The organism is Thermostichus sp. OS-CIW-32 (assembly GCF_054060415.1).
The window spans coordinates 54,670-168,335 of the sequence record NZ_JBSSDD010000001.1; the positions used below are offsets into that span (position 1 = coordinate 54,670).

The window sequence follows — 113,666 nt, forward strand, 5'->3', positions numbered from 1 at the left end:
CTGGGGGTGCGACCCAAACCCGATGCCCTGGGGCGGGTGAACAAGGTGGAGTTAATCCCCTTGGAGGAACTGGGCCGGCCCCGCATTGATGTGGTGGTGAACTGCTCGGGGGTGTTCCGGGATCTGTTTGTTAACCAGATGGACCTGATCGACCGGGCGGTGAAGCTGGCGGCCGCAGCGGTGGAGCCACCGGAGCTGAACTTTGTGCGCAAGCACGCCTTGCAGCAGGCAGAAGAACTGGGGCTGACGTTGGAGCAGGCGGCAACGCGGGTCTTTTCCAACGCTTCCGGATCCTACTCCGCCAACATCAACCTGGCGGTGGAAAACAGCTCCTGGGAGGACGAGAGGGAGCTGCGGGAGATGTACCTATCCCGCAAGTCCTTTGCCTTTGGCTCGAATCTGCCCAACCAGCAGATGCGGCAGCTTTTTGAAGCCAGCTTGAAGACGGTGGATGTGACCTTCCAGAACCTGGACTCCTCGGAGATCAGCCTGACCGATGTCAGCCACTACTTCGACGCGGATCCCACCAAGCTGGTGCAGAGCCTGCGCCCCGACGGCAAGGCCCCCTCTGCCTACATGGCGGATACCACCACGCCCAACGCCCAGATCCGCACCCTGAGCGAAACCATCCGTCTGGACGCCCGCACCAAGCTCCTCAACCCCAAGTGGTATGAGGGGATGCTCAAGCACGGCTACGAAGGGGTAAGGGAGATCGCCAAGCGGCTGGTCAACACCTCCGGCTGGTCAGCTACGGCAGGCGCGGTGGACAACTGGATCTACGAGGAAACCAACGAGACTTTCATCAAGGACGAGGCGATGCGGCAGCGCTTGATGAACCTCAACCCCCACTCCTTCCGGCGCATTGTCGGATCCCTGCTGGAGGTGCATGGGCGTGGCTATTGGCAGACTTCCCAGGCCAATATCGAGCGTCTGCAGGAGCTGTACCAGGAAGTGGAAGACCGAATCGAGGGGGTGGAGTAATTAATATTAATATGGTTGTTTCAGGTTAGCGTGAGACGTCTGGGCTACTGTTCGCGCCAGCGGGACGGAGTCCTTAGACCTTACGTGAAGTCGGCAAAAGCTGCAACCATGGCCGGATCCTTGCCCAGGGCTTCTGAAGCAGCAGTGGATCCTGCCAAGTTCGTTGATTACTCTATGAATCCAGCTAATCCTGGAAATCAAGGCAAGTGGATTGCCTTTGCAGAGCTTGGCTATGATGTCAGTACACCAGAGGGAAGAAGGGTGGGATTTGCTCACATTCTGCAACAGGTTACTGCTGCTCTGCCTTGCGCCTTAGCCGGGGATCCGTTTCCAACACCCTATGGAAGCCGCTATCGAGTCAAGATTGAAATTTTGGGCCTCAATCAGAAAAAAGGCACTTTAGTGACCGTGTGGCAGGTTGATAAGGAAAGTTTAATCCCTCGTTTGGTCACCAATTGGCTAGAGGTACACAATGATGAGTAAAACCACTTCTAGAATCAAGCCATACAGTAGAGTCAAAACTGTGGCAGATGTCAAGGAGTATTTCAGCGAGACCACTATTCCTGCTGGAACTCAGGGATCCATTGTGGAATGTTACTCAGATCCCACTGAAGGCTATGCGGTTGATTTAGCGGTTCCGGATTTGAGCTTGGTAGGAGGTTTTCGATATTTTAATCTCATTCTTTTTCCCGATCAGTTTGAAGTCATAGATCCCGAAACATGAAGTATCCAATGTTGAATGGACGTTCCCTCTACCCCACCAATCCGGCCCAGCGTAGGTAGCCCTCCACCAGTTGGGATCCGGCTAGAGCGGCTACCCCTCCGCCCATAGCCAAGTAGGGGCCGAAGGGGATGGGCTTTCCCAGGCGGGCCCGCCCCTTGGTCATGGCCAGCAAGCTAGCCAGCAGGCCAAACCCGGAACCCAAAAGAAGGGCCACCACCACCCCCTGCCACCCCAACCACATGCCGATCAGGGCCAACAGCTTGCCATCTCCCCCGCCCATAGCCTCCCGCCCCAAGACCCAACGGGCCAAGAGGCCAATGCCCTCCAGCAGCCAGAGGCCCAGCACAGCTCCTGCAATCCCTTCCACCAGTGACAGGCCTGTAGCGGCCAGGGATCCGGATCCCTGGAGCCACGGCAGAGCCAGGCGGGCCAAAAGCCCCACCACCAGGCCTGAACGGGTCAGCTCCTCCGGCAGCAAAAAGGTATCCAGATCGATGAGCGCCAGGGCCAACAGCCAGCTCAACAAGATGCAGGTGAGGATCCCTTGGGCAGAAAACCCCAAAGCGCCGATGCTGAGGGCAAACAGGCCCATTGTCAACGCCTCAACGGCAGGGTAGCGCCAGCTAATCTGCGCTCCACAATGGCGGCAGCGACCGCGCAGCAACAACCAGCCTAGGATGGGAATGTTCTCCGTGGGGCCCAGCGGCGTCTTGCAGCTTGGACAATGGGATCCGGGATGGAGCAGAGAAAGACCCTGCGGCAGGCGATAGACCACCACGTTCAAGAAGCTGCCCACACAGGCCCCCAACACCAGCACCAGCACCCAGCCCAGTAGGCGCAGCTCCCAGGTGCCGTTCGCATCAGCGTTGCTCAGCCACATCATGCGAGCGTTGCGCAGTAGGGGAGAACCTCGAGCATGGCAGCGATTCCCATCGCGTCGGCGGGACGGAGTTCCTAAAGGCAGAAAAAGGAAGGATCTGCTCTGTCAGCGCCAACCTCGTGCCTCACCGCAGCGGCTCCAACTGCTGCAGCGGAATAAAAGTTTCCTGGGGCAGCAGGATGGGGAACTCGGAAAAGATCAGATCCCCTCGCAGGGTACGGCGGTGAATAACTACCCCCCGCGGAGGTTGCTCCAGCACTTCCGGTCGATACTGCAGATGAAATTGATAAATCTGGCGAGCCGCTTGAAGCAGAGCGCTGTCCATGAGCTGTTTTCCTTGCCAAATTCACAACTACCCTAACGACATTCTCATTGTGTCAGCGAGACGGAGTCCTTGCTCGTTAGCGGGATAGGGTCCTCAAGCCCTTTTGGATCCCTGACGTCCTCAGGCTTTTTTTGGAGATGCTTAGGGCCCCTTGAAAGCCGGGGATCCCTCAAGCCGAACACCTGCTGCTTCCCAAAAGACAAGTCACCCGCCCCCGCCAGCCTAAACTTAGGATATCGCTGCCGAGAACTCATGGGTCACCTCCGCCCACTCAATTCTCGATGTCTGTCCAGGAATGGAGGCCATAGAGCACTCTGGAGTTGTCGACAGCCGTCCTAAGATGGCTTGCCGTCGGGGCTGGGGGAGATCAAATCTGGGCCAATGCTGTAGGAAGAGCCGCGGTAACTGGGTTTGGGGTTGAGCTTGTCTTGAAAGCGGGTGATGATCTGGATGGTGCGCTGCACATCTGCCGGAAAGATCACCACCAGGTCTCCAGGTTCGGCCTTTTCCAAAGCGGTTTCGATGGCAGTAGCCTCATCCAAGATCTCCTGCAGGCGATCCCCTGCCTTTTCCTGTTCCCAACCCTGCCGGATCAGGGCGGCCACCTCGCCTGGCTCCCGTCCTCGCCGGTCATCATCTTCTTTGACGATGGCCCGGTCGAACATGCGCGCTGCCAGGACTCCCAACTCTCGTAGGTCGCTGTTGCGCCGATCCCCAGGCCCGCCGATGACCCCAATTTTTCGTTGGCAATCCCAGCGCTCCAGGGTACTTTGAATGGCCTCGTAACCTGCCGGGTTGTGGGCATAGTCCACCAGCACTTGGTAGCCCCCCACATCGAACAAGTTGAGGCGACCGGGGGTCTGGGCTACAGAACTGGTGAAGGTGCCCAGCGCCATGCGGATGTCGTCGATGGAAACCCCGTGCAGGAAGGCTGCCAAAGTAGCGGCCAGCACATTTTGGATCATGAAGCTGGCCTTGCCAGAGAGGGTGAGGGGAATTTTGGTTACATCTTCTATGCGCAGTTTCCAGCCCCGTTTCAAAATTGAGATGTGGCCCTCTTCATAGACAGCTGCTATGCCCCCGGAAGCAATGTGCTTTTGAATGAGGGGATTTTCCGGGTTCATGCTGAAATAGGCCACTGTCGCCTTGACATTGGCGGCCATGGCGGCCACCAGACCATCATCGGCATTCAAGACAGCGTAGCCCCGCTCGTGTACCGCTTCCACCAAGACGGATTTGACGCGGGCCATGTCTTCTAGGGTTTCGATATCCCCCAACCCCAGGTGATCTGAGGTTACGTTGAGCACCACGCCAATATCGCATTCCGGAAACCCCAGCCCCTCTCGCAAAATGCCGCCTCGCGCCGTTTCCAGCACCGCCACTTCTACGGTGGGATCCCTGAGCACCAGGCGGGCGCTGTGGGGGCCGGTCATGTCTCCCTTGGCAATTTGATGGTTTTGGATGTAAACGCCGTCGGTGGTGGTGAAGCCGACCCGCTTGCCGATGCCTTTGAGGATGTGGGCGATCAGGCGGGTGGTGGTGGTTTTGCCGTTGGTGCCGGTGACGGCCAGGATGGGGATGCGGGTGTGGCTGCCGGGGGGAAAGAGCATGTCGATGATGGGCTCAGCCACATTGCGCGGGATCCCTTCGCTGGGGGCCAGGTGCATGCGCAGGCCGGGAGAAGCGTTCACCTCGACAATGCCGCCACCGGTTTCGTTGACGGGCTGGGCAATGTCCGGGCAGATGAGGTCGATGCCCGCCACATCCAGGCCGATGATCTGAGCTGCCCGTTCGGCAATGAAGGCGTTGTAGGGATGGATGATATCGGTGCAATCGACGGCGATGCCTCCGGTGCTCAGGTTGGCGGTGGATTTGAGGGTGCAATGTTCTCCTTTGGGCAGCACCGTATCCAGGGTGTAGCCTTTGCTTTCGAGGATACGCAGGGTCATGTCATCAACGCTAATTTGGGTCAGCACGTTTTCGTGGCCAAACCCCCGCCGCGGATCCCTGTTGACTTCGTCGATCAGCTCTTGAATGGTGGAGCGGCCATCTCCCACCACATAGGCTGGGATCCGCTTGGCCACAGCCACCAGCTTGTTGTTGATCACCAGCAGTCGGTAGTCATCCCCCACCAGGTGCTTTTCCACCAACACCACATCGGAGTATTGGCTGGCGGCATCGTAGGCGATCTCGGCGGCTTCCAGGCTGGTGATGTTGACGGTGATGCCCTTGCCGTGGTTGGCGTTAAGGGGCTTGATCACCACCGGAAAGCCCCCGACATCCTCGATGGTGGCTGCCAACTCGCTGCGGCGACGCACCGTATAGCCCTTGGGCACCGGGATCCCCATGTCCTGCAGCAGTTCTTTGGTGGCCCGCTTGTCGGCGGCCAGGTCGGTAGCAATGATGCTGGTTTTTTCAGTGGTGGTGGCTTCGATGCGCTTTTGGTAGACGCCGTACCCCAGTTGCACCAGGGATCCCTTGTTGAGGCGCAGATAGGGGATCCCGCGCAGGGCGGCCTCGTCCAGCAAAGCTTGGGTGCTGGGGCCGAAGCGGACGTTCTCTCGGATCTCTCGCAACTCTTGAATGTCCAGTTCTAGGTCGCGGCGGTAGTCTTCTCCATCCACCAAAGCCTGACAGAGGTAGACTGCAGCTTTGGCCGCAAAGCGCCCGGCCTCTGCCTCTTGATACTCGAACACGACGTTGTAGGTGCCGGGGGTGGAGGTTTCGCGGGTGCGGCCAAAATCCACTTTCATGCCGGCCAGAGTCTGCAGTTCCAAGGCCACATGCTCCACCACATGGCCCATGAGGGTGCCCTCTTCCACCCGTTGCAAGAATCCCCCATAGCAGCCGCGGGAGCACTGGTGTTCCCACAGTCCCGGCAACAGGGCCTCCAACCTTTCTTTGAAACCCGGGATGGTGTTGGTGGGTCGCTCCTGCAAGTCTTCCAGATCAAGCCGCATTTGAATCAGCTTATGACGACGGATGCTCCAGTAGTTGGGGCCACTGAGAACGCGGATGGATCGGATGCGCATAGGGTCTAGGGGAAACAGCGGGGAAGGGGACAGATAACTTAGGGTCGTTTTAGGGTCGTTTTCAGGATGCCGGCGCAGGAAACTGCCAAGGACTACATCCCGCTGGCGCGACCAGCCCTAATCTACACTCCCTTTGCCAAGGTCGAGAAAGAGTATCCTTTAATACGATTTTTCGGCAGGTGAGCAAGGTTAAGACAACGCAATGGATCCCGCTTGACCACATCGGTACAGTGGGGGGCAGACGGGTCTGCGGCACATGGAAAGAACCTATCTGCTGGGGTTGGGCTGGATCTTGGGCCTGCTGGTGCGGGCTTGGCCTCAGGCTGCCGGATGGGGATGGGGGATCCCTCTGGGGTTGGGGCTGGCGGGATCCCTGCTGTGCCGGCGGCAACCGCGTCTGGCCCGCACTTGGCTGGCGATGGGTCTGGTGGGGTGTCTGGCTTGGAATTACCTGGGTTGGCGGCAGCCTTTTCCCGGGCCGACGGATATCAGCCTGTTGGCCCCCCAGCAGCAGATGAACTTGGTGGGCACCGTCCTCTCGGAACCTCGTCCCACCCGCAGCGAACGGCGGCAATTTTGGCTGAGAGCAGAGCAGGTGCTCAACGCCGACTCCACGGCCCGCCAGGTCAGCGGCAAGCTCTACGTCACCACCGGCCCTGAGGCCCTCCAGGACAAGGATCTCCACCCCAACCAACGGGTGCGCCTGACGGGATCCCTGTACCTTCCCAGTCCGGCCTTGAACCCGGGCAGCTTCGATTTTCAAGCCTACCTGCAGCGCCAGGGGGCTTTTGCCGGCTTCAGCGCCCGTGAGGTGATCCTGCAGCCGGGGGGAAGAGGTTGGGGGGGCTGGGTGTTGCGGCGGCGGGTGCGAGAGGCGTTCGTTGCTGGATTGGGGGAGCGGCAGGGGAATCTGTTGGCTTCCTTGGTGCTGGGATCCCGGGCCGCCCAATTGGATTTCGACTTGCAGGATGCCTTCCAGGAAATCGGCATGGCCCATGCGCTGGCCGCCTCTGGGTTCCATGTGTCGCTGTTGGTGGGGGTGGTGTTTGTCCTAACACGGCGGTTGGCGGTGCGCCTGCAGCAGGGGAGCATCCTGGCGGTGCTGGGGCTTTATACCGCCCTCACGGGGTTCAGCCCTTCGGTGTTGCGAGCGGCACTGATGGGGGCGGCGGCCATGCTGGTGCTGACGGAGCCGCGCCTGGAAGGAAAGGTGAAGCTCAATCCCCTGGGGACGCTACTGGTGGCGGCAGTTTTGCTCTTAATCTACGAGCCGCTGTGGATTACAGACCTGGGGTTTCAGCTCAGCTTTGCCGCCACCCTGGGCCTGCTGGTCGGAACAGCCCCAATTGTTTCCCGGCTGGACTTTTTGCCTCCGGCTGTGGCCACCGCCTTGGCCGTTCCGCTGGCAGCCCAGATCTGGACCTTGCCGCTGCAAGTGGCCATCTTTGGCCGCATCCCCACCTACTCGCTGCTGGCCAACCCGCTGCTGCTGATTCTGCTAGTGCCGCTGCTGGTGGCGGGGTTCGGGGTGGCGTTTGGGGCTTTGCTCTGGCCGGGGCTGGGATCCCTGCTGGCCCGGCCCTTGACGTTTTTGATCACGCCTTTAATCAACTGGGTGAACTGGATGGCCAGCTGGCCTCTGAGTTCCTACTACACCGGCCGGGTCTCCCTGCTCCAGTGCCTGCTCCTCTACGGGGCGCTGGTGGCCCTAACCTTTTGGCCGCGGTGGCGACAGGCCTTCCGCTGGCAGGGCACAGCCCTGATCATGGCCGCCATCCTCCTGGGTCCAAGGATGTGGCCGGGGCCGCCGGTCCAAATTACCGCCTTGGCCAGTGGACGAATTCCCATCCTGGCCATTCAAGCGGAAGGGCGCCACCTCTTGCTCAACAGCGGGGATCCCCGTTTGGCAGAACGCACGGTGTTGCCCTTTTTGCGGCAGCAGGGCTTGCACCGTCTGGACGGGGCGGTGGCCATGACCTCCGCCGGCTCTGCCAATGGCGGCTGGGAGATCCTGCTGTCGGCTTTCTCCAAAGGAGTACGTCCCGCCAACGCGATTGGGCAATTCTGGGATGGGGGAGGGGCTAATGTGGCTTCCGAAAGTTACCTGCGCTCCCTCAGTGCTGTGCAAGCTGCCGGGATCCCCTATCGAGTGTTGCAGCCTGCCGACCGGATCCCGGTGTCGCAGCGGTTGAGCCTACAGGCCATCCACACCAACCCCCTGGTGTTGACTTTAGAAACAGAGGGATCCCATTGGCTGCTGCTGGGCTCTGCCGGCACCCATGTGCAAGCCGAGCTAACCGGATCCCCGCTGATGCCGGCCCAGATCGACTGGCTGTGGTGGGACGGGGGATCCCTGATTTTGGATCTCCTGGAGCGCTTTCAGGTGCAGGCGGGCATTAGCTCTGGCTCTGTCGGCGAGACGGTGGTCACCTGGTTCCGGCAGAAACAACGACCCCTCTACGTAGCCGATCGGTCTGGAGCGGTAAGCTGGTCGCGGCGGGGAGTGCAAACCTTGAGGTCACAATTGGATTGAGCAGCGCTGTAGTCTGGGGTACAAACTCGGTAGAATTCGAGCAAAAAAGCTTGCAGCTTCCCAAACAAAGTGGGAGAGAGGCTAGCAGGGCAAGGCGGCGGGGGATGTCTTAGACATGTTCAGAGTAGCTACAGAGGAATAGCTACAGAAGCCGATCCCGCATTCGTCCACAGAGGGTACCCCTACACCTGCAGGGGTTCCCTGGGACAAGCGGGCAGTTGCCAGCACATCTCCAGCCAGTTTTTTAGCTCTTCCGGTTGGCCCATGAGGCTCATTTCCACCAGCAGAATGGCGGCTCGGTCGGCGGCTCCTTTGGATCCCAGACGAATCAAGGCAGACAGGCTTTCTTCCCGCCAGCAGACGGATACCCCCTGCCGGATCAAGGCCCGGGCGGCAACGGGGATGCACGAGAGTGGCACTTGGATGTCCCGCCGCTCGTAATCGGGAATGGACAGCATGAACGGCAACCCAAATCTTTATTATGTCTTAATCTTCTTCCCTTTTCGCCTGTCCGTCACGGGTCTTTGCAAAGTATGAAGTGATCTTTTGTGAACTTTGTAGAGTTCTCGACATCGTTGCGAATAGTGGGAGAGAAAGACAGGGATCCCTGTAGAAGGCTTAAAAGATAGCGGAAATTTCTCGGCCTCATTTCCCCACAGCCGCGAGAATGGCTGCATGCGCAGGAGATGGGGAGATGCGAGCAGAAGGTTGGGAAAGGCGAGTTGGTCGCTGGTTGCCCAAGGCCACCCTTGCCGGAGCCGTGTTGATCCTGGTGGCAATGGGCAGGCCGCTGCGACTGGTGGGCAACGGAGAAAATATGGTGGTGTTCACCTGGGGAGGGGGGGTAAGGCCGGTGGCTTTGCAGCCAGGTCTGCATTGGGTGCCGCCTTTTGTCTCTCGCACGGTGATTTTTGATGTAAAAACCCAAGCTCTGACCTGGAAAGACAACGACCCGACTGCCTACGCGCCGCGGCTGGTGGCCCTTTCTCAGGATGGGCAGCAGATTGCGGCTGAGGCGACGCTGCAGTTTCGCATTGTGGACGCCCCCAAGGTCTATACGCAACTGGGGGAAAATTACCTGGATCGCATCGCCCCCATCGTCCGGTCGGTCCTTCTGAATGAGACCAGCGGCTTTTCCGCCCAGGCTCTGTATTCCACCGAGCGCCCGCTGCTCCAGGGCCAAATCCGCGAACGGGTGGCTCTTCTGCTGAAGGAATACGGCATCGAGGTTTTGGATTTTCTGCTGCGGGATGTGGATTTCGATCCTGATTTCGTAGCGGCCATTGAGGCAAAAACCATTGCCGAAAATCAACTGGCGCAAAAGCAGTTCGAGATCGAGCAGGCCCGCCAAGATGCCCGCGCCATCATTTCTCAAGCTGAGGCGGAAGCCGGTCAATTGCGAGCCAAAGCACAGGCCCTCACCCAGAATCCAAAGTACCTAGAGGTGGTGAAAGCCACAGTACTGGGATCCCGCCTGGAAACTCTGGTTACCAAATAGCAACCAGCACTTTTTCATCCTCTTTCCACGAGGAGCCGCCATGTATCCAACAGGAGAAGCACCCCAAAGTAGAGCCGGTTGGCTGACCGCGGGAGGGATCGCCGTCTTGGCGGCCCTGGGAGTGCTCCGCGCTTGCCTGTACGTCACTTTGCCCGGACATGCCACTGTAGTTTTCAATACCTTTTCCGGGTTGCAGAAGGGGCGGGTGGAACTGCCAGGGGCCATCTTCCGGATCCCGGGGATCGAAACGCCGATCACCTACACCGTGCTCACCCGCGTTTGGGAGTTTACCAACAACCCCGCCTCGGCCAATGCCATCAGCAACGCCATCACCGTGAACACCGCCGATGGGCAAGCCTTTGCCATCGATGTAGCCATTGCCCTCAAGCCCAACCTCGCCACTTTGGACGAGCTGCACGCCAACATCGGCGAGAACTATCTTTCCACGGTGGTGGTGCCGGTGGTGCGCTCCAAAATTCGGGATATCTCCGCCTCTTTCGATTCGGAAGACTTCTACCGGAAAAGCCAGCGGGCCGCCATTGAACAACGGGCTCTGGACTTGATCCGCCAAGAGATGCCCACCGTCAACCGCGACGGCCAAACCTTGCCTTTGGTGCAGGTGGAGGGCCTGTTTCTGGGCAACCCTGACTTTCCACAAGCCTTAAGAGACTCGATTGAACGCAAACAGGTGGCCTCGATTACAGCACAAACGGCGGCAGTGCGGGCGCAGATCCAGGAAAAAGAGACCGAGCGGCTGCTGATCTTGGCGGCGGCCAACCAGCGGGCCATTGAGCTGAAAGGACAAGCGGCAGCGCAGAACGCGCAACTGGCGGATCTGCTGTTCTACGAGAAGCTGCAAGAGCGCATCCAAAACCCGACGGGCTCGTTGCCCCCTTTGCGCATCATCCGCGTCGAGGGAGATGCCACCGTGTTTCTCAATGTGGATCCCCATCAGGCAGCCTTACAAAGAGCGCAGTAGGTTCAGCAAAGTTGCGGAGTACAGACTTAAAAGTCTGAGTGTAAAGTGTGTCCAGATGTGAAGGCGAAGGGATGTCATTCGAGTTCGTTGACATCCTACCGCCAGGGGTCTGGGCTGGGATCCCTCGTAGAGTTGCGCCGAATCCGGCTGAGGGGGAAAGCTCGTACTCGATGCAAGGCTAGGTTTTACCACCATGAACTCCCACCTGATCCACACCCCCTTTCCCCGCCTAAACCCGAAGCTGGCAGAGGCGGATCATGTTTTGGTGGTGGACGATCAGGCCAGCAGCCGCCTCTACATCGGTGAGCTGTTGCGGTCAGCCCACTTCCGCGTGAGCGAGGCCACCAACGGCGAAGAGGCTTTGGAGGCTGTGGAGCGGCTTCGGCCAGACTTGGTGCTGTTGGATGTGCTGATGCCGAACATGAGCGGGTTCGATGTCTGCCGGCAACTGAAGGCCAATGAGCTGACCCGCCTGATCCCCGTTGTGCTGATCACTGCCCTGACCGACCGCTCCAATCGCCTGATGGGGATGCAGGTGGGGGCCGACGACATTTTGACCAAGCCCTTCGATCACGTGGAGCTGCTGGCGCGGGTACGCTCATCCATCCACCAAAAGCGCTTGAACGAAGACCTGGATCACGCCGCCAGGGTGTTGTTTGCCATTGCCCGCGCTGTGGAGAGCCGGGATCCCACCACGGGTGACCATTGCGAACGCTTGGTGGCCATGGGGGAACAGTTTGGCCGTTACTTGGGGCTGTCTCGTCAACAGATCAAGGCCCTGCGCTGGGGCGGCTACCTGCACGACATCGGCAAAGTCGGGATCCCGGATGCGATTTTGTGCAAGCAGGGCAAGCATACCCCGGAAGAATGGGAGATCATGAAATCCCATGTGTTGATCGGCGAAGACATTTGTCGGGGCTTGCGCACCATGCAGGATGTGCTGCCGATCATCCGCCACCACCACGAGCGTTGGGATGGCAGCGGCTACCCGGATGGGCTGGCAGGCGAAGAGATTCCCCTGTTGGCCCGCGTCTTTCAGGTGAAAGACATCTTCGACGCTCTGATCTCCCCTCGCCCCTACAAACCGGCCCTGACCGCCGAACAGGCCCTGGAAGTGCTGCGGGAGGAAACCCGCAAGGGCTGGCGGGATCCGAACTTGGTGCGCGAGTTTTGTGACTTTATGTTTGTTACGGCCTTTAATTTGCTGGAGGCGGGATAGGGGCTAGGGTTCCGGGCCAGTCTGGAGAGGCGGCTTTTGGGGTTTGGGCGACGACAATTACTCCGGCCACCGGGATCCCGGCAGCGGCCAATACCTGCTGGGCGGCTTGCACAGTAGAGCCGGTGGTGTAGATGTCATCCACCAGCAACACCGGTGTGGCCGGAACTTGTTTCAGGGCAAAGGCCCCGGCCAAGTTGTGCTGTCGTTGCAGCGGGTTGAGCTCATGTTGAGCCGCTGTGGCCCGCACCCGCACCAGAGCATCGGGCAGGTGGCGAAGACCGGTGCGCTCGCAAAAAGCCTGGCTGATCAAGGCTGCCTGATTATAGCCCCGCTGCCGCAGCCGCTCTGCATGCAGAGGGATGGGCACCACCGTGTAGGCCCCAGGGGAGCCTAAAGAGGTGGACTGGCTTTCGACCCAACGGGATCCCAGCCATTCTCCCAAAACCGAGCCAATGCGCCGTTGTCCTTCGTACTTCAGGCAGTAGATGGCCCTGCGCAGCGCCCCCCGGTGGATCCCCCAGGCGTAAAGTGGCCAAGGCGAGGTGGTGACTGGCCAAGTGGCAAGGCGCTCCGCCTGCAACCGCCTTTGACAGTCTTGACAGAACACGGCCTTGGCAGGGCGCCGGCAAAGCGGACATGGAGGCACAATCCACCAATCTAACCAGCCCATCGTCTGCTAGGGATCCTTTCTGGTGTGCAGAGTCTCCTAAAAAGCTGAGGCAAGGGGGGAACGAGGCCGAAATTCAGACTCGGCCAGGCTAACAGCCCAGCAGTCCATCCCCAAGTTGACGCTGGGATCCCGCCTTGCTAGGATTCAATATCGCCGGATAATTCAACCGGATAATTTAAAATTTAAGCCGTGACCTTCTCTGCCAGCCCATGCCCACCATTCAGCAACTGATCCGTGAGGAGCGCAGCGTTGCCGCTCGCAAAACCAAGTCCCCTGCCCTGAAGGCTTGTCCACAGCGGCGGGGGGTTTGCACCCGAGTGTACACGACAACGCCCAAAAAGCCCAACTCGGCCCTGAGAAAAGTGGCTCGCGTTCGCCTCACTTCCGGCTTTGAGGTCACTGCCTACATTCCTGGCATCGGCCACAACCTGCAGGAGCACTCTGTGGTCATGATTCGCGGTGGGCGGGTTAAGGATCTGCCCGGCGTGCGTTACCACATTATCCGGGGCACCCTCGACGCTGCAGGGGTCAAAGACCGCAAACAAGGCCGCTCCAAATACGGGGCGAAACGGCCCAAGCCGGGCCAAGCTCCAGCCGCCGCTGGCAAGAAAAAATAGCTTTGCCCTCACCCTCAACCCTCCATATCCCACTCGTCATCTTTCTTTCTGCCATCCCCATCTGAACAAGCAACCCAGCTCCTATGTCTCGCCGCAACCGTGCCCCTCGTCGTGATGTGCCCCCGGATCCCAAGTATGGGAGCCGTCTGGTTACCATGCTGATCCGCAAGTTGATGATGAGGGGTAAGGCATCCCTGGCTGCCAGGATCCTCTATGAAGCTCTGGACATTGTGCGGGAGCGCACTGGCCAAGACCCACTGCCCTTGCTGGAAAATGCTGTTCGCAACGCCACCCCACTGGTGGAGGTGAAAGCCCGCCGGGTGGGCGGAGCCACTTATCAGGTGCCTGTGGAGGTGAGAGGAGAACGGGGCACTTCCCTAGCGCTGCGCTGGTTGGTGACCTTTTCGCGCACTCGTCCAGGTCGCACCATGGCCGCCAAGTTGGCCAATGAGCTGATCGATGCAGCCAACGAAACCGGCAGCGCCATTCGACGGCGGGAAGAGGTGCATCGCATGGCCGAGGCCAACAAGGCCTTTGCCCACTACCGCTACTGAACTAGCCTGGCGGAGCAGTGGAGACTTTTGGGATCCCTGTTCTGCCCAGCCCGAGTTCCAGCGAGGTGGAGAAAAATCGGCAAAAAAGATTAGAATTGTAAAGGATTTTTTAGTTTGCCCAAGTCGCAGGGCGACGAGGATTGGGAGGTTGACGTGGCACGCACAGTTCCCCTAGAACGAGTCCGAAACATCGGCATCGCGGCTCACATCGATGCTGGCAAGACCACGACCACAGAGCGGATTCTCTTCTACTCCGGTCTGGTGCACAAAATTGGCGAAGTTCACGACGGAACTGCGGTCACCGATTGGATGGCCCAGGAGCGGGAGCGGGGCATCACCATCACCGCTGCGGCCATCACCACCCGTTGGACTAAGCGGGATCCCGCAAATCCTTCCCAGCCCCTCTCCGGCGCACCGGAGTACACCATCAACATCATCGATACTCCTGGGCACGTCGATTTCACCATTGAAGTTGAGCGCTCCATGCGGGTGCTGGATGGGGTGATCGCCGTCTTTGACTCGGTGGGCGGCGTGCAGCCTCAGTCTGAGACCGTCTGGCGGCAAGCCAATCGTTACAATGTGCCCCGCATTGCCTTCGTCAACAAAATGGATCGCATGGGGGCCAATTTCCTCAAGGTTTACAACCAGATCCGGGAGCGCCTCAAGGCCAATGCTGTGCCCATCCAACTGCCCATCGGTGCCGAAGACGGGTTTTGCGGCATTGTTGACTTGGTGCGGATGCAAGCCCGCATTTATATGGATGAGATCGGCAAAGATATTCGTCCGGCCCCCATCCCTGAGGAGATGAAAGATCTCGTGGCAGAGTATCGGGCCAAGCTGGTGGAAGCAGTGGCCGAGACGGACGAAGCTCTGATGGAAAAGTACTTCGCCGAAGAAGATCTGAGCGAAGCCGACTTGATGGCGGGTCTGCGCAAAGGCACGATCAGCGGCCAAATTGTGCCCATGCTGTGTGGCTCTGCCTTCAAGAACAAGGGAGTCCAGATGCTGCTGGATGCGGTGGTGGATTACCTGCCCTCGCCTGTGGATATTCCGGCCATCAAGGGGGTGCTGCCAGATGGCTCAGAAGTGTCCCGCCGTGCCAGCGACGATGAGCCCTTCTCCGCCCTGGCCTTCAAGTTGATGAGTGATAAGTACGGGGATCTCACCTTTATTCGCGTCTACTCGGGGGTGTTGACCAAAGGTACTTATGTGCTCAACTCCACCAAGAACAAGAAGGAGCGAATTTCGCGGTTGGTGGTGCTGAAGGCCGATGAACGCTTGGACGTGGATGAGCTGCGGGCAGGAGATCTGGGAGCTGTGGTGGGCCTCAAGGACACCACTACCGGGGACACCCTCTGCGACGAAAATGCGCCGGTGATCCTAGAGTCACTGTTCATCCCAGAGCCGGTGATCTCGGTGGCTGTAGAACCCAAAACCAAAGCCGATATCGATAAGCTCTCCAAGGCCCTACAGGCCCTGGCCAAGGAGGATCCCACCTTCCGCGTGTCTGTGGATCCCGAGACCAATCAAACCATTATCTCTGGGATGGGCGAGCTGCACCTGGAGATCTTGGTGGATCGGATGCTGCGGGAGTTCAACGTAGAAGCCAATGTTGGCAACCCACAGGTGGCCTACCGCGAAACCATTCGCAAGCCGGTCAGCCGCGTGGAAGGCAAGTTTGTTCGCCAGAGCGGTGGCCGTGGCCAGTACGGCCATGTGGTGATCGACCTAGAGCCGGCGGAGCCGGGTACAGGGTTTGAGTTCGTTTCCAAAATTGTGGGTGGCGTTGTGCCCAAGGAATACATTGGGCCAGCCGAGCAAGGGATCCGGGAAGCCTGCGAATCCGGTGTGCTGGCGGGCTATCCCTTGATCGACATCCGCGCCACTCTGGTGGATGGCTCCTACCACGAGGTGGACTCCAGCGAAATGGCCTTCAAGATCGCCGGTTCGATGGCTCTGAAGGAGGCCGCTCGCAGGGCAAGCCCTACCCTGCTGGAGCCGATGATGAAGGTCGAGGTGGAAGTCCCTGAAGCCTTTGTGGGGGATGTCATCGGGGACATCAACGCCCGCCGCGGCCAGATGGAGGGGATGAATACAGAAGGCGGCATTACCAAAGTCAATGCCAAGGTTCCGTTGGCGGAGATGTTTGGCTATGCCACCGACATTCGCTCCAAAACCCAGGGTCGAGGCACCTTCACGATGGAGTTCAGCCACTACGAGGAAGTTCCTCGCAGTATCGCCGAAGCCATCATTGCCAAAAACAAAGGAAATGAGTAGCTGACTGAAACCAAAAAGGAAGTGACGATTCATGGCACGCGCTAAGTTTGAACGCACCAAACCCCATGTCAACGTTGGCACCATCGGCCATGTTGACCACGGCAAGACCACCCTGACGGCTGCCATCACCACCACCTTGGCTGCTTTGGGTCAGGCCACAGCCAAAAGGTACGATGAGATCGACGCAGCGCCAGAGGAAAAAGCTCGCGGCATTACCATCAACACCGCCCACGTCGAGTATCAGACTGCCAACCGTCACTACGCCCACGTGGATTGTCCCGGCCACGCCGACTACGTGAAGAACATGATCACAGGCGCGGCTCAGATGGATGGGGCCATCTTGGTGGTGTCTGCAGCTGATGGTCCCATGCCCCAAACACGGGAGCACATCCTGTTGGCCCGTCAGGTAGGGGTGCCCAGCTTGGTGGTCTTTCTGAACAAGGCAGACATGGTGGACGATCCAGAGCTGCTGGAGTTGGTGGAGCTGGAAGTGCGGGAGCTTCTCTCCAAATACGACTTCCCCGGCGACGACGTTCCCATCATCAGAGGATCGGCGCTGAAAGCCCTAGAAAGAATGACCGCCAACCCCAAAACCCAGCGGGGCGAAGATCCTTGGGTGGACAAAATTTATGAGCTGATGGATGCGGTGGACTCCTACATTCCCACGCCTGAGCGGGATGTGGATAAGCCCTTCCTGATGGCTGTGGAGGATGTCTTCTCGATTACCGGTCGGGGCACGGTGGCCACGGGCCGGATCGAGCGGGGCCGCATCAAAGTGGGCGAAACGGTGGAACTGGTGGGCCTGCGGGAAACTCGCTCTACCACCGTTACTGGCCTGGAAATGTTCCAAAAAACCCTCGATGAGGGGATCGCCGGCGACAACGTTGGTGTGCTGTTGCGGGGCATTCAGAAGAACGAAGTGGAGCGCGGCATGGTGCTGGCCAAGCCCAAGACCATTACTCCTCACACCAGCTTCGAGTCTGAGGTGTATGTCCTCAAGAAAGAGGAAGGAGGTCGCCACACGCCGTTCTTCGCCGGCTATCGTCCTCAGTTCTATGTGCGCACCACCGATGTAACCGGCACCATCTCTTCCTTCACGGCTGATGACGGATCCCAGCCAGAGATGGTGATGCCTGGTGACCGCGTCAGGATGACGGTGGAGCTGATCCAGCCCATCGCCATTGAGCAGGGGATGCGCTTTGCTATCCGCGAGGGTGGCCGTACCGTCGGAGCGGGTGTTGTCTCCAAGATCCTGAAGTAAGCTGCTTTTTCTCGGCAGGGATTGAGTGCTGGCGGCCCCAGACCAACTCGGTCGCAACAGTGGTGCGGAGCACTTTCCCTGCTGACCTTTTCGAGTCCACCGTTCTCTGGATTGCTCTCCGGCCATGCCTACCTTGACTCAACAGAAAATTCGTATCCGCCTGAAGGCTTACGATCATCGGCTGCTGGATACTTCCTGCGACAAAATCGTGGATACGGCTCGTCGTACCGACGCCGTGCCGGTTGGCCCGATTCCTTTGCCTACTCGGCGCCGCATCTACTGTGTGCTGCGCTCCCCCCACACCGACAAGGACTCGCGGGAACATTTTGAAACCCGCACCCACCGGCGCATTATCGACATCTATTCCCCCTCTTCCAAAACCATCGATGCTCTCATGAAGCTGGATCTGCCGGCAGGGGTAGATATCGAGGTGAAGCTGTGATGGATCTGCAGGGATCCCCCGCTTTCGCAGTCATTTCGTAGAGCTTGGATGAGGGCAGCAGCGGGTGACAACATCGGTTGATCCAGTTGACCACGATAGCGGTGGGGAGCACTTTCAGGAGTTGACAGCTCCAGAAGCGGCTACATCCCCCATTCCGGTTTTGGTGGTGGGGGCCTTGGGCAAAATGGGGCGGGAGGTGGTGCGAGCCGTTGCCCAGACGCCCGACATGAGGTTGGTGGGGGCGGTGGCCCGCTCTCAACTGGGCTCGGATATTGGCGAGGTGCTGGGCCTGGGATCCCTGGGGGTGGAGATTACCGATGACTTGTCGGGGCAGTTGCTGAGGTTGTCGCAGCGCAGCAACCGCAGCGTGATGGTGGATTTTACCCATCCTCGGTCGGCATTTGAACATGTTCGCTCGGCCATTGCCTTTGGCGTGCGTCCGGTGGTGGGGACGACGGGCCTGACGCCGGAGCAGGTGGAGCGGCTGCGGGATCTGGCGGACAAGTCGGGTGTGGGCTGTTTAATCGCGCCCAATTTTGCCATCGGCATGATTTTGCTGCAGCAGATGGCCCTGCAGGCGGCCCAGTATTTTGACCACGTTGAGATCATCGAGCTGCACCACAACCGCAAAGCGGATGCCCCCAGCGGCACGGCTCTACAGACGGCACAACGGCTGGGACAATTGGGCAAAACCTTTAACCCGCCCGTTCGCGACAGCGGGACGGAGTCCTCAGTGGAAGAAAAAGAGCTGATCCCCGGTGCGCGGGGAGGGCTCTCTGGCCCCAACATTCCCATTCACAGCGTTCGTCTGCCGGGGTTGATCGCCCATCAGGAGGTCATTTTTGGTGGGATGGGGCAAACCCTCACGTTGAGACACGACACCACCGATCGGATAGCTTTTATGCCGGGAGTGATCCTGGGGATCCGCAAGGTGCTGCAGCTCAAAGGTTTGGTCTACGGGCTGGAGCAAGTGTTGAGCTAGCCGGTCAGGGGAGGGATCCCGGCCTCATCCAGAATGCGGGGGATGAGGTGCTCGGCTTTGACGGCCATCAGATGCACCCCATGGCAGATCTGGCGGGCCTGACGCACCTGTTCGGCGGCAATGCGGATCCCTTCTTCGAGGGGGTGGGCGGCGTTGGCCAGCCGCTGGATAATCCCGTCTGGGATCTTCACTCCTGGCAGGTTGCGGTTGATAAACTCGGCATTTTTGGCCGACTTGAGCAAAAAGATGCCAGCCAGGATGGGCTTGCCGGCGGGACGGCCCAACTTATCCATGAAGCGCTCCAGTTGCTCAAAGTCGGTAACCATCTGGCTTTGGAAAAATTGGGCTCCGTTTTCCAGCTTGCGGTGGAAGCGCCGCTCCAGGCCGGAAAAGCTGCCCGATTGGGGTTCTACCGCTGCCCCTGCCAACAGATGCGTGCCCCCATCCGGGAGAGGTTTGCCGTTGCAATCGAGGCCATTGTTCAGCCGTTGGATAAGCTGCAGCAGGCGCACCGACTCCAGATCGAATACGGGGCGGGCATCGGGGCAATCGCCGATGTGGATGGGATCCCCGGTGAGGGCCAACACATTGCGCAGGCCGAGGGCTGAGGCCCCCAACAGATCCCCCTGGAGGGCCAGGCGGTTGCGATCCCGACAGGCCAACTGCAGGATCGGTTCAACACCCGCCTGATGCAACAGCACCGAGGCCGCCAACGGGCTCATGCGGGCCATGGCTCGGTTGGAGTCCGTGATGTTGATGGCATGCACCCGCCCCTTGAGCTGCTGGGCCAAAGACAGCAGGGTGCTGGTGTCGGATCCCTTGGGGGGGGTGATCTCGGCGGTGAGCAGAAATTCCCCCCGCTGGATGGCCTGGGCGAAGCGGGACAGGGGAGGTGATGAGGGGATCAGGGCCACAATTCCTGAAGGAAAGGTAAAACGGCTGGCTTATTATCGACTTTTCCGGGAGGTTTTTCCAGACAGGTCGTCCTTTCTCAAGGCTTGGGCGAGGGAAGGGGGCTGGGCGGGAGTTGCACCCGCATTTCCCCCAGCCATATCTTGGGATCCCCCTGTTGCAGATGCTGCCGCCAATCCTGTGCTGCTGCAGGAGGGATCCCGTCCCCGCTCAAGGCCCAGCTCCAGCCGATCACCTGAGGCCAGCGCTGCGCCTCCAGACCTTCCAGCAGAGGTTGAGAGGCTTCCGAGCCCAGGGCTGGCCCGCGGATCACCACAGGCACTTTCGGGTTGAGGGCCTCAAGGCGGCGGTACAGCGGTTCAAAAGCGGCGGGATCCCCCGTTACCTGTAGGCTCAGCCAGTCCATCTCAGGGAACCGAGCCCAGGTGGACACGGCCTTGGCATCTTCTCCGTCCAGCTCCACCACCCAGAGCAAATTGGCCGGGGACTCCGTCCCGCTAACGCGAACAGAGCGCAGGGTTTGCATCAGGTGTTGGTAAGCCCGTTGTTGCAGCGAGGACTCCGTCCCACCAAAGGGCTCCCCACCGCTACCGCGAGTGCGTTCGGGATCCCCGTCGCCAACAACGACGGCCAGGATGATGGGGGTGGCAAAGCGCTGGATCCCGCGGGCCCAAGAGCGCAAGGTCTCATCGTGATCCCCATTGGCCAAGGCAGAAAGTTGGGCCGGATCTAGCCGCAGGCGCAGGTAGGGGACTGAGCCGCTTTCCCGCAGGCGACTGGCCAACTGCTGCGGAAAGTCCTGGCGGGGATCCCAGAGGTGATCCACGGCTGCCCAGGCGGGGGGCTGACCAATGGCCTGGCGATAGGCGAGGAGTTGATCCCAAGTGGGAATGCCCGGCCAAGCGACCCCGTGATACAGCCGACCCGGAGGTGGCGGCAGCGGCCTACCCCGTAGAAAGGGGGCGGAATCGGGTGGGATCGGCGAGGTGAGAACAACCTCCAGCCGCAGCGGCGGCAAGACCTCACCGGCAGGGGGATGCGGCAGGGAGAAAGGGAGGATCCAACTGCGCTCCTGGAACTGGCCTCGGATGATCTGCTGAGGGTGAAAGTCCTGGGGAGGTGGCAGCGGTTCCAGCGGGTCTTCCCCCCAGAAAGCCCGTTGGATTACCAAGCGCACCCCTGCGCCGGGGTGGATCAGAGGCGTGGTGGTATCCAGGTGAAAGCTACCCCTGAGGCGGGTGGACGTCTCATTGGGCTCAACCCGGAAGGAGAAGGTGATCTGGTCAGATCGGTAGGTGCCTGGAGCGGGGGAAGCAGTGGGGGGCGGGGATCCCGGCAGGCTTTCGCAGTCGGTGCAGGGAAAAATGGCCTGCGGATGGAGAGAGACAGAAGCCTCGCGGGCGGATTGCAATTGCTGGGGGCTGATGACAAAGCTGGCCCAAAGATGCTTCAGACGGGGCTCCCGACCGGGCGAGATATCGGAGAAGGTTCGGCCCTCAGGAGTGGCCGTGCGGGTGCCGGCAGCCGTGCCGTCCAGAGGCACCGTGGAAACTGGGTCGCCAGCACAGCCCCCCAAAAAAACGACCGACAAGATCAGGGGCAGCGCCCAGCCGCAAGTGCTCCGCACCGCTACCGCGACCCAGGGGTCGAGTTTGCAGTTGGATGGCTGGATCATGATCTCACCTCAATACACCACTCCTGCCCGGCTACCGAAGGGAGTCGATGCCGCTCTCGTCTTGTGGACGGTGCGGTTCCCGACGGGGCACCAACGCAAACGGCCAGCAAGATCCCTTTCCCTCCGGTTGCTAGAGGGATCCTCGCCCAGAGGCACACCCTTTGAGATTGATCCCGATCACACCCGTTGCTGAACGGGAAAGGTCTCCGTCCTGCCCAGGCGAACTATCCCTGCGGCACGGTTGCGACTTCTGGGTAAATGGTCAGGATCCCTTCGTAGAGGATTTGGCCGGGCTGCACCTCCAGGCGGTCAATGCGCACGCCGGGATCCAACTGAATGGGGAAATCGGCCAGGCCGGGGATGGGGATCTCTTGGCCTTCGCTCACCCAGAGGGGATTGACCAGCCGCAACCGGTTGGGACCTTGGGCTTCTAGGCCGGTCAGCACCGTCACCGGCGCTTCCACCCCTTCGGGAGTGGTCAGGTTAGCCTGGATGCGCAGCCGACCCTGTTCCAGCGTGACCTGAGGCTGGCGGATAAGAAAAGGCACCACTTGGCCCCCAACAGGCAACTGCACCTGGGCCTGGGCCAGTTGGGCTTGGATGAGGGGAGCCTGAAGGGTGCGGTTCAGGTCTTCCTCGGTGAGGCGTAAACTCACCTGCACCGGCACAGGGGCCAATAGCCGCAGTGGGCTCCGTCCTTGGATGGCTTCGCCCACATTGAGGCGAATATCCTGGCCCTGCAGCCGCAGATGACTGACCTGAAAGCCTTGATAGCTGAGGTTGTCTCCCGACACCTGGGCTTGAGGGATCTGCCCGTTCAAAATCTGGGCGTCGGAGCCGACAATTTGCACTTGCAGGTTATCGACCCTCTGAACCTCCGAACGGATCCAAGCCGCCACCAAAGGGCTGAGAAGGGATCCGGCAATTTGGGCAAATCCGGGGGGCCAAGGCCAAAACATGGTGGGTAGGCTGAGCAGCAATGCAAACCCCAGCCGCTGCCCTGCTTGCGAAAGCCGTTGGCGGCGACAGGTTGCCGATTGGGTTTGGAGAGGAGACGGATCTGGACTGGGCCGATGGCAAGACGTGAGCAGCACTGGATACCTCAGGAGCAACAACAAGCGATGGTTTCCACCCGAACTACAACCAGACTAGGGCAGGACTTCTCTGCCGAACAGAGGGATCCCCCGCACACTTGGAGAGGCTATCCATCCGTCAACTGCCACCAAAGATACCCCAGCCGCAGGTAGTGAAGCCGTAACCAGGGCAAAGGGAAAGAGCGGGGCGGCTGGCGAAACAGAGCGCTCATCTGAGAAGGGATCCCGGCGATCTCCTGGGCCAGCATTTTGCCCGCCCACACTGCTGTGGCCACACCGCTGCCGTGATAGGCCAAGCCGTACCACAGGCTGGGATCCGCCGGCGAAGGGCCAATATGGGGGTGAAACTGCCGAGAAAGGCAGACCAGTCCATTCCAGGCGTACTCGATCTCCACCCCTTCCCAAGCAGGGAAAAGACGATAGAGCTGTCGGGTCATCCAAGTGCGCAACTGCTGTCGCTCCGTCGGGGTATCGCGGGTGCCACCCCGTCCCCCAAACAGCAGGCGCCCATCCGGCAGCAGACGGTAATAGAACAGCAGCCGCCGCATGTCGTAGAGCGGCGTCGGATCCCACCACCCTTGCGCTTTCTGCTCCTGAGGCGTCAGAGGTCGGGTGACCAGGATGTTGGACAGTGCCGGCAACAGGGATCCCGCCAGTTGGGGATACAGGGCCTCTGGGGTGTAGCCATTGGTGGCGATGACCAAGTGCCGAGCGCGCACCGTTCCTCCCGGCGTGTGGCAGCAGTGGTGGGATCCCACCTTTTCCCAGGCCGTGACCGGACTGCCGCTGTACAGTTTTGCCCCCCACCGGTGGGCTGCTTGGGCCAGCCCTTGGGTGAGCTTGAGGGGGTTGAGGCCAAACCCCACCCCGATGTGCAAAGCGCCGTGGTTCTCTTGGCTGTTGAAGCCGCGTTCCCGCAGCTCTTTGGGGTTGAGGAGCTGGGCCGGGTAGCCCGCCACCTGAGTACAGATCTGGTACTCGGCCTCTAACTCCGACCATGCCTGTGGACGATGGGCCACTGCGTAGCAGCCCTGTCCCTGGGCCTCTAGGGAGAAGCCCTCGCTGGCCGCCAGCTCCCGAACGGTTTCCACTGCCTGCCATTGATCCCGGTAGTAGCGCTCCGTCTCCGCCAGCCCCACCCGCCGCACCATCTGGGTGTGGGTAAGGTGGCTCGACCCCACCCCGCAAAAGCCACCGTTGCGTCCCGAGGCCCCCCAACCCAGGGATCCCGCCTCCAGCAGGCAGGCAGAAATGCCATGGTCGCGGGCCAGGTGCAAGGCCGTCGATAGCCCCGTCAATCCTCCCCCCACAATGACCACCTCAGCGCCCACCTGCGCTTGCAAAGGTGCCGGATGCCGCCAACCGGGATCTGCTATCGTGCTGTCCCAGTAGCTGCCGACCGGACAGGCAGGATCATAGGTGCTGGCAGGATAAAGGCCCTTTCTCATACGAGCAATGGGAAGAACATCTTGCTGGGCAACGCCGAAGTGCTCGGTACCACTGAGGCGACCGGTCGCAGGACAAGTGCTGAAGGGGATCCCCTCACTCCTGGGCAACGCTGTCGCAACCGGCAGCAGCGGCTTCCACATCGGCAGGGGTATTGCAGTCCAGGAAGATCTCAGGAGTGTAGAGCTCCACCTCCTGTACCCGCCTGCCCAGATCCTGCAACAACCGGCGCAGGCCCAGGGTTTCTTCTCGGAGATCCAACAGCTTTTCCCGCAAGCGCCTGTCGATCAGGGTAGGGTGCCCCCGTCGCCCTCGATGCACCGGCACAGTAACCCAAGCGCGATGGCGCAGATGGTACTCCAGCAAGCTGTGGTAGATCCACGCCGGGCGGGGCTGATCCACCGCCGAAATGGCCAGCACCTGAAAACCGGCAGGGATCCCTTCCACCCCTACCCGAATGGAGTGGGTCTTGCCCAGCTCAGGAGCCGGATTGACCAGCACCTCTGCCCCTGCCAAGTGGGGTTGGGCTGCCGCCAAATGCTGGGATCCCAGCACCACCCAGGGTTGAAACCCCGCCTGTCGCCACTGAAAAATCTGGTAAGAGAGCAGGGTTTGCCCGTCTTTCCAGGGCAGAAAGGCTTTCGGCTCTCCCATCCTTGTGGAAAACCCAGCCGCCAAGATCAGCGCATGCAGCTTCGGCTCATTTGCCAAGGAGCTTCACCAGCAGAATGCCAAACAAATATAGAAACGTCACAGCCCCGGCCAAAAGGCTCTGGGTGAGGGGATCCGTCGAAGGGGTGAGAATGGCCCCCGCCACCACCGCGCCCAGAACCACGTAGCGCCAGCCCTTGAACATCTGCTCGGCAGTCACCAGCCCCAGCGCCCCCAGCAGCGCCTGCAAAATCGGCACCTGAAAGGCCAGGCCGGTACTGAACAACAGCAGCAGCACAAACTCGAAGTAGCGGTCAATGGACCAAGCCTGATCCACCACCCCTTCGCCGTAGCGGATGAAAAAGTTAAGCGCCGCCGGAATGAGGAGATAGTAGGCGAAGACCAAGCCGGCCACAAAGAGAAGGCTGGATCCCAGCACCACCGGCCCCAGCAGCTTGCGCTCCTTCACGCTCAGCCCCGGCAAGACGAAGCGGGCAATTTGGTAGAGCAAAAAGGGCGTGGCCAGCAATAACCCCGAGTAGGCCGCCACCTTCACAGAAACGAAAAAATACTCCCCCGGCGCCAGTTGCAAAAAGGTAACCCCCTGCGCGGGCACCTCCAGCAGGGCGACAATGCGATTCACCACGGCAAAGCAGGCGATGATGCAGATCGCCACCGCGATCACGCTGGCCAACAGGCGGCTGCGCAGCTCTTCCAAGTGCTCCATCAAGGTCATCTCGACCTCGTAGGGAAACTCCGGATCCCGCACCCGACCAGACTCAGGGGCCGCCGCGGCTTGCTCCGGGGACTCGGTCTCAGAGGCAAGGGTCATGGGCCAAGGTGTAACGAAACGTTCCCCGCTATCTTAGCGCTGCCCCCTCTCCAGGGAAAAGCACTTGTCGAGCCGCTATAGGGGGATGTAGCCCTGGCCTGTTAAGGGGATCCCGGGGCCTGAGCAGATGAAACTGGGAAGGGGAGCGGTTGCAGTTTTTAGCGCTTGCCCAAGCCCAGCGCCTTTTCCACCTGCTGGGCGGCATAGGCCATGGCAAAACAGCAGATGAAGTAGATTAGGCCGATAAAAAACAGCACTTCCCGCTGGGTGCCTAGCCAGTTGGGGTTGGTGAACACCACGCGCCCCGCCTGCAGCAGGTCGATGAGGCCGACAATGAACACCAGCGACGTGTCTTTGAAGAGGGTGAGGAACTCGTTCACCAGCGCCGGAACGGCTGCCCGCAGTGCCTGGGGCAAAATCACCAGAGCGGTCACTTGAAAGGGGTTCAAGCCCAGCGCCCGTGCCGCCTCCAGCTGGCCCAGCGGGATCGACTGCAGGCCGCCCCGCACGTCCTCGGCCACGTACACGGCTGTAAACAAGATGAAGGCCACCTCCGCCCTGATGATCAGGTTGACGCTGATCCCCCCCAGAAAGAAGGGCACCAACAGCCAGGCGGCAAACAGAATGGTGGTCAGAGGCACCCCCCGCACCAGCTCGATCACCAGCGTGCAGAAGATCCGGATTACCGGCAACGCCCGATTGGCCCGGCCCAACGCCAGCAACACCCCAATGGGGAAGCCGATGATCATGGCGGCTGCCGCCAAGATCAAGGTCAGCAGCAGTCCAGACAGTTGCTCAGCCCGCACTGCCGGCCAAGGGGGGCCCAGGTCGCCCAGCAGCAGCTGCAGACAGAGGGGCAAGATCAAGGCCCAAACCCAGATGGAAGCCAGCCGCCAGGATTCCCGTCCGCGACTGAGGGCAATAGCGGCAAAAGTCGCTCCAGAGCAAACCGCCAGCCACCCCTGCGACTGGGTTCCCAAAGGCAGGAAAGCGGCCAAGCCCATAGCAGCTCCCAAGAGAATGAGGTAGTGCAGCAGCACACCGCCCCAAGCCCCCCCCGCTACCCCCAAGGTGGCCAGCACAATTCCCAACACCGCCCACACCCGCCACAGTTGGCTGCTGGGGTAGGTGCCGCTGGCAAAGATTTTCAGGTTGGCCGGGATCACCTCCCAGCGGGCTTGGGTGAACGCCCAGTTCCAGAACAGGGAAATTGCCCAGGCCAACACCAAGGCAGAGACCAAGGTGAGCAAGGTGCTCAGCCAGGAGTCGAACAGGTTGCGGCGCACCCAAGCCAGCGGACTTTGTTTCTCCGTGGGGGGGAGTACCTTTTCTTCTTCTATAAGCGGAGAGGAGAGACTGCTGGGCATGGGTTAGCGCTCCACCAATTTGACGCGGGCATTGAGCCAGTTCATGCCGTAGGAAACCACCAGGTTGAAGGTCAGATAGGTGGCCATGAGGATGGCGAACATCTCCACCGAACGTCCCGACTGGTTGATGATGGTGCTGCTGATGTTGAACAGATCGGAGAAGCCAACGGCAATGGCCAAGCTGGAGTTTTTAATCAAGGTGAGATACTGAGTGTTCAAGGAGGGGATCATGATCCGCAGGGCCTGGGGCACAATCACCAAGCGAAAGGTTTCCAGCTCCGACAGGCCGACGGCCCGGGCCGCCTCCCACTGCCCCCGCGGCACCGCCAAAAAGGATCCCCGCACCACTTCGGCGATATAGCAGCCGGTGTAGGTCACCAAGCCCAGCATCATGGCGGTAAACTCCGCCGAAAGTTGGATCCCGCCCCGGAAGTTAAAGCGCTCCAGTACCGGGACATCCAGCCGCACCGGCGGCTCTGGGAAGAGCACCCAGCAGGCCACCGCCAGCAGCGCCACCCCCGCAGCCACCCACAGGTTCCGCTGCCGGGATCCCAGCTCGGGTCGGCAGACTAGGAGCAGCTTGCGGATCCCCCACCCAGCCGCGATTACAATGGCCAGCGCGGGAACCAGCCAGCCGCTGGGATCCAACCCGGGCAGCTTCACTCCCCGCTGGTTGATAAAGACAAGCCCGCCGATGGAGAGACTGTTGCGCACCCCCGGCAGGGTGAGGATCACCCCCTGGTACCAGAAGATCACGATCAGCAGCACCGGGACATTGCGAAAGATCTCGGTAACAACGGTGGCCAGCTGGCGGGCCAGCCAGTTGCTGGAGAGGCGAGCCATCCCCAGGACAAAGCCCATCGCCGTCGCCAACACAATGCTGACTGCCGACAGCCAGAGGGTGTTCACCGCTCCCACCGCCAGAGCCTTCAGGTAGCTCTCGGAGGGGTCGTAGGGGATCAGCCCCTCGGTGATCCCAAAGTTGGCGGAGTTGTCCAGAAAGCGAAAGCCCAAACTGATGCCCAGGCGGCGCAGGCTGGCGAGGAGATTTTGGGCGAGGATCCCGAACACCAGCAGCACGGCCACGACAAAGGCCACCTGCAGCAGAACTTTTAGGATGCGCTCATTCCGCCACCAGGGGGGGCGAAGGTGGGACTGGTCGGACAGAGAAGTCATGCGGGGCAAGCAAAAATTCAGAGCACAGCAGAGAATAGGGGATCCCTGGCCGGTACTGACCAACCGGGATCCCTAGGCCCGGATTCCGAATCAGCCGATCAGCGGAAAGGCGGCGCGTACTGGATCCCACCTTTGGTGTAGGGCTGGTTCAAGCCCCGCGGCACGCCCAAGGGGGTCAGGTGGCGGTCGAAGATCTCGCCGTAGTTGCCCACCGCCTTGATGACATTGACCACCCAATCCGGCTTCAGGCCCAGCAGCTCTCCCAGGTTGCCCTCCTGGCCCAAGAAACGACGGATATCGGGATCCTCCGACTTGAGAAACTCCTCCACATTGGCGCTGGTGATCCCCTTTTCTTCTGCATAGAAGAGGGCGTAGACCGTCCAGTTCATAATGTCGGAGAAACTCTCATCTCCGTGGGGAACCAGCGGCCCCAAGGGCTCTTTGGAGATCACCTCCGGCAAGATCACGTGGTCGTCGGGAGAAGCCAAGCTGGCCCGGCGGGAGATGAGGGCGCTTTGGTCGCTGGTGATGGCATCGCAACGGCCCTCTTCGTAGGCGTTGAAAGAGGAATCATCGCCGTCGAAGGTTACTGGCGTAAAGGCAATGCCACGGGCGCGGAAGGTATCCGCCAAGTTCAGCTCGGTGGTGGTGCCGGCAATCACACAGATGGTGGCCCCGTTCAGGTCTTCCAGCTTTTCCACCCCCAGCGACTTCCGCACCATAAATCCTTGGCCGTCGTAGTAGGTGGTGGGGCCGAAGGTCACCGCCCACTCGCGATCCCGGGTGAGGGTCCAGGTGGTGTTGCGGCTAATCATATCGACCTCGCCCGACTGAATCGCAGACTGGCGATTGGCCGCCGTCAGGTAGACGTATCGAACCTTGTCCGGATCTCCAAAGAGAGCGGCAGCTACCGCCCGGCAGATGTCGATATCAAAACCCACATACTTGCCTTGGTCATCCAGGTTGCCGAATCCGGGCAGTTGGTTGTTTACCCCACAGATCAACTCGCCCCGAGCCTTGATGCGGTCGGTGAGCGGCCCCAGCTGCGCCCAAGCGGGAAGGGACTGCAGGCCCATAGACAACGCCAGTGCCCCGGCCAAGGGAGCCAATCCGTTCAAATGCTTTATCCAGTTCATAAAATTACCCCATGTCAATCCTCAAGATCTTCGTCGTCAACAGTCGTTCATACACGGCACTTCAACCGAGATACCGTGCCATTGGGTTACACTCCTGCCACACCCCACACCCCATAGAATGGTTTGCCATAGGCGCCTACGATTTTCTCAAAGCCTTACATGTCAGGGCGTATGGAAATGTTGCAGAGGCTACGGTTGTGGCTCGGCCAGTTCTGCCATGGTACCCATGCCTGCTTTGGTGAAACTTAGGGAGTCACCCACCCATGCAAGGATCCCCGCACATAAGGTCTTCACTCTCTCCGCAAAGTGCAGCCAGCGCTGACATTATCCAATGCGAAGATGTTCACAAATGGTACGGCGATTTCCACGTCCTCAAGGGCATTACCACCCGCATCCGCCGCGGAGAGGTGGTGGTGGTCTGTGGGCCTTCAGGTTCGGGCAAGTCAACGTTTATTCGCACGTTGAACCGCTTAGAAGAACACCAGAGAGGGCGCATTGTGGTAGATGGCATTGAGCTAACCAGCGACCTGCGCAACATCGATGCCATTCGCCGCGAGGTGGGCATGGTTTTTCAACAGTTCAACCTGTTTCCCCATCTCACGGTTTTGCAAAATGTAACCCTTGGCCCAATCCACGTGAAAAAGATGAAAAAAAGTGAGGCGATAGAGCGGGCTATGGAACTGCTAAGCCGCGTGGGGATCGCCGAGCAAGCAGAAAAATACCCGGGGCAACTTTCGGGGGGGCAGCAGCAGCGGGTGGCGATTGCCCGCGCCTTGGCCATGAATCCGGCGGTGATGCTCTTCGATGAGCCCACCTCGGCCTTGGATCCAGAGATGATCAAGGAGGTGCTGGACGTGATGCGGGAGTTGGCCCGCTCGGGGATGACCATGGTGTGTGTAACCCACGAGATGGGCTTTGCCCGCGAGGTGGCGGATCGGATTATCTTCTTCGACCGCGGCAAGATCGTGGAGGAAAACACCCCCCAAGAGTTTTTCAGCAATCCGAAAGAAGAGCGCTCCCGCCTGTTTTTATCCCAGATCCTTTCCCACTAGCGAGTCCTTCAGAAGGGGGTGAGGCGTGCCAGAAAAGCCCCCTCCGGCTCTTGATAGACAATCTGCCCCTGCCAGCCGTTGGCGTGGGCACACTGCAGCAGGGTTTCCGGATCTACAAATAGCCAGGGAAAGGGATCCCCCCGCTGGCCGTTGTACTCGGCTACAAAGTTCACTACCTTGGCTTTTGCCTCGCTCCCTTCCTGCCAATCTTCTGAGCCACCTGCTTCGAGGTGGGCAGGAGCGGCCAGCTTGCCAGAGGGATCTTCCAAGTTTTCTAAACGCCCTCCCTCTTCTGCCGGCAGATTCCGCAGATCTGCGAGGTCGCTGGCATCGCTCAAATCGGTGGAATCCAGGAGCAACTGGCCAGTGGGCTGAACCCAGTGGCGAGCCAGGCGCAAAAAACGCTCCAAGCCCGACAGGGATCCCGCCAAGCCGACGCCGTTCATCAGCAGGAGTAGGGTATCGAAGGGCTCTCCTGGCCCCGCCCAGTGGAAAAGATCGGCGGCAATGCGGCAGCGCACCCCCCGCTCTGCCATGATCTGCAACGCCACCGGGGAGCGATCCAAGGCAGCCACGGCCAATCCTTCCTCCTGCAGCAGCAGGCTGTGGCGGCCCGTGCCGGCGCCGATGTCCAGCACCCGACCGCGGCATAGATCCAAAGCCATGGCCTCCACCTCCGGCAGCTCCTGGGTGAAGAACACCTCTGGGGAGACCACCTGGGGCTCTTCCGCCAACGGGATCCCCTCCAGGCCGTAGGCATGCAAGAGCAGGGATCCCTTGGTCTCTCCTCGGTGCCAGTCCCATAGGGCTTGCTCTAAGGGATCCTGAAGTGGGTAATTCTCGACAGCCTTTATCATGGAAGGGGAAAGCTAAACCATTGACCCGATGGCCATCGTCGCCTTTCTTTACGGTGCCGCTATCGTCCTTTTGCTGATTGCAGCAGTGGTTTGGGCAACATCTCGGCAGTTCAATGTGGAGACCGAGACGCAGATCGGCACCTCGCCAGAAGAGCCCTCCGAGACCTCATCCGTTCCCATTTCCATTGGGGAGCAGCTAGAGCGCCAATACCGCAACAGCCCTTCCTACCGTCCCGGTCCGTGACATACTCCCGCACTCATGCTGATGCATAGTCGGAGATCCTTAGAGATCCTTGGAAAGATGACTTTTGAGGATTCCTGAGGATACAAGCAGTGTCTTTGCTGGCCAAAAGCTAGCGTTTTCTCTCTCTATAATAAATAATAATCTCTATAATAAATAATAATATGATATATGGTTGCCAAGTCTCCACCACCCATTGTCTACATTGCCTTGGGGCTATTGCTACTCTGGGGCGGTCATCGCGCTTGGCAGGCGGGCTATGTTCGCTGGCCGGAAAGCATTTCTCTACCGCCAGTATCGCTGCCAGGGTTGGGGGGTGGAGCACAAGATCTGCTCCTGACCAGCGGCGAGCGCACCTTGTTTGCCGATAGCAGTCCCGCTGCCGTTGCCGCTGCAGAGCTGTTGCGCCAAGGTAACCTCAGCGCAGCCATCCCGGTGTTGGAGATGGGGCTGCAAAGCAACCGCAACGACCCGGAAGCTCGCATTTTCTTGAACAATGCCCGTGCCCAGCAGCAGGGCAGTCCCTTGAGCCTGGCGGTGGTGGTGCCCATCTCCAGCAACCCCAACCGCGCCAAAGAGACCCTGCGCGGGGTGGCGCAAGCTCAGGAGGAGCTTTTCCAACAGGGGGGAATCGGAGGACGGCTGCTGCGGGTAGTGATTGCCGACGATGGCGATAACCCTGAGCGAGCAGCAGCGGTGGCCAAAGCCCTGGTGGCGCAGCCTGAGATCTTGGGGGTGATTGGCCATAACACCAGCGATGCCACCCTGGCTGCAGCCGAGGTTTATCAGCCTGCCGGCTTGGCGATGATCTCCTCCACCTCCACCAGCACTCGCATCAGCATGCTGGGGGATGCCATTTTTCGCACCGTGCCCTCGGATCAAGTGGCCGGCACACAACTGGCCCGTTATGCTCTCAGCACGTTGCGGCTGCAAAGGGTGGCCATCTTCTACAACCCCAACAGCGCTTACAGTACCAGCCTGCGGGACGCCTTTGCCTCCACCCTGACCAGCGAAGGGGGCATCGTGCTGGCGGAGTTCGACTTATCGGCGTCGGACTTCAACCCCCAGGCCAGCCTGCAAAGGGCCGTCGGCCAAGGAGCCCAGGTAGCTTTTTTAGCTCCCACGGCTTCCGTAGCCGAAAAAGCGCTGGCCGTAGCCCGCGAGAACGCTGTAGCTGGTAAGCCCCTTGCTCTTCTGGGCGGCGATGTGCTCTTCAGCCTCACCACATTGCAAGAAGGGGGAGCAGCGGTAGAGGGCTTGGTGGTGGCGGTACCCTGGCATCCCCAGGTGCCGCGCAACCGCGAGTTTGCCCAGAAGGCAGCCCAGCTCTGGGGAGGGCAGGTGAGCTGGCGCACCGCTCTGGCTTATGATGCCACCCGGGTTTTCTTGCAAGCTTTCAGCCAAGGAGCCACCAGCCGCAACGCTGTGCTGGCCCGTTTGCAGGATCCCAACTTCCTCCTCCAGGACGGGGCTTCGGGAGAAGTGCGCTTCTTGCCCTCCGGCGACCGCAATGCTCCCCATGTGCTGGTGCGGGTTGAGCCCGGCAACCGCTCCGGTACCGGCTACGATTTTGTGCCTCTCCCCTAGGGATCCCGGCAGACGCTACAGTGGGGGATGCTCTCAATCTCCTCAGAATCGAATGGATCCCATGCCCACTCGGATCACAGCCTGCTTTCAGGCGCTGCGCAGCCGTGGTGAAAAAGCCCTCATCCCCTACCTCACCGCTGGGGATCCCAACTTGGAAACCACCTTTGAGGCTTTGCAGGTTCTGGATCAGAGTGGCGCCGATCTCATCGAGTTGGGAGTACCTTACTCGGATCCCTTGGCGGATGGGCCGGTGATCCAAGCGGCAGCCACCCGCGCCCTCAGCCGGGGAGTCACTTTGGGCGCCATTCTACAAGGCTTGCGCTGTCTCTCGCTGCAGGCCCCCCTGATCCTGTTCACCTACTACAACCCCATCCACCAGCTCGGCATCCCCAACTTTCTGCATCAACTGCGGCAGGCCGGCTGTGCCGGTTTGGTCGTCCCCGATTTGCCTCTGGAAGAGGCGGGATCCCTGCGACAAGCAGCCCAGGCCGAAGGGATCGACCTCATCCTGCTGGTGGCACCTACCAGCCCCCCAGAGCGCATGCGCCGCATTGCCCAGCAGTCCAGTGGCTTTGTCTACTTGGTGAGCACTACCGGCGTTACCGGCGAACGGGCCACCCTGGAAAAGCGGATCCCGGCTTTGCTGCAGCAACTGCGCCAACAAACCCCTCTGCCGATTGGGGTGGGCTTCGGCATCTCCACTCCAGACCAGGCCCGCCAGATCGCCCTCTGGGGGGCAGATGCAGCGATTGTGGGCAGCGCATTTGTGCAACGGCTGGCGAAAGCCCCCACGCCTGAAGAGGGACTGCAGCAAATAGCCCACTTTTGTCGAGCCCTCAAAGCGGCTCTGCAAGAGGTGACCCCTCCAGAGCGCTGACCGAAGCGCGAGGAGCGTGGAGCGGCGGAAAAATCCCCCGGCTTTAGCCGTGGGGAGAACGTCAGTTCTGTTCAGGAGGGCGCCAACTCAGGTTGCTTCCATCTCAAAACAAATGTTTACATTTTGTGAGCCAGCCCGCAGACCCATTTCCCCCCTGCTGCGCTCCATAGTCCAGGGATCCCAGGCTAAGCAGACATTTTGGTATCGATGGGTTTGTAAATCTTCACAAAACACTCATCCCTCCCGCGATATAAAATTAGGCTGGATGCTCGGCTGTCTGAAAGTCGCAGAGGTTCTTGACCTATCTAAAAATTGGGGGGTTCGGTGGGGGTAGTTTTGAGCAGCCTGCTGCCACGGAATCCCCAGTTTTTGGAGGTCAAAGAGGATCCCGCAAAAAAGCTTGGGATTTGGCTTTTGGGAGGTTCAGCCAGTCGCTCATCGCTTTTTGGAAAGACCAGAAGGAGATCCATCATGCAAGACGCCTTTACCCGGGTGATCGCTCAGGCAGATGCACGCGGTGCCTTTTTAAGTGACCAAGACTTTGACCGTCTGGCGGCTTTGGTGGCAGAGGGCAACAAGCGCCTGGATGCCGTCAACCGCATGACCAGCAACGCCGCCCAAATCGTAACCAACGCAGCTCGGTCTTTGTTTGCTCAAGAGCCGGATCTGATCGCTCCCGGTGGCAATGCCTACACCAACCGTCGCATGGCCGCCTGCCTACGGGACATGGAGATCATCTTGCGCTACATCACCTATGCCACTTTGGCCGGGGATAGCTCTGTGCTGGAAGATCGCTGCCTAAACGGCCTGCGGGAAACCTACATTGCTCTGGGGGTGCCCACCACTTCTGTGGCCAACGGCATTGCTGCCATGAAGAAAGAAGCCCTGGCCAAGATCATGGATCCGAAAGGCATCACCCCTGGCGACTGCTCTGCGCTGCAAAGCGAAGTGGCCAGCTACTTCGATAAGGCTGCTGCCGCCATCGTTTGAGCTTTGGGTCGAAGCTGGCTTAGTCGTCCCTTTTTAGATCGGTTAGATCCCTTCATTTCTGATAGGCAGGTGGAGATCCAGTCCGCCTTTCCTACAGAATGTTCGTTAACAACACAATTGATGAATTTAGGAGTTGCAAGGTGAAAACCGTCATCACTGAAGCGATTGCTGCCGCTGACAATCAAGGGCGTTTTCTGAATGCCAGCGAGCTGCAGGCCGTGAATGGTCGTTACCAGCGTGCTGCTGCTTCTCTGGAAGCGGCCCGTGTCCTAACCAACAACCAGCAAACCCTGGTGCGGGAAGCGGTGCAGGAGGTGTTCAAGAGGTTCCCTTACTTGACCCAGCCGGGTGAAATGGGCCACGGCGATGTGTTTCAGGCCAAGTGTGCCCGCGACATCGGCTACTACCTCCGCTTCATCACCTATTCCCTGGTTGCGGGTGGCACCGGCCCCCTCGATGAATACTTGGTAGCCGGGCTGCGGGAAGTGAACCGCTCCTTTAACCTCTCTCCCAGCTGGTACATCGTGGCTCTGCAGTACATGAAGAGCCGCGCTCTGGGCATGCTGAGCGGCCAAGCGGCCAACGAAGCTGCCATCTACTTCGATTACGCCATCAACGCCCTCAGCTAAGGGATCCCAGGGCAAAGATCCCCGCTTGTTGGGAGGGGACGATCTCTTTCTTCGTCTTCCAAGTGTGTATCTCTCCAGAGCAGGCGGCGGCTCCAGAGAGGTCTATTCCACCTATTTCTAGGTTGGCTTAGCGCCTCGGCTCCCTTTGAGCCAGTTGGGTTAGTCGCCTGCTCTCTAGTCTGGGGGAGTTAACCTCTGGGTTCTAGACATTGCCTGGTGGCAACGCGGCTGGCCCGCGAAAGTAGCCGGTACAGCTTGTCCGGCGCTTGGTTGCCCCTGACAGTCCTCTAAACGAAATCTGATAATAATTGGGGAAAGCGATGTTCGGTCAAAGCACCACCAGCCCTGAAGCTCTGACAGAAGCCGGCAGCCGGGTTTACCGAGTTGAGTACACCGGCCTGCTCAACCCTCCCGATGCTCTGGCCACCTCTGCCAAAGTTCGCCGCAGCACCCTGAGCGCCACCGTTCCCTACAGTCGGTTGTCTGCCGAGATGCAGCGCATTCTGCGGATGGGTGGCAAAATCGTGCAGGTCACTGCCTTGTCGGGAGCCAATGCCTCTCCTGCTCAGGACAACGGTGCTGCTGAGTAAGGGATGCTCGACGGCTAACTGAAGTTACCGGCAAGGTTGCCCAGGTGTCATGAACAGCTCTGCAACGGTTCGTATGGCATCCAACACGGCGGTGCTGCCACAGCAGCTTAGCTGGGAGCAGGCGATAGCCCGGCTGCAAGGGGATGACTTGCAAGATCGCTACTATGCCGCCTGGTACTTGGGCACAGTTCGGGATCCACGTGGGGTAGAGCCACTGCTTTTGGCGTTGCAGGATGAACGGGATCGCACCGCCTTGGGGGGCTATCCTCTGCGCCGCAATGCCGCTAAGGCCCTGGGGCAAATCGGGGACGTGCGGGCCGTGCCCGGTTTGATCGAGGCGCTCACTTGTACCGACTTTCATGTGCGGGAAGAGGCTGCCTATGCCTTGGCTCAATTGGGGGACAAGCGAGCAGTGGATCCCTTGCTGGCACTGTTGCAGTCCCGCGAGCAGGAGCAGCCCTGGGAAGCCCTTATCGAGGCCTTGGGTCAGCTTCAGGCCACCGAGGCTGAGGCAGCGATCCGGCCCTTTTTGAACCATCCCTCTGAGCGGGTGCGTTCGGCAGCGGCTTGGGTGCTCTATCGCTTTACGCAAGCCGAGGAGCTGACCCAAATCCTGGTGGCGCTACTGGCCCACTCCAACTCCAGCCTACGACAGGCCGCTTTGTTCGACCTGGCCGAATCGGGATGGGTGGCGGGGGCGCCGCTGCTGGCCACAGCCGACGTGGCTCTCAACCTGCGCATCAATGCTCTGAAGCGGCTGTTCGATGTGGCGCTTCAGTTGGGGTGGGTGCCGCTGGCTCAGGTGACGGCGGTGATCCTGCCGCAACTGGAGAAGCTCTTCTAGGATCCTGGGGCGCTCAGTGCCTTTGATCAGCGGTTTCAAGTGTACCTTTGACTATTCGTTGCCTATGTCCTCCGCCTCGGCTGCTCAAGCGTTTCCCATTGCTGTGGCTCAACTGGCAGCAGAATTGGAGCAGGCCACGTCGCCTGAGGAATTGTTGCGGGTGGTGAGGGCGCTGGGCGCTTTGGGCCAAGTGGAAGGGATCCCCATCTTAATTCGCGCCTTTGGGTTCAATCGCCCTGCAGTGGGGGAAGCCGCCCTGGAGGAAGTGCTGCGCTTTGGGGAAGCCGCGGTGCAGCCCTTGCTGAGCCATATTGACGGTTTCGATTACGGGGCGCGGGCCTATTCGGTGCGGGCTCTGGCCCGTATTGGCCATGGGGATGCCTACCCCTTTTTGGCGGAAGCCATTGTAGCGGACTTTGCCCCCAGTGTGCGACGGGCGGCGACCCGTGGGCTAGGACGAGTGGCGGCCAAGCGGCCCTTGCTCGATCAAGAGCGAGCCTTGCAACTGTTGCGGCAATGTCTTGCCGATGCCGATTGGGGAGTCCGCTACGCCGCCGTTGGATCCCTGACGGACTTGGCTCGCCAGGGTGAACAATCTCTGCGCCCCTCAGTCGAGGCTGCGCTCCAGATGGCCCTGGAAGATGCCGATCCTCTGATCCCTCTCCGCGTCCAGATGAGCCGGCAGGAGTTGGCTGCCGAGCCTTAGCTTCTCTGCTCTAGTGTGTCTTTCTCGGTTTTTCTCGTTTTTTCAGGAGCACCACCTATGTCTCTTCCGTTGCTTGCCGATCGCCCCACCACCCAAAATGAGCGGGTGCCTCGCTACTTTGTGCCCAGCGACGAAACCCCGCCCGTCTACCGTCCTGACGACCCGACAGGTATCGACAACATCATTCGCGCTGCCTATCGCCAGATCTTCAGCGAGCATCTGATGCTGGAGAGTTATCGGCAAAAAGCTCTGGAGTCCCAATTGCGCAACGGGGCAATCTCGGTCAAAGAGTTTGTGCGCGGCCTGGGCAAGTCGGAGGTGTACCGGGATCTGGTCATGGTTCCCAACGACAACTACCGCTTCATCGAGGTCACCTTCCAGCGCTTTTTGGGTCGGCCCACCTACAGCCAACAGGAGCGCATCAAGTACTCCATCATCGTTGCCACCAAGGGGCTAGATGGCTTCATCGACGCTGTGGTGGATAGCGAAGAGTACAATGCCGCCTTTGGGGACGATGTGGTGCCTTACCAACGCCGTCGCCTGTCGGAAAAGCCCGCCAACCTGGTAACCCCCCGCTATGGAGCCCGTTGGCGCGATGTCTCCGGCGTGAAGCGCTCGACGCGGGAAGTGGTGCGCACCTATCGTCTCACCCGTCCTCCCAAACCCGGGGATCCAGAAAACTTCCTCAACATGGCCCGCATGCTCAATCCCAAGCCGGCTGCACGGCAAAACATCAGCGTCTTCGATCTGAAGATCCCTGACATGACCACCAACCGCCGCTAGGACTGGACGAACTCCCCAATCCGCCGGGCCGATCGATCCGCTGCTGTTCGGGTGGGTCGGCTCGCCGCTGTGTTTGAGCAGGATTCGTTATAATCTGGGTGATGCTTCTTAACACTTGGGTCGCATGAAGAATCCGGTTGTGCAGGCTTTTTTTGTCGGCAGGGCTGTGGCAGACGTTCTGCGCGAGCGTTTGGAAAGCGCCCTCACCGATATTGCCGGGGAAGTGGGCAAGGTGTGGGCTGAGCTGCAGGAGGGCTGGCAAACCTTTGCCCAGGATGTCATGACCCGGGCTGAGGCAGAAGCATCCATGGCTGCCCAGGAAAGGGTGCCGCTGCCTTTCCAGACAGAAGATTTGCAGGCAACTCTGGACGACTTGCGGGCGGAAGTGGCGCAGCTGCGCTCCGAGTTGCAGAAGTACCGGAGTCGAAACGCTTGAACGCGAGCCTTTTGGGATCCCGGACTTCTTTGGGATCACAACCCGTCAAGCCCTATACCGCCTACCGCTGGGCCCGGGAGAACTATACTCGCCAGGGCCGCATGCTGGACATTTGGCGATTTGTGCTCACCTGGCTGTTTTACCTTTGGCTGGATCAGCAGGCTTGGAGCTATGGGGGACAACCCACGCCCGAGCGAAAGGCCCAGCGCCGCCGGGCCAGAGCCATTTGGATCCGCGAAACGCTGCTTAACTTAGGCCCTACTTTTATTAAAGTGGGGCAGTTTTTCTCCACCCGCGCCGATCTCTTCCCCTCGGAATATGTCGAGGAGCTCTCCAAGCTGCAGGATCGGGTGCCTGCTTTCAGCTACGAACAGGTGGCGGCAATTGTGCAGCAGGAGCTGGGCAGGCCGATAACCCAAATCTACAGCTACTTTGATCCCACCCCTTTGGCCGCTGCCAGCTTGGGGCAGGTGCATCGCGCCAAGCTGAAAACCGGGGAAGAGGTGGTGGTGAAGGTGCAGCGTCCGGGGCTGACCCGGCTGTTCACCATCGATTTGGAGATCTGCCGTGGGATTGCCGAGTTCTTTCAGTATCGCACCTCTTGGGGCGGGCCGGGCCGCGACTGGATCGGCATCTACGAAGAGTGTCGGCGCACCCTCTGGGAAGAGGTGGATTACCTCAATGAGGGCCGCAATGCCGATACCTTCCGTCGCAACTTTCGGGATATGCCGCAAATTGCTGTTCCCAAAGTGTATTGGCGTTACACCTCTCCTCGCCTGTTGACATTGGAATACCTGCCGGGGATCAAAATCAGCGATTACGAAGCCTTGAGTGCGGCAGGGTTGGATCGCAAGGTTTTGGCTCGTCTGGGGGCAGAGGCTTATCTGCGGCAACTGCTCAAGGATGGTTTTTTTCACGCCGATCCCCACCCCGGCAACATTGCCGTGAAGCCCGATGGCACGCTGATCTTCTACGACTTCGGCATGATGGGCCGCCTGCCCTCCGATGTGAAAGAAAAGCTGATGGGCACGCTGGCAGGTGTGGTCTCCAAAAATGCCGATCAGGTGGTGGCCTCGCTGGTGGAACTGGGGGTGCTGGTGCCCACCGCCGATCTGGCTCCGGTGCGCCGCTCGGTGCAGTACATGCTGGATCACTTTATGGACAAACCCTTTTCCAGCAACTCGGGAGAAATCTCGGTGGCGGCCATTAGCGAAGACCTTTACGAGCTGGCCTACGATCAGCCGTTTCGTTTTCCGGCTACCTTTACTTTTGTGATGCGGGCCCTGACCACGTTGGAGGGGCTGGGGAAGGGGCTGGATCCGGAGTTCGACTTTATGGAAGTGGCCAAACCCTTTGCGGAGGAGCTGATGAGTTTAAACGGAAGCGAGACCGAGACCCTCTTGGCCCAGGTTGGCCGTCAAGCGGCTGAGTTCACCAGCAGCAGCCTCAGCTTGCCGCGCCGGATCGAGTCGACCTTGAGCAAGATAGAACAAGGGGAGCTACGCCTGCGGGTGCGATCCAGCGAGACGGAGCGCTTGCTGCGCAAGCTGAACAACACCGGGCTGGGAGTCATTTACGGGGTGTTGTTTGCGGCCTTTTTTTTGAGCGCAACTCAGCTCTTTTTGGCCGGACATGCTACCTTAACGGTTATCACTTTGGTTTTGGCTGCCCTCGCTGCTCTTGCTTTAATCAGAGTACTCTTAAGGTTGAATCGGTCAGAGCGATTGATGTGATGCGACGATATGCCTGCGCTACGGATCCCGGCAAGATCCGCAGCAGCAATCAGGATGCCTACTACTGCGATCCAGAGGGGCGCTATTTTATTGTTGCCGATGGTATGGGAGGACATGCTGCCGGGGCTACAGCCAGCCTGTTGGCTGTCGAGACCATCCGAGAATATCTGGATCGAGGCTGGAAAAACGTGCCGGCACCCCGGTTGCTCAGCGAAGCCGTAGAAGCAGCCAACAGTGCCATCCTCAAGGATCAGCGGGAAAATCCAGAGCGGGCAGACATGGGCACTACGGTGGTGGTGGCCATGGTGGATCCCAAGGGCAACTGCTGGAGTGCTCACATTGGCGATTCTCGCCTCTATCGCCTACGGGGATCCGAGATGCAGCAAATGACCGAGGATCACACCTTAGTGGCTCGCTCCATTCGACTGGGGGAGTTGACCTACGAGCAGGCCCGGATTCACCCCTGGCGACATATTCTCGAGCGCTGCCTGGGCCGGCCTGATGCGGGGCCGCCTTCTGTGCAGCCGATTACCGTGCGTCCGGGGGATCGCCTGCTGTTGTGTAGCGACGGCCTGACGGAGGAGTTAGACGACGAAGTGATCATCGAGTATTGCCTGCAGGTGGAAGATTTGGAGCAACTTCCCCTAAAGCTCATCGAGGCGGCCAAAGAGCGGGGCGGGCGAGACAACATCACAGTAGTGATTGCCGAATACGCCTAGTTTGCGCCCGGCTAAAGACGGTATTGGCGGTACACTTCGCTGGCAGCCCGGTGCAGCAGGGAGTGGCGATACACGAGGCGGTTGAGGTCTTTGCCGTAGCCGCCGCCGATGACGCAGGCGACAGGATAGCCCTGCTTTAGACAAGTGTTCAGCACTTGCATGTCCCGCCGAAACAGGCCCTGGTCGCTAAGGGCCAGCTTGCCCAGGAGATCTTCCTCGTGGGGATCCACACCGGCATCGTAGAGCACCAGGTCAGGGCGCACCTGAGCCAACAGATCGGGCAAGTGGTCGGCCAAAGTCTGGAGATAGGCTTCATCTTCCATGCCTACTGGCAGGGGCACGTCCAGGTCGCTCTGTTGTTTGGTGGCGGGGAAATTGGCCTCGCAGTGCATGGAAAAGGTGAACACCCGCGGCTCGGAGCGAAAGATCCAAGCAGTGCCATCTCCTTGATGGACATCCAGATCCACGATCAAGAGCCTTTGCACCAGCCCTTGCTGCAGCAGGACTTGGGCGGCAATGGCCAGGTCGTTGAAGATGCAAAAGCCGGAGCCGTAGGCGGGGAAGGCATGGTGGGTGCCGCCGGCGGTGTTGCAGGCCAGGCCGTGGCGCAGGGCCAATTGGGCGGTCAAGACGGTACCCCCCACCGCTCGACAGGTGCGCTGCACCAGCTCCGGGCTCCAGGGCAGGCCGATGCGCCGCTGCAGCTTGGCCTCCAGGGATCCCTCACAGTAGGCTCTGACGTACTCAGGGGTATGTACCGACTCAATCCAGGCGAGGGAGGGCAGCTCGGGGTGGTGCACTTGTTGGGGGCGGATCACCCCTTCCCGCAGCAGCAGCTCTTGCAAGAGGCGAAATTTCGGCATGGGAAAGCGGTGGTCCGGCGGCAGGGGGGCACTGTAGTCGGGGTGGTAAACAATTGGCAAAGACATCAAGGGCAATCGAATTGACGGCGGTGAGCATGGCCTATAACGGCTCCAGTGCTTATGGTAGAGGTAGCCCGCTCCTGCCGGATCCCTTCGAGACTCTTGCAAACCTGTTCTCCGTACCGCCGCGATTCCCTATGTTTACTGCGTCGGATCCCTTTTTGGGTCGCCTCTTGGCTCAGCGTTATCGACTTGTACATCTGCTGGGACAGGGGGGCATGGGGCGAGTCTATTTGGCTCAAGATTTGCTCTTTGGTGGGGTGGAAGTGGCCGTCAAGCTGCTCTCCCAGCCGGCAATGGATCAGCGCACCCGCCTGCGCTTTGAACGGGAAGCGAAAGCCTGCGCGGCTTTGGGCCAAAAAAGCCTGCACATTGTCAAAGTCAATGACTATGGCCTTACCCCCGATGAGGTGCCTTTCTATGTGATGGAATACCTGAACGGCCAAACTCTCAAGGATATTCTGGCCGCAGGGGCTTTGCCTTTGGAGCGCTTCTTCCGGCTGGCCCGTCAAATTGGCTTGGGGTTGAAAGCAGCCCACGAGGGGATCCTCATGGAAGGGCAACGGGTGCAGGTGATCCACCGCGATTTGAAGCCGGCCAACGTGATTGTAGTGCCTGATAGCAGTTTTGGGGAACTGGCGAAGCTGGTAGATTTCGGCATTGCCAAGCTGCTCAACAGCCATGAATCTTTGAGCTCTACCCATGCCTACCTGGGAACGCTGGCCTATTCTTCCCCAGAACAACTGGAGGGATCCCCTCTGGACGTCCGTTCCGACATCTACAGCTTCGGGATCATGCTGTACCAGATGGTGTCCGGGGAGATGCCCCTCAAGCCCACCACCGAATCTTTCCCGGGCTGGTACCAGGCCCACCACAAGCACCGGCCCATCCCTCTAGAAGACTGGGGACTGAAGTTTCCGCTGCCCGCCGGTTTGTCTGACTTGATCCTCGGTTGCCTGGCCAAAGATCCTGCCGCCCGCCCGCAGTCGGTGGCCAATGTGTTGGCGGAGCTGGAGCACATTCAAGCCAGAGCACAGGGATCTATTGCCCCTCAGGTCCCAGTCGCCTCGTCGGAAGAGGCTGCCTCTGGCCCACTTTCTGGAGGTCTCCCTGCCGCTGCGCCGTCCTTGGTTACAGCCGGTACTCTGCGGCTCAGGCCCTTGACGGCGGCCACGGAGGTCGAGAACGGGGGATCCCTGCTTTGGGTGCGCCTGATTCCCTTTCTGATGGGCGGGCTGCTGGGCTGGGTTTTGGTGAGTTGGCAATGGGGACAGTTGCTGCAGCGCCCCTCGGCCCCCCGTGTTTCCGGGCCAGGATCTCGTCCGGCAGTGGAAGATCCCATTGCCCCAGAGAATGTCCATCCTATGCCTGGGGAGCTTGTCCCTGAGCCCCTTGTTTTGGCTTCAGAGCGGAGCAAACGGCGGGATCCCGCGCCGGAGCTGGAACCCTACACCCGGAGCGGGCCAGTGTTTCGCGCCTTTCCCTTGGAGACTTCCCGCGAGACGGTACGGGCCAGCCTGGGATCCCCCAGCCAGCAGGGGCAGGGCGCTTGGCCCAATACCGTGTACGACCTGTACCGCTTTGGCGGGGTGGACTTGGGCCTCACCTACGACGAATCCAGCCTGGCCCTGCGGCAAACCGAAGCCACCGTCACCGCTGGCGTACCCACCCCGCAAGTGGAAGGCCTCTTGGAGGATATGCTGCAAGCCCCCTTGCCTGCTCAACTGCAGCGGGAACTGCGAGCCGTGCGCGAGGGGCGTTCCGAGCGGGTACAATTCCGCGTTGGCCCCTGGGCCGGCAGGATCGAGCGCAGCGCCCAAGGTCACCTTTACATGGCCCTCTGGGATCCCACGCTGCCCAGCGGTGCTCCACCCCCTTCTCCTGTCTCCTCTCCCACCCTACCCCCGGCTGCCCCCGTTGCCCGGCCTCCCAAGGCCCGTAACCTCAATTCAGCAGCAGGCGGCCCTCGTCCCGGCCAGACCATGCAGGAGCTGCTGCGCCGTGCGCGCGAATTGCGGGGGGACTGAGCCATGTCTGCTTCTGAAGACAAAAAGCCGCTGTTGAGCACCGTCGCTCGCCTCTTCAAAACTCTGGCGAGGCCTTTCCCTGTCGGGCCTACAGCTCTCCTCAAACCCCCCGAACCTCCTCCCCCCAAGCGCCCGGTGCGCCTGCGGATTACCTGCCCAGGAGAGCCCCCCCAGGTGGTTGCCCTGAAGGGATCCGACATTCTCGGTCGCAGCCAGACGGTGGCCACCATTCGCATCCCTGCCCCCGCGGTGAGCCATCTCCACGCCCACATCCGTCCCCGCCCGGATTGGCGCCTGCCCGGTCTGGGTTGGCGGATCCCGTTGCCCCCTATTCTCTACTGGCTGGGGTGGAATGCCGGTCGCTACCAGCTAGAAGATCAAGACTCGACCAACGGCGTTTTCCGCCTCAAACCCTTCGGTGGTGTCGAGCGGGTGCGCCGGGTGATCTTGCGGCATGGCCAGCAACTGAGCCTTGGCCCGCCTCGGGATCCGGAGAGCGTCTGGATTCAAGTGCTGGATCCACCCCCACCACAGGTGTATGGGGTGCGTGGCTGCCTCATCCTGATGGTAGTCTTGGGGCTGGGGGCGAGGATTTGGATCGGCCATGAGTGGAGCAAGTTCTCAGTGGAACCGCCCCTCTCCGCAGATCGCAACCCCCTGATCGTCCTGGCCGGGGATCAGCAGACGGAGCTGCGCCGCCATCAGGGGGACACCTACCGGGAGCTGCCCAACCTAGAAGCTTTTGGCCCAATTCTGCCCAAGGTGGTGGTCGCCGCTGAAGATCACCGCTTTTACTCCCACTTTGGGGTGGATCTGCTGGGCATTGCCCGCGCCTTTTGGGTGAACCTGCGCTCCGGGGAAGTGCAGCAGGGGGGCAGCTCCATCAGCCAACAACTGGCCCGCACCGTGCTGCGGGACTACACCGGCTCAGGCAATACCTTTGGGCGCAAGCTGCGGGAGGCCATCGCCGCCCTGAAGCTGGAACAGCGCTACAGCAAAGACGAAATCCTCGCTCTCTACCTCAACAATGTTTACCTGGGCAACGGCATCTACGGCTTTGAGACTGCTGCCCAGTTCTATTTCGGGATCCCAAGCCGCCAGCTCAGCCTTTCCGAAGCTGCGACCTTGGCGGCCATTTTGCCCGCGCCCAACGCCTTTAACCCTGTCGCCAACTATGATGCCGCCGTTCGAGGCTGGGATCGGGTGTTGGATCGCCTGAGCGAGCTGAAAGTCTTCCCCGAAGAGGAGATTCGGCGGGCCCGGCGCAGTCGCCTCACCCTCAATCCCCATTTGCGCTCCCAAACCATGACAGTTGCTCCCTACTTTTACAGTGCCGTCTTCCAGGAGCTGCGGCAGCTCTTGGGCCAAGACCTCTCGGCAGAGGGCAACTTCATCATCGAAACCACGGTGCATTTGCCCTACCAGCGTTTGGCAGAGCAAGTCCTGGCCCAAACGGTGCGCGAGTCCGGATCCCGCTTGGGCTTCAGCCAAGGCGCTTTGGTCAGTCTCGACAGCCGCAACGGCGAAGTGCTGGCTTTGGTGGGCGGGATCGACTACAACGCCAGCCCCTTCAACCGGGCTACCCAAGCTCAAAGGCAGCCGGGCTCCACCTTCAAAGTGTTCACCTATGCGGCTGCCCTCACCCAGGGGATCCCTCTCTCCCAAGTGTTGTCTTGCGAGCCCCTCACCTGGGGCAACCTCACCTTTCGGGGCTGTCGCTCGGGATCGGCCCCTATGGATTTGGCCCGCGGCCTGATCCTCTCCGAAAACGTGATTGCCCTGCGGTTGGCCCAACAAGTCGGTCTAGAGCAAGTGGTGGCGATGGCGCGGCAAATGGGCATCCAATCGCCGTTGCAACCCTATCCTTCTATGGTGATTGGCACCATGGAGGTGAACTTGCTGGAGTTGACAGCAGCCTTCACTCCTTTTGCCAATCGTGGCCTTTGGTCAAGGCCCCACACCATCCGCCGCATCTTGGATAGCAGCGATTGCGCCAACCCCAACGACTTTCGCACCTGCCGCGAGATTTACCCTGGTCGGGAGGATCCCCGTTCTCAGCGACTTGTCCTGCCAGAAACCGTCGCCCAACAGATGACAGCCGTACTGCAAGGGGTGATCAGCTCCGGCACCGGCACTGCTGCCCGGCTCGGCATTGGAGAAGCCGGTAAAACCGGCACCACCACCGCCAACAAGGATCTGCTCTTTATCGGCTACACGCCCAACCCTCCTCTGGTGACCGGCGTTTGGTTGGGCAATGATGACTCCAGCCCAACACGAGGAAGCAGCAGCATAGCTGCTCAAACTTGGGGAAATTACACGAGGCAAGTCATTACCAATAGTTTGACGATGGTTCAATAGAGCAACTCCGAGAGCAGCCTTGGCAATTGGCAACCCCAAATCCTGACAACCCGACAGAAAACTCTCCTGCATCCCAAGTGAGAAATGCCTAATAACCAGTTTGGCCGTACCCCTCAATAAACCCACAATCTAGGTTCACCCACTTTCTCAGCGCAGATCTCGGCCAAAGGGCAACAACGACAAAATAATTAACTTCATGTGTTGTTTGGCAAAGGGGATCCCAACAATGGTGATTGCCAGAATCACAGCCCAGAAGAGATGGTTAAGCACCAACGGCCAGCCAAACAGCAATAGCCAGATGACGTTAAAGATCAGCAGCAGCGGGCTGTTGGCATCGGGATACTCCACCACTTCCTTTCCGAAGGGGGCAAGCACTGCAAACCCCAGTTTGATGCTCTGCCAGCCAAAGGGAATGCCGATGATTGTCAGGCAAAGGCTCAGTCCTCCTAAGATGTAGCCCAAACCTGTCAGCAAACCCCCGAAGATTAGCCAGACGATGTTGCCAATCAAGCTCATGATTCAGATCCTCCACCGTTGAGACCAAATTGCAGGGTACAAGAGCAAAACTAGCCTTCCTGTTCGACATCCATACTCTAACCAGCTGTTGGCCAAGACTGGGATCCCAAAATCTGCTTCTTTCCTGGGCTCTAGCGTTCTGCGTCACCGAGGGGAGCGGGCTCCATCACCGGAGGCACTGCGGCCCTATTCACCTTGCAGGGCAGAATGCGGTTCAGAAAGCGGAGGATCCCCCAAACCCAACTGACGGTGATCACCCAAAAGATCCACAACCCGCTTGCCCACGGTTGCGGCAAGTCCAAGGCCATCCCCCCAATCATTGGGCCAAGAGCAAACCCCGCCGCCCAGCAGAGGGAGTTGACCGACAGATACACCCCCCGCAAGTGATCCGGCGCCAAATCCGCCACCAAAGCAGAGGCAGAGGGGTTGTAGCTCACCAACGCCAAAGAGAGCACCGCCAGCGCCAAGACTGCCACCGCCGGGGCCGGAGCCCCCAATTCCGCCGCCAGACCGCTAAGCCAAACCAAAAGAAATCCCACCCCCCACATCAGGGCGGATCCCTGCAACCCTTGGATGCGCGTCCGGCGATTCAACCAACGGGCCACCGGCATCTGCAGCAGAGCGATCAAGGCCCCATGCAAGGCAAACAAAATGCCGATTTGCACCTCTGGGATCCCTACCCCATTGCGGAAGTAAAGGGGCATGCTGCTGCTGAGCTGGGCCACATAGGTGGTGAACAGGATATTCGACAGGCCAAACACCAAAAGGGAGCGATCTCTAAGGGCGGTTTTCCAACCTGCCAACACAGGCTCTGCTGCCGGACAAGTCGCCCGAGTTTCCCGGATAAAAAACCAAAGTACTGCCAGAAAGATTAGAAAAGTGACACCGTCGATTACAAACAAGAGCCGATAGGCCCCCGTCAGAGCCACCAGCGTGCTGGCCATAGCCACCCCAAGGCTGAGGCCCAGGTTATCCCCCAGACGGTTGAGAGCGTAGGCTTCGTTGCGCTGCTCACGAGTGGTTAGATCTGCTACAATCGCTTCCGCAGGCGGCCAGTACAACCCCTGCCCCAAGCCTGCAGCCATATTGGCCAGGGCAAAACTCCAGAAGTCATAGGAGAGCGCAAACCCAAACGACCCCAAGGTGGAAATAGCCAGAGAGAGGATCAAAGTGGAACGGCGCCCCCAAGCTCCATCGGCCATCGAGCCGCCCAGGATGCGGCCAAACACCCCGGCAAAAGCCATAATGCCTAGCCCCAGGCCCACTTGGGTGGCGGTCAGCCCCACCTGATTCACAAAAAAGAGACTGGCATAAAACAAGGTAAAGCCGGTTCCAGTTTGGGAAAGCAGCCGACCGATAAAGATCAGCCAAACCTGAAAACTGAGCTTCGGCCACCAAGAAGGGATCCACATGTTGAGTGCAGCAGGATGTTGAGTGCAGCAGGGGAGGGCCTACCTAGCCTACGGGATCCCGATCCTTGAGGCCAGGGCAAGGAGCCTGCTCTGACAAGTAAACTGAAAATTTGTGCAGCCAGGCTTGATGTTCGTTGCCAGAAGGCTCTTCACCCAGCGAGCCAGCAGACAGGGCAACCCATTTCCCCAACTCCAAATATTCGCTCAACAGCCGCGCCAACTTATAAACTCGATAATCGAGCTGCACTAAGCTACTTTTCATCTGCCCCAAAACACCCAGTCCTCTTCTGAGCCAACTTACAACCTTCAACCTTTCCCAAAACCTGCTGAGCAGGAAGCCAACCCCCATCTTGCTTGCTGCAGCCGAGGTGCAAGTTCCCTTTGCCCACAACAGAGCACCTGTAGCTCAGTCGCAAACCTGGACAAAGCTAGAAGAAGCTGTGCCTTACAGTTCTAGTACCAACAATTTTAACTAACGGGGGTGCGGGGGCAATAGGTCCCATGCTCTAGCCGCAGGGTGAGCACTGGGATACATGGATCCCCGCCATACCCCTGAGCGAAATCTGTAGTAAAGCCTACTTATGCTGGCGGTAACCTACAAGTACTGGGCTTATCCAGATGCCTCCCAACAAACCAGCTCACGGGCGGACGACGGGGATTGACCTGGTTTTGGAGCAATTCCTGACGACTTCAGAGGGCGCTTTTGGGAACGGCCCAAGGGCTTCAAAGCCCTGCAAGGCCAGCTGAGAAGGCTGCAACCCAGGGGGGCGAGAAAACAGCAGGGGTCTTGCCACTGGAAGAGAGCACCACTGCAGGTTGCCAGGATGCAGCAGGGCATTGCCAATGGTTGCCAAGAGTTTCATTTCCAGAGGGCCCATTGGCGTTGAGACCGAGGGCAGACCCTCTCTATCTTTTCTTTGTGGAAGATCTTTGTGGAAGACCTCAAGGCCAAGGGCTGGGCAAGGGGGATGTTGCCCAAGGATTGCGTCGAGGCTGCCTGGGGATAGATTCTCTGCCTTCTGAAGTGGGTTTGCTGGAAGGGTGGGGTGGACTTTGCCAAGGTTGACCCCAAAGGAAGCGGCCAAATCGGTTGCAAGTGCTGGGGGATGGTTAGCAACAGCTGGGCCGTCGGGGGGCCTCAGTGCCCTGAATGCCGGTACCGGGTGCATCGGGACTCAGCCTCAGCCTTGGGAACTGTGCTGGGTGGATTAGAGGTTGTTTTGCGAGCTGGCAGTGCCTAGGGGGGAGGCTGGGGAAGGGGAACCGCCTGTCCAGTTGTTCTGTCGGGGGTTGTAGACCCAGACAAGTGGCGTGGGGCAGGAATGCCCGACCGCGAGGTAAGGACTCCGTCCTGCTGACGGGAAGGGTGGCCCGCGCTCTGTCCATAGGATGAGCGCCGGGAGGATGTCACTCTTGCCGACTTTGGTGTTCGCGCCAGAACTGCTCCGCAAAAGCCACCGTCGGGTGGAGAGGGGCACGGGGTTTGCTGCGCAGGGGCATGTTGGCTTCTTCAGGGGTGCGGTTGCCCTTGCGTTGATTGCAGCGTTCGCAAGCCGTCACCACATTGTCCCAACTGTGGGATCCCCCTTTGGAGAGGGGCACGACATGATCCAAGGTCAAATTGTGGGTGGTGCCACAATACTGGCAGGTGTGGTGATCCCGCCGCAAAACCTCCCGCCGATTCACAGGGGGCACGCGCCAAGCGCGCTCTTTGCCCTTGATGGTCAGGCGAATATGTTCGGGCACTTCAATGACCTGGTTGGGGGAGCGCACCTTCCACACCGGCACATTCATCATCGAGAGCGGTTCGGCTTTGCCTGTTAGCAGCAGCACGATTGCCCGCTTGATATTGACCCGGCTAATGGGCAAATAGTTTTGGGAAAAGACAACGATCGACTGTTCCAGAAGGTGGGTAGCGGCAGTCATGGCTCAGCTCTTCCATTTGCCGCCATTCTCCTGAGGAATCTGCCGAATGGCAAGCTTTTCCCCACCGCCATCGACACCGGCAGAGCTCAGACATTCAAGAGTTTCTTACGATCGCCAGCCAGACAGATGGGCTAGTATCCGGGTGATGGTTGGATCCCGTACCGCCCATGACCTACCCGCTGCACGTCGCCCTGGTTTGGCACCAACACCAACCCCTCTACAAAAGTCCGGTGGCGGGTAAATATCGCATGCCTTGGGTGCGCCTACACGGGATCAAAGATTACCTGGACTTGGTGTTGCTGTTGGAGCGCTATCCCCGCCTGCACCAAACGGTCAACTTGGTGCCCTCCCTGATTGTGCAAATCGAAGAGTACGTAGCCGGCTCGGCTTTTGATCCTTACCTGGAACTGACCCTATCCCCTGTCGAAAAGCTCGGCCCCGATCAACTGCGCTTTGTGGTCGAGCGCTTCTTCGACAGCCACTACCCCACCATGATCGAGCCCTACCCCCGCTATCGGCAGCTCTACAACCAACGGGAATCTCAGGGGGTGAACTGGTGTCTGCAGTACTGGACTCCGCAGGACTTCGGGGATTTGCTGGCCTGGCACAACCTGTCTTGGTTTGATCCTCTCTTTCAGGAGGATCCTGAGATTGAGGGCTGGATCAAAATGGGATCCGGTTTTACCCTGGCGGATCGGCAGCGGATCTACGCCAAGCAACAACAGATCCTCGGCGCCATCTTGCCCCAACACGCCAAACTGCAGAGCAACGGCCAACTGGAGCTGACCACCAGCCCCTATACCCACCCCATCTTGCCCCTGTTGGTGAGCGAGCGCTCGGCACGGGTGGCCCGCCCAGGGTTGCCCTTACCTCGCTACCCCTTTCACTGGGAGCAGGATGTCCACACCCAACTGGAGCGGGCTAAGCAGATCTATCGGGAGCGCTTTGGCCGCGAGCCGCGGGGCCTGTGGCCTTCCGAGCAATCCGTAAGCCCTGCCATTGTGCCGATTGTGCAAGAACAGGGCTTTGATTGGATCATCTCCGACGAAGGGGTTTTGGGGTGGAGCCTGGGCCAGCCTTTTCATCGCGATGGGCAGGGCCACATTCTGGAGCCGGAGAAGCTCTACCGCCCCTACCGCCTGGAAACCGAGCGGGGGGATTTGGCGATTGTCTTTCGGGATCACCGCCTTTCGGATTTGATCGGCTTCAGCTACAGCGCCATGCCCGCCGATGCTGCCGCCAAAGATCTCATTGGCCATCTGGAGAGCATCCGCAACCGCCTGCCCCAGGAGCAGCCCTGGCTGGTGACCATCGCTCTGGATGGGGAAAACTGCTGGGAGTACTACCCCCAAGATGGCCGGCCCTTCTTGGAAAACCTTTACACCCGCCTCAGCCAGCACCCGGCGCTGCGCTTGGTGACGGTCTCCGAGTTTCTGGATCAGTTTCCTCCCACTGAGTTTTTGCCGGCAGAGCAGCTGCACAGTGGCTCTTGGATCGAGGCGGACTTCACCACCTGGATTGGGGATCCCGTCAAAAACCGCGCTTGGGAGCTTCTGGCCCAAGCCCGTCAGGTGATTCAGGATCATCCCCGCGCCAATCCCCAAGCCTGGGAGGCCCTCTGGGCCGCCGAGGGATCCGATTGGTTCTGGTGGTTTGGGGCAGGCCACTCCTCCGCCCATGATGCCGTTTTCGACCAGTTGTTTCGGGAGCACCTGCAGGCGCTCTACACTGCTTTGGGAGAGGCGGTGCCGACCGTGCTGCAATTTCCCCTGGAGGATCATGACGGCCTAGGGGATCGCCTGCCGCAGGGGTTTATCCACCCGGCCATCAACGGTCGTCCGGCAGAACGGGAGTGGAGCCAAGCGGGGCGGGTGGAGATTGGAGCGGCCCGAGGCACCATGCACCGCAACAGCGCCGTTCGCCGCCTCTGGTACGGGTTCGATCACTTCAACCTCTATCTGCGGCTGGATTTTAACTCGGTGGTGCAGCGGCCCAGGCAATTGCTGGTGCTGTGGTTCTATCCCAACCGCGTCACCGTCAACAGCCCCATTCCCCTGCAGGGATTGCCGGCAGAAGCCCCTCTCAACTACCACTACCGCCACCTGTTGCGGTTGTCACTGCCGCCTCCCGGCACCGGCCAGCATCCGGCAGAGGTGCAAGCCCAGCTCTTGCAGGCAGGGGAGTACCACACCTGGCACGCCATCGGCCATCAAGTGAAGGCGGTGGTGGATGCCTGTTTGGAGGTGGCCATCCCCTGGAGCAATTTGGGCGCCCAGCCGGGTCAGGAGCTGCAATTTGTCATCCTGGCCGCGGATGGCGAGACCTTTCAGGAAGGGATCCCGCCCAAGGCCACCATTGCCCTGCGCAGACCCTGAGAGTGATGACCAGCAGAGCTTCGAGTTATGTCGCGCGATCTCTATCCCCCCATCGAGCCCTACGATCAAGGCTTTCTGGCGGTTTCCTCCCTCCACACCTTGTACTACGAGCAGTGCGGCAACCCGGCAGGCAAGCCGGTGGTGTTTTTGCACGGGGGGCCTGGAGGCGGGATCGATCCCATCTACCGGCAGTATTTCGATCCCAGCCGCTGGCGGGTGGTGCTGTTCGATCAGCGGGGCTGCGGGAAAAGTCGCCCCTATGCCGAGCTGCGGGAGAACACCACCTGGGATCTGGTGGCGGATATCGAGAAGTTGCGCCAGCATCTGGGCATTGATCGCTGGTTTGTGTTCGGGGGCAGCTGGGGCAGTGCCCTTGCCCTGGCCTATGGGCAAACCCACCCCCAATCCTGCCTAGGGTTTATCTTGCGGGGCATTTTTCTCTTGCGCCCTTTTGAGCTCCGCTGGTTTTACCAGTCGGGGGCCGGCTACTTTTTCCCCGACGCTTGGGAACATTACCTGGAGCCGATCCCTCCCGAAGAGCGGGATGACCTGCTGGCAGCCTACCACCGCCGCCTAAACGACCCAGATCCCCAGGTACGGCTGAGGGCAGCTCGCGCCTGGTCCGTCTGGGAGGCCAGCACCAGCAAGTTGATCCCCAGCCCAGAGCTCATCGAGCGCTTTGGTCGGGGAGAGTTTGCCGAGGCCTTTGCCCGCATTGAGTGCCATTACTTTGTCCACAGCGGTTTTTTGGATCCGGAGGATCAGCTCCTCAGGGGGGTGGGACGGCTGCGGCATCTGCCGGCGGTGATCGTCCAGGGGCGCTACGACGTGGTGTGCCCGCCCATCTCTGCTTGGGAGCTACATCAGGCTTGGCCAGAAGCAGAGTTTCGGATGATCCCCGATGCTGGCCATTCCATCACCGAGCCCGGAATCCGCACCGCCCTCCTGGAAGCCACCGATCGCTTTGCCGGTTTGTGAGCCCCGCCGAGCCAACCCAGTGCTGCCAGGGATCCCAAGACCTTGAAGAATTGCTACAGGAAGGCCGGCAAAACCTTGGGATCCAGCCCAGAAGCACGGCCAAGCCTATCGACAGTTGGCGATTTTGGGTTTATCACTGAGGGAGGGGCGGTGCAAGCTGCCCACACCTGGCTGGTGCATCCACCCAAGTGCTTCGCGGATTCAAGCTCATTTCTACTTCACCGTTTCCAGGGTCGAACCATGCAGAAACCAACCCATCTGTTCAAGCTTGCCCTAGCCCTGCCCATCTCCTTCTTGCTGGCAGATGCAGTTGTGGCCTACCCCTGCGACTCGGTTGGGGGTGAAGCTTACAACCACCACGGCTCCACGGTTCAGGTCAGCAGCGACGCCAACAGCTTCGGGGTTCAGTGGTCGCCTGCCTCCTATGCTGTCGGCAACGGCTTCATTGGAGTTGCCATTGAAACGGTGAACGGCGAGCAAGCCCAGAGCGCCATCAGCCGTCGTCTGTTCGGCCCCGCACCGCAAGTTCGAGGGGTGCAGGTGGTCGGCCTGCTCCAAGACGGCCCTGCTCAACGAGCCGGTCTGGCCCAGGGCGATATTTTGATTGGAGTGGATGGGCAGCGGGTCACCTCCGTGCAACATGTGCAGCAGATCATCCAAAATACCCCGGTAGGCCAATCGGTGCCGATTACCTTCCGCCGTGGTGAGCAGGTGCTGTCAACGGTGGTTGTGGTGGGGGATGGCCGGGTGTTGCGCCCCTTGATGCTGCAGCAGCAGTGAGCCTTGTCGGGATCCCTACCCGGAGCTCTCTGTGAATGCCAATTGGAGTTCGGGATGGGCTGTCTGGGCAGTTTGCGGCCTCAACGGCTTGCTGTTTTTGGCCCTGGTTGCTCTCATTCCTGTCATTTTGAAGCTGCGCTCGGCTCTTGGGGTCACAGAGCGGGCCATGGCCGATTGGCGAGAAGCAGCTCAACAGGCCTTGGCTCCCACCCCGGCTGAGTTGCTGCGTCTGCGGGATCGTCTGCGCGAGAATCGCCATACCCTTGCCCGCTGGCAACGTCGTTTGCAGTTCTGGCAAGGGATCCGCAGGGTGGCCGTTTGGCTGGGGCGTAGGCTTTGAGGGATATGGATAGCAACCGTCCTGTCTCCAACCCCATCCGGTTGCAGGTCATGGCCAACGCTCTGGCGGGGATTGCCGAAGAGATGGGAGCCCGCCTCATCCGCGGTTCTTATTCGGCCAACATCAAGGAGCGGCGGGATTGCTCCACAGCTCTGTTTGACGCGCAAGGGGCTTGCATTGCCCAGGCAGCTCACATCCCGGTGCATTTGGGCGCCCTTTCGCAGGCAGTGCGAGCGGTGGTGGCAGCCAACCCGCGACCCGGAGATGTGTTTCTCCTCAACGATCCCTACCAGGGAGGATCCCATCTGCCGGACGTTACGGTGGTCGCGGCCATTCCCGGCTGGAGGGATCCCGACCGGATTTGCGCCTATGCTGTGAACCGTGCTCATCACGCTGATATTGGAGGGATGCGCCCTGGCTCCATGCCCGCCGACTCCACAGAACTTTGGCAAGAGGGGCTGGTGATCCCGCCGGTACGGCTGGCTGGGCTCTCTCTAGAAGGAGAGTTGTCCTGGCAGGAGGATCTGCTGCGCCTAATCCTGGCCAATGTGCGCAATGCCGAGCAGCGGCGGGGGGATCTGCAGGCCCAGGTGGGGGCCAGCGCAGTGGGGATGAGCCGGTTTCGGGAGTTGCTGGCCCGCTTTGGAGAAGAGGAAGCTTGGCAGTTGATCGCAGGGGTCATCGAGTACAGCCGCCGGCGGATGCGGGCGCAAATTCAGGCTCTGCCCGATGGGATCTACACGGCTGAGGATTGGTTGGAGGGCTACGGGGATCCGCCCGCGCCCCTTGAGATTCGGGTGCAGGTGGAAGTAGAGGGCGAGAAGCTGCGGGTGGACTTCACCGGCACTGCTCCGGCCATGGCGGGAAACCTGAACGCGCCGCTGGCCGTCACCCGCTCGGCAGTGTTGTTTGCCCTGCGTTGTCTGTTGGATCCCACGGCCCCCAGCAATGTCGGCCTGGAGGATCCCATCGAGATCGTGGCGCCGCCTGGCTGCTTGGTGAATGCCCAGTTTCCGGCAGCAGTGGTGGCGGGCAATGTGGAAACCTCGCAGCGCATTGCCGATGTGGTGTTCAAAGCTCTGGCTCCCGTGGCCGGATTGCGGAGCATCGCCCAGGGACAGGGCACCATGAACAACTGTGTGCTGGGCAACCGCCGCTTCACCTACTACGAAACCCTGGGAGGTGGTCAGGGGGCCAGCCGGCAACGACCGGGTTTGGACGGAGTGCATGTGGGCATGAGCAATACCCTCAACACCCCCATCGAGGCTCTGGAGCTGGAGTATCCCCTGCGGGTACTGCGCTACGAGCTACGCCAGGATTCCGGCGGCCATGGCCAACAGCGGGGCGGCTGGGGGCTAATCCGCTCCATCCAGACTTTGCAGGATTGCACCCTCTCCCTGCTCACCGAGCGGCGCCACTATGCCCCCCAAGGAGAACAGGGAGGCGGGCCAGGCCAAGTGGGGATCAACCTCCTCAACGGGGATCCCCTACCCGGCAAAATCAGCCGCTCCCTAAAAGCCGGCGACGTGATCACCCTCTACACGCCGGGCGGCGGGGCTTGGGGCTCAAACGAGGATGAGCAGGCTCCCGAACCCAGGTAGCGCAGGTGGTCAAGAAACAACTGCTCGCAGCGGCGAAGCACCTCATCGCGGCTGGCGAAGTGCTCCAGCCTTTGCACTTCTTGACCTTTCTCAAACAAAATTAGGGTTGGCAAAGAGCGCACCCGATAGCGGCGCGGCAGCCAAAAATTGTCGTCTACATTCACCCGCAGTACTTTGACCGCCCCTCCCCACTCGGCTACGAGACGGTCGGTAATCGGCTGAATGAAGCGACACAGGCCACACCAAGGGGCGCCGAAATCCACCAAAACCAACCCATCACTTGTCAAAAGTTCTTGATTAAAAGCATCTAAAGCAACTTGCAAGGCCATCACTCCCAAACTAAAGAAGTTCTTTGGGATCATGCTACCAGGCAACTCGGCTGGCTGCAGAAACCATTTGTGGATGGAAGGCGTAAAGAATCACTACAAAGCTGAACACCCCCAAATAGGCCCAGCGCAGAAACTCTCGCGGGCGCAGTTGCTGTCGCTTCTGCAGAATGGCCAAGCCGGGGATCACGGAGGTGCGCGCCTTGAGATCGCGGAAGGCCTGCCCGTATTTCCGCTCCAGGCGGTGATCCCCGTGCCAAACCGCAAACAGGTGGTAGGCAATGAGCCCAAGCGAGGTCACCGCCATAAAGCTGGAGCCAATCCACAGGGAATGGGCCACACACCAGATCACCTGGCCCACCATTTGGGGATGACGGGTGATACGGATGATCCCGGTTTCAAACAGGTGGATCTCCGGCTTGCGAATGGCGGCGATCTCCAGCAAGTTGAAGGTGGCCGGATACAAAAAGAAAAAAGAGAGGGCAGACAAAAGAGCAACGGTGGTGCGAATGCCTGGGACGGCTTGGAGATCCCAGAGAATCACCCCGTCGTAGCGGTGGTTGAAAAAATAGATGAGCAACAGCGGTGCCAAACTGAGGCTCACCAGAGCAAAGAAGATGCGGTACAGACGGGATCCCAGCCAGCTTTCCCCCCAGGGTCGCAAGTAGGCTAATCCGCTGTGAGCACAGGCAAACCCCAAGATCAGGGCTAACATTGTCCAATGGGATCCGTACTGGCCCAGCTTCTGCAGAAAGTCGCTGAAGGGGGTGAACAGCATCTTTTGGGTGACTCCTCTGGTGTTGCTGTGGCTTATGCTTAAAAGTAAGTTACATTAGGTTCCCCATGCTCAAAACTTTTTTTCTGCGTCTTGTCAGCCTGCTCCTGTCTGTAGCCCTTTTGCTGGGCTCAGCGAGCTCAGTTGCTCAGGCTGCCCGTCTCACCGGCAAGTATTACGAAGACAGCATGACCTTGATCCAAACCCTGCGCACCGTCCTTTCCGAAGGGGATCCCCTGATGAACCCGGAAGAGGCGCGAGCGGAAGCCATGCAAGCCATCCAGGAGTTTTCTGGGCGCTACCACGGCCATCGCTACGATAAGCTGCAGTCTTTTACCACTTTGCGCACGGTGTTTAACACGCTGGCCTCCCAGTACCGCACTTCCAACCGGCCTCTCAACCCCGAAAAGGTGGAGCGGGTGCTGATGCAACTGGATCGGGCCGAATTGGCCCTGCGCCGAGAAGGTTGAGCTTTTTTTAGATTGGATCTCCCCGATCCAAATCACAGGCAAATCTCCTCGCTGTGGCCAAACTGTTCCCAGTCCCCGGAAGCCAGCATCTCCTCAGATGTCTTTTGTCAGATGTCTTTTGGAACCTGAAGGGGAAGAGTAAGGCTTTCTTGCTCATTTCGATTTTCGATTGAGGACTTGGGAGGTTGTGATGGTCAAAAATCGTTGGGCTTTGATCCCGCTGCTGCTGATGGTTGGGGCTGTTGCTTCTCACCCAGCTTGGCTCCTGTCTCTCCCAGCCCAAGGACAGGTCGTTGGGGCTGTCGAGGAGGGATCCCCGGGCCCCTTTTTTGCGACGGATGGCCTGGCCCTGCGGGGCTATGACCCGGTGGCTTATTTCATCGACGGCAAGCCCGTCAAGGGATCCCCAGAGTATGAATGGGAGTGGGGAGGGGTGACCTGGAGGTTTGCCAGCGCCGACAATCGAGAGCGGTTTCGCAACAACCCAGAGCGCTTTGCCCCCCAGTACGGCGGGTTTTGTGCCTGGGCCGTGGCCCACAACTACCTTTACCCGGTGGATCCCTTTGCCTGGAAAATCGTCGATGACAAGCTGTACCTGAACGCCAACCAGCGGGTACAGCGTAACTGGGAGCGCGACATCCCCGGCTTGATCAAGAGGGCAGATGCCAACTGGCCAGCTTTGAGAAGCCGATAGGCCCAAGTCCCTCTGGCCTGGGGTTCAATGGGCGAGGCGCAGGGTCACCTTGATGCCAACTCGGTAGGGGCCGCTTTCGCAGAGTTCCAGCTGGCCTCCCATTTCTCTCAGGAGCCGCTCGCTTACCCGCCAGACGGCACAGCCCTCTGTTTGAATGGGCACATGGCATCGCCCCTCAAGGTTCCACTCTAGGCACAAACGTCCCTCTCCTTCTGGGGTGGGATAGGGGTGCAAAGCCATCGAACCGTAGCGTAGGGTGCGGATGCCCCAGCGACACACTCCCAGCAGCGCCTGCACCAAGCCGTGGGGATCCGCCCAAACGGTGAGGCTGTCGGGGAGAAGGGGCACCTCAAAGGCCGAGGTGGGTTGTAGGGCCGGCCATTCGTAGCGAATGCCCTGATCCTGGGCCTGTAGGCGAGTTAGGCTGTACACATCCTGCAGGAGGGGGCGTAGTCGGGTCGGTTCCGGTCGCAGAGGTTGGATGGGCAGGTCATGGCGAGCCAGGCGGGTGTATTCCTCAAGCAGCTTGATCAGGCGCTCCACCGCTTCTTTGGCACTTTGAAGGTATTCCCGCTCCTCTTCGGGAGAGTCACATAGATCCGACAACACCAACTGCAGGGATCCCATCTGGCTGCTGAGGGGATTGCGCAGCTCATGGCCGATGCTGACGAGCAACTCTTGTTGAAAGGCTCGCATCACCTCAGAGCGTTCAAAAGCAAATTGCCAATCCACAGCCTCTTGCTTGTCGGCAGAGGCAGCCTGCTGGGGGAGTGGATCGGGTTTGGCTGTAGGCGAAGGCTCCCTCAAGAAGTGCTCCTGGCGAAGGACAGGGGATCCCATCCGTGCTCAGATCTCTGGGCTCGGAGCTTTAAGTTTTGGACAGTTCCGGCTCCGGCGATACCCCATCTTATGGGATCCTACCCTTTTCTATCCGACGAAGTGGGCGCTGACCACCCGTTCAATCCCGGCCAGATCTCGGTGAACTTGGATCTGCCGATAGCAGCCTCTAGCTTGCAACTGCTCCGCCACCCAAGGGGCTTGGCCTCGCATCACTTCCACCGCCCAAAAGGAGTTCGGGGCCAAGTAATCCGGTGCTGCTTGAATCAACAGTCGCAAGTGGGCTAGGCCATCTTCTCCGCCATCCAGAGCCTGTCGTGGCTCGTGCAGTCGCACCTCTGGCATGAGCGAGGCCAGCTCGGCAGAGGGAATGTAGGGAGGGTTGGAAACCAGGCCGCGCAGCCGTCCTCGCCAGGGATCCAAAGGTACAAACCAGGATCCCAGCAGCAAGTTCACCCGCTCCTGCAGATGGTGGGCTACCACATTGTCTGCCGCAACAGCCAATGCCTCTGGGCTGGAATCCACGGCCAGAAGCCGCAACTGGGGGTGCTGATGGGCCAACGCAATGGCAATCGCCCCGCTGCCTGTACCCAGGTCGGCAAAACAGGATCCCGGCGGCAGAGGATTGGCCTGTAGCCAAAGGGAAGCCTGCTCCACCAGCAGCTCGGTCTCCGGGCGTGGGATCAGCACCGCCGGCGTCACCCGCAAGCTCAAGCCCGCCCACTCAACTTTGCCCAACAGGTACTGTAGGGGGATGCGCTCTTCCACCCTTTGCCGCCAAAGGGCCTGCACCTCCTCCAGGGGATCCCCCTCCCCAGCCGGAGCGCGACCCATCAACCGCTCCAATGGCCCCCACCCCAGCCGTTCTTTGAGCAAAATCTCCACTTCCTCGGCAGGGATCCCAGCCGCTTTTGCCGCCCTCAGGGCTTGGGCACGCCACTCTGTTAACCGCTTCACCAGAGCAGACGGGGATCCCATCAGGGGCTTAGGTTAACGCTGAGGCTGGGGACTTGCAGAAGGATTGGCAGGCCGGGCCAGGGATTGGATATACTCCAGCGCCGAGCGAGAGGGGATAAAGGCAATTTTCTGCACATCGGCCTGCGCGTCGGGGGCCAGCATACGCTCTACCACAATGGCCAGCGAGGTCACTTCAATCTGGGTTTTCCCAACCACATCCGGGTTCTGCGCCGCCGCCCGATCCAAAGCCCTCCGCAAATCGTTGCGGTCGAAGAAGAAGGGCACCACCTCATGGCCATCCTGCTCGATGGTCAGCAGCCCCTCTCCGGAGCGGCCATAGAACAGAGGCACGCCGATTGCCTCCGGGGGCACATCTTGTCCGGTTTCCTTCAGCACCTGCTTGGCTGCTTCCACATCAGAAGCCCGAGGCACCACCTCAAAATACAGGTCACTATTCTTGGCGCGCTCCTCTTCCGATTTTTCGTAGGCATACCCCAGCGAGAGAGGCACCACCCGGGCTTGACTGGCTATCTCGGGGTTGCTGGCTTTCACCTGCTCCAACATTTGTTGGGCCTGGGCCTGATCCAGCCAGAAGGAAACCACTTGGATGGTGCGGCCATCTCGCTCCACATTGGCGACAACGGGGGTGCCGTTCTGAGACACAATGGCAAAAACAGGCACCAGATTTAGCCGCTCCGCCACCTCTTGCCGGCTCATGGGGCCTGCGGCTGCCTGAGCCAGTAGGGCATTCTCCTGAGCCCAAACAGGAGTCACAGCCAAACCCCCCCAAGCTGTTCCGATCAGGATCCCGGCTACGCCGCCCACCTGAGCTGCACAGCGGCAGAGGGAGCGCACAGGCGATACTACATTACAACGCGTCATTCTCATCTCAACTCCCGGCATCGCGCCTTGTTCTGGTTGCTATGGGGTCAGCTTCCTAAGTACTAACCAACAGCCTGGGGCAAATCAAAAGCTGCCTAGATTAAACCCGCTCAACAGGGCTTAGGCTAGCGATGCGGCACACTCTCAGCCTTAGGATCCCGGTTGGCCATCGCTGACAACACCCCGGCACACCTATCTTGAAGAGCGCTCTTGGGCCACCCTAGAAGCCAAGGTTAGAACATCTGCTCGACCTCTGTCGAGGGGCAAAGCCCCTGTTTTGGGTGGGGATCCCGCATCACCCAATACTATATACGGAGTCGCATACAACTGATCCACGCTAGATGCAGATCCCTCCGAGGGTTGTGTACCCAGCTCTCCCATAAAACGCTGCCTATTCCAGCCTTGTTCGGCGGTGTCCTGATGTAGCCGCGCAAACGTGGCAGCTGCTGTTAACTTTTGTTAAGGTAGGGGGCGAACCCACAGCTGTAGGGAGCATTGAGTCATGGCTAAGATCTTCACCGCTGAATTCAACCAATTTGAGACCATCAACGCTACTCAGGCCTGGTCTTTGTTTTTCACCATCAGCGCTTCCGATCGGCTGCTGGGTGACAACCCGGCTGTTGGCCGCTACCTAACGCTGGCTTTGTTCAGCGCCGTCCTCACCGGGATCCTGAATGTGCTGGTGGCTTCTTAGCTAGACCCTTTGCGGACGGAACGAGTTTTTTGTTAAGAGGCCGCCGGCAGAGGCAGCTTGACCTGAGACAAGGGGATCCTGCTCTCAGGTTTTTTGATTTTGAATGGGAAAGGATCCCTTGTTCTCTTTGTGGGGCTGTCTTCCGATGAAAGCTGCTGGGATAGATTTCGCGGAAACGGATCACTTTGAGGCGCCGCCTCTGACCACCAAGTTGCCCCTGCTGCTGGCCCCGGCGGGGGATTGGGAGTGTGCCAAGGCGGCAGTGGAAAACGGAGCCGATGCCATTTACTTTGGGCTGGAGCGCTTCAACGCCCGGATGCGCGCCCGCAACTTTACGGAAGCGGATTTGCCGGAACTGATGGCCTGGCTGCACCGGCGGGGGGTACGGGGCTATGTTACTTTGAATACTCTGGTTTTTCCAAGGGAGCTGACGGAAGCCGAGGGATACATCCGCTCGATGATCGCGGCGGGGGTGGATGCGGTGATTGTGCAGGATATCGGCATAGCCCGCCTGATCCGGCATCTTTCTCCCGACTTTCCCATCCACGCTTCTACGCAAATGACCATTACCAGCGGAGTGGGAGCGGAGTTTGCCGCCGAGCTGGGCTGTGAGGTGGTGGTGCTGGCGCGGGAATGTTCCCTCCAGGAAATCGCCCAGATCCAGGCCTATCTGCAAGAGAAGGGATCCTCCCTATCTCTGGAGGTCTTTGTGCATGGGGCGTTGTGTGTGGCCTACTCGGGGCAATGTCTGACCAGCGAGGCGCTGGGGGGGCGTTCGGCCAACCGAGGCGAATGTGCTCAAGCCTGCCGCATGCCCTATGAGCTGGTGGTAGATGGGATCCGCCGCGACTTAGGCGAAAAGCGGTATCTGCTCAGCCCTCAAGATTTGGCCGGGCTGGAGGTGCTGCCGGAGCTGGTGAAGCTGGGGATCCGCTGTCTGAAAATTGAGGGCCGGCTGAAATCCCCAGAATATGTAGCCAATGTAACGCGGGTGTATCGGCAGGCCTTGGATGCGCTGGGGGTGGGACAGCCGTGGCAGCCCTCGCAACAGGAACGCTACGAGCTGGAGATGAGCTTTTCTCGTGGGCTCTACACAGGCTGGCTGCGGGGCATCAACAACCAGGAGCTGGTGCACGCGCGGTTTGGCAAGAAACGGGGGGTTTACCTGGGGCAAGTGGTGGGGATCCAACAGGATCAGGTGGGGATCCGGCTGGAGGCACCCCTCAAAGCCGGGGACGGCGTGGTGTTTGATCAGGGGCAGCCGGAGTTACCGGAGCAGGGGGGACGGGTTTACCGGGTGCAAGAGAAGCAGGGGCTGGCCTGGATCAGCTTCGGAGAGGGGGTCATTGATCTCAAACGTCTGCGGGTGGGGGATCGCCTCTGGAAGACCAGCGACCCGGAACTGGAAAAGCGCCTGCGCCAAAGCTACGCCGGGGATCACCCCCGCTTTCAGCGGCCTGTCCACATGGAGGTTCACGGCCAAGTGGGATCCCCGCTGACGCTGATCCTGCGGGATGAGCAAGGCCATACGGTGCAGGTGGATTCGCCGCTGCCCCTGGAAGCTGCCCACCGCCAACCCCTCACCACCGAAAAACTGCGACAGCAACTGGGCCGTTTGGGCTCCACTCCCTTCAAGTTGGGATCCCTGCACAATGCCTTGCAGGGGGAGGTAATGCTGCCGGTGAGCCTGCTCAACCAGATGCGCCGACAAGCGGTGGAACGCCTACAAGCTCTGCGAGCTCAGCCCCCGCGCTGGCAACTCAACCCTGAAGCTCGCTGGCAAGATCTGGTGCCTTCTCAGGAGGAGCCCGCAAGGGGATCCCCGCAGTTGGTGGTGTTGGTGCGGGATCCGGCGCAACTGCCGGCGGCGATAGCCAGCGGTATTAGGCAGATCTATCTGGAGTTTGAGGATCCCCGCCGCTATCGGGAGGTGATCCGCACAACCAAAGCCGCCCATCCCGAGGTGGAACTGTGGGTCGCTCCGCCCCGCATCACCAAGCCAGGAGAAACCTGGATCCTAAAGCAAGTGTTGGTCGGCGGAGCCGATGGCTACTTGGTGAGAAATTACGATCATCTCCGTTTCTTTGCCGGGCAGCGCTGCATTGGGGATTTTTCGTTAAATGTGGCCAATCCCATCACAGCCTACTATCTCAAAACCCGCTACAACCTAGAGCGCTTGACGGCTTCCTATGACCTCAACCACGAGCAACTGGGATCCCTGCTGCAAGCCGGCCCCGCCGGTGGGTACGAGGTTACCCTTCATCAACATATGCCCCTGTTCCACATGGAGCACTGCGTCTTTTGCGCCTTTTTATCCAGCGGAACGGATTACACCAATTGTGGTCGCCCATGTGAAAAACACGAGGTGAAGCTGAGGGACAGGGCCAATGTCGAGCACATTTTGAAGGCCGATGCCGGCTGTCGGAATACCCTCTACAACGGCAAGGCCCAAACGGGGGCAGAATATGTGCCGAAATTATTGGCCTTGGGCCTGCGCTATCTGCGCATCGAATTTTTGCATGAATCCCCCGCCGAGATCCAACAAACCCTGCACCGCTATCAGCAACTCCTACAAGGTCAACTCAGCGGATCCCAACTGTGGCAGGAGCTAAAGCTATACAGCCAATTGGGGGTTACGCGCGGGTCTCTGGAGGGTTAGCGGCTGCGTTGCTTCTACCCCGGGGCTGTCGAGGCTGGATGCGCAGCCACGCCCTGAGCAGAGGATATGGAAAACATTCCCGCAAAATTGGCGTAAAATTTCCTTAGAGTATGGCTGTTCCAAGTCCATTCTGCCCACTTCCCCAACTGCTGCTCAGCTTTTTCTTTATCCTCTGGTTGCCGTGAAACACACCCTCAGCGCCCTCGTGCAGGATCAGCCTGGCGTTTTAACCCGCATTGCGGGGATGTTTGCCCGTCGCGGCTTTAACATCGACAGCCTCACCGTTGGCCCCACCGAACGACCGGGGATCTCTCGCATCACCATGGTGGTGCAGGGAGATGAACACGATGTGGAGCAGATGACGAAGCAGCTCTACAAGCTCATCGACGTGCTGAAAGTTACCGATATCACCCATGTTCCCTGCGTGGAACGGGAGCTGATGCTGGTCAAGGTCAATGCCAGCCCCGATACCCGCTCCGCCATTATGGATGTGGCCCAAATGTTTCGCGCCCGGATTGTGGATGTGGCGGAGGAGTCTTTGACTCTCGAGGTAACCGGGGATCCCGGCAAAATGGTGGCCATCATCAAGATGTTGACCAGCTTTGGCATCCGTGAGATCGCCCGTACCGGCCTGGTGGCTCTCACCCGCGAGTCCGGCGTGAATACGGAATACCTGAAGCAACACCCCACCCTAGTCACCATCTGATGGCCCCAGGAGAAGCGATGCCGAAGTCGGGGTGGAGGGGCCAGGGATCGGTTGTGCGCGGCGCACTCAGCCTTGTGGCTATTGTGCTGGTGGGGCTGCTGGCCGGCTGTGGCCCCAGGCCGCCAAAACCGATTGTGCAGCAGGCCCTTGCCTATCAGATCGCTCATGTGTCCGGGCCGGTGGGATCCTTGGTGGGCAGTGACCAGCTAGCAGCCCGCCTGCAATTGCAGGATGTGAAAATCCGCCAGGATCGCCGTGAACCCTTGCTGTTGGCCTCAGGAGAAACCCTGGAAGGCCATCACCTCAGCGGCACCTACACCCTGAGCGTGCAGCCGCCGGGATCCCGCCGCCCCTATCGCCGCAAAGGGGATCCCTTCCAGCTCACCCTGGCCCACCAAAAGGCACAAACTGTTGCTACACAACGCTCGCCCGACCGCGTCAAAACCGTGCCCGAACGGTGGCTGCTGGCCTACAGCTCACCGGATTCCAAGACTTGGGAGGTCATCGACTTTCTGCCTCAGCCCGCACCGGCACCGGAGTTGCCTCCTGCCGGGCCAGAACCTACACTGCCGGCAACTGCACCTGCTGCCGCCGACGTTGGCAGGACGGAGTCCGATGGAGCTCCCAGCCCTACCAATACTTCTACTCCCACCTGAAGCAGAGTTATGGGGATGTCCCAGCTCACCGCAGCAGAGCTGCCCCCCAGCCAAATAGCCCATCCACCAACAGGGTATTCAGCACTGCTCCCGCAAATGCCCAATGGTGCAGGCGGCGGGATCCCTGGACTCTCCACAATCCAACACCCAGCAACAGAAGGCCCAAGCCGATGCCCCAACCCAGGCCCCAGGGGGTAGCCATTTTGTCGAGGGCCGCCCTAAAAGGGACAACCGCCTGCTCCAACCGGTCAAACTGCATCGCCTGCCGCCACTCAGGCAGCAGCCCCACCGAGTGAATGTAGAGATCTGTAACCGCCGTACCCCACAGGGAGCCGAGATAAAACCAGGTACCGATGCGGGCAAATCGTCGCCGTGTCCCCCACCAGACAATCGGGATCCCCAAGGCTTCCATGGGCATGTGCCAAAGAGGCTCAAAGCGCAGCCATCCCCAATACAGGGATCCTGCCAGCCAAGTCAGGGTAAAGCCGTACAGCAAATCTCCCCACAGGCGGGTACGGGGCTGTGAGTAGAGATGCAAACTAAGGCCCAACCAGCCCAAAGACATCACCAAACTGACCCAAGGGGCATATCGCACCAGGGGCGCTTGCACAAAAACCGGCAGGCACACCAGCAGAGCTGCCACTCCCCCAATGGCATGGTGGGATCGAAAACGCCTTTGAGCCGAGAGAGGGCGGGGATCCAGCCCGGCCAAACGCTCAGAGGACAGCAGAGGCTCATCTTGGAGAGGGGGTAAAAAAGGTGTAGAAGACAAAATGCAATATTAAAAACCTTTACATCAGTTAACATAGCACCTTCTTTGCCCTTCCCTCTTCTCCCCAGCAGGAGCGGGGAAGCCTTGGGGGCCTGGCATTCTCTCTCCAGAGATGTCAGGGTGGGAAGGAGGTGCTGGCCGGAGGAAACCGTATGGACTTGCTTTTGGCAGGAGATATCGGGGGCACCAAAACCAGCCTCAGCCTTGTCAATGCCGAGGATCCCGAGCACAGCCTTTACCACTGCCGCTATGCCAGCCAAGATTACGCCAACCTCGCCCCAATGGTGGGAGAGTTTCTGGCCCAGGCTCGGCGGGAGCTGGGGCGAGATCCACAGCCTGCTGCCGCCTGTTTTGCAGTGGCCGGCCCCGTCATGGAAACAAGGGGCTCAGGGTCTGAGGGACAGACTGCCAAAGTGACCAACTTGCCCTGGGATCTGCAGTCGAGCCAATTGGCCGCAGAGCTGGGGATCCCGCGCGTAGCCTTGATCAACGACTTCAGCGCTGTGGGGTATGGCGTGCTTGCCCTCGGCGACCAGGATCTGGACACCTTGCAAGTGGGTGAGCGTCAACCGCGGGCTCCGATTGGCGTGATGGGAGCAGGCACGGGTTTGGGGCAGGCTTACCTTACCTGGGGAGAAGGGGGTTACCAAGTTCATGCCAGCGAGGGCGGTCACGTGGACTTTTCCCCGCGCACCCCTCTGGAGTGGGAGCTCTTGAGGTATTTGCAAAAACGGCACGGACGTGTCTCCACCGAGCGGGTGGTCTCGGGGCAGGGGATCGTTGCCATTTATCAATTTTTGCGGGATAGCCAGTGGGGCTCAGGAGAAGAACAGCTGCTGGCCCAAATTGAGGCTTGGGAAAAGGGAGCTAAGCATATTGACCCGGCAGCCCAAATTGCCAATGCTGCCATGGAAGCACGGGATCCTCTGGCGGTGGAGTGTCTGCGGCTTTTCATCAGCCTGTACGGGGCTGCAGTCGGGAACTTTGCCCTACACCTATTGCCGCGCGGGGGCCTGTTCATCGCTGGGGGGATCGCGCCCAAGCTCTTGCGCCTACTGCATCAAGGGGAGTTTTTGTCCTCGTTTTTGGATAAGGGGCGGATGCGTCCTCTTCTGGAGCAACTGTCGGTGCAGGTGGTGGTGAATGCGCAGGTGGGGCTGAGGGGAGCTGCTCGCTACGCCGCCAACCTTTGGTAGGGAGCAGCCGCTGCTACTGAGGTTGCCGCCCCGGCCCAGCAGGCGATCGCGGCAATCCCAATGGGTGCTGGAAAATCTCGCCCAGCTGCCCTTTGCCGGGATCCCAGACTCCATCTTGAGCCAGCAGATGGGGCAAGATGGGATTGCGCCTTTGCTGGGCTGGATTGGCAGACCCCACACCGGAAAGCACTCTGCCTGTGGCTCCGCCATCCAACTGACAATGATCGCCACCACGCAGAGGGACTTCATAGAAACTTCATGGTTGATCCGATGAATCCAATCTTTTGGGCTTTGGGCATAGCTGTGCTGCTGGCCGTGGGCTTGGCAGCCTATCTGTTGACTGCTCGCAAATACGAGTCTCCCGCCTCTGTGGCCAAGTCTTACGACGAGTGGACTCGGGATGGGATCCTAGAGTTTTACTGGGGCGAACACATTCACCTAGGCCACTACGGCTCTCCTCCCCAACGAAAAAATTTTCTGCAGGCCAAGCACGACTTTGTCCACGAGATGGTGCGCTGGGGGGGGTTGGATCGACTGCCTGCAGGGACAACCGTGTTGGATGTGGGCTGCGGCATTGGTGGGAGCTGCCGCATCTTGGCCCGCGACTACGGCTTTGTTGTAACCGGTATCACCATCAGTCCTCAGCAGGTGAAGCGGGCCCAGGAGCTCACCCCCCCTGATCTGCCTGTCCAGTTTCAGGTGGCAGATGCCCTCGACCTGCCCTTCCCCGATGCCAGCTTCGATGTGGTGTGGTCCATTGAGGCAGGGCCTCACATGCCGGACAAGGCCCGCTATGCCCAAGAGATGCTGCGGGTGTTGAAGCCAGGGGGGATCCTGGTGGTGGCCGACTGGAACCAGCGGGACGACCGGCAAAAGCCCCTCAACCTGTGGGAACGGCTGGTGATGCGGCAATTGTTGGATCAATGGTCGCACCCTTCCTTCTCCAGCATCGAAGGCTTTGCCGAGCAGTTGGAGGCTACTGGCCTGGTGGCGGGACGGGTAGAAACCGCCGACTGGACTCAGGAGACCCTTCCCTCTTGGCTGGATTCCATCTGGCAGGGCATTGTCCGTCCCGAAGGGTTGCTGAAGTTTGGCTTGGTGGGCCTGATTAAGTCGCTACGGGAGGTGCCCACTTTCTTGCTCATGCGCCTGGCCTTCGGCACCGGCCTCTGCCGCTTTGGCATGTTCCGAGCGGTGCGGGCAGCTTGTGCTCACAGCCCCAGCTCGGACTTAGCCTGTTGGGCGGCCAGGAGCACCTCCGCATCCTCAGCCTGAGACCAGTCAGGATCGGCAATTTCGGCGTAGAACCGCTGGTCGTAGGGGCGGGTTTGCACCACCACCGGCATGGGCACAGCGTGGCCGAGAAGGAGGGCCTGTTGCTTGGAATCCAACTTGGCCAGCACCGTTTTCAAGTTCTGGCTGCCCGCCACCCCTGTGAACACCGCCTCGATATCTTGGTCGTCGTTGAGGAGTGCCGTAATGCGAGTGCCCAACTGCGACATCACTTCGCTGTCGATGCGGGAAGGGCGCTGATCCACCACTAGCAGCGTGACAAAGTACTTGCGCATCTCGCGGGCAATGGTGCCGAAAATGGTCTGCTTGGCTGCCCGCGGATTCAAAAAGCGATGGGCCTCCTCAATGGTGATGCACAGTTGACGGGGCTTGTCGAGGGGATTTTTGGATTGCAAGTACCGCTCCGTCTGGTGCACGTAGGCCTGGTGAATGCGGCGGGTGATGACGTTGGCAGCCAACATGTAGGAAAGCAAGTTGGACTGGGATCCAAACTCGATAACCACGTGAATGCCGCGGCTGAGGGCATCCAAAATCTGGCCGATGTAGTTGTGGGGCAGGGTGCTGCGGATGTACTTGAGGTTGTCAAGGCGGGTGAGCTTGCGCTGCAGGGCCATCATCGAGGCTTTGTTGCCCATTTTCTGTTCGCAAAACTCTTGAATCTCGGCGTTGGAAAGGCTCAAGAGGCGGCTGATCCAGTCGCGGCCAAACTCGTTGCGCAGGATAATGGCGTTTTCCAGGCTGGCTTCCGATAGGTTCAGCTCCTCTGCCAACAGGGCCAGATCCTCCACCTCGATCTGGTTGTAGGCGATGAAGAGCTCCTGCGCATCCCGCACCCCTCGCCGCCGGGTGGAATCGGGATCCAGGGTATAGATCTGTACCTGACCGGGAAAGAGCTGCCGCAAGCCTTTCACAGTAGTGGCGTGCTTGTCTTCGCTGGCTGCCTCCCAGCCGTACTCGGAGTGCATGTCAAAGATCAGGTTCACCGCCGCCCGTTTGCGGATGATACCGGCCAGGATCAGGCGGGCTAGAAAGGACTTTCCGGTGCCCGATTTGCCGAAAATCCCGTTGCTGCGCTCCACCCAGCGATCCAAGTCCAAACAGATGGGCACAGCCATGTCGAGGGGCTGGCCGATAGCAAAGTTGCGCCGCTCCGGGTCGTCTTCCCAGCCGAAGACGGTGCGAAAGTCCAGTTCCCGTGCCTCATACACTTGCGAAAAATGGGCGGGCACTGTTTTCACGGGCAGCAGCTCCATGGCGCCAGCGGAAGGGGGTTCTTGGCCGAGGGGAGCTGCCAACGCTTCTGGCCGTTCGGGATTGACCAGGGGATACAGCCTTTCCCCTTCCGTTTGCCGCGGCACCAACATCAGCATCGGGGTGAGGGCAATAATGCCGTAGGTGCCGGTACCGGCCAGCACCTCCTGCAGCAAGGTCTCTTCCGGGCGGGGGGGATTGACCAGAATTTGGGGGTTGCTGGTTTCTAGGGTAACGTCAGTAAGCAGGCCAAAGAAGCGGTTGCGCTGCCCCTGGATCACCACGAATTTGCCCACCCGCAAGTCTTCTACCGAGACACCGGGATTGAGGCGAGCTTCCAGCCCTCGACTCAGGGATCCCTGAATCACGGTAGCCAAAGGTTGAGGAGGGGTCATGGCAGTGGGGGTTGGGTTCCAGATGCCTTATTCAGTTGCCCATCTGTAAGCGGGCGCTGGTGCGGGAGGCGCCATCCTGCACAATCCAGGTGCGGACGATCTCCACTTCCTCGGGTGTCCAAAAACCTAGACGGGACAAGGGCAGCCCGCGGGCTTGAATGTAGGCAATCTCAGGGGATCCGCCGCGAGCTTGGGGGCGATTGGGGTTAATGGCGTTGAGGATGTAGGCGTGGCGGCTCGTCCACCGGGGATTGATCAACTCGCTATTGGGATCCCCGGGCCTGACATAGGCCATCGTGGCCTCATAACTGTCCAGCAACTGGGTGCGCTGCCGTCCTGCCGGCTGATGGCAACCCACACAACTGGCTTCTAGCAGCGGTTTGACATCCCGTTCGTAGGTAAATTGCGGTTCGGTGCGAAAACTCAGCTGAATGGCCTGCTCGAGGGGCAGCCCCTCTTGGGGAGAAAGCGTGAGGGTGTAACGGGTGCTAAAGCGCAAGGGATCCCGAGGCTTAAGCAACAACTCGTCTCCCTGCACATCAAAAATAACCGCTGCCGGCGGATCCAACTGAACCGCCAGACGTTGTAGATTGGGATCCAGTGGCCGATTGAATTGCAGCCGAATGACTCCATCCACAAAAACATCCTGCTGTTCGGGGGTAGGCTGGGAAGACACCCACTCCAAAAATGCCTGACTTTGAGAAGCATTCGACTGAGGCCAAACTTGCCGATGAGACTCGATGACAAAGAACGCTGCTGCCAACAACAACAGCCCCGCCCAAGTTCGCCACCGCCGCCAATGGCGAAAGACATTTTGTACGGTCGGAGTGTTCATTGTTGCAGACTCAATTCAACTGTTGTCAGAATAGCGAACTTGCCCACACTTCAGTCATTGATGAGGTACAAACTGCCAGGGATCCCCAGCGGATCATGAGGATCCCTTGTTTGAAAAGTAGAAAGACAATGAGCACCGGAGCGAAGGGAAGAGGTCGCTGCTCCCAAGCCCCTAGAGGCCGAAAGGAATACCAAAGGCTTTACCCAAGCTGAGATGAACTCACCAGCAGGGAAAAGCATCCAGGGAGACAGCAAATCAGTTGACCCGCTCCAGCTTGATGTTATGGTGGCCCAGCTTGATCTCGAACTCATCTCCGGGCTTGAGGCCCATCTTCTTGGTGTAGGCAGCTCCAATCAGGAGGTTGCCATTCTTATGAACCGAAACCCGGAAGGTAGGAGCGCGGCCACGGGATCCATTTTCGTCACTAGCGCCGAGATCCACGCCAACGGCCTTCAACAGGGCGTTGTTAAACTGCATCAGATTCACTCGCTCCTGACCATTCTTGGTGTAGGTGACATAACCACAGGCGCGAGCTTTTTCCTTGCGATCCGCATTTCCCATTGAAGTTACCTTGTCGAGGAGCTCTTGGCCAGTGAGTGGTTTTGGTTTACTGGTTGTAGCCATATCGAGATGGTTTTAGGGACAACTGTTAGTGTAGCCAGAAACAAACAGGGATTGCAACAGAGTTTGATCCAATTCCTTCTTATTACAGGGAATAAGTCAGCGACCGCAATGGGATCTGAGGGGTGGTTGCGCAAAACAGCAGTGGGGAATTCCCTCTAAAGGCCAGAACCTGTGGGGGAGACTTTGGCTGAAATTGGGTAATGACAGATCCTCAGGCCCTATTCTCGACAGGGTCAAAAGTATCTTTGGGCGAGGGATCCCCGCTTTGCCGCCGGAATTGAGCAAAAGCAGGGAAACTGGAAACAAGGCTGTTTGCGTGTCACTCAATATGGATCCCTTTTGGTCGGGGCGGCGTCTCCTCATTGGGGTGAGCGGGGGGATTGCTGCTTACAAAACGGCAGCTTTGGTGTCTGCTCTGGTGCAGCAGGGAGCAGAGCTCAAGGTGGTTTTGACAAAAGCTGCGGAACATTTTATTTCTCCTTTGACTTTTGCCACCTTGTCCCGCCAGCCGGCTTTTACGGATGCCGCCTTTTGGCAAGCAACACGAGGACGACCGCTGCACATCGAGTTGGGGGAATGGGCGGAGGCTCTCCTCATTGCGCCCTTGTCGGCCAACACCTTGGGCAAGTTGGCTCATGGGCTGGCGGATAACTTGCTCACCAATGTGGTTTTGGCTTCCCGGTGTCCGGTGGCGGTGGCACCGGCTATGAATACGCAGATGTGGAAGGCGGAGAAGGTGGCCGAGAATTGGCAGCGGCTACACCAGGATCCCCGTTTTTGGGCCTTGCCGACGGCCAGTGGCCGCCTGGCCTGTGATGCGGTGGGGGAAGGGCGCATGTTGGAGCCGGAGGCGCTGCAGGAGTATGTGCGGGCTTTGCTCTGGACAGCGGGGAAAAAAGATTGGCAGGGCAAGCGGGTGTTGGTGACGGCGGGGGGTACACGGGAGCCCATCGACGCGGTGCGTTTTATCGGCAACCCGGCCAGTGGTCGGATGGGCGTGGCATTGGCGGTGGCGGCAGCCTGCCGGGGGGCGACAGTGACGCTGGTCCATGGGCCGTTGGGGATCCCCTTTGATCCAGCGCCCTTCGCCATTCGGGCCATTCCGGTGGAGACGGCAGCCCAACTGGAGGCGGCTTTGCAGGCGGAATTTCCCCAGGCGGATCTCTTGTGGATGGCTGCTGCTGTGGGGGATGTGCGCCCCTCTCAGGTTTACGCGGGGAAGCTGCCCAAAGCCGATCTACCCCAGATGTTGCCGTTGGAGCCGATCCCTGACCTGCTGGCAGCTCTGGCCCGCCACAAACGCCCTGGCCAACGCCTCATCGGCTTTGCCGCCCAAAGTGGGGATCCCTTGCCACCGGCCAGAGAGAAGCTCCGCCAGAAGGGCCTGGATGCTATTGTGGCCAACCCCATCGACCAACCGGATAGCGGCTTTGGCAGCAGCCACAACCAAGGCTATTGGATCCCCCAGCAGGGAAGTCCAGAGCGGATCCCATTGGCAACCAAGCCAACCCTGGCCCACCGGCTGCTGGATCTGGCCCGGCAATTGGAGTTGGGCTACTTTAGTTAAACTCCCTCTCCCTCTGGAAGAGGGGCCGGGGGTGGGGGCTGTGCGGTACAGAACGCTAAACTTCCCGGAATAGCTGTTCGCGAACTGCCTCAAGAACCTGTGTAAAGCCACAGGGGCAAGCCCGAGGTGCTCACTTCAAACTGCAGACGGGCCAAGGCTTCTGCTGCCGGCAGAAATCGAGACCAACCTCTGCGCCGGGGGAGCAGGTCGTAGAACTTCGCATCCGTCGGCAAACCGGCCAGCTCTGCCGCCCAAAGGCGGGCATCTTCCTCTGTGCCCAAGCGATCCACCACACCCAAGTGAAGGGCCTGCTCTCCGCTGAAAATGCGGCCATCGGCAAAAGTTTTGACCACATTCAAACTCAACTTGCGGGCAGCAGCAACCGTCTGCACAAACTGGCCGTAGGTAATGTCGATCAATTCTTGCAGGATGTTTCGCTCTTCTGGGGTCAGCTCGCGATCAAACGAGAGAATATCTTTGTAGGGGCCAGACTTAATCACCTTAAATGAAATCCCCACCTTATCCAGGAGGCGTTCGATATTATTGCCTCGAATGATCACGCCAATGCTACCGGTGATCGTTCCTGGGTTGGCGACAATTTTTTCGGCTCCCATGGCAATATAAACCCCCCCAGAGGCGGCAATGTTGCCAAAGCTGGCGACAATACGGGTGCCCTTTTTCTCTCGCAAACGCAAGAGGGCATTGTAGATTTCTTGGGAGTCGGCCACCGTCCCGCCTGGACTGTCGATGCGCAGCACCACAGCAGGGATCTGGTTTTCTTCCACTTCTTTCAGGGCCTTGAGAACCCGCTCGCGAGTTTTGCCATCAATGGCCCCTGCCACCTCAATGCGACCGATTTGCCGGCGCAAACCACCCAAGAATAATCGCTTCAGCATGGAAAAGAACTGGATAGGGATAAGTGCATATTCTGTATCATGAATGGCGGCTCATGGCTTGGTCAACCAGTTGCCTAGACGTTGCCATACACCGGGATCACCGCCCCTCGCAGATCCCGCGCTGCTTCTGAGACCAAAAAGGCAATCACCTGCCCGATGGACTCTGGCTTGACCCACAGCTTGGCTCGCTCGGATCCCATGGCAGCTCGGTTGGCCGGCGTGTCGATGATGCTGGGCAGGATGACGTTGGCCGTGATGTCGGTGCCTTGGGTTTCGGCGGCAATGGTGCGGGTCAGGGCCACCACCCCCGCTTTGGAAGCGCAGTAGGCGGCCAATTGCGGGCCCGGCTCCACCGCTCCTCGGGATCCCACCGTTACAATCCGCCCATAGCCCTGTTGCCACATTCTGCGCAGGCTGTGCTTGCAGGTCAGGAATGTGGTGGTGAGGTTGAGGTCGAAGTCGCGATACCAGTCCGCCAAGCTGTACTCGTGGGTGGGGCCCATGGCAAAGCCCCCCACCAGGTGGATCAGCCCATCTACGCGGGGTAGGTCGGCAATGACGCGGGCAACCGCCGCCTCATCTGTTAAATCCACTTGCACAAAGCGAACCCGATCCAGAGCATTGGCCGGCAGGCGCTCCCGCAAAATGGCAAGATCTTTCTCTTGGCGATAGGTCAAGGTCAGCTCTGCGCCGCTGGCCAGCACCACGGGAACCACCCCCAAACCCAGCCCGCCTGTGCCGCCGGTCAAGAGGATTTGCTTGCCTTGGTTGCCCTGCATGGATGCACCTGCATTGACGAAAGGGATCCAGAACAAGATCGGGAAGGGACTTCAAAAACCCCAGAGGATGTTTGGGTTCGTCCAACTGAGCTTCCCTCTCTCACCCTACCCCGGTTCCTGCCCCTCTTGAAGAACAACAGCCCTTTTGGGCGCTTTCTCCAGCAGCAGGTCGCTCAAGGCCAGCCAGTGGGGCAGATCCAGCTCTTCGGCGCGGGCATCGGGGTTGAGGCGGAGCTGAGCCAAAGCTGCTGCGACCACCTCTCGCTCCACCAAGCTTCCCAGGGCATTGACGAGCTTCTTGCGACGGGTGGAGAACCCCTGCCGGAGGAGTTGGTGAAACCAGCGGGGATCCCGGGCGGGGGTGGGGGCGGGGCGGGGGGTGAGGCGAATCACAGCAGATTCCACCTTGGGGGCGGGCTTGAAAGCGGTGGGGGGCACCCTGCAGATCAGCTCGCAATCGGCCAAATACTGCGTCCGCAGGCTCAGAGCACCATAGGCTTTGCTGCCGGGGCCGGCCTGCAAGCGCTCGGCCAGCTCTTTTTGCACCAGAAGGACAATGCGCTCGAACTGCCGAACCGGCTGGGCCGGGGATCCCAGTACCTTTTCCAGGATGGATCCGGTGAGGTTGTAGGGAATGTTGGCCACCAGCAGGCGGGGTTGAGGGGGCAACGGCAGGCGAAGAAAATCCCCTTCCACCAGGTGGAAGCGGGGCTGGTCGGCGAAGCGCTTTCGCAGCAGTCGGCACAGATCCCGGTCGATCTCCACCGCCACCACCTGGGCGCCCTGGGCCAGCAATCGCCGCGTCAGTTGGCCGGTGCCGGGGCCGATCTCCAGCACCCAAGTGGGATCCGCGTCTCCCTCTAGATCATTCAACTGGGCAGCCCGCACAATCGCCTCGTGAACAGCGGGATCCTTGAGCCAATGCTGACCAAACCGTTTACGAGGATAGGGCATGGGGGAATGTTCGCGCAGTGCTGCGCCGCAACCGAGAGGTACCCAGAGCGGTTGAAGGAGAAATGGCCGGGTGGGTCATCGCTTGGCTGAGTTGGGAACAGAAATCAAGGTGGGATCCGCATCCTCAGGTCTATCTCGGGCGGGTTGAGCAGGGAGCGCCTCTGGGTTCGGATCCCCGCTCAGGAGCGGCTTGCGGTAGAGGGGCACCGTAAAGGTGACGGTGGATCCCAGCCCTTCGCCCAGGCTGTAGAAATTGATTTCCCCTCCCATCGCCTCCACCAGGCGTTGGCTGATGGCCAGGCCCAAGCCCGTCCCCCCATATTGGCGGGTGGTGGAACCATCCACCTGTGTGAAGGCCTGAAACAGTTTTTGCTGCTTTTCCAGCGATACCCCGATCCCGGTGTCGATGACGCGGATGCGGGCCAACCCCGGATTGCCGGGCAGGATATCCGCCCGCACGGTTACTGAGCCTTTGGGGGTAAACTTGATGGCATTCCCCACCAAATTGAGCATCACCTGCAACAGGCGTTGGTAATCGCCCAAGAGCAAAATCTGATCCGAGGTGTTGGGCAGGTGGAAGCTCAGTTGTAGGCCCTTTTGGCTGGCCTGCAGGCTAGTCTTGGCCTCCACATCCTTAAACAAAGCTCGCAGGTCGCAGGGCTGGAACTCCAACTGCATTTTGCCCGCCTCGATCTTGGCGATATCCAGCACATCGTTGATTAGGGCCAGCAGGTGCAGGGCAGAGCGATAGGCCTCTTGCAAAAAGTCCAGCTCCTCTTCGCGGTTTTCGGCCATCCCGTCCAGCACCAGCTTGATAAAGCCGATGATCCCGTTGAGAGGGGTGCGCAGCTCGTGGGAGGTGTTGGCCAAGAATTGGCTTTTCAGTTGGTTGGCCGATTCCGCTTGGGCACGGGCCTGCTCCAGCTCCTTATTTTTCTGACGCAGAGTTTGGTTGGCTAACTGCAAGCGGGTTGCCAGTTGGCGACTTTGATCCAGCAAAATGGCGTGGGCAATGGCTGCGCCCAGGTAGGTGGCAATGCTCTGGAGTACCTGAATGTGGCTTGGCTGCCAAACAGGAACCCTGTTCGGATCCAGCATTTCCAGCCAGAGCAGGCTGTTGGCGTAGCCCTGGTAAGACATGGCAATGGCCAGATGTCGCCCCGCCTCCACCGGTTCTTCCTGTCTGAGGGCCTGCAACAAATGGGGGTAATCTGCCAGCTTCAGGGTCTGGTGGAGCAGGGAGGGATCCCCAGGATGGCGGCGGTACTCGGCATTGACCGTGAGGGAGTCTTGCCCCACCTCGTAGAGGGCCATCAGGCAGCGATCTACCTCAAACAGTTGCCCCAACTGCTCCACGGTCTGCTGGCACAGTTGCCGGATATCCAGGGAATGCCGGATGTTGCGCACCAACTGCGTCGTGATCCCCTGTACCGGATCGGCCGGGAGAGCATGGGGCTGGCTGTTGGGGCTGCTGGTTCCTCCGGCCAACGCAAAAGGCGTAGCCCCCAGCAACTTGCCCACTGCCGCAACCGCCACCACCTCCCCTTCCATGTCCCGTACAGGGTTGAGCGAAAGATGCAGATGCAACTTGTAGCGGGGCGAGAGCACCTGACATTCGTAGGAGAGGGGATCCCCGCTTGCAAAGACCTGGTTGAGCTTGGCTTCGTACTCTCCAGCGTTGGCCACCTCCCAGATTTGCTGTCCGCTCACGATGTGCTGAGGGTGGATGCCATATTTCTCGGCATCTTCCCAGTAAAAACTCCAGAAGCGCCTCTGGCGATCCTGCGTGTAGAACATCGGAGTGGGTCGGAGGGCGCCCATTTGGGATGAAGCCACCATTGCGCTAGGGGAACGTAGGCCAAAACTCAGGTTTTTCCAGAGGAAGCCGGGCTGGCCGGATCAGAGGCCGGGCGGGTTAGTGGGGCAGAGTCCTTGTTGAGGCGGGCGAAGATCATGCGGCCTGCTGAGGTTTGAATGGCGCTGGTCACAACCACAGAGCGGGTTTTGCCCACAGAGCGCTGCCCTTCTTCCACCACCACCATGGTGCCGTCTTCCAAGTAGCCCACCCCTTGACCTGGCTCTTTTCCTTCGCGGGTGATCTTGATATCAAAGCTGTCGCCGGCAACATAGATGGGCCGCAGCGCCTCGGCCAACTCATTCACATTCAGCACCTTGACCCCCTGCAGAGCCGCCACCTTCTTCAGGTTGTAATCGGTGGTAAGCAGCGTTCCCCCCACGGTTTGGGTGAGGCGCACCAGCTTTTCGTCCACAGTGCTCAGATCTGGATAGTTGGCTTCGTGAATAACGAAACGATCGGGGTAGGCCTCTCGCAAAGACTGCAGGGTATCCAAGCCTTTGCGGCCCCGCTCTCGTTTTTGGGCATCGGCTTTGTCGGCAATGGTCTGCAATTCCGTCAGCACAAAGCGAGGAACCACCAGGGTTCCTTCCAAAAAACCTGTCTCGATTAACTGAGCCACTCGGCCATCGATGATGGAGCTGGTGTCCAAAACCTTGGCGCTGGCAGCCACCACATTGCCCTCCGCCCAGAGGGCTGCCTGCAAAGCATAGTTGGGGTTAAACAGCCGCAGCAGCGAGGGGCCGTGGGTATCGGCCAGGCTGACCCCCAGGTAAGCAAAGGCCAAGCTGAAAAAGACCGAAGCCAGCGGCTCGAGGAACCTATTGAGTTGGGGGGGCAGGGGCAGCAAGTAGACAGGAGCCATGGCCAGATTGGCAATCACCAAGCCGATCACCAACCCCACCGAGCGGCTGATCAACACGTCCGGCGGCAAGGAGCGCACATTGGCCTCAAAGCGACGGTAGCTCCAGCGCACCAGGGATCCCAAAGCCAGTCCTGCCAGCACGCCAAAGCCGCTGGTAACGACACGGGCTCCTTCCACATTGGCCCCCTGAATGGCGGCAGGAGGGAGCAGATCCAGGCCATAAAACCCGAGGCCAGCTCCCGCCAACATGAAGATCATGACCAGTAAAGCGTCTAGCATAAGAAAAAAGACGGCCCTGCTGAGTGGGTGATGCTGCTGGGAATAGGCAAATCTGCTTCCTACTCATTCTAGTCGTCTGGTGTTGGAGGGATCCGGACAACCAAGCCAGCCCTCCCCCAGAAGGATTCAGACTATGCTGAAATCATAGCGATCCCTTGCCAGCTTGAGGGATCTGTGGAGAAACCGCTACAATCCAAATCTCAACGAGGCTAAAAGCAACCATGGCACAAGCACTGGAACTCAATACCGAGAACGTCGAGAAAGTCCTGAACGAGCTGCGTCCTTACTTGATGGCCGATGGGGGCAATGTGGAATTGGTGGAAATCGATGGCCCGGTGGTCAAGCTGCGCTTGCAGGGGGCCTGTGGAGCCTGCCCCAGCTCGACCATGACTCTAAAGATGGGCATTGAGCGCAAGTTGCGGGAGAGCATTCCCGATATTTTGGAGGTGGAGCAGGTATTCTGAGGGGCCCTGTAGGTTTTTGTGAGATTCCTTTAGAGTTCTTTATCATGTGTTGGATTATGTGCCTTGATAAATAGCCTCGATAAATAGCCTCGGGTGGCTCTCTGCTCCCCACTTCTTTCTTCTGTGCCTTCTTCAGAGCTAGCGCATGTCTGTTCTCCTCTCCATCGCCATTCTCGCCCTGCTGATCCTGGTGCATGAGGCAGGGCACTTTGCGGCAGCCAAACTCCAAGGGATCCATGTCAACCGCTTCTCGCTGGGGTTTGGGCCGGTGCTGTGGCGATACCAGGGCAGGGAGACAGAGTATGCCATTCGCGCCCTGCCGCTGGGGGGCTACGTGGGCTTTCCTGACGAGGATGAACACTCTCCCTACCCCCCCGACGACCCGGATCTGCTGAAAAACCGCCCCGTGCTGGATCGCCTGGTGGTGATGAGTGCAGGGGTGATGGCCAACCTGATCTTCGCCTATCTGGTGCTGGTGTTGATGTTCGCCTCGGTGGGGATCCCCTCGGTAACGCGCCTCCATCCCGGCATTCTCATCCCTCAGGTGATGCCCGATAGCCCGGCGGAGCGGGCCGGCCTGAAGGCAGGGGATGTGGTGTTGCAGGCAGCCGATCGCGATTACAGGGGGATTGCCGACGAGACGGCGGCCTTGGCAGCTCTGAACGATTTTCAGGTGCTGATCCGCAGCAGCGAGAACCGGCCCATTCCCCTGGAGGTGCAGCGTGGGGAAGGGGATCCCCTGCAGTTGACGGTGATCCCAGAGGCGCGGGGAGAGACGGTGGCCATTGGGGTGACCTTGGCCCCCAATCAAGAGGTGACCTTGCGCCCCGCCCAGAGCGTGGCCGAGATCCTCACGGAGGCGGGAAATGCCTACCAGCGGGTGGTGATGCTCAATCTGAACGGCCTGCAGCAGTTGGTTCAGAATTTCCAAAGTACGGCCACCCAGGTCTCCGGCCCGGTGGGGATCGTCAAGATTGGGGCGGATCTGGCCCGCGATGACGCTGCCAGCCTGTTTAATTTCACCGCTTTGATTAGCATTAACCTGGCCTTTCTCAACCTGTTGCCCCTGCCTGCCTTGGACGGGGGACACATTGCCTTTTTGATCCTGGAGGCGATTCGCGGCAAACGGCTGCCCAAGCATCTGGAGGAGCGGGTGATGCAGACGGGCTTGGTGTTGTTACTGGGATTGGGGGTGGTGCTGATCTTCAAAGACACCCTCGCCATTGTGACCGGGTCAGGCTAGGGGAAGATGGCCAGCAAACGGGCCCTGCGCCAGCGGGCTTTGGAGATCCTGCTTCGGCTGAAGCGCCACTACCCCAACTCCACCTGTGCCCTCCACTACCAGACGCCGCTGCAGCTCTTGGTGGCAACCATCCTCTCGGCTCAGTGTACGGATGAGCGGGTGAATCAGGTAACGCCGGAGCTGTTTCGTCGCTTCCCGGATGCCCAGGCCCTGGCGACAGCGCCGCGAGAGGAGATCGAGGCTCTCATCCATTCCACCGGCTTCTATCGCAACAAGGCCAAACACATTCAGGAAGCCTGCCGCAGGATCCTAAGCCATTTCGGTGGCCAAGTGCCCCGCACCATGCCGGAGCTGCTCACCCTACCCGGCGTAGCCCGCAAGACGGCCAATGTGGTGTTGGCTCATGCTTTTGGCATCCATGCCGGGGTTACCGTCGATACCCATGTCAAGCGCCTCAGCCGCCGCCTCGGCCTCACTGAGCACGAGGATCCCGTGCGCATCGAAAAGGATCTGATGCAGTTGTTGCCGCAGGCGGATTGGGAGAACTGGTCTATCCGTCTGATCGACCACGGGCGGGCCATCTGCACTGCCCGCAGGCCTCTGTGCCAGCAATGTTTTTTGGCGGATCTCTGCCCCAGCGCTCCTCTTCTGGGATCGGCTGCACCGGCCGAGAAAACGGATAAAAAAGCTACAAAAGCCTCGCCGGCCTGAGATGATGGTTTCTAGGCGCCCCGCGTGGCTGAGCCCCCCATTCTTCCGGCGCTTGTTTTGGCCGCCTCTCGCCCTAGAATAAGCTCCATGCAGGATAAACCCATGTCAGTCGCGACCCCCGTTTTGGTCATTGCCGGCCTGACGGGATCCGGGAAAACTTTGGCCATCCAGCAGTTGGAACAACTGGGGTACACCAGCCTAGAAGGGATCCCACCGGCCCAGGTGATCCCCTTGGTTGAGGCGATGCGGACCCATCACGCTGCTTTGGCCATCAGCTTGAATCTCCACGCCCAGGAGTACCGGGATCAAGTTCCCACCCTGGCTGCTTGGGTGCAATCGCAAGGGATCCCTTTCCTATTCTTGGAGGCCCGCTCCCCAGTGTTGCTCAACCGTCTCAGCGCCCACCGCCGTCCCCATCCCTACGGGGAAGCTGCCGGTTTGTTGGAGGCCATTGAGCAAGAGCGGCTGGCTCTGGCCCCGGTGCGGGAACGCTGCACCCACTGGTTGGATACCTCCGACCTCAATGCCCAGCAACTGCGGCAGCAATTGCAAGCTTTGGTGCAAGGGATCCCCCAGCCCCTCAACCTAAGGCTGGTCAGCTTCGGTTTCAAATACGGCGTTCCCCCCGATGCCAACTTGCTGTTCGATGTGCGTTTTTTGCCCAACCCCTTCTTTCAGCCCCATCTGCGTCGCCTCACTGGGCAGGATCCCCTGCTGCAGGAGTTCTTGTTTGCGGATCCCATCACACAATCCACCTACCAGCACATCTTGTCCCTGATCAAAGCGTTTTGGCCCCACTACCGCGCAGAGCGTCGCCCCCACCTGACTTTGGCTATCGGCTGTACCGGCGGTCAGCACCGCTCGGTGGCCCTGGTGGAGCGCCTGGCCCAGGATTTGCAGCCTTGGACTGTCCCTGCCGGCAACCACGTTCTTCCCGACCTGAATGTTCAGGTTCAGCATCGCCATCTGCTCGACTCTCAGCGGGAGCTGGAAGCCCGCTTTGGCCCGGTGCCCGGCGAAGTTGGCGTTGCGCAGCAACAGGTTAGGATCCCTTTGGCCGGCGTTCCTGCACCTTCCCATGCCTAAGCCTGTGCCCAGCAACAAGTCCGCCGCTTGGGGCATTCGTCGCCGCAAGGCTGCTTGGCTGGGAAGTGGCTGGAAATGGCTCTTTCCCGGTTTAGCCGTTAAACGCTGGCTGAGCCTGGCGGTTGGGGGCGTGCTGCTGATGGTGCTGGGCATTGCCATCTGGACGGAGTTGACCCCCATCTTTCGCCTGAAGCGGCTGATCGACATCACCCTGCGCTTGATTACCACTTGGATCCCGAACAACATCAGTGGCCCCCTGGTGACTGGGATCGGGCTGGTGATGGTGGTGCTGGGGTTTCGCAGCGCCATGCGCTCCATCGAGGATGTGCTGATCCCCGAGGGAGATGAAGCGCTGGTGGATAAGCTCTTGTCGCGGCGGCGTCTCAGCCGTGGTCCCCGCATTGTGGTACTGGGGGGCGGCACCGGCCTCTCCAACCTGCTGCGGGGTCTGAAGCGCTACAGCTCCAACATCACGGCCATTGTCACGGTGGCCGATGACGGGGGATCCTCAGGGCGTCTGCGGCGGGAGATCGGCGTTTTGCCCCCCGGCGATATCCGCAACTGTCTGACTGCTCTGGCCAACGAGGAAAAGCTGCTCACCGAGCTGTTTCAATATCGCTTCCAGTCGGGGGAAGGGTTGAGCGGCCACAGCTTCGGCAATTTGTTCATCACTGCCCTCACCGCGGTAACCGGCGGCGACTTGATTCGGGCCATCACTGCCACCTCGCAAGTCTTGGCCATTCAGGGGCGGGTGCTGCCGGCCACCCTGGCGGATGTTACCCTCTGGGCGGAGCTGAGCGATGGCCGCCGCGTGGTGGGAGAGTCCAACATTGCCAAAGCCGGAGGACGCATTTGCCGAATCGGCTGCGACCCTCCCAGCCCTCCGGCCTTGCCAGAGGTCATCGAGGCTATTGAGGCGGCAGAGTTTGTGGTGCTGGGGCCGGGTAGCCTCTACACCAGCATCATCCCTAACCTGTTGGTACCGGAAATTGTGGAAGCTCTGGCCAAAAATATGGCCCCCCACATCTACGTCTGCAACATCATGACCGAGCCGGGGGAAACCGACGGCTATACCGTTGGGGATCACGTCATGGCTTTGGATCGGGTGGCAGGAGTGCGCCTATTTGACGGCGTGCTGGTGCAGCGGGAGCCACCCTCCCCGCGCGCTTTGGAGCATTACCGCCGCAGCGGTTCTGAGTTTGTGGTGCTGGATCCCGACAAACTGGCTTACCTGGGCTGCCGTGCCGTTTTGGCTAACGTCATGCAAGAGGATCCAGAGACCGGCTTGGTGCGCCACAACCCCGAACGCTTGGCTGCAATGCTGATGCGCTGGTTCGACAGACATCGCCCCCTCTAGCTTTGCCCAGGATGTCCTCTGCTGTTATTGCAGGCGGGAATAAGGGCGGGGATAGGGCTTGCGCATCTGTCGAGCCAGGTACACCTGAAAGGTTTGCGCCACCGCCCCTGCCCGCACCAGGGGAACCTCGGCCACAGGCTCGATTTGGGCAAAGTAGTCGCCATAGGTGGCTGGGATCCCTGCCCTCGGCTGGAACAGCTTGGAAGTGATGAGCAGCCCATCCTGCCCCAGCCAATCCTGCGGCTGCGACCAAAAGGCAAAGCCCCGCAAATCCGCATCCAGGCAGGTCAGAGGCTTGTCCGTCAGCGGAGCCAGGGCCATGGCGATCTGACCGCCCAAAAAATAGGCATTGGTAAAAACGAACTCTGCCTCCTCAAGGGCTTGAGCCAGGTGGGGATCCGTCCGAAAGCGCTGCCGCAACTGCTCAATTTCAATGAGCTGAGTAGAGGGATCCTGCTCCACGGGCCACAGGCCCATCCCTCCCGGCTCTTGCAGCAGGCCGTAGCGCACATGGGCCAGCCCCACCCCCACCACCAAACTCACCATCACTGCCGTCCCCACTAAGGTTCGCTTCGCTCCCGGCCACCGTTCCCAGAAGGATCCCAGCAGCAGCGTCAGCACCCAAAACCCCGGCATGGGCCAGGTGGGCAAGATGGGCCGGTAGCCTCCCATCAAGGTAAAGGCCAACACCAGCGGTAATCCACAGGCCAGGATCAAAAGGTGCTTGAGCTCTTCATCCGTCAGCCGCATCCCGCGGAGAATCTGCAGGGCCACCCGACCCGTCCCTGCCAAACTCGCCCACCCCAAAGGGATCCCCAAGCTGGGGAACAGGTAAAAGATTTCAGAAAGGATCGTCAGCCCCAGCGCTGGCAGTTGATACCCTGTCTCCGGCACCGCCCGCCCCGCCTGAAAGCGAAAGGAGACCCAATCCTGCTGGGCGTTCCAGATCAGCACCGGGCTGAAGGCCAGCACAAAACCCAGCACCGCCAGCACCGTCCAGCCCGACCTCAAGGCACAGCGATGAACTGGGCTGAGCAGACAAAAGAGTACCAGGCCGAACCCCAAAGCCAAGCCGTGGTACTTCCCCAAGCAGGCCAGCCCCACCAAGAGACCTATGAGCGCTAGCCTAGGCCCTGGCCGATAGCGAGCCGCCCCATAGACTCCCAATTTCCCCTGCCCCAAAGGAGCCGGGAAAAACTCCTGGCTGGCCACCCATAGGGTTGCTGCCGTAAAAAAGACCAGCGGACTATCCGGCAGGGTCAGCACCCCAAACCCAATCCAAAGGATCGGCGCGATGCTGATGGCCGCCAAGCTGATCAGTCCTGCCCGATCAGAGAAAAGGCGCGCTCCGGTGTAGTAGAGGAATAGGGAAGAGCCACAATACAGCAGCAGGGATCCCAGTCGAATAGAAAAAGCCGACACCTGGCCGGTCAAGGCAGGCCCCAAGCCCGTTGTCCAGGCCACCAGCGGCGGATGGTCAAAATAGCTCCAATCCAGATGGCGGGTGTAGAGGTAGTAGTAGGCTTCGTCAAAGCCCGGCGGCAAAAGGGCAGCCACCAGGCCCCGCATGAACAAGCCCAACCCCAGGATTAGCCAAACCGCTCTAGGCAATGGAGGGGATCCCTTTTGGCAAATCGACAGATCTAACTTACCTTTAACACCCTCCGGGTCTACGTCCCTTTAGCAATCTGAGCAATCCGATTTTTTTTGTCTCCAGCAAAATGACCGGACACCCCAAAAATTGACCCAGCTTCTCGGCCTCTGCCCGCGCCTCTGATTCACCGCCACTGGAGATGGATAGCAAAGGCTTCTGTGATTGCAATGTCACCTCTACCGAAAAGCTAGTATCGCCATCAGAATCTGTCCTGGCCTGAACCGTGACCTGCTGCACATCTCGGAAGGAATAAGTTTTCTGCCCTCGCGATCCAAAAGGAGTGAGGTACTCCTCCTGGATTTGGTACAGGGAGCTGTCCAAAGTCACGCGGCGGCGCCACAAAGCCGATATCAGCATAGAAACCCCTATCAAAAGAAATGGCAATGAGAAGAGGGAATAGATGAGGGAAAGCAAGATCACAATCACTAAATCTCCTAAGTCGAACTTATCGCTATCTACCAAGAGCTGACTCTCTGTGCCGTTCACAAAAGACTGAACGCGCCATGCCAGTTCCTGAGCCTCACTCTCACTGGAAGCCGACCAGGCTTTCCTTTCTCCTGCAGGAGTTTTCAGCGTGACATAGTAGTAGGTTGTTCTGTCTCCATCTTCATCTGTCTCGATTTCGGTTTTGGTTCCAGCCTCTCTCACGTCCTTGTAGAGTTTAGTCGTACTTGGCAAAGGCAGCAACGGCTGGAAAAACACTTCGCAGTTAACCGCAGACTGGGCAACTCGAAAGCAGGTGAAGTGGCGATCGCCTTGGTGCAACCAAAGTAAAGTCGAGGCAGATAGAGGAATGAAGGCAACAGATAGAGGAATGAAGGCAAAAAGTAGCCTAAAAGATAAATCCTTGAGAGGCTCTTGGTACACGCGCTTGTTGTGGCTCTCCTCCACGCATTTCATAGACTTAACTCCAAGAAAGCCGGATTTGTTTAGATTATGGCTTGCTAGTCTGCCGGTCGTCTGTTTCCGAGAATACGAAGCGTTTAAAAATTATGAAAAGCAGTAAGTCCTCCGGTTTTCGCTGTGCTGTATTCAACTTCCCCTCTCTCCAACCAGGAGCGGAAATTGAGTGGCTGACTGCACGAGGCGCCGGGAAGAGGTTTTAAATCAAGCAAGTTAAAGGTTTGAGCTGTTGAATGTACGCAAGTGAGTTGGGTTTTTCATGTCCTCCCAGTTTCTTTTGAATGTGATTTAAAACTGCGGATCCAAGCGCGAAAAGTCTGAGGATTTGCCCGCACCTAATTCATGTTCTGAGGCATTAATTAAGTTATCTCCAACACTTAAATTATCTCCAACACCTCTAAAATGTCCTGGCTGCTTTTCGGGATCCCAAGGTCTTTCCCAGAAGCTGTGGGGTGGCATAACAGAGGGATGAGCGCCAAACTAGCGGTGGTGCTCATGTGAGGATTGCAATGGAAGGCAGACCTAGGGCTAGGGTAGGGCGGCCTGTGCCGAAAACCCTGGAGACAAGGCAAAATGGCCGGCAACTTGCTCAACGGCGCCGACGCAGAGGTTCTTGGATCCCTTCACCGCGAAGCTCCAGGCAGTGGGGAACAACGCTGGGATGGCTCTTGGGGGAGCGGATCCCGACGGCCCGCCAGCTTGACTTTCGCGCCGGCATGACCGGACTGGCTTTGATCATCGCCCTATTTGTAACAGGAGCACGTCTGGTTTATTTGCAACATCAACAGGCACCCCTATTGCAGCAGCGAGCCGAAGCCCAGCAGCGAGCCCAGCTAAGACCTTTCATTCCTCGTCGCTCAATTGTGGATCGTCATTCTATTGCCAAGCAGCAGGCAGAATTGCTGGCCGTAGATCGCCCCGTCTATACTCTCTGGGCCCATCCCCGCCTCTTTGGCAAACGCACTCCAGAGGAAATTGCCACCGCTCTTGCTCCCCTGTTGCGGCGTCCAGTAGAGCAACTGGCGCAGCGGCTATCGGCCAATCAGGCAGTGCGGGTGGAGCGCTGGGTATCCCAGGAGGTGGCGGATCAAATTCAGGCTCTGCATCTGGATGGCCTGGAGCTGGTGAGCGAGCGGCAACGCGTTTACCCCCAAAAAGAGATGGCCGCCGAGGTGGTGGGCTATGTGGATCTGGATCATCAGGGCCAAGCGGGAGTGGAATATTCCCGGCAAGAGCTGCTGGAGCGTACCGTTCAACCTGTTACTATTCCTCGCGATGGCTACGGACGACTGTTGGCTGCCGAGGTGCCGGAAGGGCTGCTGCAATCCCGCGAGACGGTGCTGCAACTTACCCTAGATATGCGCCTGCAAAGAGCTGCCCGCGCTGCCCTGAAAGTGCAACTGGAGCGGTTTCGAGCCCTGCGGGGCACGGTGATTGTCCTCCAGCCCCAGACAGGGGAAATCCTGGCGCTGGTGAGCGAGCCCACCTATGACCCCAACCGCTACTTTGAGTATGACCCCGGTCTTTTTCGCAACTGGGCCGTAACGGATTTGTATGAGCCGGGATCCACCTTCAAGCCCATCAACATTGCCATTGGGTTGGATGCTGGAGCCTTTACAGCAGATGAACGGGTCTATGACGAGGGTCGGATTCTCATCGGTCAGTGGCCCATTCAAAATTACGACTACCACCAACGAGGGGCCCATGGCTGGATGAGCGTCACGGATATCCTGCGGCAATCCAGCAATGTGGGCATGGTACATCTAATGCGCAAGCTGGATCCCCGCCAGTACTACAATGCCTTGGTGCGGCTGGGGTTCAACGAGCGCAGTGGCGTGGATTTGCCCTTTGAGCCGGCCAGCCGTTTGAAACCGCTGCGACAGTTTGTTACGGTGCCGGTGGAGCGGGCCACTGTCGCTTTCGGCCAGGGGCTGGCCCTCACTCCTCTACAGTTGGCTGCCATGCACTGCATCATTGCCAATGGCGGACTGAAAGTACAGCCCCATGTGGTGCGAGGCTTGGTGGAAAAGGATACGGATACTCTGGTTTGGGGATCCCCGCAGCCGCAGCCGGTGCGGGTACTATCCGAGCAAGCCACGCTGGCAGTGCGTATCCAAATGCGGGATGTGGTGGACTTTGGCACGGGGCAATCGGCCAAGATCGAGGGGTATGAGATCGCTGGCAAAACCGGCACTGCCCAGAAAGCCGGGCCACGGGGGGGCTATTTGCCCGGCAAGCGCATCACCAGTTTTGTGGGCTACTTCCCGGCCATTCGCCCCAATTACGTGATCTTGGCGGTGATCGACGAGCCCCAGGGGGAAGATGCCTTCGGCTCGACGACGGCTGCTCCCGTTGTTCGCTCGGTGATCCAGGAGATCATCGCCCTAGAGGGGATCCGCCCCAACTCTACTTAGCGCAGCTACAGGAACAAGGGGCGAAGGCGGATGCCAAAGAGGGCCCAGACCGTAAGGAAATGAGCGAAATGCCCGTACTTTCCTATTGGCTCTTCCTGGAAAAAGCCCTACTCAAGACTGGCCACCCACAGAGTCCGACTTAACCTCTGCACTCCTCCAGCTCAGCTTGGAGTTGAGGTAGAAGTTCCAGAATACAACAATACCGATGGCAATTAAGTTGGCCAACAAATAATGAATGCCCAAGCGCTCGCTCAGCAAGGTCACCAGTGAAGTGTTGAGAACCAAGCCAATTAAGCAGATAACGTTAAACTTCGCCAACCGCTTCAGGCGATTCCAGGGCCCCGGCTGCAAGCGGGTCACATGGCGAAAAGTCCACAGGTCGTTCCAGAGGAAGTTATTGAGAATGGCCACCTCCGAAGCAACCAGCTTACTGGTTATGAGATCCCATCCTAAGCTGGTGGGATCGTGCAAAACATAGAGCAAAGCCATGTCCACCAAGGTGCCGGATAGGCCAACCGTGCTGAAGCGCAAAAAGGATCCCACCTGCCCTAGCGAAAAGCGCAGCACCATCAGGTGGTGGAGATATTGGAGACAAGTTTGCAGTTGGATTTTGCTCTCCCCGTTTTGGCGCTCCTGAAAGATGTAGCCGACCTCGGCAATGGTTCTCACCCGGCCCCGCGCCAGCACCTCGATCAGCAGCTTGTAACCCTTGGGGTTGAGCGGGATCCCGGCAATGGCTTGGCGTCTGACCAGAAACAGTCCGCTCAACGGATCGGAAACACGGCTGAAAACTCCCGGCAGCAGAACCAGCCCAATCCATTGGGCCCCGCGGGAGACAATGCGCCGGCCCAGGCTCCAGTGGCTCACCCCTCCCGATGGTGCATAGCGGCTGCCCACCACCAAATCTGCCCCTTTCTGGATGAGCGGCCACAATTTGAGGACAATCTCCGGCGGATGCTGCAAATCCCCATCCATAACCCCCAACACCTCGCCGCGGGCAGCTTGCCATCCCCGCAGCACGGCAGTGGCCAGGCCTCGTTCGTGGTGGCGACAAATGACTTGCAGTTGAGGGAATTCTTTTTGCAATCCTTGGGCCACTTTGGCAGTGTAATCGGGGCTATTGTCATCCACCACAATCAACTCATAGCTTCCAGGCAGAATCGTGTCTAGGTGGGCACACAACTGCCGGATCAGGCTGCAGATACTGGAGGCTTCGTTGTAGGTGGGAATGACCAGCGACAGTTGGACAGGGCTGGACTGAGACAGAGGTGGAATCTGAAAAGGAGCTGCAGAAGCTTTGGGATCGGCAGAGGAAGTAGGAGCTCCATGAAGCATTCAGCAGGCCATCCAAAAACAATAAAACAAAAATCCTCCGCCTAGGGCTGCAAATCCTAGGACTGCCTTGGTTCATACTGGGTCCACAGAACGATCCCCTATCGTACTGATCGATGAGCCGCAGGGCTAGACCTTTCTCTACCTACCCAGCTTCTTCGGGAAGAGGTTACTTGGCTAAGGGGATCCCGTGGAGTGGCTCATCAACACCGGGATCTGGGCCTGAGCAGAGGCAGTCTCAGGCAGCGAGGGGGCAGGGGTGAAACTGGGGTAGGGGATGCGCTCGTGGTTGGATTCCCGCCAGACCTCCACGAAAGCGTCTGCCACCACCTCCAAATCCTCCAGCGTCAGCCCACTGTCAACCAACTGGCCATCTTGCCAACGGGCCTGGGCAATTTTGCGGACAACAGCCTTTGCCCGCTCGACCACATCGGGGCCGAAGCCATCGCTCAAGGTCATACTGCGCAGGGCGGCTTCACAGGCATCGGCCATCATCACCACCCCCGTCTCCTTGCTCTGGGGGATCGGGCCATCGTAGCGGAACGGCTCTTCGGGTACGGGCTGACCCCCGGCTTTCATCTGGGCTTGATGGTAGAAATAGGCAATCAGGATCGTCCCCTGGTGCTCAGGGATAAACGCCTGGACGGCGGTAGGCAGATTATATTGCTTGGCCAGGCGCAAGCCATCGCTGACGTGGGCCTTGATAATCTGAGCACTGCGATAGGGATCGTCCAGTTGGGTGTGGGGGTTGAGGCTGCCCATCTGGTTCTCGATGAAGTAGCGGGCCTGCAGCATCTTGCCGATGTCGTGGTAAAGAGTGCCGGTGCGCACCAGCTCCACGTTGAGGTTCAGCTTCTGGGCAGCCCGTTCTGCCAAAGTGGCCACAAGCAGAGTGTGCTGGAAGGTGCCGGGGGCCTCTGCAGCCAGCCGCCGCAGCAGCGTGCGATTGGGATTGCTCAACTCGATCAGACGAATGGGGGTGGCCAAGTCAAACAGGCGCTCCAGGTAGGGGCTGGCTCCCAGGGCAACAATGCTCCATCCCAAGCTGGTTCCCCCTGCCAAAGCCATGGCCAACAGGTCGATGCCACCGGTGGTGGCCAAGCTAACCGCCCCGTAGGCCAGCATCTGCACCGCTGCCGCTCCTCCTCCCAACAAGGCCAGCTCTTCGCGGGAACGGGAACGCCCGGCCAGGGCAGAGGCCACCACGCTGCCGGAGAGCAAGGGTACAAGGGTGAGCAGGTTGACAGGGGAGACCAAGGGCAAAAACAACGCCTGGCCCACCACCACCACCAGGCCCAGCCCTGCCCCGTAAAAACTGCCCAGCAACAGCCCCACCGCCGGCAGGGAGCTGAACTCCAGCTTGAACAAGGCCGCCAAAAGGGGAGCGGTCAGGGAAACTATGAGGATCAACACTCGATCCCGGCGGCGCAATCCCGGCCTCAAGCGTTGTTGCAGAGGCACAAAGACAGCCAGGCCCATGCCCATCACTCCGGCCACTCCCACCAAGCCCCAGATGTTGATCCCGCGCTGGGTGAGCCCAAAGTGATCCAAGATGAGAAAAATTTCGGGAGTGATGACCTGATCTGCTCGCACGATCACCTGGTTCTCGGCAACCGAGATCAGAACCGGCTCGACTTTTTCCAGCTCGGCGCGGATGCGCTGCTCGGTGCGCTGGGGATCCACCTCCACGTTGGGAATGAGCACCTGCTGCAGCCACTGATAGACCAGGGCCTGCAGCTCCTGTCGTTGGGCAGCATTGCCCGGAAACATCAAATCGTCCAGTTGGGCTTGGATCCCTTCAGCGCGAACTTCGCGGGGCAGGCCATCCACAATCCCTATCTTCTGTAGGCGCTCCAAGACCCGCCGGCTCAAGGTTTGCAAATGCTGCCAATCCGCATCTGCCAAGTTGAGAACTGTGGCCGGGACAGGGGGGGTGAGTTGCTCCAGAGCCGGCACAGCTGCCCGATAGCGCTGCTGCGCCGCTTCCACCTGGGCGATCAACTGGGTATAGGGATCCGTCGCCGCCATCTGGGTGGCCGATCCGTCCAACCAGACCCGCTGCCAAACCTCGACAAGCTCTTGCTTGGCCCGCTGCTCCGGAGGAAGCTGCTCCGGTCGCCCCGAAGAAGGCTCTTCCAAAGGAGATGGGGTGGCTGCACGGGCGCGGATGGCCTCTTGTCGGGCGCGAGCCTGAAGGAGTTCCCACTCCTCTGGGGAAAGCTGGCGCAGATAGATCTGCGTTGGCAGAGACAGCAACTGGACAGAAACATAGGGCAGAGAACCTGCCTCTTGGCGGATGGCCTCCACCTCAGCCAGGAGAGCCTCCAGATTTTGCCGCATGCTGTCGTTGGCGGTGCTGTTGATTTTAAGGGCCTGCGCCACCCGCCGCCGCGCCTCAGCTTGTCGGGCCTGGGTAGCCTCCACATCTTCGATCTCCGCCGCAGCAGGGGCGAGAAACGTCTGCGGGGAGCGGCTGCCGACGGTCAGTTGTGGTTCGTTGTAGTAGCGGATCCCGTGGACAGCAGTGAGGGAGAGAAGCGCTATGGCATAGCCGGCAACCCGTTCCGAAAGGGAGAGCCTGCTCTTTCGAGGGGGGGCTGCCTGGCATCCCCGAGTCCAGTGTTCCGCGTTCGCGTCGGTGGCGCGAAGGGCTTTGGGCGTGAGCGGGTTTTTCATGGATTGGCCTGGCAGCGTCTTTCTCTTTTCTATCCCCTTTTGGCCGGGTAGCCCAGGAAGAGGATCTCAATCGCCGATGGTAATCTGCCCCACCATACCTGCTTCTGCATGGCCGGGAATGGTGCAAACCAAAGCGTAGACTCCAGATTTCAGAGGAATAAATTGCCACTCCACCGAAGCGCCTGGCTTCAGCTCCAGTTCTCGGATCTGGCCCTTAATTTCCACGCCGGCCACGTCCAGCTTGCGGGTCCAGACGGCATCGGCAAAATCCTTGGCGCTGAAATAGTGCTTCAGTTGGCTGGGGTTGCTCAGGCGGAGACGGTAGAGGCTGCCGTTGCGAAAAGACAGTTCCTTGGGCACAAACACCAACTGATTGTCGGCAGTACCCAACTCAATAACCTTCTCCTGCGGCGTTTGTCTGGAGAGATCCCGCGCCCATACCGGATGCGGGATCCCAATCATGAGGGCCGATAGCCAGATTCCCAGCACCAGGAAATGACAGAACCTGTTTAACATTGCAACAACGAGGAGAGAGGAAAGAGCAAAGAGAAAAGAGCAACGAGGAGAGAGAAAAGAGCAAAGAGAAGAGATTCCTCCTTCTCACTTCTCACTCCTCCCTTCTCACTCCTCTGCGAGTAGCCTGGAAACTCAAGATAGCATCTCTAGGCGGAGAGGTTTTGATTCCCTTCTGCCCTGTCTAGCCATCCACATCCTCGTAGAGCCGCACGGCTGGGGCTTCCTCTCCGTCTTTCCTTATTTCAAGGGCTACCGCAGCGGCGTAGCCACCGGCAACCCGAAGGGGTAGGGTTACCCAGCGGGAGTCCTCGCCCAAAGCTGCAGAGCCGGCCAGACCCCTGCCTGTTCCCTTCAGGAGCGCCTCCTTTTGTGTCCACATTTGAAAGAAAAGGGCATCCCGCTCTGGAGCTGGACAGCTGGCCAAACGGCCCTGCTCAGCAGCCGAAAAATAGCGTTGGGCGATGCGCTGCCAGCGGAGCACAGGTCGAACCCATTCCAGATCCACTCCAATGCGGTATTGCCATCTCAGGCCGATCAGGACGCGCTCGTGGGAGTGGCTGAGGTTAAACTGCAGCGGCAGGGGTGGATCCCGCCAGTAGGGTTTGCCGGTAGAACTGTGGTCGAGGGGGATCCCCTGGGGCGGAATGCCGCTGTAGCGGCTGAGCAAGCTCCGCAACCCAAGACGACCGGCCAGAAAGCGGCGCCGATCTGCCGGCAGTTGTAAACGCTCTGCCCGCCGACATTCTTCAGGGGAAAGAAGGCCGAGCTGGGGGAGCAACTTCTCCAACGGGGGGACTGTCTGCAGCCAAAGATGCACCTCTGACTTTCCCGACAACGGCTGCAGGGATCCCCCTGTGGCGACTGCTACCTCGCTGAAGTTGGATCCAGACAACTCTGAAAACTGAGGATAGGATAACATGGCCTTGAATTGGTGGGGTTGGCAACACCACCCAGACAGTACACCCTTTCCTGTACGCGCTCGCGAGACCTGGTCTGACCTGATGCCCTCCTTCCACTATCCCCCCCGTCCTGACCGTGTCCGCGCAGCTCGTCAGCAGGCCATTCGTCAGGGGATCCTCTGGCTGTTGTTGGGGTTCACGGCTGTGTTGGCGGGTTCTGCCGGTGCCCTCCTGGCCGTGATGTTGCCCCGTCAGGTGATCCCAACTTCCCTCACTCCTGCAGAACAAGAAGCCTTCCGTCCTGATGCCTTACGGGCTGCGGCTCTGGATCGCTCGTTGCATATCCTCATTCTCGGCACAGACAACCCGGATCCCACCCTGCCCTTGCCCACAGAGCGAGATCGCTTCCACACCCGCAGCGACACCATTCTCTTGGCCCGCTTTGATCCCCAGGCGCGGCGGATTACCGTTTTGTCCATCCCCCGCGACACTCGTGTGCGCTTGCCCGGCTTTGGCGTGACCAAGATCAATGCTGCCAACTTGGCAGGGGGCCCGGCGCTGGCGGCCCAGGTGGTCAGCCACTTGATGGGTGGGATCCCGATTGACCGCTACATTCGCCTCAATACCGATGCTCTGGAAGAGCTGATCGATGCGGTGGGCGGCGTGGAAATCTACGTGCCGGAACCGATGCAGTACGCAGATCACACCCAGCAGTTGTTCATCCACCTGGAGCCCGGCTGGCAACGCCTCAATGGAGAACAAGCCCACCACTTTGCCCGCTTTCGCCGCGATCACCTGGGATTGGGGGATATCGGTCGGGTGCAACGGCAACAGGAATTGCTGCGGGCCCTGAGCCGGGAACTGCTCTCTCCTGCCGTCTGGCCGCGGATCCCAAAGATTTTGCAGGTTATCCGCACCAACCTCGATACCAACCTCACCTGGGAAGAGGTTCTGAGCTTGGCCAAGTTTGTCCTCACCTCTGGGGGCGATCGCATCGACCTGGTGCTGTTGCCGGGCCGCTTCAGCCAGCCGGGAGAATTTTCCACCAGCTACTGGCTGCCGGATCCAGCCGGGATCCGACGGGTGGCCGTCTCCCACTTTGGCCTGGAGGCAGAGGTAGCCCGCATTCCTCCACACCGCCTGCGCATAGCCGTGCAAAACGCAACCGGAGAGCCCGGGATGGCCCGCCGTATGGTGCAAGAATTGGTGAGGCAAGGATACGTCCATGCTTTTGCTGTGGAAGACAGCACTCAGGTGCTGCAGCAAACGGAGATCCTCGCCCAGAGCGGGGATCGGGAGGGGGCTAAACAGATCCGCGCCGCCATTGGCCTGGGAGAAGTGCGGGTAGAATCTACTGGCGTTCTCAACTCCGATGTCACCATTCGAGTCGGCCAAGATTGGGCTCAACAGTTGGCTTTGGATGAAGCACTCCGCGCCGCTGACGCCAACGGCCAAACCCAAGCTCCGCCCGGAGCAGCTCAGCTCTAGAGAGCCGGTTCGGTTGCGAGTGCGGATTTCCGAAAAAGAGCCTGCTTGTCGGGGACTTCTCAACCTCTGTAGATTGGCACTGAGCTTGTTTGAGTGCTGAGCCACCTATGACCGTGCTGGAACAGGGATCCATCACCATCCACACCGAGAACATCTTTCCCATCATCAAGCAGTCTCTCTACTCGGATCGAGAGATCTTCTTGCGGGAGCTGATCTCCAATGCTGCTGATGCCATCACCAAGCTGAAGATGGCCAGCCTTGCCGGCGAAGTGGCAGATCTCCCAGAGCCGGAGATTACGATTGCCCTCAACAAGGAGGCCAAGACCTTAGCGGTGGCCGATAACGGCATCGGCATGACTGCCGAGGAAGTGAAAAAATACATCAACCAGGTGGCTTTTTCCAGCGCTGAAGAGTTCATTCAAAAGTACAAGGGCAAAGACGCAGAGCAAGCAATCATTGGCCACTTTGGTCTAGGATTCTACTCCTCTTTTATGGTGTCGCAGCGGGTGGAGATCGACACCCTCTCCTATCGGCCCGGCAGCACGCCGGTGAAGTGGGCTTGTGACGGCACCACTACTTTTACCCTCTCCGATTCTGAGCGCTCCAGCATCGGCACCACCGTTACCCTTTACATCACCCCCGAAAACGAAGAATACCTGGAGCCAAGCCGCATTCGGGAATTGGTTCGTAAATACTGCGATTTCATCCCCGTTCCCATCAAGTTAAACGGGGAAGTGATCAACAAGCAAAAGCCCCTGTGGAGAACCTCACCTTCCGAACTCAAAGATGAGGATTACCTAGAGTTTTATCGCTACCTCTATCCCTTTCAAGAGGATCCCCATTTCTGGGTGCACATCAACACCGACTATCCCTTCATCGTGCAAGGGATCCTCTATTTTCCCAAGTTGCGCCCAGATATTGATCCCACCAAGGGTCAAGTCAAGCTGTTCTGCAACCAAGTCTTTGTCCAAGATAACTGTGAGGAAGTTATCCCCAAGTTCCTCCTACCTCTGCGGGGGGCCATCGACAGTCCGGATATTCCCCTCAACGTCTCTCGCAGCTTCTTGCAAAATGACCGCACCGTAAGGCGCATTGGGGATCACGTTGCCAAAAAGGTGGCGGATCGTCTCAATGAACTGTACAGGGAAGATTACGAAAAATACGTCAAGGTCTGGCCCGACATCAGCCTCTTTATGAAGTTTGGGGCGATGAACAACGACAAGTTCTTTGCCCAGATTAAGGATATTCTCATTTTCCGAGTGGCCGGATCCCCTGCTGACAAACCCGAATATGTGACCCTGAAAGCGTACCTGGAGCGCACCCGCGACAAGCAAAACAAGCGAGTTTACTACGCCACCGATGAGGCGGCCCAGAGCGCCTACATCGATCTCCACCGCTCCCAGGGGCTGGAAGTGATCATGTTGGATAGCTGGATCGACAGCCACTTCAGCAGCTTTTTGGAGCGGGAATACAAAGAAGAAGGGATCCAATTTAAGCGGGTGGACTCTGAGCTGGATGAAACGCTGGTGGATAAAGACAAAGCCGCCGAAATTGTTGACCCGGTAACGCAAAAAACCCGCAGCCAAAAGTTGATCGATCTCTTCCGACAAGCCCTGGGCAAAGACAAGTTGCAGATCCAAGCAGAAGCCCTTAAATCGGAGTCGGTTCCGGCCATGATCTTGCTACCGGAGACGCTGCGGCGCCTACAGGAGCTCAACGCCGTCATCCAGCAGAAGCCGCTGGAGTTTCTGGAAGAGCACACCCTGGTTCTGAACACGGCCCATCCCCTCATCCAAAACCTGCAGTCTCTTGCCGATCGGGGGCGGGATCCCGACTTGGTTCACCTCATCTGCAATCACATCTACGATCTGGCTTTGATTACCCAGAAAAGCTTTGACCCGGCAGCCGCGCGGGCCTTTGTGCAGCGCTCCAACGAAGTGCTGACTCGGCTCACCCGCCCTCAATAGGCAGCGCTGTCCAGGGTAGACTGCAGGGCTTCCGCTCCACCGGGCAGAGACGGACGGGATCCGGCCCCGTTGCCGCTGTGGCCGTAGCTGCCTTGGAGCACGGGGGCAACTTGGCGCATCAGCGTCGCCATCTCCAGGGCACTCATGGCGTATTCCCAACCTTTGTTGCTCTTGACCCCGGCCCGCTCCAGAGCCTGCTGCAGGGTATCGGCGGTGAGGATCCCGAAAATGACCGGCACGCCGGTACGAAATCCTGCCGCCGCAATGCCCTTGGAGACCTCCGCTGCCACATAGTCGAAGTGGGGAGTTTGCCCGCGAATCACTGCCCCCAGACAGATGATGGCATCATAACGGCGAGATTGGGCCAGTTGGTGAGCCAGCAAAGGCACCTCAAAACTGCCGGGCACCCAGTAGTAGTCCACTTGCTTGCTCTCCGGGCCGACATCCACACCATGCCGCTTCAGCGCGTCCTGGCACCCTTCTAACAATTTGCCGGTGATCAGGTCGTTAAACCGACCGATGACGATGGCTAGACGCAGATCCTCCGTCTGAACAAAATTGCCCTCGTAAACTGCCATCTACGCTGCTCCAGATCTACCCAAGAGAAGAACAAGCGGAAAACCATGCTCTCCCATCCTAATTCACTGAGGGAGCCACGGCGCAGACGCCCCGGCCTTCATGCCCAGAGGTACTGCTCGAAACGATGGCTTGCTGGCCCTCTTGGCATTCAACTTCCACCCCGCCTTGGCAACCATCTGGGCTGACTCAAAAGCGGGAAGGAACATCAACGGGTAATTGTTGGCCAGGGGAGAATTTTCCCATTGCTGCGCAACCCTGGGCGAATACAAATGGCGGTGTTTGTCTTCCTGGCCGCTTCTTTTGATAAAGATCTATTTTTGTGCGGAAAGACACATCTCTACCTGAGGCCAAGACCTAGCTTGGGTACATGACACAGCCGCTTTCTGAAATTGCCCGCGCCCAAGGGATCAACTACTTTCTGCTCTCTTTTACCGACCTGTTTGGGATCCAACGGGCCAAGCTGGTGCCTGCCTCAGCTATCGACTTCATGGCAGAGGGTCAGGCTGGATTTGCCGGGTTTGCTGCCTGGTTGGACTTGACGCCTGCAGACCCCGATGTGTTTGCCCAGCCGGAGCGCGAGCGCTTGTTTCAACTGCCCTGGCAGCCGGAAGTGGCCTGGATGCCTGCCGATCTAGTCCAGGTCAACGGGGATCCCTTGCCACAAACCCCCCGCTGGGTATTGAAGAAGGTGTTGTCCCAAGCAGAAGCCATGGGCTTTCAAGTCAAGACGGGGATCGAATGCGAGTTCATGCTTCTGTCGCCCGAAGAGTGGGCCATTTCCGATGAGCGGGATCGGCAGGCCAAGCCCTGCTATGACCAGCAAAGTTTGATGCGGCGTTTCTCGGTGATCCGAGACATCTGCGATGGCATGCAGAAGCTGGGCTGGGATCCCTATCAAAACGATCACGAAGATGCCAACGGCCAGTTTGAGATGAACTGGCGGTTTGACGATGCCCTAGTTACGGCTGATCGCCACGCCTTTTTCAAATACATGGTGAAAAGCATTGCCGAAAAGCATGGCTACCGGGCCACCTTTATGCCCAAACCCTTTGCCCATCTGACGGGCAACGGCTGCCACACCCATATTTCTCTTTGGCAGGGGGAGCAAAACCTGTTTGCCGATCCTCAAGGGGAATTGGGGCTTTCTCAACTGGCCTATCACTTCATTGGCGGGGTGCTGCACCATGCGCCTGCTTTGTGTGCCCTCACCAACCCAACGGTCAATTCTTATCGTCGCCTCAATGCCCCTGTCACCCTCTCTGGGGCCACCTGGTCTCCCAACACGATCAGCTACAGCGGCAATAATCGCACCCACGCCATTCGGATCCCGGATGCCGGGCGGTTTGAACTGCGTTTGGCCGATGCTGCTGCCAATCCCTACCTTTTGGCTGCCGGTCTCATTGCCGCCGGCCTGGACGGGATCCAACACCAACGGGATCCTGGCCCCCGCTGCGACAACAACACCTACACGGATCCCCTCCCCAATGCCCCAACGTTGCCCGGCTCTTTGGTCGAAGCCCTCAACCACTTAGACCAAAGTACCCTGTTCCGTAGCAGGCTGGGGGATCCCTTTGTGAATGCCTACCTCAAGCTCAAACGCCAACAGTGGCAGGAATACAACCGTCAGATCACGCCCTGGGAGCGGGAAACAACCTTGGATTGCTAGCCCGGTAGTTGTTGTTATCTCATTACACCTTGAGAGAGGGCTTCCAACTGGCCTGGAGTGACCCTAAACCTGGGCCAACTGGTGTTGAGCTGCCTGCCGCATCACCTCTACTGGCACAGGCTTGCCTCCCAGCCAAAGCGATAGAGCCTTGGCCCCCTGGTGAACCAGCATCTCTAGTCCACTGATGGGGGTATGTCCCAACTCGGCGGCCATCCGCAGCAGAGGAGTGGGATCCGGCACATAGATCAGGTCGTACACGATGGCACCTGGAGACAGCAGGCACAGTTGCTCTCGGCTCAGGGGGGAAAGCCCTTGACCGGCGGGGGATCCCGGCTTGTGCATGCCCACGGGGGTGGTGTTGACCAAAAGCCGCGTCTGAGACAGGTAGCAATTCAACTCCGCCCAGTTCACCGTCTCCACCTGAGGCCAGGTCTGTTGCAAGACCAGCAATGAGTTGGGGGATCGCCCCGCCACCCGCACCGGCCCCAGCCCCAACTCCAAACAGCCTTGGATGGCCGCCCGCGCTGCCCCCCCGGATCCCAGAATGAGAGTAGGGATCCCTTTTTCCAGACCCAGCAAAGGCTGCACAAAGCCATCGATATCGGTATTGGTGCCCGCCCACCCGCCCTCTGGCAAGGGGTAAACCGTATTCACCGCCCCCACCGCTGCTGCCCGCGATTCAATTTGGCTCAGGAGCGGGAGAATGGCCTGTTTGTGGGGGATCGTGACGTTAAATCCCCGCACCCCGATGGCCGCCAGCCCTGCCACCGCCGTCGCCAAGTGTTCTGGAGCCACCGGAAACGGCACATAGCAGTAGTTTTCCCCCATAGCCGCCAAAGCAGCGTTGTGCATGGCCGGGGATAAGCTGTGGGCCACCGGATCCCCAACCAGACCAAGCAATTGGGTGCTTCCCGAAATCCGACCGTCCACCGGCTCAGCCAACTCCTCAAGGGATCCCTTAAGCCACTCAAGATTTAAAGACGATTTAAAAACTACTGAGACTCCGACTCAACCCGCTGCAGAGTCTGCCGGTAGCGATGGCGCCAGTCGGCCAACGATTCTTCCGAAATGTGGTCGATCAAGGTGCTCATCTCCGCCAGGACCTGATAAACGCGGTCAAAGCTTTGTCGGGTTCGCTCTTCCTGTTCCGGTTGACGCGCCTGCACCATGTACAAGCTCATCTTGATGGTTTGCAGGCGGTTTTTGCCCAAATCTTCCAGCATTTCCCGAATCTGTCGGATTGCCTCCTGCCTTACCCATCTTTGTCGCCGTCGCAACAGCCAAAAGAGGATCCCGTGGACGACCCCTACCAAAGTGGCGCTGACCGCCGTTGCCGTTTCTAGCGAAAAAGCGCTGCGGCTGGCCACAAAACCACTTAGCAGAATCACCCCTATTCCTACCGCCGTCAAGATGAGCTCAATGTTGTTTAGGAACCATCTTCCTGCTGGTCTCCAGATCCCAGATCCGGCCACTTGACCCTGAAGAATGCCCATCATAGCCTTTTGCACCTCCCTTCCGTCTCTCCCGTTCGCTCAGCCCATCACTACCTGCTCAGCCGCCCCAAGGCCAGGCGCGGTCTTCTACGGCTCAGTTGACGCTTCAGACAAAGCTGCCGGAGTTTTCGCCGCCGCAAGCGGAAGGGTCTATGGGCCAGGGATCCCGCTGTGGACAGTTCCGGTGCAGAAGCCTGCATTTTTTGGCTGAGCTCTTGATGGTGTTGGCGGAGATCCTCAATCTGCCTGAGGCGAGTCTCCAGCTCTCGGCGCAGTTCGGCGTTTTCTTTTTCCAGACGCTGCAGGCGTTTCAGCAGCTCTGAGGACTCCGTTCCGCTGACGCGGTCGGAAACTGGGATGGGATGGGGAGCAGTCACCACCGAGCTGTGCACATTCCTGCTATCTCGCATAGCCTGGGCAGCCCGACGCAACAGAGCCACCCCCTTGGGATCATCGCTGTCCATGAGGCTGGCCGCTCCAAACTGGAGCTGCACCGGCAGCGCCCGCCCATTCACCACAAAGGGATCCTGAATCATCCGCTGACAGCAGCGTTCGGCAGCCATTTGCGCAGCAGCCAAGGTGCTCCCGGAGAGCAGAATGATAAACTGCCCCTCGTCGTAGCAAAACAGGTCGTCTCCATCGCGCAGGTTATTGGCCAAGCGCTCCCTAAACAGTTTGAGCAGATCAGCCCGACCGTCAGCATCCAGCCCTTGTGCCAGAGAACCGAGGTTGGCCAAGCGCAGCACAAACAAGCTGAGGGGTTCCGATTGGGCACGGGCCTGGGCCACCCGCAGCGGCAAACGAGCCACCAAATCCTGACGGTTACCCACCTCCAAGCCAATTGACTTGGGGGGAGAGGGAGTAGATTTTTGCCCGGTTTTGAGCAGATATTGCTGGCGGCGACTTTCTACAATGCGCAGCCCTGCCCGCACCCGCGTCAGCAGCTCTGCAGCCTGAAAGGGTTTGGAAAGAAACTCATCGGCGCCTGCCTCCAAAGCCCGCTCCATGCTATCGTTGCCCTCGCGGGCAGTCATAATGATGTAGTACACCCAAGCATATTCCGGCAGTTGCCGCAGTTGACGGCACAGGTCTAGGCCGTTCAGGGAGGGCATGACCCAATCGGCAATGATCAGATCTGGGGGTTGGCGGCGAATTTGCTCCAGCGCGGAGAGGCCATCCAAAGCATAAGAAATACTGCAGCCCTGCTTGCCCAAAAAGTTGGACAGCATCTCTGCCACCATGTAGCTATCATCCACGATCAGTATACGGGCTTGCAGACTGCTGTCTTGGCTTCTGCCAGAGCCGGATTTCCCCTTCTCGGGCAGAGGAGTTGCACCAACGCTCTCCGGGCTGGGATCCATAGACAAACTGAGGCAGGATGGCGAGAAAATCCGGGAAAGCAAACTACCCGCAACTTTCCATCGCTATTCTAATGCGGTAGCAAACAGCAGCCGCTTCAACTTTGCCGAGTTGGTTAAATTATAGTCATTATAAATAAACAGGAATGAAACATTTCTGTTGCATCGCTTCCCAACTCCCCTCTCCCAGAGGGAGAGGGGTTGGGGGTGAGGGCTGACTCCTTCTGGGGGAGGGGTTGGGGGTGAGGGTGGTTCCAGAAGCAGCGCGGAGCGCTTGGGCAGCAGTGCGGAACGCCTGGGGAGTGTCTCAATCTAGTTTGGAATGACCATAGCCAAGTAATTGGATTATTGACAGATCATTGCGGAGCCGGTGTCTGTTGCTGCCCAAGGCTTGCTCTGACCAGAAGCCCTTTGGCGGGAGAGCTGAAATCTATGTGGTGAACATTTGTGAATTATTCGAGGCAGCAAAGCAGAGGCTCAGTAACGGAGCTCGAGGGTGACTTGGGCGCGCACGGTTTGCTGTCCCCCCTCCACCGGTGTGGATGCCGTTTCTAGACGGGCATAGTCGGCGCGGGCAAAGGGGATCGGCGGCGGGATCATGTAGCCATCGCTCTGAATCTGGATGCGCTCGACGGAACGGATGCTCAGGTTCAAGACCCCCAGCACATCCTGGGCTTGGCGTTGGGCATCTTTCACGGCTTGGGTTAGGGCGCGGCTGCGCGCTTCCAACAGGGTGGCATCGTCGGCCCGGAAACTGACCGATTCCACCTGGGTGGCTCCGGCGGCCACAGCTTCGTCCAGCACTTGCCCAGCTCTGGCCACAGGCACCTCGAATTGCAGACTGTTTTGCCCCTGTACACCCGTTAGGCGAGGTTGGCCATCCCGATAGTCGTATTGCGGGTAGAGGGAAATGCCGGTGGTTTGTAGAGCGCCTACTTGCAGCTCCTTGAGGCGATTGACCAGCCGCTCTGAGCGTTCTGCCACCTGTTGTTGTACCGATTGCGCCGTCTCCCCTTGAATGACTACCCCTAAGCGAATGAGGGCAATGGAGTTCTCCACCGAGACCGATCCCTGCCCTGTAACCGTCAACATTCGGGATCCCTCAGCGGGACTGGCCATCGCTCCACCTCCGGCGATTATGTTCCAACCCAACAGGGCCACCGCCAGTACCAGGCCCAGCCACGCCACCCCCTTCAGCCCTTTCCAACCCCTGATCCCGTTCATTGCTTTCCCCTTCTGTGGTTCAATCCCAGCCTACTCCCACCGCTCCTCTACCTGATCCGACAAAAGCCCCAGCCACCAGTTCCCTAACCTCACCCAGCCGGTGCGTTCTTGCCCCCACGGATCCCGTATCCGCACACGGAATACCCGTTGATACTTGGAAGTGCTCCCGGAAAAAGGCCCCAGCCGCCAATACCGCGCCTCCTGGCTCAAAATGGAGTAGCCATGCTTTGCCGCCCACCGCTGCAGCAATTCTTGGCTGCGTCTTTGTTCCCAGACGAAAATCCCAACGAAAAGGGCAGCAGCAACCGCCGCCCCTACTAGGGCCAATGCCAGCTCAGACATGGGGCAGACATGGGGATAGACTCTACCGCCCATCCTACAAAGGTTGCTCCAATGCTGGGATCCCCGGCTGCAAAAGTTAACCTTCGCCGCTTACCCGCTCTTAGACCCTAGATAGAGGGATCCCTGCTTCAACCCATCAGACCGTATGATTGAGGCAGGGTGGTCAAAACTCAATCGGTTCTCAAGTCGTTAAGGTCTCTTTACAGAATGGCCGAATCGAAACTGCGACAACTGCTGCACGATCTGGATGTTGAGCTGCAAAAAACCCCTGGCTTGGATGAAAAGCAGCGACAGCACATTGCCGCCATTCGCCAGGAAGTGGAGGCGGTGCTGGCCGATCTGGGATCCCGAACCGAGAGCAAACCGAGCCAAGGCCCCAGGGATCGCATCGGAGAGGCGCTGGGTCTGTTCGAGACCTCCCATCCCAACCTCACCCTGATCCTGGAGCAGGTGATCGACACGCTGGCGGGAATGGGTTTGTAGTTTCATGGTCGGTAAAAGGGCTCACCAGAAAGCTCCCTTGCTTGCTAGCCTTGGTAATGCGTTGAAAGCTCCTGCTCTATGACCAGCACTCTCCACTCCACTTCGTTTAACACCGCCCGCTCCAAACAGATTTTTGCCCGGGCACAAAGTCTCATGCCGGGGGGAGTGAGTTCTCCGGTACGGGCCTTCAAGTCGGTGGGCGGGGATCCCGTCGTGTTCGACCGCGTCTCAGGGGCCTACGCCTGGGATGTGGACGGCAACCAATACATCGACTATATCGGCAGTTGGGGGCCTGCCATTGTCGGCCATGCTCACCCCGAGGTCATTGAGGCTCTGCGCCGAGCTTTGGAGAAAGGCACCAGCTTCGGCGCCCCTTGCGTTCTGGAAAATGAGCTGGCGGAGCGGGTCATTGAGGCGGTGCCCAGTGTGGAGATGGTGCGCTTTGTCAATTCCGGCACCGAAGCTTGCATGGCGGTGCTGCGCCTGATGCGGGCCTATACCGGTCGGGAAAAGGTGATCAAGTTTGAGGGCTGCTACCACGGCCATGCGGACATGTTCTTGGTGAAGGCCGGTTCGGGGGTGGCCACGCTGGGCTTGCCAGACTCGCCGGGGGTGCCCAAGGCAGCTACCAGCGCTACGCTGACGGCTCCCTACAACGACCTGGAGGCAGTCAAGGCCCTGTTTGAACAGCACCCTGACTCCATTGCCGGAGTCATCCTAGAGCCGGTGGTGGGCAATGCCGGCTTTATTCCCCCCCAGCCGGGCTTCTTGGAAGGGTTGCGAGATCTCACCCAAAAGTACGGGGCCCTGCTGGTATTTGACGAGGTGATGACCGGCTTTCGCATCAGCTATGGCGGTGTACAGGCCAAGTTTGGGGTCATCCCCGATTTAACGACCCTGGGCAAGGTCATCGGCGGCGGCCTGCCGGTGGGGGCCTACGGCGGTCGGCGAGAAATTATGGAAATGGTGGCTCCAGCGGGGCCGATGTATCAGGCGGGCACCCTTTCCGGCAACCCCCTGGCCATGACGGCAGGGATCCAGACACTGGACATTTTGCGCCGCCCGGGCACCTACGAGTATCTGGAGCGGATTACCGAGAAGTTGGCGACGGGGCTATTGCAGATCGCGCGGGAAACCGGGCATGAGATGTGCGGGGGCTATCTGCCCGGCATGTTTGGCTTCTTTTTTACTGCCGGCCCAGTGCGCAACTACGAAGAGGCCAAGACTTCCGATCTGCAGAAATTTGCCCGCTTCCATCGCGGCATGTTGGAGCGGGGAGTCTATCTGGCGCCCTCGCAATTTGAGGCCGGCTTCACCTCCCTGGCCCACACAGAGGCCGATGTGGAGAAAACCCTAGCCGCCGCGCGAGAGGTGTTGAGCACCCTCTGAGTTGACAATTACCCCCTCGCGAGCCGGGATCCCTGCTATGGCCGAGCATATCCATCGCAACTGGAGCATCACCACCCAAGCTACAGAGAAGGGGTTTATCTTTCGCTGCCGACTGCTCCAGCAAGATGGCTCTTGCGAGTCGGAGATTGGCACCAAAGCCTACGGCTACTTTCAAAACGAGGCCGAAGCTATTCTGGCGGGCATGGTCTGGATCGACCGGCAGCAACTGCCGGATCACCTGGACGGCCTACTGTTCGACAACGAAGAGCCGGAGAATTAGACAGGGGCTTCTTCTCGCACCAGCCGCTCCCAACCCAAGCCTTTGAGGGCAGCATTGCGCCGCAGCGGTCGGGTCACCAGCTCCAGCAGAGCCTGGGTGTTGCCGAAGCCGTGGATCTGGGCGAAGGTGAACTCCACCGACCACTTGGTGGTTATCCCCCGTGCCTCTAGGGGGTTGGCGTGGGCCATACCTGTGATCACCAGATCCGGCTGCAGGGCCTTGATGCGCTGGATTTGGTTGTAGTTATCCGGCTTTTCTACGATGGTGGGCTTGGGTACCCCCATCTCTTCGCAGGTGCGCTCCAAGAGGGCCAGCTCAGCCGCCTGGTAGCGTTTGTCCATGTAAGGGATCCCAATTTCCTGCACCGTCATGCCGCAGCGCACCAAGAAACGGGCCAGCGAGATCTCCAGCAGGTTATCGCCCATGAAGAAAACGCTTTTGCCCCGCAGCAGCTCCCGATAATCCCGAACCTGGGGATGGTTCCACACTTCCGCTTCCCGCTCTGCCAAGCCTTGAGTTGGGATCCCCAGCTCGCGGGCAATGGCTTCTATCCAGGCGCGGGTGCCATCCGGCCCGATGGGAAAAGGAGCGGTGATGAGCTTAGCCTTTTTGCGGCGTACCAGCGTGGTGGCCGTGCGGCTGAGGAAAGGATTCACCCCCACCACGTAGGTGCCCGGCTCGATGGCCGGCAGCTCTCCATAGCGTTTGGCCGGCAACCAGCCGGAGACGCGGATCCCGTGTTTTTTCAGCTCCAGGGTGAGTTGGGTAACCACCGGATCGGGCACCGAGCCGAAGATCACCAAGGGGGGATGCTTGTGGAAGCCTTCCTCCTCTTTCTTTTTTCCGGAGCGGAGCCCGTAGAAAAGGGCCTGGAGACCCCCGCGGGTTTCCTGCTCCTCTGCCCGCACCTGCTCTGGGCAGCGCTGAGCCATCGAGGCCAAAACCGTATCTTCCCCTTGGGTAAAGGCGTAGTCGAGGCCATTGGCCCGTGCCACCACAATCGGGATCCCGATCTCCCCTTCCAGCTTCTGGGCTAGGCCCTCCAGATCCATTTTGATGATCTCGGTGGTGCAGGTGCCGATCCAAACAATCACGCTGGGATTGCGATCTCGTTGAATTTGCAGGCACAGCCGCTTCAGCTCCTCATAGTCGTTGAGCTTGGCGCTAATATCCCCCTCTTCCAGCTCCGCCATGGCATAGCGGGGCTCGGCAAAGATCATCACCCCCATGGCGTTTTGCAGAAAGTAGCCACAGGTTTTGGTGCCGATGACCAAAAAGAAGCTGTCTTCAATTTTTTGATAAAGCCAAGCTACACAACTAATCGGGCAAAAGGTATGGTAGTTGCCGGTTTCGCACTGAAAGTTAAGGGCATTGGCACTATCCAAAGCAGCATTCATGCTCGTCTCCTAACAACATATAAAGAGGGGAACATTTCGGGCTAAAGGGCCGCCAACTGGGGCGCACCCACCAATTTTTCGCTGAGATCCCAAAGCAGTTTGGCCTTGGCATCGTCTGCCGCCTCGTCAGAGACTTCTTGGTTAAAGGGCTTGGCATTCTTGCGTTGCCGGTTGCCCCAGCTCCAGTAGAACCCCGACCGACGAAACTCGGGATCGGCCACCACTTGGGCCACCCGCTCTCCGGCCAATTCCTGAGAAACAAATCCGCCCGTGATGTTTTTTTGAAACCAGGGGAAAAGTTTTTGAAACAGGGGATAGTGATGGCGGAACAGAGCCGTGGTGGCTACACACCCCGGATAGAGGGAGAGGAAGGTGATGCCAGTGCTTTCGTGGAAGCGGCGGTGCAGCTCGCGCATGGTGAGGATATTGCAGACTTTGCTGTCTTTGTAGGCTTTCACCGGTTCAAATTTGCCGCCGTCCGCCATGCTGATGGGATCCTTAAAGCCCTGGGCAAATCCCCGCAGATCCCCCAGGTGGGGTTGGGGTGGGATCTTACCCCCCAGCTCCTTGGGATTGTGGGTAACCGTGCCCAAGATCACCAGCCGCCGATCCGGATAGGTGGAGCGTTTCAGATCCTCCAGCATCAAGTGGCAGAGCAAGAAATGCCCCAGATGGTTGGTGGCCATGGTCAGCTCATATCCTTCCGGGCTGCGCAAGGGCTGCTTGAGCAAGGGCATGTAGATGGCGGCATTGCAGACCAAGGCGTCCAAGGAACGGCCCCAGTTGCGGAATTGCTCGACAAACCGCCGCACGCTGGCCAAGCTGGCTAGGTCGATCTGCATCAGGGTATAGCTGCCCTGGGGGATCCCCACTTGTTGGGCCACCCGGTAGGCTTTGTCCAGATCCCGACAGGCCATCACCACGTGCCAGCCGCGCTTGGCCAAGGCCAAAGCTGAGTATAGGCCAACACCCGAGGAAGCTCCGGTAATCACGACGGTGGGTTGCTCTTGTCCTTGCATATCCAACTCCTGTGCCATTTCCTTCCCAAAGCGGGATCCCCAGGGATCCCTGCAGGATCCATCTTGGAGTGGAAAGCGGATCGGACAACAAATTGATAAGGTTTGCGACGGTTTTCCGAAACAGTGGCTTCATTTTTGGACACACTGCCCAAGCCGGCAGGGGATCCCTTACACCAAGGCCAGTTGGCGGGCTGGAGTGTTGTAAAAGTCGGAGAGCAAAGCAAACAGCTCCCGATCCTCGGCAGGTTGGGGCACGATCCCTTCCGGGCGGGCCAGCAGCTCATCGGCGATGTTCAGGTAGTACTGGCAGACGGGCTCCAGGCTGGGATCGGTTTCCGCCATCTCGAAGAGGGTCTTGCCCTTGACCCGCGAGACGCGAATATCTTCGATGAGGGGAAGCACCTCGATAACCGGCATGGGAACTGCCGAGACGTATTTGTCAATCAGATCCCGCTTGCTGGTGCGATTGCCGATCAGCCCGGCCAACCGCAGCTTGCGGGTTTTGGCCTTTTCTCGCACCGAGGCAGCAATCCGATTGGCGGCAAACAGGGCATCAAAGCCGTTGTCGGTTACGATCAGGCAGTAGTCGGCGTAGTTGAGGGGAGCCGCAAAACCGCCGCACACCACATCCCCCAACACATCGAAGAGGATGACATCGTACTCATCGAAGGCGTTCAGCTCCTTCAGGAGTTTGACGGTTTCCCCCACCACATAGCCGCCACAGCCGGCCCCTGCCGGGGGCCCACCCGCTTCCACGCAGTCCACGCCGCCGTAGCCGCGGTAGATCACATCTTCTGGGTAGATGTCTTCGTGGTGATAGCCCTTGGCTTCCAGGGTGTCGATGATGGTGGGGATGAGAAAGCCGGTCAGGGTGAAGGTGCTATCGTGCTTGGGATCACAGCCAATCTGCAAGACCTTTTTGCCCCGCCTGGCCAAGGCCACCGAGATGTTGCAACTGGTGGTGGATTTGCCGATCCCACCTTTTCCGTAAACCGCCAATTTCACAGCGCGTTCCTCCATGGGGCAGACAAGGGACATTATCGGCAGCCAACCCGCCCCCTGAGAACTGTTGCGAAGGATAAAGGTGGATCCCTCAAAAAGCTAGAAGTTCCCAGATCTTGCAAATGGTCCTAAGAAAGTTCCCAGGGCTTCTCAAGTCGATTTTTGATGTTTTTCCCGATTTTAGTTTTAGATATACTTTCATCAGTGATCAAAAGAAAACAATTCCAGATGACAATTCACCCAAATCGGGAAGGATTCAGCTATGCCATGGCGCTGATCCCGTCCTCTTGGCTTGTCGCTGAGGCAGGGCTGAGTCGAGAAAGAATCAAGAATGATCTCAATTCTCCGGGGAAGGTGGGGAGAACCCTTCACTCTCAGGGATCAAAGGCAAACGTAACTCGCACCGCTCCTGCAGAATCCACCTCGATCCTGCGCAGGAATTCCCGCAGGTAGGCACGCCGTTCGGTCTCGCTGAGGTCTTGCCAGAAGGGCGGGATGGAGAGGGTTTGGATGGTCTGGGTGAGGTTGGCGGGGGGGAGTTGCTCCAGCTTTTGGGCCAAGCGGGCCGTCTCTGCTCGCAACTGGTAGCGACGCTGGGCCAGGGAGGCCTCGTCCATTAGTCCAGATTGCTGCAGCTCTTCCAATTGCCGCAGCCGCTCGGCGTTGGCCTGGATTTGGGCTTGCAGCTCTTGGCGGGCTTGAGTGAGGGCTTGTCGATCCAGTTGCTGGGCGCGTTGGGGCAGTTGTTCGCACACCTGCCGGATCACCTCTTGCAGGACTTCGGTGTAGGGGAGGCTGTAGCGACAGGTTTGGCAGCGCAGATAGAGGTAGGGGGATCCGTTCTTTTTCCCCTTGCGAGGGGTGGTTTGCACAATGCGCAGAAGGCTGCCACAAGCGCAGCAATGAACCAGGCCGGCCAAAGCGCGGGGAGCACTGGCGCTGCGGCGAGGGATCCCTTGGTTGCGTTTGAGCCAGCGATCGATCTGGGCGGCTTCCGTGCGGCTGAGAAGGGCCGGGTGAGTGTCCCGCAGGGTGGTGCCGTCGGCATAGGCCAGATCCCCGCGGTACACCGGGTTGAGCAGCCAGTTGCGTCCGGTAGCCACAGAAATCCGCTTGTGGTGTTTTTCTTCCAAAAAGCGCACCGCCCGGCGCAGGGATCCGTAGAGGAGAAAGTGCTGGAAAAAATCCTGAACGATGCTGGCCTGCCGGCGATCCAGCACGTAGCGTTCCCCTTCGCGGCGGTAGCCAAAGGGGGCAGGGCCGGGGGGAGGCTTGCCCGCCAGGCGGTTTTGGGCTTGGCTGCAGCAGAGGCGGCGGCTTTGCAACTGATGGGGGATCTCGGCCAGCAGGGGGATCCAATCGGCAGCCTTGGTGGGGGTTTGCAGGCCGGATTCGGTGACCAAGCTGAGGCGGATCCCGGAGTGTTGGATTTGCAGCAGCCGCTCGTGGATTTCATCCGCCCGATCCCCCAGATCCGCCAGGCGCAAGAGCAGCACTTCCTGCACCCAGCCGGCTGTGATGCGCCGGAACAGCTCCTCCAGATAGGTTCGGGATCCCCAATCGTGCAGGATGGGATCGGCCCCTCGCCCCTGGAGCCAGGCCAACTCCTGTTCCGGCAAAGGGGCATGGGAAGGCGTGTAGAGGTAGCCGCAAACGCTCATGGACAAGCCACCCAGCTGTCATCACTACTGCTGCGCCAGAGCAGCATCAAGCACCTGGCGAATGTTGCCCTGGGCCTGTTGCAAGTGCTGACGGGCCTCTTGAGCAGAGCACCCCAGCAAGGCCACAAGGATGGCGGTTTTCACCTCTCCATCACAAGCCTGCAGCAATTGGGCAGCCGCGGCGGGATCCAGATCGCAGGCTAGGGCCACCATTCGCTCCGCCCGTTGCTTGAGCTTGGCATTGCTGGCCTGGAGATCCACCATCAGGTTGCCATAGGTCTTGCCCAAGCGGATCATCACCCCGGTGGAGATCGTGTTCAACACCAGCTTTTGGGCTGTGCCGGCTTTCATGCGGGTGGATCCGAGGATTACCTCCGGCCCCACCAAAGGGGCAATGGCAATGTCCACCTGCTCGGTTAGAGGAGAAGGGTGATTGCAGGCCAGGCCAATCGTGAGCGCCCCAATACTTCTGGCGGCTTGGATCCCACCCAGCACATAGGGGGTACGACCGCTGGCAGCAATTCCCACCACACTATCTTGAGCTTGGAGGTGGAGACTCTCCAGAGCGCGGGCAGCCGCTTCCGCGTCATCCTCTGCGCCTTCTACCGCCTGGGTCAGGGCCCTTTCCCCCCCGGCAATCAAAGCCACCACCTGTGCGGGGGAAGTGCCAAAAGTGGGCGGGCACTCAGCCGCATCCAGCACCCCCAGCCGACCTGAGGTTCCTGCCCCGATATAGATCAGCCGCCCGCCGCGACTCATCCGCTCGGCAATGGCATCGATGGCTTGGGCAATCGGCTCTGCTTGAGCAGCCACCGCTTCCGGCACCCGCCGATCCTCAGCGTTGATCCGTTTCACCAGTTCCCAGGTGCTGAGACGGTCGATCTCGGCTGTGGCCGGGTTGGGGCTTTCGGTCAGGGATCCGGGATCCCAAGCCAATTGTGGAGAAACCATGGCAGCGCTTGTCCAGGCAAGAGGGATCCGCCTTCAGGGATCCTACACTTTGTCTTCTCGGATTCTATCGGTGGCAGGGGGCTCTCCTGAGGGAGCAGTGGAGGGAAAAACTGCGCCAACAGCACCACAACAAGGGCAAGGAGCACCAAGCCGGCCCCCTTCGCCAACGTCCATTCAACCAAAACCTCTGCCAGCGGAAACGCAGCGCGGCCATTCTCCAAAGATGCCCCCATCACAAGCGGCGACCAGCCCAAATACGCCTCAGTCGGCAGCCCAACCGGTGAATTGACGAAGGCGAGCGCCGCCCAGTGGCGGTACTCTAGAAGGTGTTCTAAGGACTCCGTCCCGCTAC

The 113,666-nt window shown here is 59.4% G+C and carries 105 protein-coding genes (1 of these 105 running past the window's edge); 54 read left to right on the plus strand and 51 right to left on the minus strand.

Annotation, left to right across the window (positions count from 1 at the left end):
* Positions 1–981 carry the 3' end of a magnesium chelatase subunit H gene (locus ACVWY8_RS00310; protein ID WP_457392589.1) on the plus strand. 2,982 nt of this gene lie to the left of the window's left edge, so only the last 981 of its 3,963 coding nucleotides appear in the window; the start codon falls outside the window, past its left edge; its stop codon occupies positions 979–981.
* Positions 982–1,089: 108 nt separating this feature from the next.
* The gene (locus ACVWY8_RS00315; RefSeq protein WP_414330567.1) at positions 1,090–1,464 is read left to right on the plus strand and encodes a DUF6883 domain-containing protein; all 375 of its coding nucleotides are present in this window, start codon (positions 1,090–1,092) and stop codon (positions 1,462–1,464) included.
* A gap of 269 nt (positions 1,465–1,733) precedes the next feature.
* Here ACVWY8_RS00315 and ACVWY8_RS00320 read toward each other — a convergent pair whose 3' ends face one another.
* From ACVWY8_RS00320 to cphA, 3 genes are all read right to left on the minus strand, one after another.
* Positions 1,734–2,585 carry a prepilin peptidase gene (locus ACVWY8_RS00320; RefSeq protein ID WP_457392709.1) on the minus strand — a complete coding sequence of 284 codons (852 nt, stop codon included), beginning with the start codon at positions 2,583–2,585 and terminating at the stop codon, positions 1,734–1,736.
* A gap of 124 nt (positions 2,586–2,709) precedes the next feature.
* Complete coding sequence (locus tag ACVWY8_RS00325) at positions 2,710–2,910, minus strand: hypothetical protein (protein ID WP_011432545.1); 201 nt, start codon at positions 2,908–2,910, stop codon at positions 2,710–2,712.
* A gap of 335 nt (positions 2,911–3,245) precedes the next feature.
* Positions 3,246–5,942, minus strand: a complete 2,697-nt coding sequence (gene cphA, locus ACVWY8_RS00330; RefSeq protein WP_457392586.1) for a cyanophycin synthetase — start codon at positions 5,940–5,942, stop codon at positions 3,246–3,248.
* Between the two features lie 256 nt (positions 5,943–6,198).
* Here cphA and ACVWY8_RS00335 point away from each other — a divergent pair, with 256 nt between their 5' ends.
* Complete coding sequence (locus ACVWY8_RS00335) at positions 6,199–8,475, plus strand: ComEC/Rec2 family competence protein (protein WP_457392584.1); 2,277 nt, start codon at positions 6,199–6,201, stop codon at positions 8,473–8,475.
* Between the two features lie 182 nt (positions 8,476–8,657).
* On the opposite strand, the gene ACVWY8_RS00340 is transcribed toward ACVWY8_RS00335, so the two are convergent.
* Positions 8,658–8,933 (minus strand): hypothetical protein, encoded by a 276-nt coding sequence (locus ACVWY8_RS00340; RefSeq protein ID WP_457392582.1) that lies wholly within the window; start codon positions 8,931–8,933, stop codon positions 8,658–8,660.
* Between the two features lie 236 nt (positions 8,934–9,169).
* Here ACVWY8_RS00340 and ACVWY8_RS00345 point away from each other — a divergent pair, with 236 nt between their 5' ends.
* From ACVWY8_RS00345 to ACVWY8_RS00355, 3 genes are all read left to right on the plus strand, one after another.
* Positions 9,170–9,973: a prohibitin family protein gene (locus tag ACVWY8_RS00345; RefSeq protein WP_457392579.1), complete on the plus strand. Its 804-nt coding sequence runs from the start codon at positions 9,170–9,172 to the stop codon at positions 9,971–9,973.
* Between the two features lie 40 nt (positions 9,974–10,013).
* Positions 10,014–10,952 carry a prohibitin family protein gene (locus tag ACVWY8_RS00350; protein ID WP_457392576.1) on the plus strand — a complete coding sequence of 313 codons (939 nt, stop codon included), beginning with the start codon at positions 10,014–10,016 and terminating at the stop codon, positions 10,950–10,952.
* Positions 10,953–11,145: 193 nt separating this feature from the next.
* Positions 11,146–12,171 (plus strand): HD-GYP domain-containing protein, encoded by a 1,026-nt coding sequence (locus ACVWY8_RS00355; protein WP_457392573.1) that lies wholly within the window; start codon positions 11,146–11,148, stop codon positions 12,169–12,171.
* On the opposite strand, the gene ACVWY8_RS00360 is transcribed toward ACVWY8_RS00355, so the two are convergent.
* Entirely contained in the window at positions 12,149–12,841 is a 693-nt protein-coding gene (locus tag ACVWY8_RS00360; protein ID WP_457396702.1) for a ComF family protein, read from the minus strand. The two genes, ACVWY8_RS00355 and ACVWY8_RS00360, sit on opposite strands and share 23 nt — an antisense overlap.
* A gap of 209 nt (positions 12,842–13,050) precedes the next feature.
* On the opposite strand from ACVWY8_RS00360, the gene rpsL reads away from it, so the two are divergent.
* The 6 genes from rpsL (at position 13,051) to dapB (ending at position 18,974) form a co-directional block, all read left to right on the plus strand.
* Positions 13,051–13,458, plus strand: coding sequence for a 30S ribosomal protein S12 (rpsL, locus tag ACVWY8_RS00365; protein WP_011432553.1), 408 nt, complete (start codon positions 13,051–13,053; stop codon positions 13,456–13,458).
* 83 nt (positions 13,459–13,541) lie between these two features.
* On the plus strand, positions 13,542–14,012 hold the full coding sequence (gene rpsG, locus ACVWY8_RS00370; protein ID WP_011432554.1) for a 30S ribosomal protein S7: 471 nt from the start codon (positions 13,542–13,544) through the stop codon (positions 14,010–14,012).
* Positions 14,013–14,165: 153 nt separating this feature from the next.
* Positions 14,166–16,289, plus strand: a complete 2,124-nt coding sequence (gene fusA / locus ACVWY8_RS00375; RefSeq protein ID WP_011432555.1) for an elongation factor G — start codon at positions 14,166–14,168, stop codon at positions 16,287–16,289.
* A 31-nt stretch (positions 16,290–16,320) separates the two neighbouring features.
* Entirely contained in the window at positions 16,321–17,550 is a 1,230-nt protein-coding gene (gene tuf, locus ACVWY8_RS00380; RefSeq protein WP_414413642.1) for an elongation factor Tu, read from the plus strand.
* Between the two features lie 124 nt (positions 17,551–17,674).
* On the plus strand, positions 17,675–17,992 hold the full coding sequence (rpsJ, locus tag ACVWY8_RS00385; RefSeq protein ID WP_414328725.1) for a 30S ribosomal protein S10: 318 nt from the start codon (positions 17,675–17,677) through the stop codon (positions 17,990–17,992).
* Positions 17,993–18,113: 121 nt separating this feature from the next.
* Positions 18,114–18,974 (plus strand): 4-hydroxy-tetrahydrodipicolinate reductase, encoded by an 861-nt coding sequence (dapB, locus tag ACVWY8_RS00390; protein WP_457392707.1) that lies wholly within the window; start codon positions 18,114–18,116, stop codon positions 18,972–18,974.
* Here dapB and ACVWY8_RS00395 read toward each other — a convergent pair.
* The 9 genes from ACVWY8_RS00395 to ACVWY8_RS00435 all read right to left on the minus strand — a co-directional run bounded on the left by ACVWY8_RS00395 (position 18,971) and on the right by ACVWY8_RS00435 (position 29,263).
* Positions 18,971–19,888, minus strand: a complete 918-nt coding sequence (locus ACVWY8_RS00395; RefSeq protein ID WP_457392568.1) for a methylenetetrahydrofolate reductase — start codon at positions 19,886–19,888, stop codon at positions 18,971–18,973. The genes dapB and ACVWY8_RS00395 overlap by 4 nt on opposite strands.
* 77 nt (positions 19,889–19,965) lie before the next feature.
* Positions 19,966–21,561, minus strand: coding sequence for a hypothetical protein (locus tag ACVWY8_RS00400; protein WP_457392566.1), 1,596 nt, complete (start codon positions 21,559–21,561; stop codon positions 19,966–19,968).
* 224 nt (positions 21,562–21,785) lie between these two features.
* Entirely contained in the window at positions 21,786–22,655 is an 870-nt protein-coding gene (locus ACVWY8_RS00405) for an LmeA family phospholipid-binding protein (RefSeq protein WP_457392563.1), read from the minus strand.
* 107 nt (positions 22,656–22,762) lie between these two features.
* A complete protein-coding gene (locus tag ACVWY8_RS00410; RefSeq protein WP_457392560.1) occupies positions 22,763–24,244 on the minus strand; it encodes an NAD(P)/FAD-dependent oxidoreductase in 1,482 nt (493 codons plus the stop codon).
* Entirely contained in the window at positions 24,198–24,812 is a 615-nt protein-coding gene (locus tag ACVWY8_RS00415) for a nucleotidyltransferase family protein (RefSeq protein ID WP_457396703.1), read from the minus strand. The genes ACVWY8_RS00410 and ACVWY8_RS00415 overlap by 47 nt, the downstream gene beginning before the upstream one ends.
* Positions 24,802–25,584, minus strand: coding sequence for a twin-arginine translocase subunit TatC (gene tatC, locus ACVWY8_RS00420; protein WP_457392557.1), 783 nt, complete (start codon positions 25,582–25,584; stop codon positions 24,802–24,804). The genes ACVWY8_RS00415 and tatC overlap by 11 nt, the downstream gene beginning before the upstream one ends.
* Before the next feature lie 158 nt (positions 25,585–25,742).
* Positions 25,743–26,951, minus strand: a complete 1,209-nt coding sequence (locus tag ACVWY8_RS00425) for an amino acid ABC transporter permease (RefSeq protein ID WP_457392554.1) — start codon at positions 26,949–26,951, stop codon at positions 25,743–25,745.
* A 3-nt stretch (positions 26,952–26,954) separates the two neighbouring features.
* Entirely contained in the window at positions 26,955–28,190 is a 1,236-nt protein-coding gene (locus ACVWY8_RS00430; protein WP_457392552.1) for an amino acid ABC transporter permease, read from the minus strand.
* A 35-nt stretch (positions 28,191–28,225) separates the two neighbouring features.
* The gene (locus ACVWY8_RS00435) at positions 28,226–29,263 is read right to left on the minus strand and encodes an amino acid ABC transporter substrate-binding protein (RefSeq protein WP_457392549.1); all 1,038 of its coding nucleotides are present in this window, start codon (positions 29,261–29,263) and stop codon (positions 28,226–28,228) included.
* 263 nt (positions 29,264–29,526) lie between these two features.
* On the opposite strand from ACVWY8_RS00435, the gene ACVWY8_RS00440 reads away from it, so the two are divergent.
* A complete protein-coding gene (locus ACVWY8_RS00440; RefSeq protein ID WP_011432567.1) occupies positions 29,527–30,315 on the plus strand; it encodes an amino acid ABC transporter ATP-binding protein in 789 nt (262 codons plus the stop codon).
* Positions 30,316–30,323: 8 nt separating this feature from the next.
* Here the strand turns inward: ACVWY8_RS00440 and ACVWY8_RS00445 are convergent, their stop codons facing one another.
* Positions 30,324–31,172: a class I SAM-dependent methyltransferase gene (locus ACVWY8_RS00445; protein WP_457392546.1), complete on the minus strand. Its 849-nt coding sequence runs from the start codon at positions 31,170–31,172 to the stop codon at positions 30,324–30,326.
* A gap of 28 nt (positions 31,173–31,200) precedes the next feature.
* Here ACVWY8_RS00445 and ACVWY8_RS00450 point away from each other — a divergent pair, with 28 nt between their 5' ends.
* From ACVWY8_RS00450 to ACVWY8_RS00505, 12 genes are all read left to right on the plus strand, one after another.
* Positions 31,201–31,416 carry a hypothetical protein gene (locus ACVWY8_RS00450; RefSeq protein ID WP_457392544.1) on the plus strand — a complete coding sequence of 72 codons (216 nt, stop codon included), beginning with the start codon at positions 31,201–31,203 and terminating at the stop codon, positions 31,414–31,416.
* 168 nt (positions 31,417–31,584) lie between these two features.
* Entirely contained in the window at positions 31,585–33,000 is a 1,416-nt protein-coding gene (locus ACVWY8_RS00455) for an ABC transporter substrate-binding protein (protein ID WP_457392542.1), read from the plus strand.
* A gap of 61 nt (positions 33,001–33,061) precedes the next feature.
* On the plus strand, positions 33,062–33,877 hold the full coding sequence (trpA, locus tag ACVWY8_RS00460; protein WP_457392539.1) for a tryptophan synthase subunit alpha: 816 nt from the start codon (positions 33,062–33,064) through the stop codon (positions 33,875–33,877).
* Positions 33,878–34,348: 471 nt separating this feature from the next.
* A complete protein-coding gene (locus ACVWY8_RS00465; protein ID WP_011432573.1) occupies positions 34,349–34,867 on the plus strand; it encodes a phycocyanin subunit beta in 519 nt (172 codons plus the stop codon).
* A gap of 98 nt (positions 34,868–34,965) precedes the next feature.
* On the plus strand, positions 34,966–35,496 hold the full coding sequence (locus ACVWY8_RS00470; RefSeq protein WP_457385328.1) for a phycocyanin subunit alpha: 531 nt from the start codon (positions 34,966–34,968) through the stop codon (positions 35,494–35,496).
* 320 nt (positions 35,497–35,816) lie between these two features.
* On the plus strand, positions 35,817–36,086 hold the full coding sequence (locus ACVWY8_RS00475) for a phycobilisome linker polypeptide (protein WP_414349914.1): 270 nt from the start codon (positions 35,817–35,819) through the stop codon (positions 36,084–36,086).
* 73 nt (positions 36,087–36,159) lie between these two features.
* Positions 36,160–36,930 carry a HEAT repeat domain-containing protein gene (locus ACVWY8_RS00480; RefSeq protein ID WP_457392537.1) on the plus strand — a complete coding sequence of 257 codons (771 nt, stop codon included), beginning with the start codon at positions 36,160–36,162 and terminating at the stop codon, positions 36,928–36,930.
* Positions 36,931–36,994: 64 nt separating this feature from the next.
* Positions 36,995–37,636, plus strand: a complete 642-nt coding sequence (locus ACVWY8_RS00485; protein WP_457392534.1) for a HEAT repeat domain-containing protein — start codon at positions 36,995–36,997, stop codon at positions 37,634–37,636.
* 57 nt (positions 37,637–37,693) lie between these two features.
* Positions 37,694–38,419: a phycobilisome rod-core linker polypeptide gene (locus ACVWY8_RS00490; RefSeq protein ID WP_414406383.1), complete on the plus strand. Its 726-nt coding sequence runs from the start codon at positions 37,694–37,696 to the stop codon at positions 38,417–38,419.
* Between the two features lie 124 nt (positions 38,420–38,543).
* Positions 38,544–38,855, plus strand: a complete 312-nt coding sequence (locus ACVWY8_RS00495; RefSeq protein WP_457392531.1) for a DUF6825 family protein — start codon at positions 38,544–38,546, stop codon at positions 38,853–38,855.
* Between the two features lie 29 nt (positions 38,856–38,884).
* A complete protein-coding gene (locus ACVWY8_RS00500) occupies positions 38,885–40,588 on the plus strand; it encodes an ABC1 kinase family protein (RefSeq protein ID WP_457392529.1) in 1,704 nt (567 codons plus the stop codon).
* Positions 40,588–41,307: a PP2C family protein-serine/threonine phosphatase gene (locus ACVWY8_RS00505; protein ID WP_414388222.1), complete on the plus strand. Its 720-nt coding sequence runs from the start codon at positions 40,588–40,590 to the stop codon at positions 41,305–41,307. Before ACVWY8_RS00500 ends, ACVWY8_RS00505 begins: the two co-directional genes overlap by 1 nt.
* Before the next feature lie 11 nt (positions 41,308–41,318).
* Here the strand turns inward: ACVWY8_RS00505 and ACVWY8_RS00510 are convergent, their stop codons facing one another.
* Complete coding sequence (locus ACVWY8_RS00510) at positions 41,319–42,236, minus strand: histone deacetylase family protein (protein WP_457392527.1); 918 nt, start codon at positions 42,234–42,236, stop codon at positions 41,319–41,321.
* Positions 42,237–42,367: 131 nt separating this feature from the next.
* Here ACVWY8_RS00510 and ACVWY8_RS00515 point away from each other — a divergent pair, with 131 nt between their 5' ends.
* Positions 42,368–44,257 carry a serine/threonine-protein kinase gene (locus tag ACVWY8_RS00515; protein ID WP_457392524.1) on the plus strand — a complete coding sequence of 630 codons (1,890 nt, stop codon included), beginning with the start codon at positions 42,368–42,370 and terminating at the stop codon, positions 44,255–44,257.
* A 3-nt stretch (positions 44,258–44,260) separates the two neighbouring features.
* A complete protein-coding gene (locus ACVWY8_RS00520; protein WP_457392522.1) occupies positions 44,261–46,615 on the plus strand; it encodes a transglycosylase domain-containing protein in 2,355 nt (784 codons plus the stop codon).
* A gap of 147 nt (positions 46,616–46,762) precedes the next feature.
* Here ACVWY8_RS00520 and ACVWY8_RS00525 read toward each other — a convergent pair whose 3' ends face one another.
* The 3 genes from ACVWY8_RS00525 to ACVWY8_RS00535 form a co-directional block, all read right to left on the minus strand.
* Complete coding sequence (locus tag ACVWY8_RS00525) at positions 46,763–47,131, minus strand: YccF domain-containing protein (protein WP_457392520.1); 369 nt, start codon at positions 47,129–47,131, stop codon at positions 46,763–46,765.
* Positions 47,132–47,262: 131 nt separating this feature from the next.
* Positions 47,263–48,543, minus strand: a complete 1,281-nt coding sequence (locus ACVWY8_RS00530) for an MDR family MFS transporter (protein WP_011432585.1) — start codon at positions 48,541–48,543, stop codon at positions 47,263–47,265.
* A gap of 43 nt (positions 48,544–48,586) precedes the next feature.
* A complete protein-coding gene (locus tag ACVWY8_RS00535; RefSeq protein WP_414331694.1) occupies positions 48,587–48,805 on the minus strand; it encodes a hypothetical protein in 219 nt (72 codons plus the stop codon).
* A 757-nt stretch (positions 48,806–49,562) separates the two neighbouring features.
* On the opposite strand from ACVWY8_RS00535, the gene ACVWY8_RS00540 reads away from it, so the two are divergent.
* Positions 49,563–49,784: a hypothetical protein gene (locus ACVWY8_RS00540; protein WP_457396780.1), complete on the plus strand. Its 222-nt coding sequence runs from the start codon at positions 49,563–49,565 to the stop codon at positions 49,782–49,784.
* 166 nt (positions 49,785–49,950) lie between these two features.
* Here ACVWY8_RS00540 and ACVWY8_RS00545 read toward each other — a convergent pair whose 3' ends face one another.
* Entirely contained in the window at positions 49,951–50,469 is a 519-nt protein-coding gene (locus tag ACVWY8_RS00545) for an HNH endonuclease (RefSeq protein ID WP_414344109.1), read from the minus strand.
* Between the two features lie 167 nt (positions 50,470–50,636).
* Here ACVWY8_RS00545 and ACVWY8_RS00550 point away from each other — a divergent pair, with 167 nt between their 5' ends.
* From ACVWY8_RS00550 to ACVWY8_RS00570, 5 genes are all read left to right on the plus strand, one after another.
* The gene (locus ACVWY8_RS00550) at positions 50,637–52,844 is read left to right on the plus strand and encodes a glycoside hydrolase (RefSeq protein ID WP_457392517.1); all 2,208 of its coding nucleotides are present in this window, start codon (positions 50,637–50,639) and stop codon (positions 52,842–52,844) included.
* 27 nt (positions 52,845–52,871) lie between these two features.
* Positions 52,872–53,822: a prolyl aminopeptidase gene (pip, locus tag ACVWY8_RS00555; RefSeq protein ID WP_414344113.1), complete on the plus strand. Its 951-nt coding sequence runs from the start codon at positions 52,872–52,874 to the stop codon at positions 53,820–53,822.
* 240 nt (positions 53,823–54,062) lie between these two features.
* Complete coding sequence (locus ACVWY8_RS00560; RefSeq protein WP_414344114.1) at positions 54,063–54,602, plus strand: PDZ domain-containing protein; 540 nt, start codon at positions 54,063–54,065, stop codon at positions 54,600–54,602.
* 31 nt (positions 54,603–54,633) lie between these two features.
* Entirely contained in the window at positions 54,634–54,942 is a 309-nt protein-coding gene (locus ACVWY8_RS00565; protein WP_457392514.1) for a hypothetical protein, read from the plus strand.
* Positions 54,943–54,947: 5 nt separating this feature from the next.
* Positions 54,948–56,543, plus strand: a complete 1,596-nt coding sequence (locus tag ACVWY8_RS00570) for a hydantoinase B/oxoprolinase family protein (RefSeq protein ID WP_457392511.1) — start codon at positions 54,948–54,950, stop codon at positions 56,541–56,543.
* Here the strand turns inward: ACVWY8_RS00570 and ACVWY8_RS00575 are convergent.
* Positions 56,480–56,872, minus strand: coding sequence for a thioredoxin family protein (locus ACVWY8_RS00575; protein ID WP_041437173.1), 393 nt, complete (start codon positions 56,870–56,872; stop codon positions 56,480–56,482). The two genes, ACVWY8_RS00570 and ACVWY8_RS00575, sit on opposite strands and share 64 nt — an antisense overlap.
* Before the next feature lie 34 nt (positions 56,873–56,906).
* Positions 56,907–57,647 (minus strand): NnrU family protein, encoded by a 741-nt coding sequence (locus tag ACVWY8_RS00580; RefSeq protein ID WP_457392508.1) that lies wholly within the window; start codon positions 57,645–57,647, stop codon positions 56,907–56,909.
* Positions 57,648–57,712: 65 nt separating this feature from the next.
* Between ACVWY8_RS00580 and psb27 the strand changes: the two genes are divergently transcribed.
* On the plus strand, positions 57,713–58,114 hold the full coding sequence (gene psb27, locus ACVWY8_RS00585) for a photosystem II protein Psb27 (protein ID WP_011432596.1): 402 nt from the start codon (positions 57,713–57,715) through the stop codon (positions 58,112–58,114).
* A 190-nt stretch (positions 58,115–58,304) separates the two neighbouring features.
* On the plus strand, positions 58,305–58,808 hold the full coding sequence (locus tag ACVWY8_RS00590; RefSeq protein WP_457392506.1) for a YHS domain-containing (seleno)protein: 504 nt from the start codon (positions 58,305–58,307) through the stop codon (positions 58,806–58,808).
* A 24-nt stretch (positions 58,809–58,832) separates the two neighbouring features.
* Here the strand turns inward: ACVWY8_RS00590 and ACVWY8_RS00595 are convergent, their stop codons facing one another.
* The 3 genes from ACVWY8_RS00595 to ACVWY8_RS00605 form a co-directional block, all read right to left on the minus strand.
* The gene (locus ACVWY8_RS00595; RefSeq protein ID WP_457392503.1) at positions 58,833–59,648 is read right to left on the minus strand and encodes a sensor histidine kinase; all 816 of its coding nucleotides are present in this window, start codon (positions 59,646–59,648) and stop codon (positions 58,833–58,835) included.
* An 87-nt stretch (positions 59,649–59,735) separates the two neighbouring features.
* Positions 59,736–60,623, minus strand: a complete 888-nt coding sequence (gene prmC / locus ACVWY8_RS00600) for a peptide chain release factor N(5)-glutamine methyltransferase (RefSeq protein WP_457392500.1) — start codon at positions 60,621–60,623, stop codon at positions 59,736–59,738.
* Positions 60,624–60,635: 12 nt separating this feature from the next.
* Positions 60,636–61,484: a Tic22 family protein gene (locus ACVWY8_RS00605; protein ID WP_457396708.1), complete on the minus strand. Its 849-nt coding sequence runs from the start codon at positions 61,482–61,484 to the stop codon at positions 60,636–60,638.
* Between the two features lie 502 nt (positions 61,485–61,986).
* Here ACVWY8_RS00605 and ACVWY8_RS00610 point away from each other — a divergent pair.
* The 4 genes from ACVWY8_RS00610 (at position 61,987) to ACVWY8_RS00625 (ending at position 66,199) form a co-directional block, all read left to right on the plus strand.
* A complete protein-coding gene (locus ACVWY8_RS00610) occupies positions 61,987–62,178 on the plus strand; it encodes a hypothetical protein (protein ID WP_011432601.1) in 192 nt (63 codons plus the stop codon).
* Between the two features lie 145 nt (positions 62,179–62,323).
* Positions 62,324–64,837: a DUF3656 domain-containing U32 family peptidase gene (locus ACVWY8_RS00615; protein ID WP_457392498.1), complete on the plus strand. Its 2,514-nt coding sequence runs from the start codon at positions 62,324–62,326 to the stop codon at positions 64,835–64,837.
* Between the two features lie 181 nt (positions 64,838–65,018).
* Positions 65,019–65,543: an acetolactate synthase small subunit gene (ilvN, locus tag ACVWY8_RS00620; protein ID WP_414374441.1), complete on the plus strand. Its 525-nt coding sequence runs from the start codon at positions 65,019–65,021 to the stop codon at positions 65,541–65,543.
* 53 nt (positions 65,544–65,596) lie between these two features.
* Complete coding sequence (locus ACVWY8_RS00625) at positions 65,597–66,199, plus strand: hypothetical protein (protein WP_457392495.1); 603 nt, start codon at positions 65,597–65,599, stop codon at positions 66,197–66,199.
* Positions 66,200–66,224: 25 nt separating this feature from the next.
* On the opposite strand, the gene ACVWY8_RS00630 is transcribed toward ACVWY8_RS00625, so the two are convergent.
* The gene (locus ACVWY8_RS00630; protein ID WP_457392492.1) at positions 66,225–66,971 is read right to left on the minus strand and encodes a DUF3120 domain-containing protein; all 747 of its coding nucleotides are present in this window, start codon (positions 66,969–66,971) and stop codon (positions 66,225–66,227) included.
* A gap of 152 nt (positions 66,972–67,123) precedes the next feature.
* Here ACVWY8_RS00630 and ACVWY8_RS00635 point away from each other — a divergent pair, with 152 nt between their 5' ends.
* Both ACVWY8_RS00635 and ACVWY8_RS00640 read left to right on the plus strand, forming a co-directional pair.
* Entirely contained in the window at positions 67,124–68,167 is a 1,044-nt protein-coding gene (locus ACVWY8_RS00635) for a glucokinase (protein WP_414344654.1), read from the plus strand.
* A gap of 270 nt (positions 68,168–68,437) precedes the next feature.
* Positions 68,438–69,442, plus strand: a complete 1,005-nt coding sequence (locus tag ACVWY8_RS00640) for a methyltransferase domain-containing protein (protein ID WP_457392490.1) — start codon at positions 68,438–68,440, stop codon at positions 69,440–69,442.
* Here ACVWY8_RS00640 and ACVWY8_RS00645 read toward each other — a convergent pair.
* From ACVWY8_RS00645 to ACVWY8_RS00655, 3 genes are all read right to left on the minus strand, one after another.
* Positions 69,379–71,106, minus strand: coding sequence for a helicase HerA domain-containing protein (locus tag ACVWY8_RS00645; protein WP_457392487.1), 1,728 nt, complete (start codon positions 71,104–71,106; stop codon positions 69,379–69,381). The genes ACVWY8_RS00640 and ACVWY8_RS00645 overlap by 64 nt on opposite strands.
* Positions 71,107–71,137: 31 nt before the next feature.
* Complete coding sequence (locus tag ACVWY8_RS00650) at positions 71,138–71,941, minus strand: Ig-like domain-containing protein (RefSeq protein ID WP_457392485.1); 804 nt, start codon at positions 71,939–71,941, stop codon at positions 71,138–71,140.
* Positions 71,942–72,196: 255 nt separating this feature from the next.
* Positions 72,197–72,565: an AbrB family transcriptional regulator gene (locus tag ACVWY8_RS00655; RefSeq protein ID WP_011432615.1), complete on the minus strand. Its 369-nt coding sequence runs from the start codon at positions 72,563–72,565 to the stop codon at positions 72,197–72,199.
* A 328-nt stretch (positions 72,566–72,893) separates the two neighbouring features.
* Here ACVWY8_RS00655 and coaBC point away from each other — a divergent pair, with 328 nt between their 5' ends.
* Complete coding sequence (gene coaBC, locus ACVWY8_RS00660; protein WP_414383204.1) at positions 72,894–74,132, plus strand: bifunctional phosphopantothenoylcysteine decarboxylase/phosphopantothenate--cysteine ligase CoaBC; 1,239 nt, start codon at positions 72,894–72,896, stop codon at positions 74,130–74,132.
* A gap of 89 nt (positions 74,133–74,221) precedes the next feature.
* Here coaBC and sppA read toward each other — a convergent pair whose 3' ends face one another.
* The 5 genes from sppA to ACVWY8_RS00685 form a co-directional block, all read right to left on the minus strand.
* On the minus strand, positions 74,222–75,028 hold the full coding sequence (gene sppA, locus ACVWY8_RS00665) for a signal peptide peptidase SppA (RefSeq protein WP_011432617.1): 807 nt from the start codon (positions 75,026–75,028) through the stop codon (positions 74,222–74,224).
* Between the two features lie 74 nt (positions 75,029–75,102).
* Complete coding sequence (gene fabG, locus ACVWY8_RS00670; RefSeq protein ID WP_457392482.1) at positions 75,103–75,807, minus strand: 3-oxoacyl-ACP reductase FabG; 705 nt, start codon at positions 75,805–75,807, stop codon at positions 75,103–75,105.
* 105 nt (positions 75,808–75,912) lie between these two features.
* The gene (rsmA, locus tag ACVWY8_RS00675; protein WP_457392479.1) at positions 75,913–76,761 is read right to left on the minus strand and encodes a 16S rRNA (adenine(1518)-N(6)/adenine(1519)-N(6))-dimethyltransferase RsmA; all 849 of its coding nucleotides are present in this window, start codon (positions 76,759–76,761) and stop codon (positions 75,913–75,915) included.
* A gap of 75 nt (positions 76,762–76,836) precedes the next feature.
* Positions 76,837–78,582 (minus strand): sensor histidine kinase, encoded by a 1,746-nt coding sequence (locus ACVWY8_RS00680; RefSeq protein ID WP_457396712.1) that lies wholly within the window; start codon positions 78,580–78,582, stop codon positions 76,837–76,839.
* 44 nt (positions 78,583–78,626) lie between these two features.
* Positions 78,627–79,760: a PIN domain-containing protein gene (locus ACVWY8_RS00685; RefSeq protein ID WP_457392473.1), complete on the minus strand. Its 1,134-nt coding sequence runs from the start codon at positions 79,758–79,760 to the stop codon at positions 78,627–78,629.
* A 221-nt stretch (positions 79,761–79,981) separates the two neighbouring features.
* Between ACVWY8_RS00685 and ACVWY8_RS00690 the strand changes: the two genes are divergently transcribed.
* The 5 genes from ACVWY8_RS00690 to ACVWY8_RS00710 all read left to right on the plus strand — a co-directional run bounded on the left by ACVWY8_RS00690 (position 79,982) and on the right by ACVWY8_RS00710 (position 84,621).
* Entirely contained in the window at positions 79,982–80,224 is a 243-nt protein-coding gene (locus tag ACVWY8_RS00690) for a NifU family protein (protein ID WP_011432622.1), read from the plus strand.
* A 145-nt stretch (positions 80,225–80,369) separates the two neighbouring features.
* Positions 80,370–81,467, plus strand: a complete 1,098-nt coding sequence (gene rseP, locus ACVWY8_RS00695; protein ID WP_457392470.1) for an RIP metalloprotease RseP — start codon at positions 80,370–80,372, stop codon at positions 81,465–81,467.
* A 6-nt stretch (positions 81,468–81,473) separates the two neighbouring features.
* Positions 81,474–82,178 carry an endonuclease III gene (nth, locus tag ACVWY8_RS00700; RefSeq protein ID WP_414407429.1) on the plus strand — a complete coding sequence of 235 codons (705 nt, stop codon included), beginning with the start codon at positions 81,474–81,476 and terminating at the stop codon, positions 82,176–82,178.
* Between the two features lie 102 nt (positions 82,179–82,280).
* Positions 82,281–83,264 carry an RNase adapter RapZ gene (rapZ, locus tag ACVWY8_RS00705; protein ID WP_457392468.1) on the plus strand — a complete coding sequence of 328 codons (984 nt, stop codon included), beginning with the start codon at positions 82,281–82,283 and terminating at the stop codon, positions 83,262–83,264.
* Positions 83,257–84,621, plus strand: a complete 1,365-nt coding sequence (locus ACVWY8_RS00710; RefSeq protein WP_457392466.1) for a gluconeogenesis factor YvcK family protein — start codon at positions 83,257–83,259, stop codon at positions 84,619–84,621. Before rapZ ends, ACVWY8_RS00710 begins: the two co-directional genes overlap by 8 nt.
* Before the next feature lie 24 nt (positions 84,622–84,645).
* On the opposite strand, the gene ACVWY8_RS00715 is transcribed toward ACVWY8_RS00710, so the two are convergent.
* Positions 84,646–86,232 carry an ArnT family glycosyltransferase gene (locus ACVWY8_RS00715; protein WP_457392465.1) on the minus strand — a complete coding sequence of 529 codons (1,587 nt, stop codon included), beginning with the start codon at positions 86,230–86,232 and terminating at the stop codon, positions 84,646–84,648.
* Between the two features lie 43 nt (positions 86,233–86,275).
* Positions 86,276–87,175 carry a hypothetical protein gene (locus ACVWY8_RS00720; RefSeq protein ID WP_457392463.1) on the minus strand — a complete coding sequence of 300 codons (900 nt, stop codon included), beginning with the start codon at positions 87,173–87,175 and terminating at the stop codon, positions 86,276–86,278.
* 671 nt (positions 87,176–87,846) lie between these two features.
* On the opposite strand from ACVWY8_RS00720, the gene ACVWY8_RS00725 reads away from it, so the two are divergent.
* Positions 87,847–89,592: a peptidoglycan D,D-transpeptidase FtsI family protein gene (locus ACVWY8_RS00725; protein ID WP_457392461.1), complete on the plus strand. Its 1,746-nt coding sequence runs from the start codon at positions 87,847–87,849 to the stop codon at positions 89,590–89,592.
* A gap of 111 nt (positions 89,593–89,703) precedes the next feature.
* On the opposite strand, the gene ACVWY8_RS00730 is transcribed toward ACVWY8_RS00725, so the two are convergent.
* From ACVWY8_RS00730 to ACVWY8_RS00745, 4 genes are all read right to left on the minus strand, one after another.
* Positions 89,704–90,927: a glycosyltransferase gene (locus ACVWY8_RS00730; protein WP_457392459.1), complete on the minus strand. Its 1,224-nt coding sequence runs from the start codon at positions 90,925–90,927 to the stop codon at positions 89,704–89,706.
* 174 nt (positions 90,928–91,101) lie between these two features.
* Positions 91,102–93,600 carry an HD family phosphohydrolase gene (locus ACVWY8_RS00735; RefSeq protein ID WP_457392457.1) on the minus strand — a complete coding sequence of 833 codons (2,499 nt, stop codon included), beginning with the start codon at positions 93,598–93,600 and terminating at the stop codon, positions 91,102–91,104.
* A gap of 66 nt (positions 93,601–93,666) precedes the next feature.
* Complete coding sequence (locus ACVWY8_RS00740) at positions 93,667–94,089, minus strand: plastocyanin/azurin family copper-binding protein (RefSeq protein WP_238376907.1); 423 nt, start codon at positions 94,087–94,089, stop codon at positions 93,667–93,669.
* Between the two features lie 208 nt (positions 94,090–94,297).
* On the minus strand, positions 94,298–95,008 hold the full coding sequence (locus tag ACVWY8_RS00745; RefSeq protein ID WP_457396716.1) for a 4'-phosphopantetheinyl transferase family protein: 711 nt from the start codon (positions 95,006–95,008) through the stop codon (positions 94,298–94,300).
* Between the two features lie 25 nt (positions 95,009–95,033).
* Between ACVWY8_RS00745 and ACVWY8_RS00750 the strand changes: the two genes are divergently transcribed.
* Positions 95,034–96,503 carry an LCP family protein gene (locus tag ACVWY8_RS00750; protein ID WP_457392452.1) on the plus strand — a complete coding sequence of 490 codons (1,470 nt, stop codon included), beginning with the start codon at positions 95,034–95,036 and terminating at the stop codon, positions 96,501–96,503.
* Positions 96,504–96,610: 107 nt separating this feature from the next.
* A complete protein-coding gene (gene htpG, locus ACVWY8_RS00755) occupies positions 96,611–98,470 on the plus strand; it encodes a molecular chaperone HtpG (protein ID WP_414344628.1) in 1,860 nt (619 codons plus the stop codon).
* Here the strand turns inward: htpG and ribH are convergent.
* Positions 98,464–99,048 (minus strand): 6,7-dimethyl-8-ribityllumazine synthase, encoded by a 585-nt coding sequence (gene ribH / locus ACVWY8_RS00760; protein ID WP_011432636.1) that lies wholly within the window; start codon positions 99,046–99,048, stop codon positions 98,464–98,466. The two genes, htpG and ribH, sit on opposite strands and share 7 nt — an antisense overlap.
* Before the next feature lie 368 nt (positions 99,049–99,416).
* On the opposite strand from ribH, the gene glnT reads away from it, so the two are divergent.
* Complete coding sequence (gene glnT, locus ACVWY8_RS00765; protein ID WP_457392450.1) at positions 99,417–100,715, plus strand: type III glutamate--ammonia ligase; 1,299 nt, start codon at positions 99,417–99,419, stop codon at positions 100,713–100,715.
* A gap of 63 nt (positions 100,716–100,778) precedes the next feature.
* On the opposite strand, the gene ACVWY8_RS00770 is transcribed toward glnT, so the two are convergent.
* The 5 genes from ACVWY8_RS00770 to ACVWY8_RS00790 form a co-directional block, all read right to left on the minus strand.
* Positions 100,779–101,645, minus strand: coding sequence for a shikimate dehydrogenase (locus ACVWY8_RS00770; protein ID WP_457392701.1), 867 nt, complete (start codon positions 101,643–101,645; stop codon positions 100,779–100,781).
* A gap of 62 nt (positions 101,646–101,707) precedes the next feature.
* Entirely contained in the window at positions 101,708–102,211 is a 504-nt protein-coding gene (locus ACVWY8_RS00775; protein ID WP_457392447.1) for a hypothetical protein, read from the minus strand.
* A gap of 47 nt (positions 102,212–102,258) precedes the next feature.
* A complete protein-coding gene (locus ACVWY8_RS00780) occupies positions 102,259–103,437 on the minus strand; it encodes a response regulator (RefSeq protein WP_457396720.1) in 1,179 nt (392 codons plus the stop codon).
* 606 nt (positions 103,438–104,043) lie between these two features.
* Positions 104,044–104,790: an SIMPL domain-containing protein gene (locus ACVWY8_RS00785; protein ID WP_457392442.1), complete on the minus strand. Its 747-nt coding sequence runs from the start codon at positions 104,788–104,790 to the stop codon at positions 104,044–104,046.
* Between the two features lie 30 nt (positions 104,791–104,820).
* The gene (locus tag ACVWY8_RS00790; protein WP_457396722.1) at positions 104,821–105,165 is read right to left on the minus strand and encodes a hypothetical protein; all 345 of its coding nucleotides are present in this window, start codon (positions 105,163–105,165) and stop codon (positions 104,821–104,823) included.
* A gap of 174 nt (positions 105,166–105,339) precedes the next feature.
* Between ACVWY8_RS00790 and ACVWY8_RS00795 the strand changes: the two genes are divergently transcribed.
* The 3 genes from ACVWY8_RS00795 (at position 105,340) to ACVWY8_RS00805 (ending at position 107,284) form a co-directional block, all read left to right on the plus strand.
* The gene (locus ACVWY8_RS00795; protein WP_457392437.1) at positions 105,340–105,615 is read left to right on the plus strand and encodes a DUF4404 family protein; all 276 of its coding nucleotides are present in this window, start codon (positions 105,340–105,342) and stop codon (positions 105,613–105,615) included.
* Positions 105,616–105,693: 78 nt separating this feature from the next.
* Positions 105,694–107,004: a glutamate-1-semialdehyde 2,1-aminomutase gene (gene hemL, locus ACVWY8_RS00800; protein ID WP_414399924.1), complete on the plus strand. Its 1,311-nt coding sequence runs from the start codon at positions 105,694–105,696 to the stop codon at positions 107,002–107,004.
* A 37-nt stretch (positions 107,005–107,041) separates the two neighbouring features.
* Positions 107,042–107,284: a hypothetical protein gene (locus ACVWY8_RS00805; protein ID WP_414406701.1), complete on the plus strand. Its 243-nt coding sequence runs from the start codon at positions 107,042–107,044 to the stop codon at positions 107,282–107,284.
* Here the strand turns inward: ACVWY8_RS00805 and ACVWY8_RS00810 are convergent.
* The 5 genes from ACVWY8_RS00810 to murQ form a co-directional block, all read right to left on the minus strand.
* Positions 107,281–108,681, minus strand: a complete 1,401-nt coding sequence (locus ACVWY8_RS00810; RefSeq protein WP_457392435.1) for a ferredoxin:protochlorophyllide reductase (ATP-dependent) subunit N — start codon at positions 108,679–108,681, stop codon at positions 107,281–107,283. The genes ACVWY8_RS00805 and ACVWY8_RS00810 overlap by 4 nt on opposite strands.
* A 41-nt stretch (positions 108,682–108,722) precedes the next feature.
* The gene (locus ACVWY8_RS00815) at positions 108,723–109,700 is read right to left on the minus strand and encodes a protochlorophyllide reductase (protein ID WP_457392432.1); all 978 of its coding nucleotides are present in this window, start codon (positions 109,698–109,700) and stop codon (positions 108,723–108,725) included.
* A gap of 168 nt (positions 109,701–109,868) precedes the next feature.
* Complete coding sequence (gene bchL / locus ACVWY8_RS00820) at positions 109,869–110,705, minus strand: ferredoxin:protochlorophyllide reductase (ATP-dependent) iron-sulfur ATP-binding protein (protein ID WP_041437180.1); 837 nt, start codon at positions 110,703–110,705, stop codon at positions 109,869–109,871.
* Between the two features lie 371 nt (positions 110,706–111,076).
* Positions 111,077–112,363: a recombinase family protein gene (locus ACVWY8_RS00825; RefSeq protein ID WP_457392429.1), complete on the minus strand. Its 1,287-nt coding sequence runs from the start codon at positions 112,361–112,363 to the stop codon at positions 111,077–111,079.
* A 24-nt stretch (positions 112,364–112,387) separates the two neighbouring features.
* The gene (gene murQ, locus ACVWY8_RS00830; RefSeq protein ID WP_457392427.1) at positions 112,388–113,314 is read right to left on the minus strand and encodes an N-acetylmuramic acid 6-phosphate etherase; all 927 of its coding nucleotides are present in this window, start codon (positions 113,312–113,314) and stop codon (positions 112,388–112,390) included.
* Positions 113,315–113,666 lie beyond the last annotated feature (352 nt).

Excerpts from the sequence above, each read along its gene's own strand:
- ACVWY8_RS00545 (WP_414344109.1), bottom strand. The coding sequence starts at position 50,469 with ATGACTGCCGCTACCCACCTTCTGGAACAGTCGATCGTTGTCTTTTCC.
- sppA (WP_011432617.1), bottom strand. The coding sequence starts at position 75,028 with ATGCTGAAGCGATTATTCTTGGGTGGTTTGCGCCGGCAAATCGGTCGC.
- ACVWY8_RS00590 (WP_457392506.1), top strand. The coding sequence starts at position 58,305 with ATGGTCAAAAATCGTTGGGCTTTGATCCCGCTGCTGCTGATGGTTGGG.
- ACVWY8_RS00690 (WP_011432622.1), top strand. The coding sequence starts at position 79,982 with ATGGCACAAGCACTGGAACTCAATACCGAGAACGTCGAGAAAGTCCTG.
- ACVWY8_RS00575 (WP_041437173.1), bottom strand. The coding sequence starts at position 56,872 with ATGGCCTTGCAAGTTGCTTTAGATGCTTTTAATCAAGAACTTTTGACA.
- ACVWY8_RS00655 (WP_011432615.1), bottom strand. The coding sequence starts at position 72,565 with ATGGCTACAACCAGTAAACCAAAACCACTCACTGGCCAAGAGCTCCTC.
- nth (WP_414407429.1), top strand. The coding sequence starts at position 81,474 with ATGGCCAGCAAACGGGCCCTGCGCCAGCGGGCTTTGGAGATCCTGCTT.
- ACVWY8_RS00400 (WP_457392566.1), bottom strand. The coding sequence starts at position 21,561 with ATGATCCAGCCATCCAACTGCAAACTCGACCCCTGGGTCGCGGTAGCG.
- ACVWY8_RS00640 (WP_457392490.1), top strand. The coding sequence starts at position 68,438 with ATGAATCCAATCTTTTGGGCTTTGGGCATAGCTGTGCTGCTGGCCGTG.
- ACVWY8_RS00535 (WP_414331694.1), bottom strand. The coding sequence starts at position 48,805 with ATGAAAAGTAGCTTAGTGCAGCTCGATTATCGAGTTTATAAGTTGGCG.
- ACVWY8_RS00475 (WP_414349914.1), top strand. The coding sequence starts at position 35,817 with ATGTTCGGTCAAAGCACCACCAGCCCTGAAGCTCTGACAGAAGCCGGC.
- glnT (WP_457392450.1), top strand. The coding sequence starts at position 99,417 with ATGACACAGCCGCTTTCTGAAATTGCCCGCGCCCAAGGGATCAACTAC.
- ACVWY8_RS00525 (WP_457392520.1), bottom strand. The coding sequence starts at position 47,131 with ATGAGCTTGATTGGCAACATCGTCTGGCTAATCTTCGGGGGTTTGCTG.
- ACVWY8_RS00730 (WP_457392459.1), bottom strand. The coding sequence starts at position 90,927 with ATGCTTCATGGAGCTCCTACTTCCTCTGCCGATCCCAAAGCTTCTGCA.
- ACVWY8_RS00350 (WP_457392576.1), top strand. The coding sequence starts at position 10,014 with ATGTATCCAACAGGAGAAGCACCCCAAAGTAGAGCCGGTTGGCTGACC.
- ribH (WP_011432636.1), bottom strand. The coding sequence starts at position 99,048 with ATGGCAGTTTACGAGGGCAATTTTGTTCAGACGGAGGATCTGCGTCTA.
- ACVWY8_RS00435 (WP_457392549.1), bottom strand. The coding sequence starts at position 29,263 with ATGAACTGGATAAAGCATTTGAACGGATTGGCTCCCTTGGCCGGGGCA.
- ACVWY8_RS00795 (WP_457392437.1), top strand. The coding sequence starts at position 105,340 with ATGGCCGAATCGAAACTGCGACAACTGCTGCACGATCTGGATGTTGAG.
- ACVWY8_RS00340 (WP_457392582.1), bottom strand. The coding sequence starts at position 8,933 with ATGCTGTCCATTCCCGATTACGAGCGGCGGGACATCCAAGTGCCACTC.
- ACVWY8_RS00480 (WP_457392537.1), top strand. The coding sequence starts at position 36,160 with ATGGCATCCAACACGGCGGTGCTGCCACAGCAGCTTAGCTGGGAGCAG.
- ACVWY8_RS00595 (WP_457392503.1), bottom strand. The coding sequence starts at position 59,648 with ATGGGATCCCCTGTCCTTCGCCAGGAGCACTTCTTGAGGGAGCCTTCG.
- ACVWY8_RS00510 (WP_457392527.1), bottom strand. The coding sequence starts at position 42,236 with ATGTCTTTGCCAATTGTTTACCACCCCGACTACAGTGCCCCCCTGCCG.
- cphA (WP_457392586.1), bottom strand. The coding sequence starts at position 5,942 with ATGCGCATCCGATCCATCCGCGTTCTCAGTGGCCCCAACTACTGGAGC.
- ACVWY8_RS00570 (WP_457392511.1), top strand. The coding sequence starts at position 54,948 with ATGGATAGCAACCGTCCTGTCTCCAACCCCATCCGGTTGCAGGTCATG.
- ACVWY8_RS00470 (WP_457385328.1), top strand. The coding sequence starts at position 34,966 with ATGTTCGTTAACAACACAATTGATGAATTTAGGAGTTGCAAGGTGAAA.
- htpG (WP_414344628.1), top strand. The coding sequence starts at position 96,611 with ATGACCGTGCTGGAACAGGGATCCATCACCATCCACACCGAGAACATC.
- ACVWY8_RS00425 (WP_457392554.1), bottom strand. The coding sequence starts at position 26,951 with ATGCCCAGCAGTCTCTCCTCTCCGCTTATAGAAGAAGAAAAGGTACTC.
- ACVWY8_RS00720 (WP_457392463.1), bottom strand. The coding sequence starts at position 87,175 with ATGAAATGCGTGGAGGAGAGCCACAACAAGCGCGTGTACCAAGAGCCT.
- ACVWY8_RS00615 (WP_457392498.1), top strand. The coding sequence starts at position 62,324 with ATGAAAGCTGCTGGGATAGATTTCGCGGAAACGGATCACTTTGAGGCG.
- ACVWY8_RS00410 (WP_457392560.1), bottom strand. The coding sequence starts at position 24,244 with ATGTGGAAGCCGCTGCTGCCGGTTGCGACAGCGTTGCCCAGGAGTGAG.
- ACVWY8_RS00455 (WP_457392542.1), top strand. The coding sequence starts at position 31,585 with ATGGTTGCCAAGTCTCCACCACCCATTGTCTACATTGCCTTGGGGCTA.
- ACVWY8_RS00680 (WP_457396712.1), bottom strand. The coding sequence starts at position 78,582 with ATGGGCGCCCTCCGACCCACTCCGATGTTCTACACGCAGGATCGCCAG.
- hemL (WP_414399924.1), top strand. The coding sequence starts at position 105,694 with ATGACCAGCACTCTCCACTCCACTTCGTTTAACACCGCCCGCTCCAAA.
- ACVWY8_RS00735 (WP_457392457.1), bottom strand. The coding sequence starts at position 93,600 with ATGAAAAACCCGCTCACGCCCAAAGCCCTTCGCGCCACCGACGCGAAC.
- ACVWY8_RS00450 (WP_457392544.1), top strand. The coding sequence starts at position 31,201 with ATGGCCATCGTCGCCTTTCTTTACGGTGCCGCTATCGTCCTTTTGCTG.
- ACVWY8_RS00345 (WP_457392579.1), top strand. The coding sequence starts at position 9,170 with ATGCGAGCAGAAGGTTGGGAAAGGCGAGTTGGTCGCTGGTTGCCCAAG.
- ACVWY8_RS00560 (WP_414344114.1), top strand. The coding sequence starts at position 54,063 with ATGCAGAAACCAACCCATCTGTTCAAGCTTGCCCTAGCCCTGCCCATC.
- tuf (WP_414413642.1), top strand. The coding sequence starts at position 16,321 with ATGGCACGCGCTAAGTTTGAACGCACCAAACCCCATGTCAACGTTGGC.
- ACVWY8_RS00530 (WP_011432585.1), bottom strand. The coding sequence starts at position 48,543 with ATGTGGATCCCTTCTTGGTGGCCGAAGCTCAGTTTTCAGGTTTGGCTG.
- ACVWY8_RS00490 (WP_414406383.1), top strand. The coding sequence starts at position 37,694 with ATGTCTCTTCCGTTGCTTGCCGATCGCCCCACCACCCAAAATGAGCGG.
- ACVWY8_RS00320 (WP_457392709.1), bottom strand. The coding sequence starts at position 2,585 with ATGTGGCTGAGCAACGCTGATGCGAACGGCACCTGGGAGCTGCGCCTA.
- ACVWY8_RS00775 (WP_457392447.1), bottom strand. The coding sequence starts at position 102,211 with ATGATGGGCATTCTTCAGGGTCAAGTGGCCGGATCTGGGATCTGGAGA.
- pip (WP_414344113.1), top strand. The coding sequence starts at position 52,872 with ATGTCGCGCGATCTCTATCCCCCCATCGAGCCCTACGATCAAGGCTTT.
- ACVWY8_RS00710 (WP_457392466.1), top strand. The coding sequence starts at position 83,257 with ATGCCTAAGCCTGTGCCCAGCAACAAGTCCGCCGCTTGGGGCATTCGT.
- tatC (WP_457392557.1), bottom strand. The coding sequence starts at position 25,584 with ATGACCCTTGCCTCTGAGACCGAGTCCCCGGAGCAAGCCGCGGCGGCC.
- ACVWY8_RS00315 (WP_414330567.1), top strand. The coding sequence starts at position 1,090 with ATGGCCGGATCCTTGCCCAGGGCTTCTGAAGCAGCAGTGGATCCTGCC.
- ACVWY8_RS00780 (WP_457396720.1), bottom strand. The coding sequence starts at position 103,437 with ATGCTGTCCAACTTTTTGGGCAAGCAGGGCTGCAGTATTTCTTATGCT.
- ACVWY8_RS00580 (WP_457392508.1), bottom strand. The coding sequence starts at position 57,647 with ATGCTGTTCACCCCCTTCAGCGACTTTCTGCAGAAGCTGGGCCAGTAC.
- ACVWY8_RS00445 (WP_457392546.1), bottom strand. The coding sequence starts at position 31,172 with ATGATAAAGGCTGTCGAGAATTACCCACTTCAGGATCCCTTAGAGCAA.
- ACVWY8_RS00355 (WP_457392573.1), top strand. The coding sequence starts at position 11,146 with ATGAACTCCCACCTGATCCACACCCCCTTTCCCCGCCTAAACCCGAAG.
- ACVWY8_RS00325 (WP_011432545.1), bottom strand. The coding sequence starts at position 2,910 with ATGGACAGCGCTCTGCTTCAAGCGGCTCGCCAGATTTATCAATTTCAT.
- ACVWY8_RS00790 (WP_457396722.1), bottom strand. The coding sequence starts at position 105,165 with ATGGGCGGTAGAGTCTATCCCCATGTCTGCCCCATGTCTGAGCTGGCA.
- ACVWY8_RS00815 (WP_457392432.1), bottom strand. The coding sequence starts at position 109,700 with ATGCAAGGACAAGAGCAACCCACCGTCGTGATTACCGGAGCTTCCTCG.
- rapZ (WP_457392468.1), top strand. The coding sequence starts at position 82,281 with ATGTCAGTCGCGACCCCCGTTTTGGTCATTGCCGGCCTGACGGGATCC.
- prmC (WP_457392500.1), bottom strand. The coding sequence starts at position 60,623 with ATGGGATCCCCGTCTGCTCTGGTGAAGCGGTTAACAGAGTGGCGTGCC.
- ACVWY8_RS00605 (WP_457396708.1), bottom strand. The coding sequence starts at position 61,484 with ATGACGCGTTGTAATGTAGTATCGCCTGTGCGCTCCCTCTGCCGCTGT.
- rseP (WP_457392470.1), top strand. The coding sequence starts at position 80,370 with ATGTCTGTTCTCCTCTCCATCGCCATTCTCGCCCTGCTGATCCTGGTG.
- rsmA (WP_457392479.1), bottom strand. The coding sequence starts at position 76,761 with ATGCCCTATCCTCGTAAACGGTTTGGTCAGCATTGGCTCAAGGATCCC.
- trpA (WP_457392539.1), top strand. The coding sequence starts at position 33,062 with ATGCCCACTCGGATCACAGCCTGCTTTCAGGCGCTGCGCAGCCGTGGT.
- ACVWY8_RS00650 (WP_457392485.1), bottom strand. The coding sequence starts at position 71,941 with ATGAACACTCCGACCGTACAAAATGTCTTTCGCCATTGGCGGCGGTGG.
- ACVWY8_RS00335 (WP_457392584.1), top strand. The coding sequence starts at position 6,199 with ATGGAAAGAACCTATCTGCTGGGGTTGGGCTGGATCTTGGGCCTGCTG.
- rpsJ (WP_414328725.1), top strand. The coding sequence starts at position 17,675 with ATGCCTACCTTGACTCAACAGAAAATTCGTATCCGCCTGAAGGCTTAC.
- murQ (WP_457392427.1), bottom strand. The coding sequence starts at position 113,314 with ATGGTTTCTCCACAATTGGCTTGGGATCCCGGATCCCTGACCGAAAGC.
- ACVWY8_RS00825 (WP_457392429.1), bottom strand. The coding sequence starts at position 112,363 with ATGAGCGTTTGCGGCTACCTCTACACGCCTTCCCATGCCCCTTTGCCG.
- coaBC (WP_414383204.1), top strand. The coding sequence starts at position 72,894 with ATGGATCCCTTTTGGTCGGGGCGGCGTCTCCTCATTGGGGTGAGCGGG.
- ACVWY8_RS00610 (WP_011432601.1), top strand. The coding sequence starts at position 61,987 with ATGGCTAAGATCTTCACCGCTGAATTCAACCAATTTGAGACCATCAAC.
- psb27 (WP_011432596.1), top strand. The coding sequence starts at position 57,713 with ATGCTCAAAACTTTTTTTCTGCGTCTTGTCAGCCTGCTCCTGTCTGTA.
- fabG (WP_457392482.1), bottom strand. The coding sequence starts at position 75,807 with ATGCAGGGCAACCAAGGCAAGCAAATCCTCTTGACCGGCGGCACAGGC.
- ACVWY8_RS00360 (WP_457396702.1), bottom strand. The coding sequence starts at position 12,841 with ATGGGCTGGTTAGATTGGTGGATTGTGCCTCCATGTCCGCTTTGCCGG.
- ACVWY8_RS00465 (WP_011432573.1), top strand. The coding sequence starts at position 34,349 with ATGCAAGACGCCTTTACCCGGGTGATCGCTCAGGCAGATGCACGCGGT.
- ACVWY8_RS00635 (WP_414344654.1), top strand. The coding sequence starts at position 67,124 with ATGGACTTGCTTTTGGCAGGAGATATCGGGGGCACCAAAACCAGCCTC.
- ACVWY8_RS00440 (WP_011432567.1), top strand. The coding sequence starts at position 29,527 with ATGCAAGGATCCCCGCACATAAGGTCTTCACTCTCTCCGCAAAGTGCA.
- rpsL (WP_011432553.1), top strand. The coding sequence starts at position 13,051 with ATGCCCACCATTCAGCAACTGATCCGTGAGGAGCGCAGCGTTGCCGCT.
- ACVWY8_RS00520 (WP_457392522.1), top strand. The coding sequence starts at position 44,261 with ATGTCTGCTTCTGAAGACAAAAAGCCGCTGTTGAGCACCGTCGCTCGC.
- ACVWY8_RS00685 (WP_457392473.1), bottom strand. The coding sequence starts at position 79,760 with ATGCTAGACGCTTTACTGGTCATGATCTTCATGTTGGCGGGAGCTGGC.
- ACVWY8_RS00785 (WP_457392442.1), bottom strand. The coding sequence starts at position 104,790 with ATGAACGGGATCAGGGGTTGGAAAGGGCTGAAGGGGGTGGCGTGGCTG.
- ACVWY8_RS00515 (WP_457392524.1), top strand. The coding sequence starts at position 42,368 with ATGTTTACTGCGTCGGATCCCTTTTTGGGTCGCCTCTTGGCTCAGCGT.
- ACVWY8_RS00805 (WP_414406701.1), top strand. The coding sequence starts at position 107,042 with ATGGCCGAGCATATCCATCGCAACTGGAGCATCACCACCCAAGCTACA.
- ACVWY8_RS00645 (WP_457392487.1), bottom strand. The coding sequence starts at position 71,106 with ATGACCCCTCCTCAACCTTTGGCTACCGTGATTCAGGGATCCCTGAGT.
- ACVWY8_RS00505 (WP_414388222.1), top strand. The coding sequence starts at position 40,588 with ATGCGACGATATGCCTGCGCTACGGATCCCGGCAAGATCCGCAGCAGC.
- ACVWY8_RS00810 (WP_457392435.1), bottom strand. The coding sequence starts at position 108,681 with ATGAATGCTGCTTTGGATAGTGCCAATGCCCTTAACTTTCAGTGCGAA.
- ACVWY8_RS00495 (WP_457392531.1), top strand. The coding sequence starts at position 38,544 with ATGAAGAATCCGGTTGTGCAGGCTTTTTTTGTCGGCAGGGCTGTGGCA.
- ACVWY8_RS00550 (WP_457392517.1), top strand. The coding sequence starts at position 50,637 with ATGACCTACCCGCTGCACGTCGCCCTGGTTTGGCACCAACACCAACCC.
- ACVWY8_RS00750 (WP_457392452.1), top strand. The coding sequence starts at position 95,034 with ATGGCCTTGAATTGGTGGGGTTGGCAACACCACCCAGACAGTACACCC.
- rpsG (WP_011432554.1), top strand. The coding sequence starts at position 13,542 with ATGTCTCGCCGCAACCGTGCCCCTCGTCGTGATGTGCCCCCGGATCCC.
- ACVWY8_RS00485 (WP_457392534.1), top strand. The coding sequence starts at position 36,995 with ATGTCCTCCGCCTCGGCTGCTCAAGCGTTTCCCATTGCTGTGGCTCAA.